The organism is Kitasatospora sp. NEAU-69, assembly GCF_057158765.1.
Map to the genome: position 1 here is coordinate 56,605 of NZ_JBWXUE010000003.1, position 113,861 is coordinate 170,465.

Below are 113,861 nucleotides of genomic sequence, written 5' to 3' on the forward strand. Positions count from 1 at the left end.
GGCCACCGCCTGGTGGCCGAGCGACTGGCCACCGAGGGCCTGCGGATGGGGCAGCACGCCTTGCTCTGCGCGGTCGCCGAGTTCGGCCCGCTCGCGCAGGCCGAGCTCTCGCGCACAGTGAAGATCGACCCGAAGGACCTGGTCGGCGCACTGAACGAGCTCCAGACCAGGGGCCTGGTCGTCCGCGAGAAGGACCCGCGCGACGCCCGCAAGAACGCGATCGTGCTCACCCCCGACGGCGCCGCCCTGCTGGCCCGGGTGGAGGCACTCGCCGACGAGGCGAACGAGGAGCTGCTCGCGCCGCTGAGCCCAGCGGAGCGGGAGCTGTTGCTGAGCCTGGCCGCCAGGGTGATCGCGGACCGCTTGCCCGCTGTACCTACCAGTAGGTAAAATCGGCGGATGAGCACGTCGGAACGCCTGATCGAAAGCACCCGCGAACTGCTCTGGGAGCGCGGCTACGTCGGCACCAGCCCCAAGGCCATCCAGCAGCGCGCCGGGGTCGGCCAGGGCAGCATGTACCACCACTTCACCGGCAAGCCGGATCTCGCCGCCGCCGCGATCACCCGCTCCGCCGAGGAGCTGTGCGCCGAGATCGAGACGCTGTTCAGCGGCCCCGGCACCGCCGTCGAACGGGTCATCGCCTACCTGCACCGCGAGCGCGACGTGCTCAAGGGCTGCCCGATCGGCCGGCTCACCCAGGATCCGGACGTGATGGCCGACCCGACCCTGCGCCGGCCCGTCGAGCAGACCTTCGACTGGCTGCGCGGCCGGCTCGCGGAGCTGCTCACCGAGGGCCGCCAAGCCGGCGAACTGGCCCCCGGCCTCGACCCGGCGACCACCGCCTCGGCCATCGTCGCCGTCGTCCAGGGCGGCTACGTCCTGGCCCGCGCCGCCGACTCCGCCGCACCGTTCACCGAGGCCATGAACGGCATGATCGGCCTGCTCGCCGCCCAGACCCGCCCGACCACCGCCTGACCGCTGCCCGACCACCGGCTGGCTTGCGGGCCCTACTGACCCCTACCGGCCATCAGGCCGGCGGCGCGCGAACAGGATTCCGCCGAGCGAGCTCTCGGCCGAGCCGAGGGTCAGCTGCGCCTCGACCGTGAAGCCCGCATCGTCGAGCCAGGCGGCCACTCGCTCGGGCTGACGGCGATGGACGTAGACCTTCATCGGGTGGCCGCCGTAGCCCTCCGTCTTGAGCCGCGACCCATCGCCGACGTGGAAGCCGAGCAGCATCAGGCCCCCGGGCCGCACCACCCGCCGGAACTGCGCGAAGACCGAGCCGATCTCTTCCTCGGGCACGTAGATCAGCGAGTACCAGGCGACCAGGCCCGCCATCGAGGCATCGGCCAGGTCAAGGTCCGTCATGGTGCCGACCTCGAACCGCAGGCCGGGGTGATCGCGCCGGGCCACCTCGATCATCGCGGGTGACAGGTCGATGCCGAACATGTCCAAGCCCAGCCCGCGCAGGTGGGCGGTGATCCTCCCCGGTCCGCAGCCCACGTCCGCGACCGGCCCCCCGCCGCCGGCCTGCACCCGATCGGCGAAGAGCGCCAGCATCGCGCGCTCGTACGGCAGCCGGTCGAGGAGATCGCGCACCTGGTCCGCATAGCTGGCGGCGACGGTGTCGTAGGAGGTCCGGGTATCAGCCAGCCAGTCTTCAGTGCTCATGCCGGACACCGTAGTTCAACGGCCGAAACCACCGCACCGGCCGTTGGGAACGGCCGGCGCGGTGGTGGTGGTGGTGCTAGCGGCTAGTGGTTAGCGGCTGGTGCCGCCGAGGCCGGCCGGGCCGTGCCAGCCGTTGCTGTCCGCCCAGTCGTTGGCCATGTTGCCGTTGGGGTCCACGAACGCAACGAGGTTGCCGTTGGCGTTGGTGCTGATCCCGGAGCCGGCGCGAGCGGTGCCGCCCATCCCGGCCGGGCCGTGCCAGCCGTTGCTGTCCGCCCAGTCATTGGCCATGCTGCCGTTGGTGTCGATGAAGAAGATGTGGTCACCGGCCGAGTTGAAGGCCAGCGGGGAGTCCGAACGGGCCACGCCACCCAGGCCGGCAGGGCCGTGCCAGCCGTTGCTGTCCGCCCAGTCGTTCGCGACATTGCCGTTGGTGTCCACGAACGCAACCAGGTTGCCGTTGGCGTTGGTCGCGATCGCGGAGCCGGCCCGAGCGGTACCACCCGTCCCAGCCGGACCGTGCCAACCGTTACTGTCCGCCCAGTCGTTCGCGACACTGCCGTTGGTGTCGATGAAGTAGATGTGAGTACCGGCGGAGTTGAAAGCCAGCGGAGAGTCCGAGCGCGCCACGCCACCCAGAGCGGCCGGACCGTGCCAGCCGTTGCTGTCAGCCCAGTCATTGACCACATTGCCGTTGGTGTCGATGAAGGCGACCAGGTTGCCGTTCGCGTTGGTCACGATCGGCGAACCGGCCCGAGCCTGACCACCGATCCCGGCCGCACCGTGCCAACCATTGCTGTCAGCCCAGTCATTGGCGACATTACCGTTGCCATCGATGAAGAACGCGTGGTCAGCCTTCGCGTTGAACACCACCGGAGAGTCCGAACGGGCACTGCCACCCATCCCCGCCGGACCGTGCCAACCATTGCTGTCCGCCCAGTCGTTCGCGACATTGCCGTTCGTGTCCACGAACGCCACGTGATCGCCAGCGGCATCCATCGACACCGACGACACCCGCGGCGGAGCGACCGGCGGCGGCGTGACGGGGGTGGAGCCGCCGACCGGGCTGACGAAGCCCTGGAGGTTCACGGCGTAGCCGCCGGCGGTCCACTCGGTGGCACCGACCGAGCCGGGCATGTTGGCGTCCCGCGTCACGTAGCCGCCGCTCTGGTTGCCGCCGATCCAGTCGATGGTCCCGTCCGAGTGCACGGCTGTCACGATCGCGACGTGGTCCCAGGTGGTACCGGAGTAGGCGTTCGGGTGGAAGAAGACCGCATCGCCGACGTGCGGGGTGGAGGACAGGCTGCCGTACGAACCGAAGCTGTTCGCAAGGTCGTTGAGGGGTCCGAGGTTCTGGACACCGTTCTGGGCCCAGACCCAGCCCGCGAAGTCCGCACACCATGCGTGCGCCTCACCGCCACCCGAGCAGCTGGACGACTGACCGGTGCCCGGGGCGTAGTAACCGGCCCCGCCGTTGCCGCACGGGCCGTTCGAGAGCTGGCCGGTCGCGGTGTTCACGATCGCGTCGCCGAGCGTCGAGGCCTGGGAGGAGGGCGCGGCCAGGATACCGAGAGCCGAGCCGAGCAGCAGAGTCGCGACACCGGTGGCGGTAGCGCGCCGACGAGCATTGAGCATGATGATTCCTTCACAGATAGAACAAGGCAGTGGGGCATGGCCGGCAGGCGGCAGGGCGTGGCAGTACCGGCCACGCGTGGGGGCGAGCGGTGATCAGCCCGCGGTGGTCTGAAGTGCGTTGCTGACAAAGCCGAGTTGGTGACCGTCTGCACCGATCGCGTAGAACATGGCTTCGGTCTGCTGGACCGGCTGGTCCGGCGCGACCGTCAGCCGGTAGCGGATCGTCAGCGATCCGTTGGCCGACAGGGTGAACGGCGTGGATCCGGCGGCGCCGACAGGCGCCGTGCCGGCACCCGGGATCGGGACCGTCCGCCAGTTCTGCGCCACGGGATCGAACCGTTCGAGGGTGCCCTTGAAGGCGGCACCCGAGGCGGGGACGAGCTGGAGCATCGGGTCGAGTGACGAGTACGTCTTCGCCGTGTGGTTGGTGAGGACGACCGAGAACTCGGTCGGATTGCCGCCGGCCGCGAATCCCTGGGCAGGCAGCACGAGTTGGGCGTCGATGGGCAACCCCGCCGGCACGTAGGGAGACGGCGCGACCAGAACGCTGCCCGCACCGGTCGCGGGGGCGGTGGCAGACGACGAAGGTGACGAAGGTGAAGAGGAGGGTACTGAGGCAGGAGAAGGAGCAGCGGCGACACGGGACGCGGTCGCCGAAGGGACGGACGACGCGCCTGCCGCAGGAGCCTTCGCCGGCGGCGGGACCGACGACGCGCCTGCCCCGGGAGCTACGGCGGATGGGACGGACGACACGACTGCCGCAGGAGCCATCGCCGGTGACAGGGCGGACGGGGACGCCGCAGCCGGCGTGCCCGGTGCCGGTGTCGCGGCAGCAGGCGCGGCCCCGACGGCCGGGGCCGTCACCGTGGCCGCCGTTCTGACCTGGTCCGTGGCCGACGCATGTGCCCCGCCACCCAGCATCGCCAGACCCAGCGCAGCGGCGCTGAGGGCAGCGCCTACCGTCACGGCGGCCGCCAGGCGGGAACCTCGTACGGAGAACTTGACTGCGGGCATGGCGAACTGACTCCTTGAAGAGCGAAGCGTGGGTGACGGTCCCGGCGGTCCGTGCGCGGTCCGTGCGCGGTCGGTACGACGGCCGGCGGAGAGGGCTCGCCGCCTGGGCGCACGGGCCCAGAGGCCGTCCGGGAGCGGCGGCCGCCGGAGTCGTCTGCGGCGGGGCCTGACATCGCGGACTGCGGCAGGCGGTCAGGCCGCTGTGGTGCCCGGATCCTCGGTGTGCGGATCCGGTGCCCCTGCAGGTGGCAGGTAGCGCCGGTGGAGCGTGGGTGAGGCCTGGTGACCGCGGGCGAGCAGTACGGCGGCCCGCTGGAGGCCGCTGCGGGCCGCAGGCGCCGTCGGCTCGGAGAGCAGGAAGTACATCAGGAGGTCGACCCGGTCGTCCTCGATGCGGCCGGAGATGTGTTCCAAGCCGTCCTCAGGCGTGGCGTGCGCCCACAGGACGCCCAGGACCTCGGCTACCTCGCCCGCAGGTTGCACCTGCGCCGCAGAACGGCGCTGCAGGCTCGTGTAGACGATGTCCATCGCGTGCCTACCCCCACTGGGCGTTGTCAGGGGCGACAGCGGCCGCCGTCACGGTGGTGGCATTGGCGTTGGCGGCGCCGGCCGCGGCGGGCAGCAGGGCGCCGGTGCAGACGGCGAGGGCGGCGACCGCGACGGCCAGGGCGAGACGGGTGCGGAGCATGGTGTTCGTTCCTCTGCTGGAGCTGTGACGGTGGGTCGGTGCCGGTGTCGCGTCCCGCGGTTGACGCTTGTTCCGGTGTTCCGGTTACCGGCGGGGTGTCCCTCCCGGTGATCAATAGCTTCGCCGGTGGATCAACGCCGCGGAAGGGCTTCCGGCTGTCGCCAACTCGCCTGGCGCCATCCCGACACCGTGTCATGCACGCGCCACATCAGGCGCCACATCACACCGCCGCCGGCAGGCCGCAGGGCTCGGTCACCCCTCCCGAACTGCGGCGCGACGTCCGGAGAGATCTTGAAGGGGGGCCACCCAAGGTGCGACGATGCGGTGTGTGCGCACCGGTGGGAGGTGCGGACGTGAACTCGGGGGAGAGCACGATGCTGGAAACGTTGGGTTTGAGTGTGCGGGCGAGTGCGGTCTATCAGGCCATGCTCGATCACCCCGGCCACGGTGTCGCTCAGCTGGCCGATCTGTGCGGATCCTCCCCCACGCAGGTGCACGACTGCCTGGACGAACTCGGCGGCCTGATGCTGGTGCGAGCCTCCAGCGAACACCCCGGCCGGATGCGCGCCGTCTCCCCCGAGATCGGCCTGGCCGACGTGCTCGCCCGCCAGGAGGCGGACCTGGCCGCCCGCCAGGCCCAGCTCGCCGCCTCCCGGGCGGCCGTGACACGCCTGGTCGCCGAACGCGCCGACTCCCGCGCCACCCACGGCGAGCGCCTCCTGGGCATGGACGCCATCCAGCGCCGCATCGAGCAACTGGCCCACGCCATGAAGCAGGAGTGCCTGGGCGTCCACCCGGGCGCCAGCCACCGTCCCGAGGACCTCGCAGCGGCACGGGCCGCCGACGCGGAACCGCTGGCGCGCGGCGTCGTCATGAAGACCCTCTACCAGGACACCACCCGCAACGACCCGCACACCACCGCCCACGCCCACTGGCTCATCAGCCACGGCAGCGAAGTGCGCACCACCCCCGTCCTCCCCCAGCGACTGGTCATCTTCGACCGCACCCACGCGCTGGTCCCCATCGACCCCACCGACACCCGCAAGGGCGCTCTCCACGTCACCGAGCCCGGCATCGTCAACGCCCTGCTCGACCTCTTCGACCAGGCCTGGGCCACCGCCGTCCCCCTCGGCGCCAAGCGCCCCGACGACCCCGCGACCGGCCTGACCGACACCGAACGCGAACTCCTGCGGCTGCTCGCAGGAGGTCTCACCGACGACGCGGCCGGCCAGCGCCTGGGCATATCGTCACGTACCGTCAGCCGTCACATGGCCTCGATCATGGAACGCCTCGGCGCCACCAGCCGCTTCGAAGCCGGCCTCAAGGCCGCCCAGCGCGGCTGGCTGTAGGCCGGAGCGGCCCTAACGCTGCTGGCAGACCGGGCACCAGAAGAGGTTGCGGGCCGCGTGCTCCTCGGTGCGGATCGCCGTGCCGCACACCAGGCACGGCTGGCCGGTGCGGCGGTAGACGTAGACCTCGCCGCCGTGGTCGTCGACCCGCGGCGGGCGGCCCATCGCCTCGGGCGTGTGCTCGGGGCGGACGGTGTCGATCCGGCCGCTCGCGGCGCCCCCGTGCATCAGCGCGACCAGGTCCTGCCAGATCAAGTCCCACTCGGCGCGGGTCAGTTCGCGACCCGCGCGGTGCGGGTCGATGCCGTGCCGGAAGAGCACCTCGGCGCGGTAGACGTTGCCCACGCCGGCCAGGATCTTCTGGTCCATCAGCAGCGCGGCGACCGTGCTGCGGCTGCGCGAGATGCGTTGCCAGGCCCGCTCGGGATCGGCGTCGGCGCGCAGCGGGTCGGGCCCGAGGCGGGCGTGCACGGCGTCCTTCTCCGCCGGGGTGAGCAGCTCGCAGGTGGTCGGGCCGCGCAGGTCGGCGTAGTGCTCGTCGTTGGCCAGCCGCAGCCGGATCAGGCCCACCGGCGCCGGCGCGGGGGCCGGGCCGAACGTGACGACGCCGTAGAGGCCGAGGTGGATGTGCAGCCAGGAGGCGGCTGGGCTGCCCGGGTCGGGCGCGAAGCCGAGGAACAGGTGCTTGCCGTCCGCCTCCGCGCTCTCCAGCAGCTGGCCGTCGATCAGCGCGGCGCCGGCGGCGAACCGGCCCTGCGGGCTGGCCACGACGGCCGGGCGGCCGCCGAAGGCGCGCAGGTGCTGGGCAGCGAGCCGGTGCAGGATGTGGCCTTCGGGCATGGTGCGGCGGCTCTCCAGCGGTAGGGAAGGGTCGTACGGACGGCGGGGTCGGCAGGGACGGCGGGGATCGGCGGGGATCAGCGGACGGGTTGGCCGGCCAGCCGGGCGGCGATCACCCGGTCCAGCGCCTCGGCGGTGGCGGGTACGTCGAGCTGCGAGTTGTCGATGATCGGCAGGCCGGAGTTGTACCAGCCGGCCATCCGGCCGTGGATCGCCGCCACCTCCTCGTCGGCGAGCCGGCGGGTGCCGGTGCGCCGGGCGTTGCGGGCCAGCACGGTGTCCAGGCCGGGCAACAGCACCACCGGGATCATGCCCGGGCCGATGTGGCGCTTCCAGCCGCCCAGGCCGATCGCCGGCCAGTCCGGGAAGACCGCGTCGTCGATGATGCAGGAGATCCCGTTGGCCAGGAAGTTGCGGCAGGCGAAGCCGCAGGTGCGGCGGGCCAGCCGGTACTGGGCCTCGGAGGCGCTGTTCCAGCCGGCCTGCGGGTTCGCGAAGCCGGACTGCACCCACTCGCGGACGTCGTCCAGGCTGATGTGCGCGGTGGTACTCGGCCGCCGCTCGGCCCACTGCCGGGCCACCGTGGTCTTGCCCGCGCCGGCCGGCCCGATCAACAGCACCGCGACCGGCCCGGCGAAGCCCTGCGGCGCCGGCGTGGGTGTGGGCGCGGGGAGGTGGACGGTGCTGCCGGCGGGCATCACGAAGTGCCCGGTCGCGCTGGGCGGCACGGCGGGTGCCGGAGCGGCAGCGGGTGCGCCGGACGAGGGCTGCTGATAGGACGTCAGCGCGGCAGCCGGGGCGACCGGGGCAGGGGCGACCGGGGCGGCAAGCCGGGTGACCGCGGGGAACGGCACGGTCGGCGTCAGCTCGGCGGCCGACGGCGCCGGCCGGCCGGCGGGGCGTGGCGGCACCTGCGGCGGTGCCGCCGGGCGCGGGGGCACCTGCTCTCCCCCGGCATACTGCTGCGTCACGGACACTCACCTCCCGCCCGCGAGGTTACACGGCGGCCCCTCGACCGGCCCAGCCCACCGCCGGCCCGCCGAGGGCTGCCGCCAGCACAAACGAAAGACCGACCGGCAAATGGTGGGTGGAGGAAGGAGCGGCGTCCGGGCCGAGTCTGGGCGGTGCCGACGAGGGAGCCACTGCGGAGCATTGGCGACTGAGGAGAAGCCGTCCAGGCGAGAGCACGGGCGTCGCGACGCCGCCCACCATTTGCCGGTCGGTCTAGGTTTGACAGGCGGGTAGAGAGGGCGGTCCGGACGAGGGGGCGGTCCGGCGTCAGCTCGCGTTTCGCCAGGTGCCGCTGGCCCAGAGCGCGCCGCCGCTGCCCTGGCCGCCGTTCTGGCGGTAGACGACGAAGTTGCCGTCGTTCTGCATGACGGCGTACGCGCCCGGGTTGCCCCAGGTGCCGCTGGCCCACAGCGCACCGCCCGTGGTGGCGCCGCCGCCCTGGCGGTAGACCACGAGGTTGCCGTCGTTCTGCATGACGGCGTACGCGCCCGGGTTGCCGAACGTGCCGCTGGACCAGAGCGGCGCGCCGTCGCGCTTGCGGTAGATCACCAGGTTCCCGTCCGCCTGCATCTCCAGGCGGGTGAGGGTGTTCTCGGTCCACCGGCCCGGGGCGAGGCCGTCCCCCGGGGGGATCACCGGACCGTGCTCGAAGGTGCCGCTCGCCCAGGCCGGCGAGCCGTCCGTCCGGTAGAGCACGACGTTGCCGTCGTCCTGCACGGTCAGCCGGTTCCCGGGCTGCCCGTAGGAGTTGGTCGCGAAGAGCACCGACCCGTCGCCGCCGTAGACGACGAAGTTGCCGTCCCACTGCATCAGCGCGTACGCGCCCGGGTTGCCCCAGGTGTCGGTGCTCCACATCGCGGGCCCCTGGCCCGAGGGGCCGGTGCGGGCGTAGAGCACCAGGTTGCCGTCGCCCTGCATGGTCAGCGTCATCGTCGAGCTGGAGATGCTGTTGCCCGGGTCCAGTCGCTGTCCCGGCTGCATCGTGGTCCCGGTCGCCTCGGCGCCGACCGTCAGCGCGTCCTCGTCCACCTGGAGCGCGATGCCGCCGTAGTTCACGCTCAGGTCCCCGCTGTACTGGTGGACCCGGCGCCCGCCCGGCCAGTAGCCCGGGCCGTACGAGGCAAGGCCCATGCCGGTGTCCGAGGTGTCGTGGTAGGAGTTCCAGGCCGCCGACCAGATGACGTCGGGGGAGGTGTACGCGCCGTTGGTGTAGTTGTCGGCGAGGTCCTTGACCCCGCTGTCGGCGCTCGAGTAGACGCCGCCGCGGTAGCCGCGCGCGTGGAGCGTGTCGTTCCAGCCGCTGACGTAGTTCAGGACGGCGGTCGCGTACAGCGAGGAGTCGTAGGCCTCGATGTCGACGTAGACCACCGCACCCGGCGTGAAGCCCAGCGCGCCGGCCGCCGAGGCCGCGTCGTTCGCGGCACTCGCGCCCTGCCCACGGGCGGTGCCCGGGTCACCGGACATCGTCGAGGCGTCCAGGCCGACGTAGATCGGCAGGAAGGACCAGCCCTCGGCCGCGCGGTCGGCGACCCAACTCGGCGTCAGGTTCGGCTGGGCGCAGGCCCGGCGACCGCCGAGGTAGATCCCGACGGTGGAGTACGGCGAGTTGTTGATCCAGTTCGACATGGTGGCGGCCGACGGCGCCGTGCAGGCGTCGAAGCCCGTCCCGTTCGCGTCGGTGCTCGGGGCGCTCACCGCCGAGCGCGGCGTCCGGCTGTTGGGGCGCGCGGGCCTGCGCGCGGGTGTGCGCGGCGCTGCGGACTCCGTGCCGGCCGTCGGACGGGCCGTCGCGGAGCCGGCGCTCCGGTGCGCGCCGGCCAGGATCGCGGCCACCTTCTCCGCGGAGCTGCCGTAACTGGCCGTCACCTGCAGCCCGGTGCCGCGGATCTGGACCCGGATCTCGCGGCTGCTCTCGCCCGCCGCGATGATCCCGTGCGACGGTGCGGCGCCCGGGTCGCTCAGCGGCGCGGCCGGCGCGAAGGCGGTCGGCGCCGGCGCGGGCTCGATCACCAGGGCCTCGGTGCGCCCGGCCGACGGGTGGGCCGGACAGTCCTCATCGGCTCCCGGGGTCCCCAGGTAGACGGCGTGCCGGTCGAACCGCACGCAGGTGCGCGGGGCGGCGGCGAGGTCCACGACCGGCCAGTCGGCCGGCACCTGGAGCCGGTAACCCTGGTAGTCGACCGTACGGGTACCGGCCCCGCCCGGTGCCCCGGCGGCCGGGGCACCGGCGCTGAGGACGGAGAGGCTCGCGGTAGCGAGCAGAACGGTGGCGGCACTACCCGCCCAGCGTCGTGACATGACGGAATCCCCGCCCCTTCACAGTGACGTGGATCTGACTGTGTGTCAGTCAGACAAGGCCGCACACCAGTAGGCCCTGCCACCTGCGCGGCAACCGGTCGCCACGCCCATCACCACGCACTGTTGCCCCGAACGGACCGCAGGGACGGCCGCCGGATCCTCCCGGCGGCCGTCCCTGCAGTCTTGCCCGGCTATTCGACTCAGCGCGCCGTCAGCTGGTCCGCGAGCGCCCGCAGCGCCAGCTCGTAGGAGCCGATCCCGAAGCCCGCGATCGTCCCGGAGGCGATCGCCGCGATCACCGAGGTGTGGCGGAACTCCTCCCGGGCGTACGGGTTGGAGATGTGCACCTCGATCAGCGGCGCGGTGCGCTGGGCGGCCGCGTCCCGCATCGCGTACGAGTAGTGCGTGAAGGCGCCCGGGTTGATCACCACCGGCGTCTGCTCGTCGGCCGCCCAGTGCAGCCACTCGATCATCTGCTGCTCGGAGTTGGTCTCCTTGACCTCCACCGCGAAGCCGAGCTCCTTGCCGACCGCCGCGCAGCGCTCGACCAGGCCGGCGTACGAGGTGGCGCCGTAGACGTCCGGCTCGCGGCTGCCGAGCCGGCCCAGGTTCGGACCGTTCAGTACCAGGACCCGCTGCACGTAGGCATCGCTCACGAGGAGACCTCCGCGTACGCCGCGACCAGCAGGGACGGGTCGGGGCCCTCCAGCACCGAGGTCTTCGCCAGGCCGTCCAGCACGATGAAGCGCAGCAGGTCGCCGCGCGACTTCTTGTCCACCTTCATCGCGTCCAGCAGCTTCGGCCAGGCGTCCGCCCGGTAGGCCAGCGGCAGTCCGACCGAGGCCAGCACCGCGCGGTGCCGGTCGGCCGTCTCGTCGTCCAACCGGCCCGCGAGACGGCCCAGTTCGGCCGCGTAGACCATGCCGACCGAGACCGCAGCGCCGTGCCGCCACTTGTACCGCTCGTTGCGCTCGATCGCGTGGGCCAGCGTGTGGCCGTAGTTGAGGATCTCGCGCGCCCCGGCCTCCTTGAGGTCGCCGGAGACGACGTCGGCCTTGACCTGGATCGCGCGCCGGATCAGCTCGACGGTGTGCGGGCCGGCCGGGGTGACGGTGCCGGCCGGGTCGCTCTCGACCAGGTCGAGGATCACCGGGTCGGCGATGAACCCGCACTTGATCACCTCGGCCAGGCCGGAGACGTAGTCGTGCTTGGGCAGCGTCTCCAGCGTGTCCAGGTCGGCCAGCACGCCCACCGGCGGGTGGAACGCGCCGACCAGGTTCTTGCCCTCGGCGATGTTGATGCCGGTCTTGCCGCCGACCGCCGCGTCCACCATGCCGAGCAGCGTGGTGGGCATCGCGACCCAGCGCACCCCGCGCAGCCAGCTCGCCGCGACGAAGCCGGCCAGGTCGGTGGTGGCGCCGCCGCCCAGGCCCACGATCACGTCGGAGCGGGTGAAACCGGTCTGGCCGAGCACCGACCAGCAGTACGCGGCGACCTCGGCGCTCTTGGCCTCCTCGGCGTTCGGCACCTGGAGCGCGATCGCCTCGTAGCCCTGGGCGGCGAGGTCCTCGCGGATCGCGTCGCCGGTGGCGCCCAGCGCCTCAGGGCAGATGATCGCGACCCGCTTGGCCTGGGTACCGATCAACCCGCTCAGCTCACCGAGCAGCTGACGGCCGATCAGCACGTCGTACGGGTCGTGGCCGGCCGAGCCGCCGACGTGGATGGTGACGGTGTCGGTCATGCTTCCTTCAACTCCAGCGATTCCAGTACCGCGGCCGCGACCTGCTCCGGGGTGCGTCCCTCGGTGCTGATCACGGCGGCGGAGACCTCCAGGTACAGCGGGCGGCGCTGCTCCATCAGCTCGCGCCACCGCTGGCGCGGGTTGACCGCGAGCAGCGGGCGCGGGGCGTCCAGGCCGACCCGTTTGACGGCGTCGTTCAGGGCGACGTCCAGGAAGACCACCGGGCGGCCGGCCAGCAGCGCCCGGGTGGCGTCGGCCAGCACGGCCCCGCCGCCCAGCGCGAGGACGCCCTGGTGGTCGGTCAGCGCGGCGGCCACCGCCTCGCGCTCCAGCGCGCGGAAGTACGGCTCGCCGTCCTCGACGAAGATGTCCGGGATCGGCTTGCCGGCCACCTTCTCGATGTCCGCGTCGGTGTCCCGGAACGCGGTGCCCAGGCGGTCGGCGAGCAGCCGGCCGACCGTGCTCTTGCCGGCGCCGGGCGGGCCGACCAGGACGACGACGGGCCCGGTCGCGGCGCTCATCGGACGATCAGGTGGTCGAGGTAGCTCTGGACGTTGCGGCGGGTCTCGGTGACGTGGTCGCCGCCGAACTTCTCGCTCACCGCGTCGGCCAGCACCAGCGCGACCATCGCCTCGGCGACGATGCCGGCGGCCGGCACCGCACAGACGTCCGAGCGCTGGTGGTGCGCCTTGGCGGGTTCGCCGGTGCGCACGTCGATGGTGCGCAGCGCGCGCGGGACGGTCGCGATCGGCTTCATCGCGGCGCGCACCCGCAGCAGTTCGCCGGTGGACAGGCCGCCCTCGGTGCCGCCCGAGCGGCCGGAGGTGCGCTTGACGCCGTCCGCGCTCGGCACGATCTCGTCGTGCGCCTGCGAGCCGGGGATCCGGGCGAGCTCGAAGCCGTCGCCGACCTCGACGCCCTTGATCGCCTGGATGCCCATCAGCGCGGCGGCGAGCCGGGCGTCGAGGCGGCGATCCCAGTGCACGTGCGAGCCCAGGCCCACCGGCACGCCGTACGCGAGCACCTCGACGACGCCGCCGAGCGTGTCGCCGTCCTTGTGGGCCTGGTCGATCTCGGCGACCATCCGCTTCGAGGCGTCGGCGTCCAGGCAGCGCACCGGGTCCTCGTCGAGCCGGGCCTCGTCGGCGGGCAGCGGCAGCGAGCCGGCCGGGGCCTTGGCGGCGCCGAGCTCGACCACGTGCGAGACGAGCTCGATGCCGCAGGTCTCCTTGAGGAAGGAGCGGGCGACCACGCCGAGGGCGACCCGGGCGGCGGTCTCCCGGGCGCTGGCGCGCTCCAGGATCGGGCGGGCCTCGTCGATCGAGTACTTCTGCATGCCGGCCAGGTCGGCGTGACCGGGACGCGGGCGGGTCAGCGCCTCGTTGCGGGCCAGGCCGGCCAGGATCTCCGGATCCACCGGGTCGGCCGACATCACCTGCTCCCACTTCGGCCACTCGGTGTTGCCGACCATGATCGCGACCGGGCTGCCCATGCTCAGGCCGTGCCGGACACCGCCGAGGAAGGTCACCTCGTCCTGCTCGAACTTCATCCGGGCGCCGCGGCCATAGCCGAGCCGGCGCCGGGCCAGCGCGTCGGCCACGTCCGCGGTGGTGACGGGCACGCCCGCGGGCAGGCCCTCCAGGGTCGCGACCAGCGCGGGGCCGTGCGACTCCCCTGCGGTCAGCCAGCGCAACGTACCCAACGGTGCTCCTTCGTCAGCGGTCGGGTCACGGCGCTGCTCGCCGCGGCCCCGGCCGGCCTCCATCCCAGCGGACCCGGTGGTACGGGCCCTGGTCGAATCCTTTCATGCCGACCGGTGACACCGGGCCACGGTCCGTTTGGCGGACAGCGTGGCGGACAGGCGCGGGCGGGCGGCTCGATCCGCGGTCGGTCGGTCACCCGTACGTTTGCCGCCCACACGTGCGAGAGATCGGGCAGAATGGAGGCGGACCGCGCTCCGCGGCCACCGGACGAGACGCGCCGTACCCGGACCGACAAGACGACGCGATCGCATGGAGGTGCGCCGTCATGGAGCAGGCCGTTCAGATCGCCGGGTCGATCCTGATCCTGATCCCGTTCGCGCTGGCCCAGTGGGGCCGGATGAGCGCGCGGTCCCGGGGGTACCTGGTCTTCAACCTCGCCGGCTCGGCGATCCTCGCCACCCAGGCCGCGTTCACCGCGCAGTGGGGGTTCCTGCTGCTGGAAGGCGTCTGGGCGGTCGTCTCGCTGTTCGGGCTGATCGCGGTGCTGCGCGGCCGCGAACCGAGCGCCGCGCACTGACCCGCGCGCCGGTGCCGGCGCGGCCCGGTCAGGCCGCGGGCGCGGCCGCCAGCGCCGCCTCGCCCGCCGCGCGCATCGCGGCCAGCGGGCCCGGCGTCCGGCCGGTGAACCGCTCGAACTGCAGCACCGCCTGGTGCACCAGCAGGTCGAGACCGCCCAGCACGGTCGCACCGCGCTCGGCGCAGGCGGCGGCCAGCGCGGTCGGCCACGGGTGGTAGAGCACGTCGAAGAGCGCACCGGGCGCGGCGGTCAGTCCTGCCGCGAAGCCGTCCGTCGCGCCGACCGGGGTGGTCGACACCGTCAGCGGCCCGGCCAGCGCCTCGGCGCCGCGCGCCCAGTCGGCGGTGCGCACCGCGACCCCGAGCCGCTCACCGAGCGCCTGCATCTCCCGGGCCCGCTCGGGGCTGCGGACGTAGACGGTGACCTCGCCGGTGCAGATCCCGCCGAGCGCGGCCAGCGCCGAGGAGGCGGTGGCGCCGGCGCCGAGCACGGCGGCGGCCGGCACCTGCTCGACCCCGCGCTCGCGCAGCGCGGCGAGCAGGCCCGGCACGTCGGTGTTGTCGCCGGTGCGGCGGCCGTCCGGCTCGAAGACCAGGGTGTTGACCGCGTCCACGGCCAGCGCGGTCTCACTCACCTCGTCCAGCAGCGGGATCACCGCGCGCTTGAGCGGCATGGTGAGCGAGAGACCGGCCCACCGCCCCGGCGGCAGCTCGGCCAGGAAACCGGGCAGGCCCGCCTCGTCCACCTCGAACCGGCCGTACTCCCAGTCGGCCAGCCCGACCGCCCGGTAGCCGGCGTTGTGCAGCACCGGGGAGAGCGAGTGGGCGATCGGTGAGCCGAGCACGGCGGCCCGGTGCTGCTGCTGGGTCATGCCGCCGATCCTAGTCAGCTTGACTCGGCCGTAAACGACCGGGTTTGGAGGTAGGGCACGGCTGGCTGCCGCGTGTCCTCCTCCGTCTGAGCCGCCCATGGGGTGGCTGGGACGCGTGACTCACGCCCCGCGATCCACACTCTCTCGCCCTTGCGGGCGATATTGCGGGACGCTCCCCCAGCCTTCGGCCGGGAGGTGCCCCCATGATCCGCGTGCATCATGACGCCGCAGGCGCGGCACGCGAACTCCGATTGTGTCGCCCGGTTCTTCCGTTCGACGTGGTGGCACTCGGAACACTGCCGGCTGGTGTACGCCGGATCGACGTACACCAGCGGCACTCCGGCCCGCTTCGCCTTGTACTCGACGAAGGAGGCGAGCTGGCGGAAGCTCCACGAGTGCAGAGAGGTCCGCTGGTCCTTGCGGAGCCGTACCCGGCTTCGGATGCCCGTGAGGTCTTCCAGGGCGATACCCGTGCCGGTGCGTTCAGCGGTGCTGACAACGGTCTTGGAGATGATGTGGTTCTGGTTGGTGGTGTGCCGGGTCTCCTTACGGGAGCGCTTCTTGAGGAGGCGCTTGGCTGACTTGGTGCCCTTGGCCTGCAACTTCTTCCGCAGGTCGAGCTGGCGCCTGCGATGGCGGTTCAGGCCTCGCCCAGCCGCTTGGAAGCCGGTGCTGGTGGTGGCGATGTTGACGATCCCCAGGTCCACACCGAGAAAGCCCGAAGGGTTCTCGTTCAACGGGACCTCGGGGACCTCACAGGTGGCAATCAGGTAGAACACGCCATCGCGCTGGACCAGGTCGGACTCGCCCTGCCGGTGACCGCGCAGAGTCTCCAAGGCGCCTGGGGAGCACGCGAACCGCACGCCCTTGAGACGTCCGGCCGTGGTCCAGATGCTCACGGTCCGGGCATCCAACTGCCAGGACAGACAGCGGTCATCGAAGGGCTGTGCGGCGTCCTGCCGGAAGGCGATCGGCTTGGACTCCGCCCTGATCCGGCGCCTTGAACCCGGCTTGCCGAGGTGCCCGGCCCGGATGTTCGCCTTCAGCGCGGTGTAGGCATCGCGGACCTTCTTGATCACGTGTTGTGCCGCCTGCGCCCCCAGCCCACGGGCCTTCAACTCAGCATAGGTGTGCTTGCGCAACTCGTACTCACGCGGCACACCGCGCTGGAACGCTACCCCCGACACCCAGTTCGCCGCCTCGTTGACCGTACGCAGGGTGACTGACAGTGCGGTGGCCTGGTCGGCCTCCGGTATCAGCTTGACCTTCACGACGACCTTCACAGCGGTGATCGTATTGATCCATGGCACCGCACCGGGAGCCAAATCCGAATATCCGCAAAGGTCGTACGGTCCTATAGTAGGGGTCGGACCGGGGCGCGGTACTGGCTTTGTGACCAGCCCGTTTCCCCGGCCCGCCCTCCGCACCGGACATGCGACTCTCACCGCATCCGGCGCTCCACGGATTCCCGATGGGCCGCGCGATTCATGCCGTCGCGGTCTTCGCCCACGGTGTCGGGATGCTGTATCCGCGCCAGCGATAGCGGGTCACTTTCACCCGCTGCGGAACGAACAGCGTGATCCCGTCCTCCTCGGGCCGCCAGCCGGGTTCACCGGTCAGGTATCGGCGCCGCAGAGTCCTCCAGTCGATCCCGGGGTGCTGCTTCCTCAGCCACAAGGTGACCCGACGCCAAGTGAAGTCGTCGAGATAATGGAATGTGGCCGTGGACGCCCCGAACCGGAAGTAGTAACACCACCCCCGCACCGCCGAGTTGATCTGACGGAGCAGGTCGGCGAGGGTTCGTTGACCTCTCTTGTTCGTCACCGCCCGTACCTTGTCCGTGATGGAGGCCAGCGCCTTCTTCGACGGGTAGGTGTAGACGTAGTACTCGCTGGTACCTCTCTTACGCCTCCGCTGGATGCGGAAGCCGAGGAAGTCCAGTCCCTCGTCGATGTGGCAGACACGGGTCTTGGCCTCGGACAGGCGAAGCCCCAGCGGGGCGAGCGCTGCCGCGACCTCCTCCCACAGCGCGTCCGCGTGTGCTCGGGTGCCACACACCATGATCAGAAAATCGTCCGCGTAGCGGACGATCCGGTAGGTGGCGCCTCCGCGTCGGCGGTGAGCTGTCCGCCTGCCGCCGCTGCCATGAGCGTCCCACTTGGCGCAGAAGTGTTCATCCAGCGCCGAGAGGGCGATGTTGGCCAGCAGCGGTGAGGCGATGCCGCCTTGGGGCGTGCCGGTGTTCGTGTCCCTGGTCGTGCCGTCGGAGGACATGATGCCCGCCTTCAGGAATGCCTTGACCAGGGTGAGAACCCGCTTGTCCTCGACACGTCGGCGCATCCGTTCCAGGAGAGCGGAGTGTGCGATGTTGTCGAAGCACGCTTCGATGTCCGCGTCCAGCACCCAGTGGTAGCCCTTGGTGCCGAAGTGGTGGACCTCGGCGATCGCGTCATGGGCCCGTCGTTCGGGGCGAAAGCCGTAGCTGACCGGCTTGAAGGACGCCTCGAAGATCGGTTCCAGGACCAGTACGAGAGAGGCTTGCACGAGCCTGTCCATCGCGGTGGGAATCCCCAGCCTCCTGAGCTTTCCCCCGCTGCCCGGCTTGGGGATCATGCGTTCCCGCACCGGTAGTGGGGTGAACGTGCGGGCCTTCAACTGCTCCCGCGCGTTCTTCAGGAAGGCCACGATGTCGGCGCCGTCAGCGATGAAGGCCGGGATGACCCGGTCCACGCCGGCGGTGCGTGCCCCCTTGTTGCCCCTCACCCTCTCCCATGCAACCGTGAGGAAGTCGGGGTGATGGACGAGGTTGTAGAGATCATCGAACCTGCGGTCGGGATCATCGACCGCCCATTGGTGCAGCTTGGTCTGCATCCGTCGTACCCGCAGCCAGGCCCCGTCAGGGTCGGGCCACAGATCACCGGTGTTCACCAGCGTCTCCGTCCATTGCAGTTCCTCAACTACTTGAATCCGCTGGGCTGCTTCGCCATGTGGACGGCTTTCCCGCCCCCGGACTACTACCAGCCCTCCGCCCCATTCCGGGCCGTCGGCGGACGACGCGCCTTCCCGCCCGACACGCCTGGAGAGCGCGCTGGGACGAGAGCTCCGGGATGGTTCCCACGTTCACTGTGATCCGCTCGTCGGGTGAGGCGGCCAGCTTTGCCCCTGCGGCATCGCCACGGTTACGCCGCAGTCCTTCACCGTGGCCTCCCGACCGGCAAGATCAATCCGATCCAGGAGTTCCCGCCCGTATGGGCGGTGCGCACCGCGATCCAGCCCAGATCCACCGGGTTTTGAGCTGGCGGAGGTCTTGAGGGGCTTTACACCGCTGGTTCCTCGCGTCCACCTTCCCGTCTCGCTTGCCGGACCCGCACCGTCCGGTAGTGCCGGTGCGTCCCGTCGTTGTCGGGGCTGCTCTCCATCAGGCTCGGCCGACTCACCGAACCCGACTGCCCCCTGCTTCTGCCGTCCCGCTGCGACGGGACGACGGCGCGGGTCTCACACCCGCACGCGGATCACAGCGCCTCGTGGCGCACAACCTTTCACCTCCACTTGGTCTTCGCATCCAAGTACCGGCGCGGACCGTTAACCAACGAGATCCTCAAGCGCTGCGAAAAGATCATGCGCACCGTAGCTGACGCACTGATCAGGCGCAGTGCACCGCCTGCGCGTCGTACGCCTCGCCGTGCGAGGTGCAGTACTGCTTGACGTTCGCCGCGAACTCGTCCGACTTGACCGAGAACAGGGTCTGCGTCGGGCTCATCGCGATGAAGTACGCCCAGTCGCCCGGGGTCGGGGCCAGGACGGCCTTGATCGCGTCCTCGCCCGGGTTGGAGATCGGGGTCGGCGGCAGGCCCGGGTTGACGTAGGTGTTGTACTTGTTCGACCCGTCGTTGATCTGCGCCTTGGTCAGCGTCTTCGAGTTGAGCGAGTACTCCAGCGTGGTGTCCATCCCCAGCTTCTTGTGGGTGACGTCCGTGTTCAGCCGGTTGTAGATGACCCGGGCCATCTTGCCGAAGTCCGCCGTGTTGTTGCCCTCGGCCTGCAGGATGCTGGCCTCGGTCAGCACGTCGTACGCGGTCTTCAGACCGGCCTGCGGCGCCTGGGCGTCCAGGTTGAGCGAGGTGTACTCGGCGATCGCGTTCGTGACCATCTGCTTCAGCAGGTCCTCAGGCTTCATGCCCTGGCTGACCGAGTACCTGGTCGGCCAGAGGAAGCCCTCGGGGTTGTTGTTCGCGTAGGCCGGCAGGCCGAGGTTGGCCGCGTTCGCCTTCGCGGCGGCCGCGGTGCTGCCCGCCGGCAGCTTGAGCTTGGTGTCGATCAACGCGTAGATCTGGGTGGAGCTCTTGCCCTCGGGAATGATCAGCGAGTCGCCGCCGGCCTCGCTGACCATCATCGCCACGGCCGCGTCGCCTGACATCTGCAGGGCCATGTTGTAGTAGCCGGGCTGGAGCATCTTGCCGGCCTTGGTGTACGCGTTGTTGAACGCGCCGACGCTCTTCACCACGCCCGCGTCCTTCAGCACCTGCGCCATGTCACCGGCGCTGGAGCCGTCCTTGATCTGGATCTGCACCTTGCCGGTGCCGGCGCCGACGTAGTCGGCCGGCGGGCCGAAGGTCTTCTGGTAGAAGCCGTAGCCCCACCAGCCGGCGCCGCCGAGCCCGCCGAGCAGCACCAGCGTGACCACCAGGCAGGCGCCGCTGTTGCGCAGGCCGGACTTCTTGCCGTCCTTCTTGCGCTTCAGCTCGGCTTCGCGGCTGGTGTCCTCCGCACCGAGGAAGGACTCGTGCTGCTCCTCGCCCTCGGCGTGCTCGTCGGCCTCGACGTACTCGCCGTTCTCGTCGTACTCGCCCTCGTGCAGGTCCTCCGCGGCGTGCTCGCCGTCCTGGAAGTCCTCGTCGGCGTACTGGTCCTCGGCGTACTGCTCCTCGGCGTACAGCTCACCGTCGAACTGCTCGGTGGCAGCGCCGCCTTCGAGCCCGGCCTCCAGGGCCGCGGCCTCGGCCTCCCAGTCGATGCCGTCCGGGCCGGGGCCGCCGGCCGGCTGCGGGGCGACGGGCTGCGGGGCGTACTGCTGGGGCATCTGCTGCTGCATCGGCTGCTGCGGCATCTGCTGCTGCGCCTGCATGTGCTGGGTCGGCATCTGCTGCTGCGCCTGCATCTGCTGGTTGGGCATCTGCTGGTTCGGCATCTGCTGCCGGCCCGGGTGGCCCTGCTGCTGCGGCATCTGCTGCTGCATCGGCTGCTGGGGCATCTGCTGGAACTGCTGCGGCGGGTACTGCTGATACTGCTGCTGGCCCTGCCACTGCTGCTGCCCATAGGGGTCCTGCGGCATCGGCCCGCCCTGCGGCTGGAGGTGCTGCGGCTGACCCGGCTGCTGCTGCCCCAGCTGGTGCTGAACCGCCTGCTGCCGGCCCTGCGCGTAGGGGTCCAGCGGGACGTAACCCAGGTCGTTCCCGTACTCCGGGCCCTGCACCGGGTACTGCGCCTGCCCGTACGGATCCTGCGGGTGGTAGGCCTGCCCGTCCGGAGCGACCGCCTGCGGCGGCTGCTCACCGTAACCGGGCTCGGCGGGGTGCCACGGCTGGGAGCCGTAGCCCCGACCCTGATCAGTCATCGAATCCCTTAGGGCGGTGGGACGGGCGGTTGATCGGACCGGCCGTCCGGGACGACGTCCCGGCAGTGTCTCGAACCGGCGTGCTAGCGCAGCGCCTGACGGGAGACGTTACCGTACCGCACGGTACAGCCACCGGTCCTCACCTTGCGCAGGGTCGCCGCCGGGAGGCACCGCTCACAGTCCGTCAGCCCTTGCCGGAGCTGGGCGGGAGCGGGTTCGCGGCCTGGTGGGCGTTGAACTCGTCGACGTTTTTTCTGTGCTGTTGCTCACTGTCCGTGAACCGGGTGTCCCCGGGTCGGACGGTCACGAAGTACAGCCAGTCCCCCGGTGCCGGATTAAGCGCGGCCTGGATCGCGTCGTGCCCGGGGCTGTCGATCGGGGTCGGCGGCAGACCGGGGAACCGGTAGGTGTTGAACGGCGAGTCGAGCTGGGTGTCGACGGCTGTGGTGTGCAGCGATGTCCGGCCGAGCGCGTAGTTGATCGTGGAATCGAGCTGCAGCGGGAGCTTGCGCGCGAGCCGGTTGTAGATCACCCGGGCCACCTTCGCCATGTCGTCCGGGTTGTCCGCCTCGCCCTGGACCAGGCTGGCGAGCACCAGCAGTTGGTACGGCGCCAGTTGAACGCCGGGTGCCTGCACGCCGATCTGCCCGCCGATCTGCCCGCCGACCGGTCCGCCGGCGGGCTGGCCGCCCTGGCCGGCGTCCGCGAGGTCGTCCGCGTCGTACTCGCCGCCGGCCTGCCGGACCATCTCCTGCAACAGGCCGAGCGCGGTGGTCTCGCCGCTGACGCCGTAGGTGGACGGGAAGAGCAGGCCTTCCGGGTTGCCGCCCGCGTAGTCGGGCAGGCCCAGCTCGTCCCGGTGCTGCTCGGCGGTCTGCCGGGTGGTGCCGGCCGGCAGCCGCAGCCGCTGGTCGATGTAGGCGTAGATCCGGGTGGCCCGCCAGCCCTCGGGGACGGTCAGGCCGTTGGCGTTCACCGGATTGCCGAGCACGGTCAGCGCGGCGCCGGCCGACATCCGCAGCCGCAGCGGGTAGGTGCCGGGCAGGATCTGCTGCCCCGAGCCGTGCGCGGCGGCGTCGGTGAACGCCTTGACGCTGGCCACCACCCCCTCGCGCGCCAGGATCTGGCCGATCCGGGTCAGCCCCGCGCCCTGCGGGATCGAGATCTGCACGGCGTTGCCGCTCCCGGCGCCCGCGTAGTCGGCGGGCCGGGTGTGCAGGGCGCCGCTCAGCAGCCGCTCACCGCCGAGCACCACGCCGCCGACCAGTGTGGCGAGCAGCAGCAGGGTGAGCCCGCAGGCCAGACCAGTGCGGCCGCGGCGGTGTCCGGGCAGCTCGGGCTCCGGCTCCGGGCCGGTCTCGACCAGCGGCTCCCACTGCCGTGGCAGCTGGTAGGGCGCGGGCTCCAGCGGCGGCGCGCCGAGGTGACCCGGGGTCAGCCCGGGCGCCGAGTCCTGGTCCACCGGTGCCAGCCCCTTGCCTCGCCGATGCCGGAAGGCGCCGTGCGCGGCGCCCCGGGCCCGCCACCCCAGCGGAATGGCGTCGGGGCCCGTCCGGACGCGTCCGGACGGGCCCCTCGCACAGCACGCTAGGCCAGGCTGATCAGCTGATCGGCTCGACACTCTCGCCGGGTGCCCGACCGCTCACCCGTTCGGTCTCAAGCGCGCTCTGCAGGATCACCACGGCGGCCGCCTGGTCGATCGCCGAGCGGCCCTTCTTGGCCTTCACGCCCGAGGCGCGCATGCCGGCGGCCGCGGTGACCGTGGTCATCCGCTCATCGACCAGCCGGACCGGCACCGGGTAGAGCAGCATCGCCAGGCGCCCGGCGTAGCCGCGCACCTTCTCGGCGGCCGGACCCTCCTTGCCGCTGAGCGAGCGCGGCAGGCCGACCACCACCTCGATCGCGTCGTACTCCTCGACGATCGCCTTGAGCCGCGCCTGCGACCGGCCACCGGCGGGGACCGTCTCGACCGGCGTCGCGATCAGCCCGTCGGGGTCGCAGGACGCGACCCCGATCCGGGCGTCACCGACATCGACGGCGATCCGCCGGCCCCGGCGCCAGGGCTTGGGCTCCTGCGGGAGTTGGGACTCCATCAGGCGGAGCGCTCCGCGACCAGGGCGCGGACGGCCTCGATCGCCTCGCCGACGGCGGCCGGGTTGCTGCCGCCGCCCTGGGCGACGTCGTCCTTGCCGCCACCGCCGCCGCCGAGCGTCTTGGCCGCGGTGCGGACCAGCTCGCCGGCCTTGATGCCACGCGCGCGGGCGTCCTCGTTGGTGGCGATCACGGTCAGCGGACGGTCGTTCGCCACGGTGAAGGCGGCGACCACGGCCGGGCGCGAGCCCAGGCGGGCGCGCACGTCCAGCACGAGCTTGCGCAGCTCGTCCGCACCGACGCCGTCGGCGACCCGGGCGGCGACCAGCGCCACCCCGCGGACGTCCTCGGCGCCCTCGGCCAGACCGGCGGCCGCGGCCAGCACCTTCTCGGCGCGGAACCGCTCGATCTCCTTCTCCGCGTCCTTGAGCTTGGCGAGCATGCCGGAGATCTTCTCCGGCAGCTCCTCCGGGCGGCCCTTGACCAGCTCGGTGAGCTGGGAGACCACGGTGTGCTCGCGGGCCAGGAACTTGTACGCGTCCACGCCGACCAGCGCCTCGACCCGGCGCACGCCGGAGCCGATCGAGGACTCGCCGAGCAGCTTCACCAGGCCCAGCTGGGCGGTGTTGCCGACGTGCGTGCCACCGCAGAGCTCCTTGGAGAAGTCGCCGATGGTCACCACGCGCACGGCGTCGCCGTACTTCTCGCCGAACATCGCGATGGCGCCCTGCTTGCGGGCCTGGTCCATCGTCATGACCTCGGCGGTGACGTCGAGCTCGCGGCTCAGCACCTCGTTGATCTTCTGCTCGACGTCGACCAGCACCGTGCCGGGGACGGCGGCGGGCGAGCCGAAGTCGAAGCGGAACCGCCCGGGGGCGTTCTCGGAGCCGGCCTGGGCGGCCGTCGGGCCGAGCGCGTCGCGCAGCGCCTGGTGGGTCAGGTGGGTGGCGCTGTGCGCGCGGGAGACCGCGCGGCGGCGCTCGATGTCGATCGTGGCGTACGCCGCGGCGCCGAGCACGACCTCACCGAAGAGCACGCCGCCGGAGTGCACGACCACGCCGGGCACCGGCTGCTGGACGTCGCGGATCTCGACGACCGCGCCGGAGTCCAGGCGGATCCGGCCGTGGTCGGCGAGCTGGCCGCCGCCCTCGGCGTAGAACGGGGTGCGGTCGAGGATGATCTCGACCTCGTCGCCCTCGGTGGCGGCCGGCGCCGGGACGCCGTCCACCAGCAGGCCGACGACCGTGGCCTCGCCCTCGGTGCTGTTGTAGCCGGTGAAGACGCTGGCGCCCGACTTGTCGGCGACCTCGCGGTACGCGGCGACGTCGGCGTGGCCCATCTTCTTGGCCTTGGCGTCGGCCTTCGCGCGGTCCCGCTGCTCCTGCATCAGGCGGCGGAACCCGGCCTCGTCCACCTGGAGGCCCTGCTCCTCGGCCATCTCCAGGGTCAGGTCGATCGGGAAGCCGTACGTGTCGTGCAGCTTGAACGCCTGCTCGCCGGAGAGCACCGCGCCGCCGGCCTGCTTGGTCTCGGTGACGGCGGTGTCCAGCAGGTTGGTGCCGCTGCGCAGGGTCTGCAGGAAGCTGGCCTCCTCGGCCACCGCGACCGTCTCGATCCGCTTGCGGTCGCTCTCCAGCTCCGGGTACTGCGGACCCATCGCCTTGATGCTGATGTCGGTGAGCTCCTTGGCCACCGGCTCGGTCGCGCCGAGGAGGCGCATGTTGCGGATCGCGCGGCGCAGGATGCGGCGCAGCACGTAGCCGCGGCCCTCGTTGCCGGGGGTGACGCCGTCGCCGATCAGCATGACGGCGGTGCGGATGTGGTCGGTGACCACGCGCAGCGAGACGTCCGTCTTGTGGTCGCGGCCGTAGTCGTGACCGGTCAGCTCGGCGGCCCGGTCCAGGATCATCCGGCTGGTGTCGATCTCGAAGAGGTTGTCGACGCCCTGCAGGATCGCGGCGAGGCGCTCCAGGCCCAGACCGGTGTCGATGTTCTTGCTCGGCAGGTCGCCGAGGATCTCGAAACCGTCCTTGCCGTCGCCGTGGCCGCGCTCGTACTGCATGAAGACCAGGTTCCAGATCTCCAGGTAGCGCTCGCCGTTGACCGCCGGGCCGCCCTCCTCGCCGTAGGCGGGGCCGCGGTCGTAGTTGATCTCCGAGCACGGGCCGCACGGGCCGGGCACGCCCATCGACCAGAAGTTGTCCTTCATGCCCAGGCGCTGGATCCGCTCCGAGGGCACGCCGATGACGTCACGCCAGATCTGCTCGGCCTCGTCGTCGTCCTTGTAGACGGTGATCCAGAGCTTCTCCTTCTCCAGGCCGTAGCCACCGTCCGCGACGGAGGAGGTGAGCAGCTCCCACGCGAACTTGATGGCCCCTTCCTTGAAGTAGTCGCCGAAGGAGAAGTTGCCGCACATCTGGAAGAACGAGCCGTGCCGAGTGGTCTTGCCGACCTCCTCGATGTCCAGCGTGCGCACGCACTTCTGCACGCTGGTGGCGGTGGAGAAGCTGGGCTTGACCTCGCCGAGGAAGTACGGCTTGAACGGCACCATGCCGGCGTTGACCAGCAGCAGGGTGGGGTCGTCGGCGACCAGGGACGCCGACGGAACGACGGTGTGGCCGCGCTCCTCGAAGAAGCGCAGCCAGCGGCGGCGGATCTCTGCCGACTCCATGAGTGGTCCTTCCGGTTAAGGGTGCTTGTCCCGCCGCTGTTCGAGCTGACGGGGCTTTGACGCGATGATGTGGGGGGTGGTGGCGCTGCTGCGCGTCGGAGGCAGGGCGGCGACCGGGCTCGTGACGTTCGTGACGTCCGGCGAACCGGGGGCCGCCGAGATAGCTCGGTACTCACCGCCCCGGGCGCCGGCCGACAGCCGCCGGCGCGGCGGCTCGACCACCGCGCTGCCGTCCAGCCCGAGATCGGCGCGCAGCTGCTCCTCGCGCTCGGCCATGCCGGCCCTGACGTCCAGGGCGAAGCGTTTGGCCGCGTCGCCGAGCTGGATCGCGCCGCGGGTGGCAGTGCCGGAGAGGCTGTCCGGGGTGAGCCGGCGGGTGGCCTCGTTGGCCTTGTTCATGGCCCAGACGGCGGCGCCGGCGCCGACCGTCATCCAGAAGATGCGTCGAACCACGGTGCATCAGCCCTTCACGGCTCGCCGGACACGGGACAGCAGCCCGCCGCGCGGCGCGGTCGCCGCTCGGACCTCGGCGCGGATCAGCCTGGCCAGCGCCTCCTGCTCGGGGCCCTGCTGAGGGAGCGTCAGCGAACCCTGCTGCCTGCTCACGGCCTTGCGGACGCCGTAGCTGAACGCCGCGACCTTGACCAGCGGGCCGCCCAGGGTGGCCGCGACGGTCGAGGAGAGGGCGTTCGCGTTGGCGGCGGCGTCCTGCACGTTGGCGGTGATGTCGTCGACGCGCTCCAGCTGCTGGTGCGCGCTGCGCACCGCGGCGCTCGCGTCCACGAGCAGCGGGACGGCCTGCTCGGTGACGGCGGAGACCAGTACGGTGGCCTCGCGGAGCACCTTGGACAGCCGGACGAGCACGACGGCGAGCAGGGTGACCAGGACAACCCAGCCCACGGCCACCAGTAGGCCGGCCAGCTCTCCCACGGACACCGCTCGCTCCCTTCACTGTCCAGCCAGCCAACCCTATCGTGCCCGGACCCCGTGGCCCGACCGGATAACCGCTGGCGAGGCGCCACCCGGGCGGCCCGGCGCGCGCGTGAGGCGTTCAGGCGTACGAACCGCGACCGTAACCTACCGGCCGGTCACCTCGTTGGGCGGACCGGGGCACCGGTCCACGGGCCCGGAACTGGAGGGCGACCGGTGGCGCAGCAACGAGCGGGCGGACCCGGGCGGCTACCCGCGGAGGTCACCAGCTTCATCGGGCGTCGCGCCGAACTGGCAGCGCTGGACGTGCTGTTGAGACAGGCCAGGCTGGTCACGGTGACCGGCCCCGGCGGCGTCGGGAAGACCCGGCTGGCACTGCGGGCGGCGGCCGTCGCCGACGGGCGGCCCGGCTTCCCCGACGGCGCGTTCCTGGTCGAGGTCGGCGAGGTGCACGATCCGCTGCTGCTCGGCCATGCCCTGCTGGAGGCGCTGGAGCTGACCGACGCGACCGCCCGGCCGCCGCTGGACGTGCTCGCCGAGCAGCTCGCGGGCCGCCGGCTGCTGGTGGTGCTGGACGGCTGCGAGCACCTGGTGGCGGCCTGCGCCGAGCTGGTCACCGAGCTGCTGCGGGCCGTGCCCGGGCTGCGGGTGCTGGCCACCAGCCGGGAGCGGCTGCACGCGGCGGGCGAGCACCTGCTCCAGGTCGCCCCGCTGCCGGTCTCCGCACCTCTCGGCTCCCCGGGCTCCCCTGGCCCGGGCGCTGACCTCGGCGCGCCCGAGCCCGGACGGCTCGGGGAGCCGGCCGAGGCGGTGCGGCTCTTCGCCGACCGGGCGGCCGCGGTGCTGCCCGGCTTCACCGTCACCGCGCACAACCACGCCGAGGTCGCGCTGCTCTGCCACCGGCTGGACGGCATCCCGCTGGCCGTCGAACTGGCCGCCGGGCGCCTGGCCGCGCTCTCGGTGCAGCAGATCACGCTGCGGCTGGACGACCGGTTCCGGCTGCTCACCGGCGGCGTGCGCGGCACGCTCCCCCGGCACCAGACGCTGCGCACCGCGATCGGGTGGAGCCACGAGCTCTGCACGGCGCAGGAACGTTTGCTCTGGGCACGGCTCTCGGTCTTCGCCGGGTGCTTCGACCTGGAGGCGGTGGAGTACGTCTGCGCGGGCGACGGGATCGAGCCGGAGGACGTCTTCGAACTGGTCGCCGACCTGGTCGGCAAGTCGGTGCTGATCCGCGAGGAGAGCACCGGCATCGTCCGCTACCGGCTGCTGGACACGCTGCGCGACTACGGCGCGTACTGGCTGCAGGCCACCGAGGAGGAGCTGCGGCTGCGCCGCCGGCACCGCGACTGGTACTTCGGGCTGGCCGGCTGGGGCGAGGCGGAGTGGTTCGGGCCGCGCCAGCAGCAGGCCGCCGAGCGGACCACGCTCGCGCACACCAATCTGCGCGCCGCGCTGGAGTTCTGCCTGACCGAGCCGGGCGAGGAGCAGTCGGCGCTGCTGCTGGCCGGCACGCTCTGGTACTACTGGGTCGGCTCCGGCCACCTCGGCGAGGGCCGGCACTGGCTGGACCGGGCGCTCGCGCTGGACCGCACGCCCACCGAGGCGCGGGCCAAGGCGCTCTGGGTGACCGGCTACATGGCGACGCTGCAGGGCGATCCGGGCCGGGCGCTGCCGGTGCTGGAGGAGTGCCGGGCGCAGGCGCTGGCCACCGGCGACGACCGCGCGCTCGCCTACGCGCTGCACCGGCTCGGCTGCGCGGCCCTGATCGGCGACCGCCCGGCCCGCGCCGCCGAGCTGTTCGAGGAGGCGCTGTGGCACTACGAGACCATCGGCGAGCTGAACAGCAACGTGCTGATGGCGATGTTCGAGCTCGGCCTGGCCCGGATCTTCCAGGGCGAGCTCGATGAGGGCGAGCAGTGGATGAGCCGGATCCGCACGCTCTGCGAGGAGTACGGCGAGCAGTGGGCGTACGCGTACGGGCTCTACGCGATGGCGTACTCGCAGTGGCTGGCCGGCGACATCCCTCAGGCCCGGGCCCACGCCCGCGAGTGCCTGCGGCTGCACCACCTGTTCCGCGACCTGGTCGGGATCGTGCTCGGCCTGGAGATGCTCGCGCTGCTGGCCACCGAGCCGCCCGAGCGGCCCGATCTGGTCGAGGCCCGGCTGCTGCAAGGCGCGGCGCACCGGATCTGGCAGGCCGTCGGGATCCCGCTGTTCGGCTCCAGCTCGTTCAACGCGCTGCACCTGGAGTGCGAGGCACGGGCCAAGGCCGGGCTGAGCGAGCACGAGTTCACCGCCGCCTTCGCGCGCGGCGCCGCGCTCGATCTGGAGGCGGCGGTGCGGCGGGCGCTCGGCGCGGACGGCACGGACGGCGCCCCGCCCGCGCCCGGCGCCTGCGCGCTGGAACGGCCGGAGCCCCCGCGGCCCGAAGGCTGCGGGGGCTCCGTCGCGCCACCCGGTACGGAGACCGCACCCGGTAGCGGAATCGCGGGTCAGCGCGAGTAGTACTCGACGACCAGCTGCTCGTCGCAGATCACGGGGACCTCGCGACGCTGCGGCAGGCGGTCCAGGCGGAAGGCCAGCGCCTTGAGGTTGACCTCGAGGTACTTCGGGGTCGCGCCCTCGCCCGCGTAGCCACCCTCACGGGCGACCTGGAACGGGACCTTCTCCTTGGACTTGTCCTTGACCGTGACGACGTAGCCCGGCTTCATCTGGAACGACGGCTTGTTGACCTTGCTGCCGTTGACCTGGATGTGACCGTGCACGACCATCTGGCGGGCCTGGTAGATGGTGCGGGCGATGCCCGAACGCAGCACCATCGAGTCGAGACGGGTCTCGAGCTCGGCGACCAGCACCTCACCGGTCTTGCCCTCGGCCTTCTTCGCGCGGTCGAACGCGCGGGCCATCTGCTTCTCGCTCAGGTCGTACTGAGCGCGCAGACGCTGCTTCTCGAGCAGACGGACCTTGTAGTCCGAGTTCTGCTTGCGGCCACGGCCGTGCTGGCCGGGCGGGTACGGGCGGGCCTCGAAGTACTTGACGGACTTCGGGGTCAGCGGCACGCCAAGGGCACGCGCGATCTTGACCTTGGGACGCTTCTGGTTCGCCATGGAACCAAACCTCTTTCAGTGTGCGAATACGGCTTCACCAGGTGTTGACGGAGGTCGCCTCTCGCGGTCCGGAGAAAAACCACCCGGGGGTGATCAGCCGCTCTCCGAGGCCGGGCACTTGCGTGCATGCACACGAGTGGCCCACCGCCACTGTGCAGAGGTGGTGGGCTGCCCGCGACACCTGAAACGGTGCGCGACGCTCCTGGCAGCTCCCCTCGCGGGGTGCTGCGGGCCGACGTCCCGCTGGTGCGGCCGGTCAGCGTTGCGGCTGCCGGACCCGGGACATGGCACTTCGATCGAGTATACCGGGTGCTCAGCCGCGCTCTGCGCCGCCCCTTGTCGGCCGGTTGTCGACCGGCCGGGCTACTCGCCGTTGAGCTTGGACCTGGTCCACTCGACGGTGTCCGCGTACCGGGCCTCCGCGCCGTGCCGGGTCGGCCGGTAGTACGCCTTGCCGTGCACCTCGTCCGGCGCGTACTGCTGCGCCGCGATCCCGCCTGGCAGGTCGTGCGGGTACTGGTAGCCCTGGCCGTGGCCGAGCTTGCCCGCGCCGCCGTAGTGCGCGTCGCGCAGGTGCGGCGGGACGGCCCCGGCCAGCCCCTGGCGCACGTCCGCGAGCGCCGCGTCGATCGCGAGGTACGCCGCGTTCGACTTCGGCGCGAGCGCGAGGGCGATCGCCGCCTGCGAGAGGATGATCCGCGCCTCCGGGAACCCGATCAGCGCGACCGCCTGGGCGGCGGCGACGGCGGTCGGCAGCGCGGTCGGGTCGGCCAGGCCGATGTCCTCGCTCGCCGAGATCATCAGCCGCCGGGCGATGAAGCGCGGGTCCTCGCCAGCCTCGATCATCCGGGCCAGGTAGTGCAGCGTCGCGTCCACGTCGCTGCCGCGGATCGACTTGATCAGCGCACTCGCCACGTCGTAGTGCTGGTCGCCGTCCTTGTCGTAACGCACCGCCGCCTGGTTCACGGCGGTCTCGGTGGTGGCCAGCGTCAGCTCGCTCTCGCCGCGCTCCAGCGCCGCACCGGCCGCCGCCTCCAGCGTGGTCAGCGCCCGCCGGGCGTCGCCGCCGGCGAGCCGGACCAGGTGGTCCTCGGCCTCCTGGCTGACCGTGAGCCGCCCGGCCAGACCGCGATCGTCGGTGACGGCCCGGCGCAGCAACGCGCGGACGTCCTCGTCGGTGAGCGACTGGAGGGTGAGCAGGAGCGAGCGGGAGAGCAGCGGGGAGATCACCGAGAAGTACGGGTTCTCCGTGGTCGCGGCGATCAGCGTGACCCAGCGGTTCTCCACGGCGGGCAGCAGCGAGTCCTGCTGGGCCTTGGAGAAGCGGTGGATCTCGTCGAGGAAGAGCACCGTCTCGGTGCCGCTCATGCCGACCGCCCGGCGGGCGCCGTCGATCACGGCGCGGACCTCCTTGACGCCCGCGGTGATCGCGGAGAGCTCGACGAAGCGGCCCTCGACGGCCTGGCTGATCACGTGCGCGAGCGTGGTCTTTCCGGTACCGGGCGGCCCCCAGAGGATCACCGAGCTGGTCGCCGCCGGCCCCTTGGCGCCCGACACCAGCCGGCGCAGCGGCGAGCCGTCCTTGAGCAACTGGCGCTGGCCGGCCACCTCGTCGAGGGTGCGCGGGCGCATCCGCACGGCGAGCGGCGCCCGGCCGGGCTCCCTGGCCTGGCGGTCCTCGGCGGCGGCGGTGAAGAGGTCCGGTTCGTCCACCCGGCCAGGGTATGCGAGGGTCAGGACAGAAACGGCTGCCCGCCTCTTCCCCAGGAGACGTCGGATGGACCGCTCCACCAGCTGCCGGCCCGCGCGCAGGGACGTGCTGTCCGGCCTGGGCGCGGCGCTCGCCGCCTGCGCCACCGTCGGTGCCACCCGGCGCGCACGGCACACAGCGCACCACAGCCCCGGGCCGAGCGTCCCCACCAGCGCGGACCCCTCCGCCGGACGGCCCAAGCGGCAACTGCGCGGCCTGTGGGTCACCTCGCTGCACAACGCCGACTGGCCGGCCGCCCGCGGGCTGTCGCCCGAGCGGCTCCGGGCGGACTACACCGCACTGCTCGACCGGGCGCTCGCGATCGGCTTCAACGCCGTCTTCGTCCAGGTCCGCCCCACTGCGGACGCGCTCTGGCCGTCACGCCACGAGCCGTGGTCCGAGTGGCTGACCGGCACGCAGGGCCAGGACCCGGGCTGGGACCCGCTGGAGTTCCTGGTCCGCGCCACACACGAACGCGGCCTCGCGTTCCACGCCTGGTTCAACCCGTTCCGGGTGGCGATCCAGCCGGACCCCGCCAAGCTGCTGCCCGACCACCCCGCCCGCCGCAACCCCGGCTGGCTGGTCCGCTACAACGGCGAGCTCTATTACGACCCCGGCATCCCGGCCGTGCGCGCCTTCGTGCAGCAGGCGATCATGGACGCCGTGCTGCGCTACGACCTCGACGGCGTGCACTTCGACGACTACTTCTACCCGTACCCCCTCCCCCACCACGCGTTCCCCGACCACGCGAGCTTCGCCGCCCACGGGAAGGGGTTCACCGACCGCGCCGCCTGGCGCCGCCACAACATCGACCTGATGGTCCGCGAGACGCGCGACCTGGTCCGCGCCGCTCGCCCCGAAGTGGCCTACGGCGTAAGCCCGTTCGGCGTCTGGCGGAACCGGACCAGCGACCCGCGCGGCTCCGCCACCGCCGCCTTCGTGCAGAGCTACGACAGCCAGTACTCGGACACCCTCGGCTGGGCCCGCAAGGGCTGGATCGACTACATCGCGCCACAGCTCTATTGGTGCTTCGGCTACACCATCGCGGACTACGCCGTCCTCGCCCCCTGGTGGGCCGAACAGATCGCCGGGACCGACGCGCTGCTCTGGATCGGCCAGTCCGCCTCCCGCCCCGGCGCCCCCGACCGCCCGGGCGCCTGGCAGGACCCCGCCGAACTCTCCCGCCACCTCGCGCTCAACGCCACCCTGCCCGCCATCGGCGGCGACATCTTCTTCAGCGCCCGCGCCGTCCAGCTCGACCGGATCGGCGCGATCGGCAAACTCGCCGCCGAGCACTGGCAGCGCCCGGCCCTGCTCCCCCTGCTCCCCCGCCTCGCCAGCGGCACCCCACCCGCGCCGCCCACCCTGCACCTCGCCGACGGCCACCGGGCGCTGCGGATCTCCTCCCAACCCGGGGCGTTCCAGTACGGCATCTACCGGTACGACAGCTACCCCGGACCGAGCCCCTCCCCCGATCCCACCCGACTCACCGCCCTCCTCCCGGCACTCACCACCGACCACTACCAGCCGCCAACGAACACGCCGGGCACACCGCGCACGCCGGGCACCTGGTACGCGGCCACCGCGATCGACCGCGCCGGCCGCGAGAGCGCGGCCGGCCGGCCGACCCTGCTGATCCTCTGACGCATCCCCTCGCCGGCACCGACTCACTTCTGATAGGAAGTCAGGAAGGCGGGCCAAAAAGGCCGTTGCCCTGTTGCAGGACTCCCAGCTGCCGTCAGATGCTGACCCGGGCGGCCGTCGGCCCGATCCGTTTCGGCCAAGCCACCACGACCGACGTCACCTTCGGCGGGCGCATCACCCTCGCCCGACACACAGGATCCGGCCGCTCCGCCCGGAAGGGCGGTCCGAGGTGCCAGAGGAGATCATCCGGGAAGTAGCAGAACTATTACCGCGCCGCGAGTTGGACGAGACGGAAATAGCTTAAGCCCGCCTTCGACTGAGGCCAGCCAAGTCCTCCGCACCCAGTCAGCCCCCGAGCATCTTCATGGCATGCTCGATCAGTCGTTTTCGTCTCGCGTCCCATTTTAAGTGACGGACCGCGACCCGTCTTCGGATTCCTCTGGAGCACTGTGGAGGCCTACACGAGCGACAACAAGGTGGGCCAAGCCATGGCCTTCATCTACTAGAACAAAGGAGTATCCGAAATTTCCGAGACCGCAGCAACAAACGCAGTGCCACCGGCCATCACCGGCCGGAAGACACAACGGCCCACGATGCTGGCCCCGTTCACCCGGGCCAGCCACGAACACATCGAGCCCATGTTCGATGCAACACAGACGCTGGGCACAAGCTCAGCGGCCATGGGTTCCTGGGACTTGCCTCCATACGGCTTCCTCCGCAGCATCATCCTGGACGTGCACGCGACTGGCGGCACCGGTACCGGCGTCACTACTTCCGAGGACTCACCATGGAATGTTATCTCAGAGATCACGCTCATTGATGCCAATGGCTCCCCGGTGGTCGGGCCTTTAAGTGGCTATGACCTATACCTCATCAACAAGTGGGGTGGAGTAACCGGTGCGAACTCAGATCCGAAGGCGTCGCCAATGTATTCAGCAGTGGCCCCAACCGGCGGCAGCTTTCGGTTCTGCTTGCGCATTCCCGTGGAAATATCAGCGCGTAGCGCACTGGGTGCCCTGCCCAATATGAATTCCGCGTCCCCGTGGATGCTACGCATCACCCTGGCATCCGGCTCAACCCCCTACGGCACCGCTCCGACTACCCTCCCGATTGTGCGGATCCGTGCACACCTCGAGACGTGGAGCCAGCCCCAGCAGACTGATCTCAACGGCGCTCCCACCGCGCAGCAGCCCCCAGCGATCGGCACCATATCGTACTGGTCCAAGAACACCATCAACGTAGCCAACGGCATCAATACCGTGCGCCTGCCACGAATGGGCTTACTCATTCGCAACCTGCTGTTCGTCTACCGCGACAGCAGCGGCTCCCGAGCGAATGGTGCGAGCCTGTTCCCAGACCCGTGCTCGATCTACTGCGACATGCGTCTCCTCAAGACGTACGGCCGTGATGTGTGGCGTCATGAGATGTATCGAAAGACGAACTACTACCAGGTAGCCGAGTCCATGAATGGCCTCGATAATGGGGTTTTTGTGGAGGACTACTGCCACGACTTCGACGGCAAGATCGGCGCGGAGCTGCGTGATCAGTATCTCAGTACCACGCATTCCACGTGCTACGAACTCTCCGGTTCGTTCACAGGCGCCGGTGTTCTGACCGTCATCACGAACGATGTGGCTGCCACTTCCGAAATCTTCGTGAACTGATACCGCAGAACAGGTCAAGGATCTCGGCTCCGCGAAGGCGGCGGGCCTGATCGTGAGCGGTTCCGTCATCCTCCTGACCGTTCTCCAGTGCGGCTTTAACGGGGTTCCGGTCCACATCGGTTCCTGCCAGCTAAGTGTGAACGTCTGCGAACCGCGATGGACAGCATTCGGGAGAATTGGAAAGCATGTCGAGGCCCCGACCACAGCGTTGGTCGGGGCCGCCTGTCGGTCAGTCCTCCGTCAATGCGGCGACTAAGCGTCGGGGAGGTCCCCCAGGGAACGTCTGGCGTTGTCGATGAGCTCCTTGTACGTGATGACCTCGACACGGTTCACGTGCGTGTTGAATGTCCTGAGCGCTTCGTTGATCTCCCGCTCCGGCACGCTCGGCTGGACGGCTGGATGGCCGATCAGAACGATGGCGCTTGCTCGGCGTGTCTCGATGCCGAAGTCCTCGAAGATCTGCTGGCGGTTCTCATCCAGCCCGACAAGGTAGTTGACTGCCTGGCCGACTGCGTCGTGCACCTCAGCGGTAGGCACCCATGCTCCGCGATATCGCTTCACCAGCGAACCGTTCATGCTCATGGCTCGCTTCAACTCGACGATGTGAAGACTTCCATCACCGCGGATCAGAGGAATGTCGACCTCGTCACCGGGCACCAACCTGCGCTGAGCAGCTTCCCCAATAAAACGCCCACCGAAGATCCAGTGCTGCCCCTCCAGCGCCCGCTGTAGGTCCGACTCTGTGGCTGTTCTGTCCTCAGCCACTTTGCACAGGGTGGCCAGACGGGCCGAGCGCTGCTGAAGCTGTGCCGCCCGGAGGATCATCTGGCCATCTGGATCAGCGGCGAGGAGCGCCAACGCCTCTGGCGAGGCGGCAATCCGCTGAGCGGCCTCCGCCGGGTCTTCGATATCGATCCGCTCCTGAAGCACCCGCTCCAGCCACACCATCCTCTCCGCCCGGCCGCGGAGGAGCGAGTAGCGCGCCGGCCGACCTTCCGGCGCTACGAGATACCGCGCGTCATGGCTGAGCGTGTTGATATAGGCCAGCAGATCATCCACATCTGCACCGGGGTGCTGGTCCAGGAACTCGCGCCCGGCTTCGGCGACGTACTTGTAGTTGTTCTCAAGCATGCTCGCCACAGACCGTCGCAGCCGTTGGTTGCGTATGCCGTCTTGAAAGAGCCGGTATCTCTCGTCGAACTCCGGCTGCAGGATCCGTTCCTCGGCGTAGTCCAGGGAGTCATGCAGCAGCCGCACAACCTCCCACTCACCGACCGAGGCAGCGCACCCGCGCGCCTCTGCCAGGAGTTGCACGAGCACCTTCCCACCCCTGCGGTGGCCGCCGCGTCCAGTGCTCATGTGCTGGAGCACGGAGGTGACCGCTCGCTTCACCTCGTCGTTCGCCGCCTGCTCGTGAACGTACCTGAGCTGCAGTTCCAGCGAGAGATCCGATCTGATACCCATACGCTGAAGTGTGACCTGCCGGTGTGACAGTGCCTTGTGAAGCAATCGAGGAGCCACCCGGTCTCAGTGGCAAGAGGTGCGGAGCACAAGCCGCCTGTCGCTCAGTCACCGGACTCCTCGGTGCGTTCGGGGAGCAGCAGGACGGCGCCGACGAGGAAGCACACCGCGCCGATCAGTGTTTGCGTGTTGGCCCGGTCGATGTCGTGCACCTGGCCGGTGATCGGGTTGATGTAGCCGGCCACCGCCGAGATGCCGAAGGCGATGGACCCGATCAGGTTGGCCAGTGTGATCCACCACGCCCAGGACCGGGGGTGCCAGGCGAGCCAGCCGTGGCACGTCTCGTACCAAGCCAGCAGGCTGGCCACCAGGAAGCAGACGGAGCCGATCGCATCGGGTCGCCAGACGTGCTGGTGGGCGGCCGGGGCGGAGAGGTTGTCGGCCATGGCGAGCCCGGTGCTGATGTTGAAGTACAGGGTTCCGGCCAGCTGGATCGCGGTGGACCACCAGTCGATCCGGCGGGGCTGGCAGGTGAAGAAGCGCCGGTGGTGGGGGTTCTGCGCCGGTGAGGCGGCATCGACCGTCTCGCGGTAGCAGAGGAAGGAGGCCGAGGTGAAGAAGAGGGAGCCGATGAAGTAGGTGATCGTGTCCCCGCGGGCTCCGACCGCGTCGGCGTAGCCGGAGACCGAGCCGAGCGCGAACAGCAGCGATCCGACGGCGAACAGGACCGCGATCCACCAGCCACGGGCCGCCGGGGCCCACCAGGTCGATCCGGTGGCCGGCTTCTGGTGCTTGCGGTGACGACGCGATTCCAGGCGCACGACGCCCCCCTACTTCTTCGCCTTCTTCTCCTGCTTCCTCTTCTTGCCCTCCAGCTTCGCCGCGTGGTCCGGCACGTACTTCTGCAGGTCGCGCGGCGGGCGCTGGTAGCCCTTGGACGGCGGGCGGGGCGGCAGGGCGACCGGGGGCTTGGTCACGTCCTCGTAGGGGATGGTGGAGAGCAGGTGGGCGATCATGTTGATCCGGGCGCGGCGCTTGTCGTCGCTCTCGACCACGTTCCACGGGGCCTCGGTGATGTCGGTCTGGACGAACATCTCGTCCTTGGCCCGCGAGTAGTCCTCCCACCGGCTGATCGACTCGGTGTCCATCGGGGAGAGCTTCCAGCGGCGCATCGGATCGGCGAGGCGGGCCTGGAACCGGCGCTCCTGTTCCTTGTCGCTCACCGAGAACCAGTACTTGCGCAGCACGATGCCCGCCTCGATGAGCATCCGTTCGAAGGTCGGGCACTGCTGGAGGAACTGGCGGTATTCCTCCTCCGTGCAGAAGCCCATCACCCGCTCGACGCCCGCCCGGTTGTACCAGCTGCGGTCGAACAGGATGATCTCGCCGGCGGCCGGCAGCTGCTCCACGTAGCGCTGGAAGTACCACTGGCCGCGCTGGCGCTCGGTCGGGGCCGGCAGCGCGGCGATCCGGGCGACGCGCGGGTTGAGGAACTCGGTCACCCGCTTGATCGCGCCGCCCTTGCCGGCGGCGTCCCGGCCCTCGAAGACGACCACCAGCCGGACGCGTTCGAGCTGTACCCACGCCTGGAGCTTCACCAGCTCGCCTTGCAGGCGCAGGAGTTCGGCCTCGTACAGCGACTTCGCAAGGCGGGGTTGCTGGGCGGGCGCGTCGGTCACGTGGCGTCTCCTGGGGGCGGGCCGAACGGTGGCTGATGAGCAGTCACGTTAGGTCGCGGGGGACGAAACGGCGGCTCGGCGCGGCGGCCGGGGAGGGATCAGCCGCCCAGCCGGCGCAGTGCCGAGCGGGCGGCGTGGTGGCCGCACATGCCGTGGATGCCGGCGCCCGGCGGGGTGGCGGCCGAGCAGAGGTAGACGCCGGGGACGCCGGTCCAGTACGGGTCGGGGACCAGGCGCGGGCGGGCGACCAACTGCCAGGGAGTGTTGGCGCCGCCGATGATGTCGCCGCCGACGAAGTTCTCGTTGTAGGCGGCGTACTCGGGCGCGGAGCGGGTCGCCTGAGCCACGATCCGCTCGCGCGCGCCCGGGGCGAACCGCTCGATCTGACCCAGGATCGCCTCGGTCGCATCGCCGGAGTAGCCGGCCGGGACGTGCGCGTAGGCCCAGACCGGGTTCAGGTCGCCCCGCGAGCGGGACGGGTCGGCCAGGTACTGCTGGCCGACCAGCACGAACGGCCGTTCGGGCATCCGGCCGCCGTGGATCTCGCGCTCCGCGTGCGCGACCTGGGCCAGCGTGCCGCCCAGGTGCACCGTCCCGGCCCGGGCGCAGGCCGGGTCACGCCAGGGCAGGTGCCCCTCGACGGCCAGGTCGAGCTTGAACGCGCCCGGCCCGTGCTGCCAGCGCGCGTACGCCCGGCGGACCCGCGGCGGCAGCCGGTCCCCCGCGATCGCCAGCGCCGCGCGCGGCGAGACGTCCAGCATCACCACGGCGCCCGGCGGCAGTTCGGCCAGCGAGCGGACCCGCACCCCGGTCTCGATGCGGCCGCCGCGTTCGCGCAGCACGGCGGCCAGCGCGTCGGTCACCGTCCTGGTGCCGCCGGCCGCCACCGGCCAGCCGTGGCGGTGCGCCGAGGCGCCGAGCATCAGGCCGACCGAGGCGGCGGAGAGCGGCCGCTCCAGCGGGTGGAAGGCGTGCGCGGCCATCCCGGCGAAGAGCGCGCGGGCGGCCGGCGTGTACAGCCGGCGGGCCACCCCGCCCACGCCGCGCAGCGCCCGCGCGCCGAAGCCGGCGAGGCGGACCGGGTGGCGCGGCACCCGCAGCACCGGGCCGAGCAGGTCCTCAGCGAGCTCGTCGAAGTGCGCGCCGAGCGGCTCGAAGAGCGCGCGCCAGGCGGGCCCGTCGGGGCCGAGCGCCTCGGCGGTGCGCTCCAGCGAGCGGTAGAGCGCGCCGGCCGGTCCGGCGTCCAGCGGGTGCGCCAGGTCCACCTCCGGGTAGCACCAGCGGACACCGTGACGCTCGAGGCCGAGCCCGCGCAGGAACGGCGATCCGGGCCCGAGCGGCAGCACGGCGGCGCAGTGGTCGTGCAGCAGGCCGGGGAGGGTCAGTTCGCTGGTCCGGGTACCGCCGCCGATCTCGGCCGCCGCCTCCAGCACGGTGACCCGCAGGCCGGCACCGGCCAGCTCGACCGCGGCGGCCAGTCCGTTCGGGCCGGAGCCGACCACGACGGCCTCGGTGCTGTGTCCTGCGGTGTTCATCGAATTGTCCCTTTCGGAGCCGGGCGACGACGGACCGATGGCACGCCAAGAATGCCACACGGCGCCATTCGACCACGCTCCATCCGGCGCCCCATGACATTTTGTCAACGTGCCGAAGTCCGCCCACTCCCCCCGCCCTCCGATACTGCGTCCGATAGTCGTTGACGCTCCGACCAGGCCACTGCATGATGAATTCCGCCGGTGATCACGTCACCGGCACACGGGGAAGGCAGACGATTCCAAGGCTCGGACGCGAGCACTTCGACCGTCTGCGGGGTGCACCAACCATTGGGCGCCACCGACACGTACGCACGCCGCGCGCAGCATGCACGCTGTGACGTTCCCCGGGATATTCGGTCCGGCCACGGACGCGGGTTCCCGCAGCACTCCCGCTGCCGGTGAACTCCCGTCGGTATCGGGCGCGCCCGGATATCCCTCACCACCATCGACCTTCACACGAATGTGAGTGGGATCAAGATGAATCTGAAGACTCGTTCACTGGTCTCTGCCACCGTCGCGGCCGGCCTGGCCCTCGGCATCGCCGGGACCGCGATGGCCGCCGCCCCGGCGCAGGTCGCCAAGCCGGCCACCGCGACCGTCACCAAGGCCCACACGGGCTCGTACACCGACGGTGAGGTGCTCGGCGTACTGCTCTTCGCGAACGGCCGGGCCGCCGAGGAGCACCCCGCGCTGGCCAAGGAGATCAAGGCCCAGCACCCGGGCGTGGCCACCACCACGGTGACTGCCGCGCAGGAGGACTACCTCGCCAAGCAGCTGACGGTCATCGACCCCGCCTACCACAACGAGGTCACCGAGGCCATCCAGGCCAAGGACCCGTTCGTGGTGCAGAACGGGATCCAGCGGCTGAACAGCGACATGAAGCAGTACCTGACGAAGACCAGCACGGCGTCGAACACCGTTGACGCGAACGTGGTCCGCCCGGACGGCTTCCTGAAGCTGTGGGCCAACGTGGTCGTCGCGGCCAACGTCTCGGTCGTCGCGAACGTCTCGGTCGCCTCCGAGGTCGCGGCCGTGTTCGTCGTCGCCTACAGCTACGACCTGACGGCGCAGAACAGCCTGGACACGGACGGCCTGGTCGCGTCGGTCTCCTCGAACCTGTGACGCGGTAACGCAGTGACGCAGTAGCGCCGCAACCAATGGTGTCCCGCCGAGACCGCGGCTCGGCGGGACACCGTTCCCGACCCCGATTACGGCGCGCCCGACCGGCGCCCGACCGGAAAACGCCCCCACCTACCAGGGACCCGTTCATGGCCAGCACCAATGTCACCGCCGGGCTGCTGTCACCGACACCGACCCGGGCCGCCCGACGGCAGTTGGCGATATTCTCCGCCAGCTGCGCGGTAATCTTCGGATTTCTGCTCGTCTCGCTCTTCTACACCATTCCCAGCAATGTCCTGAGCAGCCGCCATTCGGCCGGCGCCAGGACTTTCTTCAATGCCATCGCCCCGCAGGACTGGGCATTCTTCACGAAGAATCCGGAAACCAGCAAGCTCGGCGTCTACGCGTTCGACGGCACGCACACCCGCAGCCTGCTGCGCACTCCGCAGGCGAATGCCTCGAACTATTTCGGGCTGTCCCGCGAGCAGCGGGCGCAGGGGCCCGAACTCGGCTTCGTCAACAGTGCGGCCACCGACTGGGCGACGTGTTCCGGCCTGCTCGCCGGCTGCCTGCAGGACGCCGCGGCCACGCCGGCCCAGCGGATCGAGAACGACAGCCCGGTCCCGACCGTCTGCGGTGACACCTTCCTGACCGAGGAGAAGACCGTGCCCTGGGGGTACCGAAACATCGTGTCGTACGAGAACCGGGTCGTCCGGGTCGCCCACGTGGACGTGGCATGCGTGCGCTGACCGCCCTCGACTCGCTGGCCGGTGGTCTCGACCGGCACCTGCACCGCTTCGACGCCCGCAACCGGTGGTTCGGCATCGGCCGCTCGCTGGTCTGCTTCGCCGAGCTGACCGTGGTGCTGCTGACCCCGTCCAAGGCGCTGCTGGTCCCGGTGCTCGGGATGGGCAACGGGCCCAAGTGCGGCTCGATCGACACGATCTCCGCCTTCTGCATCGGCCATGACTCGATCGGCGCGGAGTGGCCGCGCTGGCTGCTGGTCGTCATCCTGGCGGCCGCCGCGAGCGGCTACCGGCCGCGCTGGACGGTGCTGCCGCAGCTCTGGGCCGTCTTCTCGATCGCGACCAGCATCTCGCTGCCCGACGGCGGTGAGTCGATCGGGCTGATCGTCTCGCTGCTGATGGTCCCGATCGGGCTGGCCGACGACCGCACCTGGCACTGGCAGCCGGCGACCAGCGCGGCCTCACCGGCCTGGCGTGCGGTCTCCTTCGCCGCCTTCCTCGCGATCCGGCTGCAGCTGGCGTACATCTACCTGGACAGCGCGATCAGCAAGTTCGGCGTCGCCGACTGGGCGAACGGGACCGCCGAGTACTACGTGCTGCGCGACAACATGTTCGGCGCCGCCAAGCCACTCGCCCCGCTGCTGCTGGCGGTCTCCAAGAACTCCGTGATCATCGCCTCGATGACCTGGGGAGCGCTGGTGATCGAGATCGCCATCGCGGTCTGCCTGCTCTCCTCGGACCGCTGGCGCAAGGTCGGGCTGGCGATGGACGTCGCACTGCACGGCATGATCATCTTCACCATGGGCCTGTGGAGCTTCGCACTGATCATGATCGGCTCCTCGGTGATGGCAGCCACCCCGGGCCGCTCCGCCCGCCGCGAGGAGCAGGCGCAGGAGCAGGAGCAGGCAAAGGCGCACGCGCAGGCACAGAAGCAGACGTCGGCGACCGCAACGTCGGCGACCACGACTTCCGGTGCGGCGAAGGCCGGGACTCTGACGCCCTCTCAGGCCTGACGCCACACCGGCGGACCCCGGCCGGGCCGTCAGACTCCGTCGAACGGCTCCGGGTACTCGCACGGCCCGGTCGGGGTGCCGTCGTAGCCGGGCAGTGGGAGGGCCTGGAAGACCTCCTCGGGCACCTCGTACGGTCCGGTCACGCCGTGCCGGGCCGCCGGGACGAAGCCGAAGCGGCCGTAGTAGCCGGGATCACCGAGGACCACCACGAGCCGCTCCCCCTCCTGTTCGGCGGCGGCCAGCGCGGCACGGACAAGCCGTTCGCCGACGCCACGGCGCTGCCACTCCGGGGCCACCGCGACCGGGGCCAGCGCCAGCGCCTCGCCGCCGCCGACCCGCAGCCGGGTGAGCAGCGCGTGGGCGACGACCAGTCCGCCGGGGTCCGTCGCGACCAGCGAGAGCGCGGGCAGCCAGGCCGGGTCGTGGCGCAGCGCGTCCACCAGGTCGGCCTCCTCCGGGCCGGGGAAGGCCGCCATGTGCACCCGCCTGGTCGCGGGTGCGTCGGACGGGTCCTCGACTCTGATCCGCAGCTTCATGGGGCCCACTCCCTTGTGGACGGGTTCCGGTACGGACGCCGGTACGGACGGACGGGCGGGATGCCCACACAAGCGCTCCGGCCGGTGCGCGGGGTGCGCACCGGCCGGAGCTGGTTCACGACTGACTGATCGTCAGGACTCCTGCGGAGCCTCCGACTTGGCCTCGTCCTTCAGACGGGGCTTGGCGTCGACACCGGCCTCGCGGCGCTGCGCCGGCGTGATCGGGGTCGGCGCGCCGGTCAGCGGGTCGCCGCCGGTGGACGTCTTCGGGAACGCGATGACGTCGCGGATCGTGTCGTAGCCGCCGAGCAGCGTGACGACCCGGTCCAGGCCGAGCGCGATGCCACCGTGCGGCGGCGGGCCGTAGTTGAACGCGTCGAGCAGGAAGCCGAACTGCGAGGCCGCCTCCTCCTCGGAGAGGCCGATCGCGTCGAACGCCCGCTTCTGCACGTCCCGCTGGTGGATACGGATCGAACCGCCGCCCAGCTCCGAGCCGTTGAGCACCAGGTCGTAGGCGTTGGAGAGCGCGTTGCCCGGGTCGGTGTCGAAGCTGGCCAGCGACTCGGCGGTCGGCGCGGTGAACGGGTGGTGCACCGCGTGCCAGCCCTGGAACTCGCCCTTGTCGTCCTCGATCGGCTCGAACATCGGGAAGTCCACGACCCAGAGGAAGGCCCACTTGGACTCGTCGATCAGCTCGCAGCGGCGGCCGATCTCCAGGCGGGCGGCGCCGAGCAGCTCCTGCGAGGCGGTCTTCTTGCCCGCCGCGAAGAAGATCGCGTCACCGTTCTTGGCGCCCGCGGCGGCCGCGAGGCCGGCCAGGTGCTCGGCGTTGAGGTTCTTGGCGACCGGACCGCGCAGCTCGCCGGTCTCGGCGTCGATGACGACGTAGGCCAGGCCGCGCGCGCCGCGCGCCTTCGCCCAGTCCTGCCAGGCGTCGAGCGCCTTGCGCGGCTGCGAGGCGCCGCCGGGCATGACCACGGCGCCGACGTACGGCGCCTGGAAGACCCGGAACTCGGTGCCCTTGAAGTACTCGGTCAGGTCGGTGAGTTCCTGGCCGAAGCGGACGTCCGGCTTGTCCGAGCCGTAGCGGTTCATCGCGTCGGCGTAGGACATCCGCGGCAGCGGGTTGGGGATCTCGTAGCCGTGCACCTCGCGCCAGATCGCGCCGATGATCTTCTCACCGAGCGCCAGCACGTCCTCCTGGTCGACGAACGAGGCCTCGACGTCGAGCTGGGTGAACTCCGGCTGGCGGTCCGCGCGGAAGTCCTCGTCGCGGAAGCAACGGGCGATCTGGTAGTAGCGCTCCATGCCGGCCACCATCAGCAGCTGCTTGAACAGCTGCGGGGACTGCGGCAGCGCGTACCAGTGACCGGGCTGGAGCCGGACCGGCACCAGGAAGTCGCGGGCGCCCTCGGGGGTGGAACGGGTGAGGTACGGCGTCTCGATGTCGAGGTAGTCGCTCTCCTCCATCACCCGGCGGATGATGTTGTTCACCTTGGAGCGCAGGCGCAGCGCGCGAGCCGGGCCCTCGCGGCGCAGGTCCAGGTAGCGGTAGCGCAGCCGGACCTCCTCGTTGACCGTGCCCGGCTCGTACTCGGCGACCTGGAACGGCAGCGGCGCGGCCTCGGAGAGCACCTCGATCGAGGTGACCACGATCTCGACGGCGCCGGTCGGGATGTCCGGGTTCTCGTTGCCCTCGGGGCGGATCCGGACGTCGCCGACCACCTTGACGCAGTACTCGGCGCGCAGGCCGTGCACCGAATCGAGGTCGCGGACCACGATCTGCACGGTGCCGGAGGCGTCGCGCAGGTCGATGAAGGCCACCCCGCCGTGGTCGCGGCGGCGGGCGACCCAGCCGGCCAGGGTGACGGTCGTTCCGGCGTGCTCCGCGCGGATCGTGCCCGCGTCGTGCGTGCGGATCACAGCTGCTTCTCCTTCAGGGTGGTGACGAGTGCGTCGAGGGCGACGGGGACCTGCTCGCCGGTCGACATGTCCTTGAGCTGGACGACGCCCTCGGCCAGGTCGCGCTCACCGGCGATCACGGCGAAGCGGGCCCCGGACCGGTCGGCGGACTTCATGGCGTTCTTGATGCCCTTGACGCCGAAGGCGAGGTCGGTGGCCACGCCGGCCCGGCGCAGCTCGGTCACCTTGGCGAACAGGATGCTCTTGGCCTCCTCGCTCAGCGCCACGGCGTAGACCGAGGTGGTCGCCGGAACGTCGAGGACGACGCCCTCGGCCTCCAGCGCGAGGTAGGTGCGGTCCACGCCCAGGCCCCAGCCGACCGAGGGCAGCGCCGGGCCGCCGAGCATCTCGGAGAGCCCGTCGTAGCGCCCGCCGCCGCCGATCGCGGACTGCGCGCCGAGGCCGCCGTGCACGAACTCGAACGTGGTGCGGGTGTAGTAGTCCAGGCCGCGGACCAGCTTCGGGTCGTCCACGAAGGCGACGCCGGCCGCGGCGAGCAGCTGGCGGACCTGCTCGTCGTAGGCCTTGCAGTCCTCGCAGAGGTAGTCGCGCAGCATCGGCGCGCCGGTCAGCTGGGCCTGCACGGCCTCGCGCTTGTCGTCGAGCACCCGCAGCGGGTTGATCTCGGCGCGGCGGCGGGTGTCCTCGTCCAGGTCCAGGTCGCGCAGGAAGTCCTGCAGCGCGGCGCGGTAGACCGGGCGGCACTGCTTGTCACCCAGGCTGTTCAGCAGCAGCTTGTAGTCGCGCAGGCCGAGCGAGCGGAACGCGTCGTCCGCCAGGATGATCAGCTCGGCGTCCAGCGCCGGGTCCTCGGCGCCGAGCGCCTCCGCGCCGACCTGGGCGAACTGGCGGTAGCGGCCCTTCTGCGGGCGCTCGTAGCGGTAGAACGAGCCCGAGTACCAGAGCTTGACCGGCAGGTTGCCCTGCTTGTGCAGGTTGGCCTCCAGTACCGCGCGGACCACCGAGGCGGTGCCCTCGGGGCGCAGCGCGAGCTCTTCCTTGCCACGCTGGGTGAGCGTGAACATCTCCTTGGTGACGATGTCGGTGGACTCACCGACACCGCGGGAGAAGAGCTTGGTGTCCTCGAAGACCGGGGTCTCGATGTAGCCGTAGCCGGCCCGGCGCAGCGGGGCGGCCAGCGCCTGACGCACCGCCAGGAAGGTCGCGGAGCTGGGCGGGAGCAGGTCGTAGGTGCCCTTGGGGGCGGTGAAGGCGTTCAACTTCTCTTCCGTCACATTCCTCGTTGCGGCGCGGAGGGCCCAAAAGAGTCCAGGGAGGCCAACGCCCCGGCCGCTTGCCTGAGGTAGGGGTTGGTGGCGCGCTCTTTGCCGATGGTGGTCTGGGCGCCGTGGCCGGACAGCACCACGGTGGCGTCGTCGAGGGGCAGGCAGACCCGGGCCAGCGACTGCATGATCGCGGCATGGTTGCCGCCCGGGAGGTCCGTGCGCCCGATGGAGCCGGCGAAGAGCAGGTCGCCCGAGAAGAGAACCGGAGGGATCTCCTCGGTGGCGGGCGTCCGGAACGTCACCGACCCCCCGGTATGGCCCGGCGCGTGGTCGACGGTCATCCGCAGCCCCGCCAGCTCCAGCACCGAGCCGTCGGTCAGCTCGCGCAGGTCGGACGGCTCGCCGATGGTCAGCTCGCCGAGCAACTGCTGGCCGATCGCCCGGCCCAGCGCCTTCTCGGGATCCGTCAGCATGAACCGGTCGTCCGGGTGGATGTACGCCGGGACGTCCCTGGCGCCGCAGATCGGGACCACCGAGGCGACGTGGTCGATGTGCCCGTGCGTGAGCACCACCGCGACCGGCTTCAGGCCGTGCTCGCGGATCATCGTCTCGACGCCCTCGGCCGCCTGGTGCCCGGGATCGACGATCACGCACTCCTCGCCGGCGGCCGGCGCGACCAGGTAGCAGTTGGTGCCCCAGGCTCCGGCGGGAAATCCGGCGATGAACACGGCAGTCCTCAATCGGTCGAACGGGGCGTGGAAAGTCTTCGGTGCAGCCTACCGGCGGTAAGGCACCGGTCGCGAACCAGATAGGGGGCGCGGCGCCGAGCGGTTCGTTCGTGATCGCCGCCATGCGCGCTTCATCGAGTTCTCAGGGACCGGGTCCCTACACTTGGCGGCCATGGGGTGCGATGATCCGCGGGGCGCCTGTACGGCGCCCAAACCCCCGAACGACGAAGAACCTGACTCAAGACGCAGTCGAAACACCTAGGAGACACGGCCGGTGGTCAGCAGCGAACAGCGGCGACGGCAGCTCGCCCGCGAGAAGTACGAGCGCCAGCAGGAGAACCGCGTCCAGGCCGCGGCCAAGGCGAAGCGCCGCAACGCCATCGTCGGCGGCGTGCTCGCGCTCGTCGTGATCGGCGGCGTCTCCTCCGCCGCCGCCGGCGTCTTCTCCTCGGACAAGAAGAGCACCGCGAGCGCCGACACCGCGCCGACCGCGGCGGTGCCGAGCAGCGCCGCACCGAGCCCGGTGGCGGTCAAGGGCTGCACCACGCCGCAGCCGGGCCAGCCGAACGGCAAGCAGTGGCCGGCCGAGCCGGCCATGACGGTGGACACCAAGTCGACCTACACCGTCCAGATGGACACCAGCTGCGGCAACGTGACGCTCCAGCTGGACCCCTCGAAGGCGCCGCACGCGGTGAACTCCTTCGTCTTCCTGGCCGGGCAGAACTTCTTCGACCACGTGAAGTGCCACCGCCTCACCACCGAGGGCATCTACGTCCTGCAGTGCGGTGACCCGACCGGCACCGGCACCGGTGGTCCGGGCTACAAGTTCCCCGACGAGAACCTGACCGGCGCGACCTACCCGGCCGGCACCGTCGCGATGGCCAACTCCGGTAAGAACACCAACGGAAGCCAGTTCTTCCTGGTCTACAAGGACACCCAGCTGGACCCGAGCTACATCCCGTTCGGCAAGATCACCGGCGGCATGGACGTGCTGAACAACATCGCCGCCGGCGGCGTCCAGGGCGGCACCGGCGACGGTGCGCCGAACGCGAACGTGGTCTTCAACAAGGTCACCGCCACCAAGGACTGACCGCGCGAAATCGGCCCGGCCCGGATGCGGACAGCACCGGGCCTGGTCGCCTATGTTGCTGTTGTATAGGGTGCCTTGACCCGACCGCCGTCACCCACGGCAGCCGAACAGATCGGGCGGGCAAGGACGGCGGGCCATCGGTCCGCCGCACATTCAACTGTGGACGACGGACCCGCACCACGAGGCCGTGGGCGGGACGTCATGTGGAGGAGGCGCTGTGAGCAGCGACCCGTGGGGCCGTGTCGACGAGCAGGGGACCGTCTACGTCAGGACCAGCGAGGGCGAACGCGTCGTCGGCTCCTGGCAGGCGGGCTCCCCCGAGGAGGCTCTCGCCTACTTCGAGCGCAAGTACCAGGGCCTGGCCGCCGAGATCGGCCTGCTGGAGCACCGCGTGCGCAAGACCGACCTGGCTGCCAAGGAGGCGCAGACCGCGCTCGACCACCTGCGCGCGCAGGTCGTCGAGGCACACGCGGTCGGCGACCTGGAGGCGCTCGCGAAGCGGCTGGACACGCTGGCCGGCGAGATCGAGTCCCGCCAGGTCGAGCGCAAGGCGGCTCGGGCCAAGGCGGCCGACGAGACCCGCACCGCCAAGGAGGCGCTGGTCGCCGAGGCGGAGCAGCTCGCCGAGTCCACCCAGTGGCGGGAGGCCGGCGACCGGCTGCGCGCCCTGGTGGACACCTGGAAGGGCCTGCCGCGACTCGACCGCAAGAGCGACGACGAGCTGTGGCACCGCTTCTCGCACGCCCGCTCGGTCTTCTCCAAGCACCGCAAGGCGCACTTCGCGCAGCTGGACGCCGAGCGTGACTCGGCCCGGGCGGTCAAGGAGCGGCTGGTCGCCGAGGCCGAGGCGCTGTCGAACTCCACCGAGTGGGGCGACACCGCGGCCCGCTACCGCGATCTGATGGCGCAGTGGAAGGCCGCGGGTCGGGCCCAGCGGGACGCCGAGGACGAGCTGTGGGCGCGGTTCCGCGGCGCCCAGGACGTCTTCTTCCAGGCCCGCTCGGCCGTCTTCACCGAGCGCGACGCCGAGCAGGGCGAGAACCAGAAGCTCAAGGAGGCCCTGCTCGTCGAGGCCGAGGCGATCCTGCCGATCACCGACCTAAAGGCCGCCAAGGCCGCGCTGCGCGAGGTCAACGAGCGCTGGGAGGCGATCGGGCACGTGCCGCGCGACGCCCGGCCGAAGCTCGACGCCCGGCTGAACACGGTCGAGCGGGCGATCCGCGAGGCCGAGGAGGCCGAGTGGCAGCGCTCCAACCCGGAGGCCAAGGCCCGTGCGGCCGGCATGACGGGGCTGCTCCAGGGCGCGGTCGACAAGCTGAAGGCCGACCTCGACAAGGCCCGCGCGGCCGGCAACGAGAGCAAGGCCAAGAAGCTGGAGACCGAGCTGGCGGGCCGGCAGGCGCTGCTCGACCAGGCGCTGAAGAGCCTGGAGGAGTTCAGCGGCTGATTCTTCGAGCCGCACAAGGATCGGGCCCGGGGGGGGGGGGGGGGGGGGTGTGGGGGGGGGGGGGGGGGGTTTTTTTTTTTTGGTTTTTTTTTTTTCTGTGGTTAGAGAAGGGAGGGGGTTTTCTTTGTTTTCCCTCTCTTTTCCTCCCCCCCCGGGCCCGATCCGTTTGCCGCTGTGCGGCTACTTGCGCGCCGAGGTCACCCGGTACACGTCGTAGACGCCCTCCACTCCGCGCACCGCCTTGAGCACGTGCCCCAGGTGCTTGGGGTCGCCCATCTCGAAGGTGAAGCGGCTCATCGCGACCCGGTCGCGGGAGGTCTGCACCGCCGCCGACAGGATGTTGACGTGCTGGTCGGAGAGCACCCGGGTGACGTCCGAAAGCAGCCGCGACCGGTCCAGCGCCTCGACCTGGATCGCGACCAGGAAGACCGAGGACTGGGTCGGCGCCCACTCGACCTCGATCATCCGCTCCGGCTGCTGGGTCAGCGAGTCCACGTTGACGCAGTCGGCGCGGTGCACCGAGACGCCGTTGCCGCGGGTGATGAAGCCGACGATCGGGTCGCCCGGCACCGGCGTGCAGCAGCGCGAGAGCTTGACCCAGACGTCGTCCACGCCCTTGACGATGACGCCGGGGTCGCCCTTGGCGCGCCGGCGGCGGGCCGCCCGGCCGTCCTGGGTCGGGATGGCCGTCTCGGCGTACTCCTCGGACGCGCTCTCCTCGCCGCCGAGCGCCTGCACCAGCTTCTGCACGATGGACTGCGCGGTGACGTGCCCCTCGCCGATCGCGGCGTAGAGCGAGGAGATGTCGGGGTAACGCATCTCGTGCGCGAGCGTGACCAGCGAGTCGCCGGTCAGGATCCGCTGGATCGGCAGGCCCTGCTTGCGCATCGCGCGGGCGATCGCCTCCTTGCCCTGCTCGATCGCCTCCTCGCGGCGCTCCTTGGAGAACCAGGCCCGGATCTTGTTGCGGGCCCGCGGCGACTTGACGAACCCGAGCCAGTCGCGGGACGGGCCGGCGCCCTCGGCCTTGGAGGTGAAGACCTCGACCAGGTCGCCGTTCTCCAGCGTCGATTCCAGCGGCACCAGCCGCCCGTTGACCCGGGCTCCTATGCAGCGGTAGCCGACCTCGGTGTGCACGGCGAACGCGAAGTCCACCGGGGTGGCACCCGCGGGGAGCGCTATGACGTCACCCTTGGGGGTGAAGACGAAGACCTCGTTGTTGGAGAGGTCGAAGCGCAGCGACTCGAGGAACTCGCTCGGGTCCTCGGTCTCCTTCTGCCAGTCCAGCAGCTGCCGCAGCCAGGCCATCTCGTTGACGGCGCCGGCCTTGTCCTCCTTGCGGACCTGGGTCGGGGTGTCGGTGCGCACCTTGGAGGCGCCGGCCACCGCGCGCTGCTTGTACTTCCAGTGCGCCGCGATGCCGTACTCGGCCCGCCGGTGCATGTCGAAGGTGCGGATCTGCAGCTCGACCGGCTTGCCGCCGGGGCCGATCACCGTCGTGTGCAGCGACTGGTACATGTTGAACTTGGGCATCGCGATGTAGTCCTTGAACCGGCCGGGGACCGGGTTCCACCGCGCGTGGATGGTGCCGAGCGCCGCGTAGCAGTCGCGGACGGTGTCGACCAGGACCCGGATGCCCACCAGGTCGTAGATCTCGGCGAAGTCGCGACCGCGGACGATCATCTTCTGGTAGACCGAGTAGTAGTGCTTCGGCCGGCCGGTCACCGAGGCGGAGATCCGGGCGCCGCGCAGGTCGCCCTGCACCTGGTCGATCACGGTCGCCAGGTACTCGTCCCGCTTCGGCGCGCGCTCGGCGACCAGCCGGACGATCTCGTCGTACATCTTCGGGTAGAGGATGGCGAAGGCCAGGTCCTCCAGCTCCCACTTGATGGTGTTCATGCCCAGCCGATGCGCCAGCGGGGCGTAGATCTCCAGCGTCTCGCGGGCCTTCTTCTCCTGCTTCTCCCGCTTGAGGTAACGCATGGTGCGCATGTTGTGCAGCCGGTCGGCGAGCTTGATCACCAGGACCCGGGGGTCCTTGGCCATCGCGACGACCATCTTGCGGACCGTCTCGGCCTGGGCGGCCTCGCCGAACTTGACCTTGTCCAGCTTGGTGACGCCGTCCACCAGCAGCGCGACCGAGTCGCCGAAGTCCTGGCGCAGCGTCTCCAGGCCGTAGTCGGTGTCCTCGACGGTGTCGTGCAGCAGGCCGGCCATCAGCGTGGCGGCGTCCATGCCGAGCTCGGCCAGGATGGTGGCCACGGCGAGCGGGTGGGTGATGTACGGGTCGCCGCTCTTGCGCTTCTGGCCGCGGTGCCAGCGCTCGGCGACCGCGTAGGCCCGCTCGATGTCGCGCAGCAGCGCCGGGTCGGCCTTCGGGTCGTTCGCCCGGATGGTGCGGAACAGCGGCTCCAGCACGGGGTTGAGCACCGTGGAGCGCTGGCCGCCGAAACGGGCCAGCCGGGCGCGCATACCGCCGGAGGAGGAGCCGGCCCGGGCGGCGGCGGCCGCGGCGCGGGCGTAGCCCGAAGGGGGCGGGGTCGGACGTGCCGGGGTGGCCCCCGAAGGCGCGGGCTGATTGCTGGGGGCGGCGGCCTCGGCCGTGGGGACTACCTCGTCGGGCAAGGACACTCCTCGGTACGCACCGGATGAACCTTCATCGTACCGAGCATGGCGCGCCGACGTTTAGCCGCCCGGTGGCTGACATGCCGAGAGCGGTGATCACAGATGTGATCACCGCTCTCGATTCAGCCGGGTGCTACCGGCTCAGACCGTGACGAGCGTCTCCAGCGGAGCGCCGCCCAGGTGCGGGACGAGCCGCTCACGGCCGGGCAGGAAGCCCAGCTCCATCAGCACGACCACGCCGACCAGCTCCGCCCCGGTCCGCTGGACCAGGTCCAGCGAGGCCGCGATGGTGCCGCCGGTGGCCAGCACGTCGTCCACCACCAGCACCCGCTCACCAGGCTCGAAGGCGTCGCACTGCACCTCCAGCGTGGCCGAGCCGTACTCCAGGTCGTAGGACTGCTGGAAGACCTCGCCGGGCAGCTTGCCCTTCTTGCGGATCGGCACGAAGCCGAGCCCGGCCGCGAAGGCCGCCGGGGCCGCCAGCACGAAGCCGCGCGCCTCCAGGCCGACCACCTTGGTCGCCCCGAGCTCCCTGGCCCGCTCCGCCAGCGCCCGGGTGAGCGCCGCGAAGGCCTCGGCGTCGGCGAGCAGCGGGGCGATGTCCTTGAACAGCACCCCCGGCTTCGGATAGTCGGGGACGTCGCGGATCCGGCTGTTCAGCAGGTCGGCGAGTGCGGTGTCGGTCATGGAACGCTCCTCAGCGCTTTCCGGAGGGACGGCCCTTGCCGCGGGCCCGGCTCACCGGCTGGTTGCGCTGGCCGACCAGGCCGGCCGAGAGGCCGTCGGCCTGCTCGTCGTCCTCGTCCCCGGCCAGGCCGTCGGACGCGTCCTGCGGAGCGAGCGCGGCCGCCTTGGCGTCCGCGGCACGCCGCTGGGCGACCCGCTTGGCCAGCGCCCGCATCTGCGGGGTCTGCTCCTTGAGCTGCGCCAGCAGCGGGGTGGCGACGCAGATCGAGGAGTAGGCACCGGCGGACAGACCCACGAAGAGCGCGAGCGAGATGTCGTTCAGCGTGCCGGCGCCGAGCAGGCCGCCACCGATGAAGAGCAGCGCGGCCACCGGCAGCAGCGCGACCACGGTGGTGTTCAGCGAACGCACCAGGGTCTGGTTGAGGCCCGCGTTGGCCGCCTCGCTGTAGGTGAGCTTGTTCTGCTTCTCCAGGTCCTTGGTGTTCTCGCGCACGGTGTCGAAGACGACGACCGTGTCGTAGAGCGAGTAGCCGAGGATCGTCAGGAAGCCGATCACGGTGCCCGGGGTGACCTCGAAGCCGACCAGGGCGTAGACGCCGATGGTGATCACGAGGTCGTGGATCAGCGCGACCAGGGCGGCCACCGCCATCTGCCACTCGAACGCGACCGCCAGGTAGAGCGTCACCAGGACCATGAAGACGATCAGGCCGAGCAGCGCCTTCTGGGAGATCTCGTGACCCCAGCTCGGGCCGACCACCTGGGCGTTGATGTTGCTCGCCGGGATGTCCAGGTCGGTGGAGAGCTGCTTGGTGAAGTCGTCCGCGGACACCTTCTCGTTCGCGCTGACCTGGATCCGGATCTGACCGTCACCGGTGGCCTGCACCTGCGGGGTCGAGTCACCGACGATCTTGTTGGAGCTGTCCTGCGCCTGGACGACGGTGAGCCCGGGCTTCTGGACGGTGTAGACCGAACCGCCCTTGAACTCGATGCCCAGGTGCAGGCCGATCACGGTCAGACCGATGATCGCCGCGGCCGCGATGGCCGCCGAGATGCTGTACCAGAGCTTGCGCCGGCCGACGAAGTCGAAGCTGACCTCGCCCTGGTAGAGACGGTGGCCGAGGTTGCCGAAGCGTGACATCGGGTCAGGCCTCCTTCACGGCGGAGGTTGCGGGGCGACGGCGGCTGCCGCGCACCGGCGGGCGGGCGCCCAGGCGCTTCGGGTCCAGGCCGGACCACGGGTGGCCGTCGGCGAAGAACTTCTTCCGGGCCAGCAGCGTGATCAGCGGCTTGGTGAACAGGAAGATCACCACGATGTCGAGCAGCGTGGTCAGCCCCAGCGTGAACGCGAAGCCCTGGACCTTCCCGACCGAGACGATGTACAGCACGGTGGCACAGAGGATCGAGACGAAGTCCGAGACCAGGATCGTGCGCCGGGCCCGCGGCCAGGCGCGCTGGACGGCGGGGCGCAGTAGCGCGCCCTCACGGACCTCGTCGCGGATCCGCTCGAAGTACACGATGAACGAGTCCGCCGTGATGCCGATCGCCACGATCGCACCGCAGACGGCCGGCAGGTTCAGCGCGAAGCCGATGCCGGCGCCGAGCAGCGTCATGATCGTGTAGGTCAGGATCGCGGAGACGAGCAGACCGCCGATCGAGACCAGGCCCAGGCCGCGGTAGTAGATCAGCGAGTAGAGGATGACCAGCGCCAGGCCGATCGCGCCGGCGAGCATGCCGGCGTGCAGCTGGTCGCCACCGAGCGCGGCGGTCACCGTGGTGACGTCGCTCTTGTCGAAGCTGAGCGGCAGCGCGCCGTAGCTCAGCACGTTGGCCAGGCTGCTCGCCTGGTCCTGGGTGAAGGAGCCGGAGATCACGGCGTTGCCACCGGTGATCGACTGGCTGACGTACGGGTGCGAGACGACCCGGCCGTCCAGCACGATGGCGAACTGGTTCGCCGGCGACTGCTGGGTGGCGAGCGCGCCGGTGGTGGCGGCGAAGGCCTTGGAACCGGCGTCGTTGAAGGTCAGCTGGACCTCCCAGCCGGCGGCGTTCTGGGTGTCGTAGGCGGCCTGCGCCTTGGACACGTCAGCACCCTGGACGGCGACCGGACCGAGCGCGAACTTGAACCACTGGTTCTGCTCCTTGTCGTAGGAGCAGGCGACCGTGTCCTTGGTCGGGTCGGTCTGGTAGTCCTTGTTCTGCTGCGCCGTGTTGGAGCAGTCCAGCGCGGCGAACTGCTGCGCCAGATCGGCGGGCGGCTGGCCCTGGAGGCTCGCGGCCGAGATGTCGGCGGCGGTCGCCGGCGGCTGGGCGCTCGGGGCGGCCGACGCGGGGACGGCTGCGCCGCTCGGGACGCCCGGGGCCGGGGCGGACGCGGCGGCCGAGCCGGACGCGGGAGCACCGGAGGCGGGGGCACCGGACGCGGGAGCGCCGGAGGCGGCGTCGGCGGCGAGCAGACCCTGGGAGATCGCCCGGCCGGCCGTCGAGGCACTGGCCGAGGCGCTGGGCGACGCGGAACCCGAGGCACTGGCGCTCGCACTGGCCGAAGCACTGGCACTGGCGCCGGCCGAGGCGCTACCGGACGGGCTGGCCGCGGCGCTCGGCGAGCCGCTCGCGGAGCCGCTGGGCGCCGGCTTCGGGCTGCTGCTCGCGGGAGGGATGACGAACGGACCCGAGGACGCCGACGCGATCACCGGGCGGAAGTACAGCTTGGCAGTGGTACCGACCTGCTCGGCCGCCTGCTGGCTGTTCGTCCCGCGCGGGATGTTGACGATGATGTTGTTGCTGCCCTGGGTCTGAACCTCCGCCTCGGAGACACCGAAAGCGTTGACACGCTTCTGGATGATCCCGACGGCGGTGTTCATGTTGGTCGAGTTGACCGCGTTCTTGTCGGTGGACTTGGCCGTCAGCGTGATGCTGGTACCGCCGGCGAGGTCGATCCCGAGGCGAGGCGTCTTGTGGCCTGTCCCGAACATGAGGGCGACCAGACCGACGGTCACCGCGAGGATCAGGGCCAGTGCCCGCCCCGGATAACCGTCGCGCGGACGCGACTTGGGTGTTGCCACCTTGCTCGTTTCTCCCTGTCCCATGCCGCCGGCTCAGCGCCGCCCGGCCCGTCGTGGGGACAGGGGGCAGCGCGAGCCGCGGACAACCGTGAAGTGCTGCAGACCGTCCGGAACTACTTGCCGGCGGACCGTTCCCCGTCGCCCTTCTCCAGGTTGACGGACTCGTCCGACAGCTCGGCCCCGACGGGCTCGGCGTCGGCGAGCTCGGCGAGCTCGGCGGACTCGTCCTGCTCGGGACGGCCGTTGATGATCTCGTCGTACTCCTGCGGGTCGATCACCGCAGCGACCGCGCTCTTCGAGAAGTGCGTCACGACGCCAGGCGCGATCTCCAGCTCGACGCTGGAGTCGTTCACCGCCTTGACCAGCGCGTACATCCCCCCGATGGTGCGCACCGCCGAACCCGGCTCCATCGCCGACTGCATGCTCTGGGCCTGCTGCTGGCGCTTCTTCTGCGACCGGAACATCAGGAAGATCGCGGCGATCGGGAGGAGAAGGATGATGAAGTTCACAGCAGCAAGGTCCTTTACGGCCACCCGGCGGATGGCCAGTGGAGATGGTCGGCCCGTCAGGCGAGACGGGGCGGTCCGGCGAAGTCTAGGAGACCCGCTCTGATCGGACAACGCCAAGCATCGCATCCTGCCGCCGAAGGTGGCGAGTCCCTGACGTGTCCACGCGCCGAAGGACCGCAAACCGGTCCCGCACGCCTGGCCGAACCGGCCTTGATCAGGAGACTTCGCCCTCCCGCCGAGCCCTGCGCCCGACCCCGCGCTCAGCCCTCGGCGGGCCGGAACAGCTCCGGCTGGGCGGGCACCGCACCGCGCCCGGCGGCCGGCTGCACCGGCGGGGTCAGCCCCAGGTGCTGCCAGGCGGCGGCGGTCGCGATCCGGCCGCGCGGGGTGCGGGCCAGCAGACCCTCGCGGACCAGGAACGGCTCGGCCACCTCCTCGACCGTCTCGGCCTCCTCCCCCACCGCGACCGCCAGCGTGGAGAGCCCGACCGGGCCGCCGCCGAACAGGCGCAGCAGCGCGTTCAGCACCGCGCGGTCCAACCGGTCCAGACCGCGCTCGTCCACCTCGTAGACCTGGAGCGCACGGGCCGCGATCCGCTGGTCGACGACGCCGTCGTGTTCGACCTGCGCGTAGTCGCGCACCCGGCGCAGCAGCCGGTTGGCGATCCGGGGCGTGCCGCGCGAGCGGCCGGCGATCTCGGCGGCACCGGCCGGGTCGATCTCGACGTCCAGCAGCGAGGCCGAGCGGTGCACCACCCGCTCCAGCTCGGCGGGGGCGTAGAACTCCATGTGGCCGGTGAAGCCGAAGCGGTCGCGCAGCGGCGGCGGCAGCAGCCCGGCCCGGGTGGTCGCGCCGACCAGCGTGAACGGCGGCAGCTCCAGCGGGATCGCGGTGGCGCCGGGTCCCTTGCCGACGATCACATCGACCCGGAAGTCCTCCATCGCCATGTAGAGCATCTCCTCGGCCGGGCGCGACATCCGGTGGATCTCGTCCAGGAAGAGCACCTCGCCCTCGGTCAGCGAGGAGAGGATCGCCGCCAGGTCGCCGGCGTGCTGGATCGCCGGACCGGAGGTGATCCGGATCGGCGCGTTCAGCTCGGCGGCGATGATCATCGACAGCGTGGTCTTGCCGAGCCCGGGCGGGCCGCTGAGCAGCACGTGGTCGGGCGCGCTGCCGCGCATCCGGGCCGCCCGCAGCACCAGCGAGAGCTGCTCGCGCACCCGCTCCTGGCCGATGAACTCGTCCAGCGCCTTGGGGCGCAGCGCCGCCTCGACCGCCTGGTCCTCACCGTCGGCGGCCGAGGCGACCAGGCGGTCGCCGGCGAAGCCGTCGGCGGCCGACCGGTCGGCAGGATCGTCGTACGGGTTCATCAGGGCGGGCTCCAAGTCGACAAAGTGATGAAGCGTCAGGTCGTGCTATCGAGTTCGGTTGAGCGAGCGCAGCGCGGCCTTCAGCAGCGCCCCGACATCGGTGCGGGCCTGTGCCTCGGCCTCCGGAGTGACCGCGACGACCGCCTCCTCCGCCTCGCGCGGAGCGTAGCCGAGACCGACCAGCGCCGCATGCAGCTGCTCGCTCCACGGCGCGGGCCCGGCCGCCGCCGGCTTCTGCGCCGGCACGCTGCCGACCGGGCTGCCGAGCTTGTCCTTGTACTCCAGCAGCAGCTTGGCCGCCTTCGCCTTGCCGATCCCGGGCACCTGGATCAGCGCCCGCTCGTCGCCACCGGCCACCGCCAGGCGCAGCGCGTCCGGACTGTGCACGCCCAGCATCGCCTGCGCGAGCCGCGGCCCGACCCCCGGGGCGGCCTGCAGGACCTCGAAGGTGGCGCGTTCGTCGTCGTCCGCGAAGCCGTAGAGCGTCAGCGAGTCCTCACGGACCACCAGCGAGGTGGCCAGCCGGGCCGGCTCGCCGAGCCGCAGCGCGGCCAGCGTGTTCGGCGAGCACTGCACCGCGAGGCCGACGCCGCCGACCTCGACGACGGCGGTGCCGGCCGCGATGGCCGCGACCGGGCCCTGAACGAAGGCGATCACAGGCGGGGCTCCTTACGAACTGCCGGACGGGTGTTGGTGGCCGAGCGGGCGGCCAGCGCGGCGGCGATCTTGTCGGTGGCCGTGCCGCGCCAGATGTGACAGATCGCCAGCGCCAGCGCGTCGGCCGCGTCGGCCGGCTTGGGCGGCGTGTCGAGCCGCAGCAGCCTGGTCACCATCGCGGTGACCTGCGCCTTGTCGGCGCGCCCGGAGCCGGTCACGGCCGCCTTGACCTCACTGGGCGTGTGCAGCACCACCGGTATCCCACGCCGGGTGGCGCACAGCATCGCGACCGCGCTGGCCTGCGCGGTGCCCATCACGGTGCTGACGTTGTGCTGCGCGAAGACCCGCTCGATCGCGACGATGTCGGGCCGGTGGGCGTCGATCCACTCCGACAGGCCGGCCTCGATCGCCAGCAGCCGGTGCGGCACCTCCTGATCGGCCGGGGTGCGCACCACCCCGACCCCGAGCATCCGCAGCGGCCGGCCCGGCGCGCCCTCGACCACGCCGACGCCGCACCTGGTCAGCCCCGGGTCCACGCCCAGTACCCGCACCGTGCCGCCCTTCGTCTCCGGCCCGCCCGGATCGTCCGGTCGTGCCTGGTCAGACCCTAGCGCCAGGCACCGACAGCCAGGCAGCGACAGCCCCGACAACGACACCGGCCCGGCGGTCCCTGGGGACCACCGGGCCGGACAGCCCCTCGCCGGGGCCGTCAGCTGTCAGCTCACTCGTCGTCGAGCTGGGCGCCGACCTCGTCCGGGATGTCGAAGTTGGCGAAGACGTTCTGCACGTCGTCGCTGTCCTCCAGGGCGTCGATCAGCTTGAGGATCTTGCGCGCACCCTCGACGTCCACCTCGACCTGCATGCTCGGCACGAAGTTCGCGTCCGCCGAGTCGTAGTCGAGACCGGCGTCCACCAGCGCGGTGCGCACGGCGACCAGGTCGGTCGCCTCGGAGATCACCTCGAGGGAGTCACCGAGGTCGCTGACCTCCTCGACGTCCAGACCGGCCTCCAGCACGACCTCCAGGACCCGGTCCTCGTCCACGCCGTCGACCTTGGGGACGACCACGACGCCCTTGCGGTTGAACAGGTAGGAAACCGAACCCGGGTCGGCCATCGAGCCGCCGTTGCGGGTCATCGCGACGCGCACGTCGGAGGCGGCGCGGTTGCGGTTGTCGGTGAGGCACTCGATGAGCACCGCGACACCGTTCGGCCCGTAGCCCTCGTACATGATCGTCGAGTAGTCGGCCCCGCCGGCCTCGGCGCCCGAGCCGCGCTTGACGGCCCGGTTGATGTTGTCGATCGGGACCGAGCTCTTCTTGGCCTTCTGGATGGCGTCGTAGAGCGTCGGGTTGCCGGCCGGATCGCCGCCGCCGGTGCGCGCCGCCACCTCGATGTTCTTGATCATCTTGGCGAAGAGCTTGCCGCGCTTGGCGTCGATCACGGCCTTCTTGTGCTTGGTGGTAGCCCACTTAGAGTGGCCGGACATCACCAGCTCCTTTACGTCGCCAAAGGGAAATGAAACAACGGAGATCCTACCGGTGTCGGGCAGGACACCAGGTACCAGCTACTTCGCCGCGCTCTCGACCATCCGGACGAAGAACTCGTGCACGCGGTGATCGCCCGTCAGCTCCGGGTGGAACGAGGTCGCCAGCAGGTTCCCCTGACGAACCGCCACGATCCGGCTCTCCGCACCGTCCGCCGCGGGCAGCTCGGCCAGCACCTCGACGCCGGCGCCGATCGCCTCGACCCACGGAGCACGGATGAAGACGCCGTGCACCGGCTCGCCGTCGAAGCCCTTGAACGCGATCGCGGACTCGAAGGACTCGTTCTGCCGGCCGAAGGCGTTGCGGCGCACGGTCATGTCGATGCCGCCGACGGTCTGCTGGTCGTCCCGGCCGTCCAGCACCTTGTCCGCCAGCATGATCATGCCCGCGCAGGAGCCGTAGACCGGCATGCCCGTCGCGACCCGGGCCCGCAGCGGCGCCATCAGGCCGAACGAGAGCGCCAGGTTGGACATCGTGGTGGACTCGCCGCCGGGGATCACCAGGGCGTCGACCTCGGCCAGCTCCTCGGCCCGGCGGACCGGACGGGCCTGGGCGTCCGCCTCGGCGAGCGCTATCAGGTGCTCGCGGACATCGCCCTGCAGAGCCAGGACGCCGATCACGGGGGTGCTGCTCGACACGGTTTGTTCTACCTCTTCAAAGTCGTTGCGGGTACGTACGAGGGCCCGCCGCGCCCAGGGGCTGCGCGGCGGGCCGACGGACGAGCCAGTGCGCGGTGATTACCAGCCGCGGTTGGCGTAACGCTCGGTCTCCGGCAGGGTGTCGCAGTTGATGCCGACCATGGCCTCGCCGAGACCGCGGGAGACGTCCGCGATCACCTTCGGGTCGTCGAAGAACGTGGTGGCCTTCACGACGGCGGCGGCACGCTTGGCCGGGTCGCCCGACTTGAAGATGCCCGAGCCGACGAAGACGCCCTCGGCGCCGAGCTGCATCATCAGCGCGGCGTCGGCCGGGGTGGCCACGCCACCGGCGGAGAACAGCACGACCGGGAGCTTGCCCAGCTGCGCGACCTCCTTGACCAGCTCGTACGGGGCCTGCAGGTTCTTCGCCGCGACGTACAGCTCGTTCTCGTCCAGCGTGGCCAGGCGGCGGATGTCGCCGTTGATCTGGCGCATGTGGCGAACGGCCTCGACGACGTTGCCGGTGCCGGCCTCGCCCTTGGAGCGGATCATGGCCGCACCCTCGGCGATCCGGCGCAGCGCCTCACCGAGGTTGGTGGCGCCACAGACGAAGGGGGTGGTGAACGCCCACTTGTCCGAGTGGTTGACCTCGTCGGCCGGGGTCAGGACCTCGGACTCGTCGATGTAGTCGACGCCGAGCGCCTGCAGGACCTGGGCCTCGACGAAGTGGCCGATGCGGGACTTGGCCATCACCGGGATGGACACGGCGTTGATGATGCCGTCGATCATGTCCGGGTCGGACATCCGGGCCACGCCGCCGTCCTTGCGGATGTCGGCGGGGACGCGCTCCAGCGCCATGACGGCGACGGCACCGGCATCCTCAGCGATCTTGGCCTGCTCGGCGTTGACCACGTCCATGATCACACCGCCCTTGAGCTGCTCGGCCATGCCGCGCTTGACCCGGGCGGTACCGATCTGCGGCTGGTCGGCGGAAGCGGGAGTGGTGGTGGACACGTAAGACCTCACTCGAAGACGAACCGGTGCTATCGCCCTATGGTAGGCCGTACAACTGGCCGATCGATGCGCCACCAAGTCCATTCACCCAGATCGGATGCGCCAAAGAGGCCGGAACCCTCCGCAAACCGACCATCTTTCAGGCCCCGATCAGGCACCGATCGAGCACCGCCACAGCCCGAATCCAGCCACAACTCAGGGCACAGCTCAGGCCACAGCTCGGGCCCCGGCTCAGGCCGGCGCGCCCTGCGGAACGAGCGCCGCCGGCGGCTCGTCGTCCATCTCGAACGCCAGCGGAAACGGCGCCCGCCCGGCGAGTCGGAAGTACCGCACCAGCCGGTGGATCCGCACCTGACGCGCCGCCCGCACCGCGTCGTTGTGGAACCGGCGCGCCATCGGCACCCGCCGCACCGCCGAGGTCAGATCGCGCAGCGCCTCCTCGCCCCCCGGCGCCGCCCGCAGCACCTCCACCTGCTCCGGCTCGGCGAACACCGCGCGCAGCGCCTGGCTCAACTCGCTCTCCGCCACCTCGCGGTGCTCCTCGTCCGCCTGCCGCGCCGCGTGCGAGGCCTCGTACAGCACGATCGAGGTCGCCGGATCCAGCACCGAGGAGGTCGCCAACTCCTGTGCCACCGAAGCACGGCGCAGCAACTGCGCGTCCAGCGCCGCCCGCGCGGCGTCGATCCGCGCGTGCAGCCGGTCCAGCCGACCGGCCGTCCAGCTCAGGTAGACGGCGAACAGCACCACGGCCAACGCGGCCCAGATCCAGGTAGTCACGGGGCGCAACGCTACCGGCTCGCCGGAGTGTGACCGAGGTCACGTCAACCGGTTCAGTCGGCTCAGCCGCGCGGCAGACCCAGCCGCTCGCGCCAGCCGGTCCGCTCGTCCTCCCGCACGCCCGCGGCGCCGGTCCCGTCGGTCACCGTCTCGTACACCGCGAGGATGTCGGCACCCACCGTCGCCCAGTCGAAGCGCTGCACGTGCCGCGAGGCCGCCAGCCGCAGCTCGGCCAGCCGCGCCGGGTCGTCCAGCAGCCGCACCGCGGCCGCCGCCAGCGCCGAAGCGTCCTCCACCGGGAACAGCTCCCCCGCCAGGCCGCCGTCCAGCACCTGCGCGAACGCGTCCAGATCGCTCGCCAGCACCGGCGCCGCCGCCGACATCGCCTCCACCAGGATGATCCCGAAGCTCTCGCCACCGGTGTTCGGCGCGACGTACAGGTCCACGCTGCGCAGCAGCCGGGCCTTCTCCACGTCGCTCACCATGCCCAGGAAGACCACCCGCTCGCGGACCTCCGGCGCCAGCGCGGCCGCCGCCTCCGCCTCGTCGCCCTTCCCCGCCACCAGCAGCCGCACGTCCGGGCGCGCCGCCAGGATCTCCGGCAGCGCCGCCAGCAGTGTCGGCAGGCCCTTGCGCGGCTCGTTGATCCGCCCGATGAACCCGATCGTCGCCCCCGACCAGCGCGGATCCGGCTCCGCCTCGGCGAAGAACGAGACGTCCACCCCGTTCGGGATCACCACCGCGTCCCCGCCCAGGTGCTCCACCAGCGTGCGCCGCGCGTACTCGCTCACCGCGATCCGCGCGCTCAGCTTCTCCAGCGCCGGCTGCAGGATCGGCGAGGCCGCGATCATCGCCCGCGAGCGCGGGTTCGAGGTGTGGAAGGTCGCCACCATCGGCCCGGTCGCCGCCCAGGCCGCCAGCATCGACAGACTCGGCGAGGCCGGCTCGTGCACGTGCAGGATGTCGAAGTCGCCGTCGCGCAGCCAGCGCCGCACCCGGGTCGCCGAGATGATCCCGAAGCTGAGCCGCGCCACCGAACCGTTGTACGGCACCGCGACCGCGCGCCCCGCCGACACCACGTACGACGGCAGCTTCGAGTCGTCCTCCGCCGGCGCCAGCACCGACACCTTGTGACCCTCGGCGAGCAGCCACTCGGCCAGGTCGCGGATGTGGAACTGCACGCCACCGGGCACGTCCCAGTCGTACGGGCAGACGATGCCGATCTTCACCCGACAGCCCCTCGCTCCGGCTCCGCCGCCACCGGCTCGACCACCCGGTCGACCGGCAGGTCCGCCAGCCAGAACTTCTGCAGCATGTGCCAGTCCTGCGGATGCCGGGCGATCTCGACCGCCCAGACGTCCGCCATCGCCTGCGTCATCTGCGCCGTCGCCACCTTCCGGTCCACGCCCTGCGGCACGCCGATCGGCGGGTGGATGGTCGCCCGCATCACCGGACCGTCGTACCAGAGCGAGACCGGCAGCAGCGCCGCCCCGGTCCGCTGCGCCAGCGCGGCCGGGCCGGCCGGCATCCGGGTCGTCTCGCCGAAGAACCGCACCGGCAGCCCCGCCGCCGACAGGTCCCGGTCCCCGACCAGGCAGATCAGCCTGCCCTCGCGCAGCCGGCGGGCCAGCGTCCCGATCACCGAGATGTCGCTGCCGGTCAGCGCCAGCACCTCCATCCCGAGGCCCTCGCGGTAGGCGACGAAGCGGTCGAAGAGCGACTCCGGCTTCAGCCGCTCGGCGACCGTGGTGAAGGGCAGGCCCTGGGTCCGCGCCACCCAGGCGCCGGCCAGGTCCCAGTTCGCCATGTGCGGCAGGGCGACCACCGCGCCGCGCCCGGCCGCCATCGCCGCCGTCAGGTGCTCGACACCCTGGACGTCTATCCGGTCCGCGATCTTCCGGTCGTTCCACACCGGCAGCCGGAAGGACTCCATCCAGTACCGCAGGTAGGAGCGCATGCCGGCCCGGGACAGCTCGCGCAGCTCGGCCGACGAGGCCTGCGGCCGCACCCGCGCGAGATTGCGCTCCAGCTGCCGCACCCCCTTGCCCTGCCGCCGCCAGGTCAGATCGGCCAGCTGGTCACCCAGGACCCGCACCGCCGGCTCCGGAAGCAGCTTCAGCGCACCCCAGCCCGCCGCGTAACCCGCGTCGACCAGCCGGTCACGCAGCCGCGCCTCAGACTTCGGTGCCGCGCCCTTCGGCGCCTCGCCGTTCGGTGCCGCGCCGTTGGGTGCCCCGGCCTGCGGTGCCCCGGTCATGGGTGCCTCGGTCATGGATGTCGTCGTCCTAGCTCTCTCGTGCGACGGCCGCCGCCTCGAACGCCTCGCGGCGCACCGTCAACATCCGCTGCAGCACCGTGACCAGGCTGCCCACCCCGACCAGCCAGAGCGCGACCGGCAGCAGCCACTCGACGTACGGCACACCGAACGTGTGCAGGCCGGAGATACCCGCCGCGACCAGCGTGACCACCAGCCGCTCGGCCCGCTCCACCAGCCCCGACACGTCACACGGCAGGCCCAGGCTCTCCGCCCGCGCCTTCGTGTACGAGACCACCTGGCCGCTCGCCAGGCAGAGCACCGCGACCGCGCAGAGCAGGTCGTTGTCACCGTGCCCGGCGTACCAGAGCGCCAGACCACCGAAGATCGCCGCGTCCGCCACCCGGTCGAGCGTGGAGTCCAGGAACGCACCCCACTTGTTCGAGGTCCCGGCCTGGCGGGCCATGTTGCCGTCCACCAGGTCCGAGAAGATGAACAGGGTGATCGTGATCGTGCCCCAGAAGAACTCCCCGCGCGGGAAGAACACCAGCGCACCCGCCACCGAACCGGCGGTGCCGATCAGCGTCACCGCGTCCGGGCTCACCCCCCAGCGCAGCAGCAGAGCGGCGAACGGGGTCAGGACACGTGTGAAGAAGGCACGCGCGTATTTGTTGAGCATGGCCTTCCCGACCGCTCCGATCTCACCGGATTTCACCGGCGGCCGAAATGCGGCACAGCCGGTCCACCGAATGGATCAGCCCACCCGGCGCAACCCATGGTATCCAGGCCACTCCCCCGACTCTGCCGCCGCACACCCGATCGGCCGCTGCCCGAGGGCCGCCCGACCGCCGCCCGAGGGCCGCGACGGTAGTACGGCCGGACTACGGCCGGTTCGCCAGCGAGCACGCCTTGGTACCGCCCGGCATCCGGTGCCGGTTGCGCGCCACCCAGCGGTACGCCAGACCCGCCAGCGGCCGCACCGGCGGCAGCGCGATCAGCGCACCCAGATACGCCCACACCCCACCCGAGCGCGCCAGCAGCTTCGCCACCGCCAGCTCCCCGCCGTACACCCGCCCCGACGGCGTGACCAAGAGCACCTCGCGCTCCGCCCGCTCCTCCGTCACCCCGAGCGCCGCCAGATCCGCGAACTGGAACGGCACCGCCGTCCACCCCGCCGAGGCCAGCGTCTGCCGCAGATACCGCTCGGCCAGCCGGGTACAGGAACTGCAGAACGCACAGTCCCCGTCGAAAACCAGGATCGGGTCAGGATTCGCGAGCGCCGCTGACTCGGCTTCAGAACCAGTCATGGCAACGATCCTGCCGCATCAGGATCGAAGCGCCCGCATCAGGGGCAACAAACCGGGAAGAATGAGCCCGCGCCGTCAGCACACCCGCAGATGACGTCTCTTCACAACTGACACAGCTTCAGACGATCTTCGGCGCGACCGGCCGACAGCGCGGTAACCTGCCGCAGACAGGGGAGGAGGGGAGACCGCCATGGCCAGCAAGCTCGACATGACCCCCGGTGCGCAGATACCCCGCACGGACGCCGGACCGCAGACCGTGGTCACCCAGGCACTCGCGTCGGTCGCCTACCGCGACGGCGCCATCAGCGGCTTCGTCGATGCCGTCCAGGACGGTGCCGGGGAGAAGAAGGGCCGGTTCGAACTCTTCGCCCCCAACATCGGCGAGGCATTCAGCAAGGCCGTGATCACCCGCACGCTCGGCGTCGGCCGCAAACCGATCGTGCCCTCCTTCGGCACCGAGCCCCGGATGGTCGTCGAGCACTGCCTGGCCGCCGAGCAGATGCGCGCCGTCCGCGACCGCAAGCTCATGTGGGTCGCGGGCCTCACCGGCCTGCTCTTCCTGCCCGGCGCGATCCTCTGGGTCGGCGCCTTCATGCTGCGCGCCCGCCTCAAGCGGACCAACGCCAAGCGGGAGGCCTGGGTCGGCCCGTTCCTGGTGATCCTGCTGCTGATCGTCGCCGCGGTGCTCGCCTGGCGGCCGCCGTTCGGCGGCTTCTTCGGCGGCTACAGCCGCATCGTGATGCTCGTCCCGGTGGCCGGCTGGTTCCTCGCCAAGCGGATCTGCCTGGCCAGCCTCAAGGAGATGCGGGCCCAGTGGACCGATCTGCTGGACGGCAACCTGACCGCGCCGATCATCCCCGGCGCCGTCCCGCGTGACGAGAACGACAAGAAGGCCGCGCTGCTCAAGGAGCAGCTGACCCGGCTGTCGATGGAGCAGGAGACGAACATCCTGCACTACGCCGGCGTCAACGGGATACTCGGCCTCGGCAAGCGCTGGGGCTCCTGGGAGATGGTCGAGGACCTGCGCCCGATCGACGGCATGGAGGACTTCCGCACCTTCCACACCTGGGACCTGGTCCGCAAGATCACCGACCGACTGAACGGCCTCGGCCGCAGCGAGGTCGGCAACGGCGCGGTGCCCAACTCCTCGGTCGAGCAGTGGGTGATCTCCGAGGTCGGCGCCGGCGCGGACGAGATCGGCCGCCCCGACGGACCCAACATGGACGGCCCCCGGATGCGCGACCACGCCGTGGTCGAGGTCGCCAACCGGCAGGGCTTCGGCGTGGACGGCCCGCGGCACTACCTCGGCACCCAGTTCGTGCTCAACCGCGGCCGGCTGATCGTCAGCGTCATGGTCACCGTCACCGTGCTCAGCAACACGCTGCGGGTCTCGGTCAACGGCCACACGCTCGGTCCGGTCGGCGGCTACTTCCACGACAAGCCGAAGCCGCGGGAGATCTCGCGGCCCAAGACCGGCAAGTTCTGGGAGGAGCAGACGATCCAGCTGCCGCTGCTCGACAACGACGAGGTGGTCCGCCAGACCGTCCGGGCCGCGTTCATGAAGGCCCCCGGACTGCTCGGCTGGCTCGGCGGCTCACTCAAGCTGCCGGAGCCGTTCGGCCTGCGCACCGCGTGGGCGACCCACCCGTGGAACAGCCGCTTCATGTCCGACGACTCGATCCGGATCGTCACACCGGTGGTCAGCGCGGTGCTCGGGGCCACCATCGAGTTCCTCCAGGACCACGACATCAACACCGAGCGGTTCAACACCCGCGGGCTGATCATGCGCTCCGAACTGCAGGGCGTACGGCCGTTCCGGGCGGACGTGTACGACGCCGGCTGACGGTGTCGGCGGAGCGCGACGCGACGAAGAGCGGGGCCGGAGTTACTCGGGCCCCGCTCTTCGTTTTGTGGCTCAGCGCTGCGGCCAGGCCTCGGCGAGCATCTTGCGGGTGTCGGCCAGCAGCTGGGGCAGCACCTTCGTGTGGCCCACCACCGGCATGAAGTTGGTGTCGCCACCCCAGCGCGGCACCACGTGCTGGTGCAGGTGCGCCGCGATCCCGGCACCGGCCGCGCCGCCCTGGTTCATCCCGATGTTGAACCCGTGCGCCCCCGAGGCGGCGCGCAGCGCCGTCATCGCCTGCTTCGTCAGCGCGGCGAGCTCGACGGTCTCCTCGTCGGTCAGCTCGGTGTAGTCGGCCACGTGCCGGTACGGGACGACCATCAGGTGGCCGCCGTTGTACGGGTAGAGGTTGAGCACCGCGAAGACGTGCGCGCCACGGGTGATGATCAGCCCATCCTCGTCGCTGAGCGACGGGATCGAGCAGAACGGGCAGCCGTCATCGGGAGCGGGCCCGGTGGGCTTGTTCTCCCCCTGGATGTAGGCCATCCGATGGGGCGTCCACAGACGCCGGAAGCCGTCCGGCTCCCCGACGCCCTGCTGCAGTTCCGGCTCACTCGTCATGCTGATCAGCATATTCGGAGCTGGGCGGTGGGAAACCAGTGCGGGGGCAGACTCCTGGTGGAGTCCGCCCCCGCACTTGAACCCCCGCGATCGCGGGGCGGATGCTGTGCCCTAGATCCGCTGCAGCATCGGGTTCGGATCACCCCCGCTCAAGCGGGGCCCGGCGTCACACCTGGATGCGACGCTCCACCGCATCAACGATCTCCTGGATCGCCTCGTCACGGGGCACGCCGTTCTTCTGCTCACCGTTGCGGTAGCGGAAGCTCACCGCGCCGGCCTCGACGTCGTCGTTACCCGCGATGATCATGAACGGAACCTTGGATTTCTGGGCGTTCCTGATTTTCTTCTGCATCCGCTCGTCCGAGGCGTCCACCTCGACCCGGATCCCACGCTTCTTCAGCTCGGCCGCGACCTCCTGGAGGTACGGCACGTGCTCCTCGGTGATCGGGATGCCGACCACGGTGACCGGAGCCAGCCACGGCGGCATCGCGCCCGCGTAGTGCTCCAGCAGGACGGCGAAGAAACGTTCGATCGACCCGAACAACGCCCGGTGGATCATCACCGGCCGCTGACGGTTGCCGTCGGCGCCCTGGAACTCCAGCTCGAAGCGGTTCGGCAGCTGGAAGTCCACCTGGATCGTGGACATCTGCCAGGTCCGGCCGATCGCGTCGCGCGCCTGGACCGAGATCTTCGGGCCGTAGAACGCCGCGCCCTCGGGGTCCAGCACCAGTTCGAGGTTCTGCTTCTCGGCGGCCGCCCGCAGCGTCTCGGTGGCCTCCTCCCAGTCCTCGTCCGAGCCGATCGACTTCTCCGGGTCCCGGGTCGAGAGCTCCAGGTAGAAGTCGGTCAGGCCGTAGTCGCGCAGCAGCTCCAGCACGAAGGTGAGCAGCGAGTCGAGCTCGCCGGCCATCTGCTCCTTGGTGCAGTAGATGTGCGCGTCGTCCTGGGTGAAGCCGCGGGCGCGGGTCAGGCCGTGCACCACACCCGACTTCTCGTACCGGTAAACCGTGCCGAACTCGAAGAGCCGCAGCGGCAGTTCACGGTACGACCGACCGCGCGAGCGGTAGATCAGGTTGTGCATCGGGCAGTTCATCGGCTTGAGGTAGTAGTCGTTCTCGCCGTCGAGCTGCATGGGGGGGTACATGCCGTCGGCGTACCAGTCGAGGTGACCGGAGAGCTCGAACAGCGTGCCCTTGGTGGCGTGCGGGGTGTAGACGAACTCGTAGCCCGCCTCCTCGTGCCGCTTGCGCGAGTAGTCCTCCATGGCCCGGCGCATCACGCCGCCCTTGGGGTGGAAGACCGCGAGGCCGGAGCCGATCTCCTCGGGGATCGAGAAGAGGTCCAGCTCGTTGCCGAGCTTGCGGTGGTCGCGCTTGGCGGCCTCCTCGAGGAACTCGAGGTGTGCCTTCAGCTCGTCCTTGGTCGGCCACGCGGTGCCGTAGATGCGCTGGAGCTGCTGGTTTTTCTCGCTGCCACGCCAGTAGGCGGCCGCCGAGCGCATGATCTTGAACGCCGGGATCATCCGGGTGCTCGGCAGGTGCGGGCCACGGCAGAGGTCGCCCCAGCACAGCTCGCCGGACTTCGGGTCCAGGTTGTCGTAGATGGTCAGCTCGCCGCCGCCCACCTCGACGTCCGCGCCCTCGCCGGCCGTGGCGGCCGAGCCCTTGAGGCCGATCAGCTCCAGCTTGTACGGCTCGTTCGCGAGCTCCTCGCGGGCGGCCTCGTCGGTGACCACCCGGCGGGCGAACTTCTGGCCCTTCTTGATGATCTCCTGCATGCGCTTCTCGACGGCCTTGAGGTCGTCGGGGTGGAACGGCTTCTCGACGTCGAAGTCGTAGTAGAAGCCGTCCTTGATCGGCGGGCCGATGCCGAGCTTCGCCTCGGGGAAGATCTCCTGGACGGCCTGGGCCATCACGTGCGCGGTGGAGTGGCGCAGGATGTTGAGGCCGTCCGGGCTGCTGATCGTGACGGGCTCGACCTCGTCGCCGTCCTGCACCTGGTAGGCGAGGTCCTTGAGGGCGCCGGCCACGCGGGCGGCGACGATCGAGCGGTCGTCGGCGAAGAGCTCGGCGGCCGTGGTGCCCGTAGTCACCACGCGCTCTTCCCGATCGGGTTCGCGGCTGATGATGATCCGGACGTCGGTCACCGGTCTCTCCTGTCGATTTGGTCCGAGGCACTCTGCCCTGGTCCGACGATGGTACCGAGACGGACGCGCCCGCTGCGCACCAATGCCGCCCCAGCTCCCCCACAGCTCCCCCGCCGCCGGGTCCGCGCCGGGAACAGAGCGGCGCCGCGCGGGTTGAGGGGGCGTCAACTGCGGTATCACCAGGGAGAACAGCCGCATGCGAGGCACCCTCGGGGGGCAGTCGTGCAGGAGTCCCGACCCTGGTTCGAGGGTCCACTCGCCTCTTTCGACACCGAGACCACCGGCGTGGACGTCGAGCTGGACCGGGTGGTGTCCGCCGCCCTGGTGGTCCAGTCCGCGCCCGGCGCCGCGCTGGAGCGGCGCAGCTGGCTGGCCGATCCGGGGGTGCCGATCCCCGAGGGCGCCCAGGCGGTGCACGGGATCAGCGACGAGCGGGCGCGGGCCGAGGGCCGGCCGCCGGCGGTGGTGACGGCCGAGCTGGCGACCGCGCTGGCCGAGCAGGCCCGGCGCGGGGTGCCGCTGGTCGTGATGAACGCGCCGTACGACCTGACGCTGCTCGACCGCGAGCTGCGCCGGCACCGCGGGAGCTCGCTGGAGGCGTTCCTGGCCGGGGCACAGCTGCTGGTGGTGGACCCGCGGGTGCTGGACAAGTACGTGGACCGCTACCGCAAGGGGCGTCGGACGCTGACCGACCTCTGCGCGCACTACGGGGTTCCGCTGGAGGGGGCGCACGACGCGACGGCGGACGCGGCGGCCTCGCTGGAGCTGGTGCGGGCGATAGCGGTGCGGCATCCGAAGCTGGGCGCCTTCTCGCCGGCCGAGCTGCACCTGCGCCAGCGCGGCTGGCACGCGGCGCAGGCCCGCGGTCTGCAGGACTGGTTCGACCGGGCCGGGACGCCGGAGCGGGTGGACCGCTCCTGGCCGCTGCGGCCGGCCCGCCAGGAGGACGCGGCCTGACGGCCGGACGGACCGCGGCCTGACGGCCGGTCAGCGAATGCATCGGGCCCCAACCGCCATTGGCAGTTGGGGCCCGATGTTGTCCGGTGGGCGATACTGGGATCGAACCAGTGACCCCTTCGGTGTGAACGAAGTGCTCTCCCGCTGAGCTAATCGCCCGGGCAACGAGATGAACAATAGCACCGTCCGGGGGGTACCTCGCAACGTGGTGGGCGGCGGGGCGCCCGACGCCCCGACAGGAGCGGGCCGGCAAAGGCGGGGTGACGACCGTTCAGCTTCCCCGGGTGAACCGGGGAATGTCGAGAACGTCAAAAAGGCGTAGGACCCTGGTCGATTAAAACCAGAGTCCTACGCCTTACTGCACTATCCGGTGGGCGATACTGGGATCGAACCAGTGACCCCTTCGGTGTGAACGAAGTGCTCTCCCGCTGAGCTAATCGCCCGGGTGCAGAGAAAACATTACCGCATCCCGAGGGGTGCCCCGCACCACCCCCCGGGAACCGCTTGAGTAACCGCCACGCCGGGGCCCGACCAGCCGATCCGTTCGAATCCGTCACTTTCCGTGACCAACGGCGGACTCGTCGGACGATCCGGCGCCGGGCCCGGTATTTCCGCTCCGGGCGGCCTTGAGCGGCTTTGTGCAATGCGCCGGAAGGGTTACCGGCGGGCCCCGAATCGGGACAGAGGGGTTTACATCGGTGCTGGGGGTGGGATGGTCCGTTCGCCGACGTGCGATTCCCCGAGCGCACACTGAGCGAAAGGCCATGGCGCTTATGAACACCACGGTCAGCTGCGAGCTGCACCTGCGCCTCATCGTGTCGAGCGAGTCGTCACTGCCCGTCCCCGCGGGCCTGCGCTACGACACTGCCGACCCCTATGCCGTGCATGCCACCTTCCACACCGGTGCCGACGAGACCGTGGAGTGGGTGTTCGCCCGCGACCTCCTCGCGGAGGGGCTGCACCGTCCCACCGGTACCGGCGACGTCCGGGTGTGGCCGTCACGCAGCCATGGACAGGGAGTCGTCTGCATCGCGCTGAGCTCTCCGGAAGGAGAAGCCCTGCTGGAGGCCCCGGCCCGGGCGCTTGAGTCGTTCCTCAAGCGGACCGACGCCGCCGTGCCGCCCGGCACCGAACACCGTCACTTCGATCTGGATCGGGAGCTGTCGCACATCCTCGCCGAGAGTTGAAGCCTGCCGGGGGGTGCTCCCCCGGTGGCTCGGTCGGCGGGTCCGGCCGAGCCGGTCAGGTGGCTGTCCTACTCGGGGGCACGGCCACCGCTTCAGTCGCGCTGCCGCGGCCCGTGGGCCGGGCGCCCGCGACGCCGGTGCCTCTGCGCACCGGTGGCCGCGGCGCCCGGACGCCCCGGCCGCGCGCGATAACGCCGGCGCCTGGCGCCCGGCACCACGACTGCCCGTGCCGCACTGGCGGCGGGACGGGCGGCCGTGGTGCCGGGCGCCTTCGGCGCTCTCGGGCCCGGGCCCGGTATTGTTCGGCGGTGATGACCGTAGCGAGGCGGCACACCGCCTCCCGGCGCACGCGAGGAGCTCCCACGTGCTGATCACCCATGACACCGAGTGCGCCCTGAGCATCCTGGTCGAGCTCCTCAATACGGCGCCCGAGGTCGGCGGCTACGAGCAGCTGCCGGATGTGCCGGCGCTGGAGGCCTTCGTGGTCCGCCGCGACATCAGCGAGGTCGACTCGGTCGGTCCGGTGGACCTGGCGGCCGTGCACGCGCTGCGCACGCAGCTGCGGGCCGTCTTCGCCGCAGCCTCCACCGCGGCGGCCGCCGAGCTGGTGAACCGGCTGGTGGCGGCGGTGAACGCGACGCCGCGGCTGACCGACCACGACGGCCACGGCTGGCACATGCACTACTTCGCCCCGCACGCGGCGCTGGCCGATCACCTGGCGGCCGAGCTCGGCATGGCGCTGGGCCTGATCCTGATGGCCGGCGAGCGCGAGCGGCTGCGCCGCTGCGAGGCGCCGGACTGCGCGCGGGTCTTCGTGGACCTGTCGCGGAACCGCTCGCGGCGCTACTGCGACAGCCGTACCTGCGGTAACCGCATGCACGTCGCCGCGTACCGGGCGCGGCAGCGCTCGGCGGCGGACGAGGCCGTGGCCGTCAGCTGAGTCAGCTGAGCCCGGGCGGCACCAGGCGGCGGCGCCAGAGCCTGTCGTCAGGGCCTAGATGCCGCGCTTGCGCAGGATCTCCTCGATGTCGGAGAAGTCGCCGAGGCCGTCGTCCGCCCCGGTCGCCTTGCCCTGCTTGGCCGGCTTCGCGGCCTTGGCCGGCGTGGGGGCGGCGGCCGCAGTCGAACGGCTCGGCGCGATCGCGCCCGCCGCGCCGGGACCGGCCGGGGCCTGGCGGCGCTCGGTGGACTCCGCGGCGCCGACCTCCCGACGGCCGCCGCCGAGCCGGGTGGCGAGCAGCAGCAGGATCCCGGTGCCGAGCATCACGATGCCCGCCCACACCCGCGGGTCGAAGACCAGCATGGTGGCCCAGTGGCCGACCGCGTGGCCGATCGCGGTGCCGACCGGGACGAGCCCGGTGAGGTAGACGCCGGCCGGCAGCAGCGCGGCGCCGGCCCAGCGGATCGCGGTGCGCCAGCGGCGGCGTACGCCGTGCAGCACTGCGATCGCGAGACCCGCGATGGTCAGGGCGTAACAGATCGCGCCGGTCAGCATGGGCGCCTCCGTGGTCGTGCGGGGCCGGTGGTCCGTGTCCGCTCTCACCTAGTGGAACACTGTGGGCATGACCGATGGTTCCCTTCCCCGGCTGGAGCTCTGGTGCGAGCTGCAGTGTCCGGACTGCCGCACCGCCCTCGACGACGTGCGCGCGCTGCGTGAGCGGTTCGGCGACGCGCTGCAGATCGAGTTCCGGCACTTCCCGCTGGAGAAGCACAAGCACGCGTACCCGGCGGCCGAGGCGGCCGAGGAGGCGTTCGCGCAGGGTCAGGGGTGGCCGTTCGTGGAGGCGGTGCTGGCCCGGGTCGAGGAGCTGGACCGGCGCGGGCCCGAGCTGCTGCTGGAGGTCGCCGCCGAGCTGGGACTGGACGCCGAGGAGATGGACACCGCGCTGGTCGATGGCCGGCACATGCTGGTGGTGGACGCCGACCAGGCCGAGGGGAAGGCGATCAAGGTGGTCGGCACGCCGACCTACCTGGTGGCCGGGCAGCTGCTGGATGGCTCGAAGAGCCAGGACGGGCTGCTGGAGCGGATCACGGCGCTGCTGGAGGCCTGAGGACCCGCGAGCGGGCCCTACAACGGTTTGGCCAGGACGAGCTTGGTGGGCTGGTAGCCGAGCGACTCGTAGAGCCGCAGGGCGGCCTGGTTGGCCGTGTAGACGTTCAGGCCCAGGTCCTCGACTCCGGCGGCAAGGCATTCACGTTCGGCCGCGAGCATCAGCTCGCGGCCGAAGCCGTTTCCGCGCCGGTCCGGGTGCACCTCGACGGTCATCACCCAGGCGAGCGGCCGACCGTCGGGCAGTTCGGTGAGGTGCAGCCTGAGCCAGATGCTGCCGACCGGTTCGCCGTCGGCGAGCAGCCGGCGCAGCGCGGTGTCCGGCGTGGCCTCCTGCTGCGGCAGCAGTTGCCCGGCGACGCCCGGCCCGGTGCGTTCGCGGGCCTGCTGTTCGGTGAGGCCGATCCGGACGAGCTGCGCCTGGGACTCGGCGCTGCCCGCGTCGAGCCAGTCGGAGAACTCGGCGGAGGTTATCGGACGGATCGTCAGTTCGGCCACCGGGGGCGGTGGTTGGGTGTCGAGGTGCTTGGCGAGGTGGCGGTTGGTCTCGGTGTAGCCGACGGCCGTGGCGAGCGCGAGGGCCGGCGCCGCACCGGCGGGCACGCTGACCTCGGCGCGGTGGCAGTCCCAGGCCCGCAGCACTTCTTCGGCGGCCAGCACGGCGACGGTGCCACGGCCGCGGCGACGGCCGTCGATGATCTCCAGCTCGTCGATCCGCCCGGTGCCGCGCAGGCCGTTGGGGTGCGCGGTGGTGCGGATGCTCCCGACGGGGCGGCCGTTGGCGCACACCTGCCAGCGGCGGCTGTGGCTGCCGTCCGGCAGGTGCTCCTCGGGGCCGGCGGGGCGCAGCGTGGTCGTCATGGTGACCATGTTCCCCGCCGGGCGGCGGTCATACGCGTGCCGGGGTCGGTCAGGGGTCGAGGTCGTCGGCGGCGCGGGCGGCGAAGACGGCCATCGCGCGGGCGGTGACCGGGCCGGGGGCGGGCAGTTCGTGGTCGTCGATCCGGGCGACGGCCTGCACGTCGCGCAGTGTCGAGGTGAGGAAGACCTCTTCGGCCTCGCGCAGTACCTGGTACGGGAGTTCGGCCTCCTCGGCGTCGCACCAGTCGGCGACCAGGGCGCGGGTGACGCCGGCCAGGCAACCGGAGGCGAGCGGCGGAGTGAGCAACTTGCCGCCGAGGACGACGAAGACGTTGGAGCCGGTGCCCTCGCAGAGCTGTCCGGCGGTGTTGGCGAGGAGCGCCTCGGAGGCGCCGTGCCGGTGCGCGTGGGCGAGCGCGACGACGTTCTCGGCGTAGGAGGTGGTCTTCAGGCCCGCCACGGCGCTGTGTTCGTTGCGCGTCCAGCGCACGGTGCTGACGGCGGTGGTGTCCGGGCGCGGGTGGGCGGCGCCCAGGGCGATGACGAGGGTCGGCGGGGCGTCGCCGCGGTCCGAGCCGAGCGGGGAGACGCCGCCGGTGTAGGTGATCCGCAGCCGGCCCAGCGGCATCGGGTTGGCGGTCAGGACGGCCTCGCAGCCCTTGCGGACCGCTTCGAGGTCGGGCTCGGGCAGGCCGAGGCCGGTGGCCGAGCGGGTCAGCCGGTCGAGGTGGCGGGTGAGCGCGAACGGCTGTCCGTCGACGGCCTTGACGGTCTCGAAGACGCCGTCGCCGACGGTCAGGCCATGGTCGAGGACGGAGACCTCGGCGCGGGCTTCATCGACCAGTGCTCCGTTGAGCCAGATCATCGGGGTTCGCTCCTTGCTGCCGGGCGATGGGACGGGCGGCTGATGTTCGACTGGCGACCGCTGTGGGCGGGCCGGCTACGCGGGGTGCCGGCCCGACGCTATCGCGACCAGCCGGGCGGCCTTGAGTTCGGTCTCGTCCCATTCGCGCTCCGGTTCGGAGCCCCAGGTGATGCCGGCGCCGGTGCCGAAGTTCAGCAGCGGTCCGCCGGGTGCCTGCCGGTCGATCCAGAAGGTGCGGATGCCGACGGCGAGTTCGGCCCGGCCGCGGTCGGCGTCCACCCAGCCGACGGCGCCGCAGTAGGGGCCGCGCGGGGCGGTCTCCAGTGCTTCGATGATGCGCAGCGCGCTGGACTTGGGTGCGCCGGTGACCGAGCCGGGCGGGAAGGTCGCGTCGAGCAGTTCGGGCCAGTCGGCGCCGTCGCGCAGCCGGCCCTCGACGAGTGAGACCAGGTGGACCAGACCGGGGTGCTTCTCGACCACGCAGAGGTCGGGCACGGTGACGCTGCCGGTGGCGCAGGCGCGGCCGAGGTCGTTGCGGACCAGGTCCACGATCATCACGTTCTCGGCGTGGTCCTTCTCCAGCAGGTCGTGCTCGGTGCGCCCGGTGCCCTTGATCGGGCCGGAGGAGACGGTGGCGCCGTCGCGGCGCAGGTAGAGCTCGGGGGAGGCGGTGGCGATCTCCACGCCGTGCTCGGGCAGCCGCAGCGTGCCCGCGTAGGGGGCGGGGTTGCCGAGCGCGAGCAGCGCGGTGAGCGCGTCGATGTCGCTGTGGGCCGGGTCGGGGTCGGGCAGCGGTGCGCTGAGCACCCGGCACAGGTTGGCCTGGTAGACCTCGCCGGCCGCGATCTGCTCGCGGATCCGGCGCACGCCCGCGAGGTAGGCGGAGCGGTCGAGCGAGCTGTGCCAGTCCCCGGGGCCGGGGCCGCGCCAGCGGTCGCCGGCCGGGGCCGGCGCCGGGTCTGGGTGGACCTCGGCGAAGCGGGCGCAGTTGAGGCGTCCCTCGAAGTCGTGCGCGACGGCCCACCAGCCGCCGCCGGCCAGTGCGGCGGGGTCGTCGGTCACCTCCAGCAGTCCGGTGGCGATCTGGCCGCCGAAGCGGGCCATCGGCTGGCGGGGGTCGAGGGCGGGTCTCGCGGGGGGCACGGTTCTCCTGGAGGGGACTGGAGTGGGGTGCTTGGAAGTCTAGGTCGGGCTGCCGGAACCGGCCGTCGGACGGCGGGCGGACCGGGCCGGAGCTGGGCGGGGGCAGGGCGGGGGCTGGGGACCAGCCGGTCATGGGCGGCTTTCGGGCGGCTGACCTGCGGGGACGCGAGGGGGGCGGAAACCCTTGCGGGCCACCGGTTGTGGCGGCTCCGGGCGGCCCGCTCCGGATACGGAATTTGAGCTGGCCCAGGTTTCCGCTAAAGTTCAACACGTCGCCGGGACACGGAGCCGCAGGAAAGCGGTGAAGGACCTGGAAGACAGGCGGACGTGGCTCAGTTGGTAGAGCATCACCTTGCCAAGGTGAGGGTCGCGAGTTCGAATCTCGTCGTCCGCTCGGTGGAGAACAGCAAGATCGTTCTTCCTGATAGAGTACAACCGAAGTTGCCTGGTGGAGTGGCCGAGAGGCGAGGCAACGGCCTGCAAAGCCGTGTACACGGGTTCAAATCCCGTCTCCACCTCCAGAGGTCCCCCGGTCAGCCGGGGGTCTTCCCGCGCGATTAGCTCAGCGGGAGAGCACTACCTTGACACGGTAGGGGTCACTGGTTCGATCCCAGTATCGCGCACCGATCTTTCGGGATCATGGATCTTTCGGGATCTTCCGGCGGCACCACCGAGTGCGGCCACTGCTTGGAACGGCGTGTGAGCGCCGGACGAGCGCGATTAGCTCAGCGGGAGAGCACTACCTTGACACGGTAGGGGTCACTGGTTCGATCCCAGTATCGCGCACTGGTCCTTCGGGGCCAATGGCGGCACCTTGCGGTGCGGCCGACTGCTTGGCCCGGTGCGTCAGCGCCGGACGAGCGCGATTAGCTCAGCGGGAGAGCACTACCTTGACACGGTAGGGGTCACTGGTTCGATCCCAGTATCGCGCACAGTTGAGCACCATCGAAGGGCCGTAGCCTCCGAACGAGGCTGCGGCCCTTCGGCGTTGCCGGTCCGGGGCGGCGTTCCGGGTCGGCGGTCGACCAAGGGTCGTGGGGGGGGGGGGGGAAAGGAGGATAAAAAAAAAAAAAGGAAGCCGATGTGGGCGGAGGGGGGGGGGGGGGTTGAGGGGGGGATGAAAACACCCTTTCCCCCCCCCCCCCCCCCCCCCCCCCCCCCCCCACGACCCTTGTGACTGGCCGGGGCGGGGTGCTCCCGCGCTTGCCCGTCCGCGTGTCCTCGCGGGGGCGCCGCCGCCGGCCGGCGTCCGATCCCTGTCCCGGGGATCAGCGCCCGATCATGTCGGCCACCGCCTTGGTCTGGGTGACCATCTGCTCCCAGCCGCCGAAGAGCATGAGCAGGGCCACGGCGCAGGGCAGCGCGATCGCCAGTGCGACGACGGGATGCCGCTCGGCGCTGGTCGGCCGCTGGGTGCGGCGCAGCCGGTGGGCGAACGGCCGCCGGCGCTCAGCGGCGGCTCCGGTGAGCTGCGTTGCCATGATCCCGCTCCTGCTCGTGGTCTGACCTGCTCGTGGTCTGGGTGGTCGCGGTGGGCGGATGACCTCGGGGGACGAGTACCCCCGCCCACCGCTGTTCTCAACGGTAGGCCGCGGCAAGGTCCGTGACGTCATGCCCGCGTACCGTTCCACAGCAGTACGGGAGGATGAGTCGGGGTTGGCTGGAGTACTACCGAAGACGGATCCGATGGGGTGTCAACCCCCGAGGGAACCCTGATGCTCACCCTCAGGGGGGACATGGGGAGGCGAAGAGTGGACAGAGGGTGGACGAACGGAGATCGGACAATCCCACCGGCGGTTCCCGTGTTGCGTATCAGCACACCGCAGCCGACGTTCCGTAAGCTGTGCCCGACAGCAATTGACGATGCCCCAGCAGCTGCCTGCGCGTCCGGGGCCCCTCTCTCACGGTTTGCCCACCTGACGGGCCGACGGGAAACGACATGGCGATGATGCGGCTGAGGCGTGAGGACCCCCGCATCGTCGGCCCCTACCGGTTGCACAAGCGGCTCGGCGCCGGCGGCATGGGTGTGGTGTACCTGGGGTCGGACCGCAAGGGCCAGCGGGTCGCGCTCAAGCTGATCCGGGCCGAGCTCGCCGAGGACTCCGAGTTCCGCACCCGGTTCGCCCGGGAGATCGCCGCGGCCTCGCGGATCCGCGGCACCTGCACGGCCCGGGTGGTCGGCTCCGACATCGAGGCCGACCGCCCCTGGCTGGCCACCGCGTACGTGCCGGGCCCCTCGCTGTACAAGCGGGTCGGCGACGAGGGCCCGCTGCCCTGGCCGGAGGTTGCCCGGATCGGCGCCGCGCTCGCGGACGGCCTGGTGAAGGTGCACGAGGCCGGTGTGGTGCACCGTGACCTGAAGCCCTCGAACATCCTGCTCTCCCCCAAGGGCCCGCGGATCATCGACTTCGGCATCGCCTGGTCCCGCGGGGCAAGCACGCTCACGCACGTGGGCACGGCGGTCGGCTCGCCCGGCTTCCTGGCCCCTGAGCAGGTGCGGGGGGCGGCGGTCACTCCGGCCACCGACGTCTTCGCGTTCGGGGCGACGCTGGCGTACGCGCTGACCGGTGACACGCCGTTCGGCTCCGGTGCCTCCTCCGAGGTGATGCTGTACCGCGTGGTGCACGAGGAGCCGGACCTGTCGGAGGTGCCGGCGCCGCTCGCGCCGCTGGTCCGGGCCTGCCTGGCGAAGGAGCCGACGGACCGGCCGGGCGCCGCGCACCTGCACGAGCGGCTGAGCGAGCTGGCGGCCCGGGCGGGTGCCGGCGGGCGGCCGCGCACCGCCGTGGCCGGCGAGCCGGATCCGGCCGAGCGGGAGCGGGCGGCGGCGCAGGCGCGCGAGGCGGCGGCCGCCGCTGCCGCCGCGGCGCAGCAGGCCCGGGAGCAGGCGCGGGCCGGGCAGCTGGCCCGGGAGACGGACGAGGCGCGGGCGCTCGGGCGGCCGCGGTTCGCCCGCTCGCAGCCGTACGCGCAGCCGCCCGGGCACCCGGCTGCGCAGTCGCAGGGGCATGGGCAGGCGCAGGCGCAGGGGCACGGGCAGCAGCAGGACCGGCAGGGGCAGCACGGGGTGGCGGGGCCCGGGCGGCCCGGCGCGCCCCGGCGACCGGTCGCCGGCGGGCCGCAGCCGACTGCGCCGATGGCGGCGCCGGGGGCGGGCCAGGACCGGACGGACCGGCAGTACGCCGAGCGCCAGTACGGCGGGCAGGAGCGCGCAGAGCGCCAGTACGCGGAGGCTCAGTACGGCGAGGGTCAGTACGCCGAGCGGCAGTACGCGCAGAGCCAGCACGCGGAGCGGCCGCACGCCGAGCGCCGGCATCCGGAACGCCCGCACGGCGGCCAGCAGCACGCGGGCCAGCCGCGCGCGGGGCAGCGGCCGGGCGGCCTGCGCGAGCGGCAGACCCCGGCACCCGCGCGGCCCGGTGGTGCGCGGGACCGGCAGCACACACCGGTGCCCGGCCGCGCGGCCGATGCGCGGCGCCGGCTGCGGCGCCAGCGGCTGATCGTCTTCATCACCGTGACGCTCGGCGTCGCCCTGGTCATCGCGGCCGCGCAGGGCTGCGAGAAGCGCAGCTCGCGCGGCCTGCCGCCGCCGCAGCCGGGTGCCGTCTCGGCCGCGCCCGCCACGCCGCTCGGCGCGGGTGGTGCGGGCGGGGACAGCGTCGGCGCGGCCGGCCCGGCGATCGGGCTCTCGGCCGACGGCAGCCAGCCGCAGGCCTCGGCGCCGGCGGCACCGGCCGCTCGGACCAGTGGCGGCACCGGCAGCCCCGCCGCGCCGTCGCCGGGCGCCTCGTTCGGCCTGCCGACCGGGCCGGTGCCCGCGGTGGACTGGCCCAACCACGGCTACACCGACCCCGCCGGCGGACCGGCGATCCGGCTGCGCGACGGCCGTTCGGTCGCCGACCCGGCGGCCTCGGCGGCCCCCTCCCCCGGCGCGCCGGTGGTGACGCTGGCCGCCGTGCTGCCGGCCCGCTACCGCAGCGCGCCGGCCACGGTGGTGGTGCTGCGCCGCACCGAGGGCTCGGTGCCGGTCGATCTGGTCGAGCTGTTCGGCTTCAACGCGGACGCCCCGGTCCTACTGGCCGCCCGCAGTTCGGCCGCCGACCCGCTGTCCGCCGCCGCCTGGCGGCTGGAGGAGGGCGCGCTGGTCCGCGAGGAGCGGGTCACCCAGACCGGGGCCACCGCGACCACGCGGTACGCGGTCAGGGGCGACGGCACGCTGGACGAGTCCTGGCCGGGCGCGGGCATCTCCGGCGGCACGAACGCCGGGACGGGCACCGCCGCCGGCGCAGGGGCGAGCGCGGGCACGGGCGCTGGCGCGGCGGCGGGCACGGGCACGGGCACAGTGGCAGGGACGGGTTCGAGCGCGGGGTCCGGTGCCGGCGGCGGGCCTGCCCTGGACTGACGGTCCGTCCAGCGGAAGTCGGCGGAGCCGACTTCCGCCGTCCCTGGTGGCAACGCCGACCGGCTGGATACGGTCGTGCCATGTCAGATGCCATCACCGCAGATGCCACCACCGACCTCAGCCGGCGCAACAGCGAGATCGTCCGCCGCTACCTCCGGGTCTTCGAGACCCTCGACCTCGCCGAGCTCAGGGAGGTCGTCGCCGAGGACGTCCGCGTCCACGGCGCCGGTCACCACGTCCAGGGCCGGCAGTATCCGGAGGGCGCGATCCTGACCCCGGGCCTGTCCGGCTGCCGGGTGCGGATCGACGACCTCTTCGCGGCCGGCGACCGGGTCACCGTCGCCTTCACCCTGACGTACCGGCACGACCGGACCGGGCGCGACCTCACCATGACCGGTGTGAAGTCCTACCGCGTGCTGGACGGGCGGATCGTCGAGTTCTGGGGCGAGACGGACCTGTACGGACTGCTCCGCCAGGCCGGCCTCGTCCCGGAACAGATCCCGCCGTTCTGAGCACCGTGGCCTGAACGCGGCGGCGCGGCCGGCTCAGAGCTTCTGCCACCAGCCGGTCAGCTGCTTCACCGCCGTGTCGGCGAGCGTGCTCAGCGCCTCGCCGATCTCCTCCAGGTCCTGGGTGAGCGTGCTCGGGCCGGCCGCGGGTGCGGCGGTGGGCCGGGGCGCCGGGGTGCCCCGGTAGCCGACCGGGCCCTCGTTGACGCGCTGGGACCAGCCGAGGAACGAGGCGCCGTCCGCCGCCAGGCCGATGGAGGCGGAGCAGGCCCGCTGGTCGCTCCAGGAGATCCGGTCGTACGGGCCGTCGCCGGTCTCCAGGTGCAGGTGCAGCGGGCCGCCCTGGTGCCAGCGGCCGCCCCAGCCGGCCTCGGTGGCGAAGGAGTGGGTGTACGGCAGCGCGGTGTTCGGCTGCCGGCCGGTCAGGGAGCCGCGCAGCTCGTGCCAGCTCCCGTCGGGCGCGCGGTAGTGGCCGTAGAAGGTGTGCAGCTCCAGCGCGAACTCGACCGAGGCCTCGGCGCCGGACCGGGCCCGCCAGTCGAGCCGGACGGGCAGGCCGCCCTCGCCGCTGTCGATGTGCAGCCGCCAGTCGGGAGCGGGCTGCCACTGGTCGCTGCCCGGGGTGCGCAGCTCGGTCCGGTAGCCGAGCAGCGAGTCGGCGAACGAGTCCGCCAGCAGGGCGCGTTCGGCACCGTCGCGGTCCCAGACCTGCTCCAGCAGGACCCGGTAGAGCCACAGGTGGCTCCGGGCCTGGTCGCCGGAGCGGAGCCGGAGGGTGTTGGTGCCGGGCCGCAGCAGCGCGGCCGGGACGGCGACGACGAGCTGTTGCGGCAGGTCGCCGCCGCCCGGTATCCGGTGGTTGCTGAGCAGCGTCACGTCGTTGACGCTGACGTCGAGCGGGGCCAGGCCCATGCTCGCGCCGAGCTTGGAGACCAGGGCGCGGATCTTCAGCGTGGCTTCGTCGGTGATCCCGCCGGGTGGCACGGTGAAGTCGATCTCCACCTCGCCGCCCGCGTCCAGGCCGATGTGATCCCGTGCGAAGTGGGCCTTGCCGATCCGGACTTCGGCGTTGCCGGTGCGCGGCTCAAGGGTCGAGAAGTCGACGAAGACGGGTTGCACGCTTGCCTCCTGAGGGCAGCTGGTGGTCGCAGCCTCAGATTAGAACAGTCCGGTGACACGGGTACCTGCGAACCTGGCGCCGAGGACCTGGTGTGGTGCATCTGCCGTACTGCGGCGGCGTTTTGCGGACCGGCCCGCGCTGCAAGACTCGGTGGTATGAAGAGGATGCCCCCCGACCCCCGCCGCCTGGAGCAGTATCAGCGCAAGATGCGCGAGTTCGCCGAGCAACCGCCGTTTCCGGTCTACGGATTGAGAGTGCCGGTCATCCATCCGGCGTACCTGGCGGAGTGGCAGAGCGAGGACTCGGCCGTGGTGTCGGTCAAGTTGATGTACGGGGACTGGGACAGGCCCGACGGCCCGCTGATCGCGGTGACCACGCTCGCGCCGGGCAGCGCGGAGCAGGAGATCGACCTGCCGGCGGTGCTGGCCGCCGAGCCCAAGATCCCTCGCGGGGGCGGGGATCCGGTCTTCTCCCGGCTGCCGCACGGCGAGCTCTGCCGGCTCGGCGCGACCTGGATCCTGCGGCTGCGGTTCGACTCGCAGGCGGTGCTGGTGATCGGCCGTGGCGCCGCGGATCCGGCCGCGGGCACCGAGGACCCGGCGGCGGTCGAGGTCGGCCCGGTGGCGGATCTGCTCCCGTACGTGGCCGAGCGCAACGACCTGTTCGACCGCAAGGCCGCCGAACTACGCTCCCGCCCCGAGCCGGTGCTCGCGCCGGCCAAGGGGGTCGCGGCGGTCCGGGCGCTGCTGGAGACCTTCGTGCCGGGCGGCCCGGACGCCGGCGAGGCGTACCGCCCGCTGTGGCGGCGGGCGGTACTGGAGCTGGACGCAGTGCAGGGCTGCGGCGTCGAGCGGGCCGAGTACCTGATCACCTCGCTGGTCAACCAGATCGGCCATCTGCGCACGCACGTCCCGTGGTTCACCGAGCGGGACGGCCCACGGGAGGCGGCGCTGGAGGAGCTGCTGCGGCACTCGGGGCTCGGCGAGCCGGCCGACAGCGCGGCGGCCCAGGCGCTCTGGGCACCGTACTGGGCCGCGCAGGTGGAGCTGACGGACGCGCACTCGGGTGACCTGCTGGCGGCCTGGGTGGCCGCCTGGGTGGCCTGGGCCGCCGGGCGCGGCACCGCTCGGCAGGAGATGGACTGACGGCCTGACGGCTCGTCAGGCCTTCGGTCAGGCGCCGGCGTTGACGGCGTAGAACGCGACGGCCGCGGCCGCACCGACGTTGAGCGAGTCGATCCCGTGCGCCATCGGGATCCGGACCCGGACGTCGGCGGCGGCCAGCGCCCGGTCGGTCAGGCCGTCACCCTCCGCGCCCAGCATCAGCGCGGCCTTCGGCAACCGGTGCGGGGCGGCCTCGGCGAGCTCGACCGAGCCCTCGGCCGGGGTGAGCGCGAGCAGTTCGAAGCCCGCCTCGCGCAGCACGGCGAGCGAGGCCGGCCACGGGTCGAGCCGCGCGTACGGGACGGAGAAGACGGCGCCCATCGAGGTCTTGACGGCGCGCCGGTAGAGCGGGTCGGCGCAGTCCGGGGAGAGCAGCACGGCGTCCATGCCGAGCGCGGCGGCGCTGCGGAAGATCGCACCGAGGTTGGTGTGGTCCACCAGCCCTTCGAGCACGGCGACCCGGCGGGCACCGGTCAGCACCTCGGCGGCGTCGGGCAGCGGCTTGCGGGCCATCGAGGCGAGCGCGCCGCGGTGCACGTGGTAGCCGGTGACCTGCTCGGCGAGCTTCGGTTCGACCAGGTGCACCGGCGCGTCGGCCTCGGCGATGACGTCGGACATCACGTCGAGCCACTTGGCCGTCAGCAGCATCGAGCGCATCGCGAAGCCCGCCGCGAGCGCGCGCCGGATCACCTTCTCGCCCTCGGCGATGAACAGGCCCTCGGCGGGCTCGCGGCGGCGGCGCAGCTCGACGTCGGTCAGGCCGGTGTAGTCGGCCAGCCGCGGGTCGGTGGGGTCGGTGATCTGCTCGGGCTGGGACACAGGAGTGCTCTCGACTCAGGAGGTACGGGGCTCAGCTGGTACGGGTGGCGGGGTCGAGGACGTGCACCACGTCACCGATCACGATCACGGCCGGCGGGCGCACGCCCTCGGCGGCGACCACCTCGGCGACCGTGGCGAGCGTCGCGTCGAGCCGGCGCTGCGCGGCGGTGGTGCCCTCCTGGACCACGGCGACGGGCGTGTCGGCGGACCGGCCGCAGGCGACGAGCTTCGCGGCGATCGCGCCGATCCGCTCGACGGCCATCAGCAGCACCAGCGTGCCGCTCATCTGCGCGGCGGCCTCCCAGTTGACCAGCGAACGCGGGTCCTCGGGTGCGACGTGGCCGGAGATCACGGTGAACTCGTGGGTCATGCCGCGGTGCGTGACCGGGATGCCGACGGCGGCCGGCACGCTGATCGAGCTGGAGATGCCGGGCACCACGGTGACCGGGACGCCCGCCTCGACGCAGGCCAGCAGCTCCTCGCCGCCGCGCCCGTAGACGTACGGGTCGCCGCCCTTGAGCCGGACCACGAACCTGCCCGCCTTGGCGTGCTCGATCAGCGCCTGGTTGATCGCCTCCTGCGCCATGAACCGGCCGTACGGGATCTTCGAGGCGTCGATCACCTCGACGTGCGGCGCGAGCTCGGCGAGCAGCTCGCGCGGGGCCAGCCGGTCGGCGACCACGACGTCCGCGTCGGCGAGCAGCCGGCGCCCGCGCACGGTGATCAGGTCGGGGTCGCCGGGGCCGCCGCCGACCAGCGCCACCCCGGCCGCGCGGCTGCGGAACTGGCGGGCGCTCAGGCTGCCGTCGCGCAGTCCTTCGACGATGGTGGTGCGCAGCGCGGCGGAGTGCCGCGGGTCGCCGGTCAGCACGGCGACGGTGGTGCCCTCGTCGTGGCCGGTGGCGGGCGTCCAGGCGGTGGCGGCGGCCGCGTCGTCGCTGCGGGCGCAGAAGACCCGGCGGCGCTCGGCCTCGGCGCTGACCGCCTCGTTGACCGCGTGGTCGTCGGTGGCGACCAGCACGTACCAGGCGTCGGCGAGGTCGCCGTCGGCGTAGCCGCGCCGGTGCCAGGTCAGCTCGCCGGCGTCGGCCATCGCCTGGACCGCCGGGGTGGTCGTCGGCGAGACCAGCTGGACCTCGGCGCCGGCCGCTATCAGGGCGGGCAGCCGGCGCTGGGCGACCTGGCCGCCGCCGATCACCACGACCCGGCGGCCGCTCAGCAGCAGGCCGACGGGGTACGGCGTGCGGCCCTCGGTGCCGGGGTGCGGGTTGGCGGCGCTCATCGGGGGCTCCTGGGGGCTGGGAGGGTTGTTCGGGTAGGGCAGCACCCCGTACCGGCGCGCCCTTGGGCCGGTACGGGGTGCCAGGAGAAGGTGTCAGGCCTTCTCGGTGACGCCGGCGGAGTCGAAGGTGGCTACATCGTGCATCGCACGGGCCGCACTCTGCACCAGCGGGAGAGCCAGCAGAGCGCCGGTGCCCTCGCCGAGCCGCAGGTCGAGGTCGATCAGCGGACGCAGGCCGATCTTGGCGAGCGCGGCCTGGTGGCCGGGCTCGGCCGAGCGGTGCCCGGCGATGCAGGCGGCCAGCACCTCGGGGGCGATGGCCTTGGCGACCAGCGCCGCCGAGCCGGCGATCACGCCGTCGAGGATGACGGGCGTGCGCAGCGAGGCGGCGCCGAGCAGGAACCCGGCGATCGCGGCGTGCTCCAGGCCGCCGACGGCCGCCAGTACGCCGATCGGGTCGGCCGGGTCCGGCTGGTGCAGCTCCAGCGCACGGCGGATCACATCGACCTTGCGGGCGTGCGTCTCGTCGTCGATGCCGGTGCCGCGACCGGTCACCTCGGCCGGGTCGGCGCCGGCGAAGACCGCGATCAGCGCGGCCGAGGCGGTGGTGTTGGCGATGCCCATGTCGCCGGTGATCAGCACCTTGTTGCCGGCCGCGACCAGGTCGCGGGCGGTCTCGATGCCGACCTCCAGCGCCTTGAGCGCCTCCTCGCGGGTCATCGCGGGGCCCTGGGTCATGTCGTCGGTGCCCGGCTTGACCTTGCGCGGCAGCAGGCCGGTGGTGCGGCCCTGCTGGATCGCCTCCGGCAGCTCGCTGGCGACGCCGACGTCCACCACGCAGACCTCGGCGCCGACCTGGGCGGCGAAGGAGTTGACCACCGCGCCGCCGGCCAGGAAGTTGGCCACCATCTGCGCGGTGACCTCCTGCGGCCAGGGGGTGACGCCCTGGGCGTGCACGCCGTGGTCGCCGGCGAAGATCGCCACGCAGGCGGGCTCCGGGATCGGCGGCGGGCACTTGCGGGAGAGGCCGCTCAGCTGCGCCGAGATGATCTCCAGCATGCCGAGCGAGCCGGCCGGCTTGGTCATCCGCTTCTGACGGTCCCAGGCCTCGCCGAGCGCCTTGGCGTCCAGTGGCCTTATGGTGCGCAGCGTCTCGGAGAGCACGCTGTGCGGCTCCTCGCCGGGCAGCGCGCGGTTGCCGTACTGCTCCTCGTGCACCACCCAGGAGAGCGGGCGCTTCTTGGCCCAGCCCTGCTGCTGGAGCTCGGGCTCGTCCGGGAAGGCGTCCACGTAGCCGACGCAGAGGTAGGCGACGACCTCCAGGTGCTCGGGCAGACCGAGCTCGCGGACCATCTCCTCCTCGTCGAAGAAGCTGACCCAGCCGACGCCCAGGCCCTCGGCGCGGGCCGCCAGCCAGAGGTTCTCGACGGCGAGCGCGGCCGAGTACGGCGCCATCTGCGGCTGGGTGTGGCGGCCCAGGGTGTGCCGGCCGCCGCGGGTGCGGTCGGCGGTGACCACGATGTTGACCGGGGTCTCGAGGATCGCCTCGATCTTGATTTCCTTGAACTGCTTCGCCCGGCCCTTGGGCAGCGAGTCGGCGAAGGCGGCGCGCTGGCGGGCCGCCAGTGCGTGCATCTTCTGCCGGGTCTCGGTGGAGCGGATCACCACGAAGTCCCAGGGCTGCGAGTAGCCGACGCTGGGGGCGGTGTGGGCGGCCTCCAGGACGCGCAGCAGCACCTCGTGCGGGACGGGGTCGGGGCGGAAGCCGTTGCGGATGTCGCGGCGCTCGCGCATCACCTGGTGGACGGCCTCGCGCATGGCGTCGTCGTAGGCGGGGGCGGCGGGGCCGCGGGGGGCCTCGGGCTCGTCGGCGACGGGCAGCTCGGCCTCGAGCGGCTCGGGGGCCTCACCGGTGGCGGGCTCGGCAGCGGGCTCGGGGGCGGGCTCGGCGGGGAGCTCGGTGACGGGCTCCGCCTCGGGCTCGGCCACGGGGGCCTCGGTGGTCTCGGTGGCCTGCGGGGCGGCGGCCTCGGCGACCGGCTCGGGGGCGGGCTCAGCGGCAGGCTCGGTGGGCGCTATCGCGGAGGCGGTGGCCTCCGGCGCGACCGGCTCGGCGATGGGCTCGGGCACCGAGAGGCCGATCGCCGGGCCGGCCAGGAAGGCCGCGATCCGGCGCGGGGCGGCCTGCTGCGGCGCCGCGGCGGGCGCCTGGGCGACGGGCTCGGCGGCGGGCGCCTCGGGCGCGGGCTCGGCGAGGGTCTCGGGCGCGGGCACCTCGGCTGCGATGGCCTCGGCGACCACGGGCTCGACCGCGACAGGGGCCTCGGGGGTGACCGGGGCCTCGACCACGACGGGGGCCTCGGGTGCGGGCTGCTCGGCGGCGGGCTCCGGGGCGGCCTCGGAAGTCGGCTCGGCCGACTCCTGCGGCTCGGCCTCGGGCGCCGGCACGGCCTCGACGGCAACCGGCTCCACCACGACGGGCTCCACCACGACGGCCTCGGCGGCCACGGGTTCGGCGACGACGGGCGCCTCGGCGACCGGCTCGACGGCGGGGGCCTCGACCACGGCTGCGACAGCCACGGGCTCGACCGCGCTCTGCTCGACAACAGCGGGCTCGACAACAACGGGCTCGACGGCAACCGGCTCCACGACGACGGCCTCGGCCGGCACGGGCTCAGCGGTCACCGGCTCGGCGGGGAGCTCGGCGACGGGCTCGACGGCGACCGGCTCGGCGAGTGCGACAGCGACCGGCTCGGCGACGATCGGCTCCACTGCTACGGGCACCTCGACGACGGGCACCTCGGCAACCACCGGCACCTCGACGACCGCGACCGGCTCGACGACCGCCGGCGGGGCGGCGACGGGCGCGAGCAGGTCCCCGGCCACCGCCTGGGTCGGCAGCACCGCGGCCTCCGCCACCGCCACTGCCACCGGCGGCGCGACCTGCGGCTGCACCGGGACGCCGTGCGGCGGGGTGCCGCCCTGCCCGGACGGACCGCGGTCGGCGAGCGAGCGGACCGGCACCTGACCGGTCATCAGCGAGGGGTCCGGAATCGGCGGACCGGCGTGCAGCGGGCGGCGCGCCTGCTGCGCGGCCGCCGGGGCGGGCACGGCCTCCACCGGCGCGACCGGCGCGAAGCCGGGCGGGTTCACCGGCGGCCAGGACGGCTCGACCGGCATCCCGGGCATCGGCTGCGCGGCCATCGGGCCGGCCTCGGGGACCATGCCGGCGACCGGCGGCATCGGCGGCACGGGCGGCACGGGGTACCCCGTCGTGCCGTCGCTCCAGGAACCCTGCGGACCGGGCATCAAGAGAACGTCGTCCTCGTCGTCGAGGACCTCGGGACGGTCCGGCTGGTCGATGAAGGTGTAGGCCGGCCGGGGTGCCCCGGCCGCAGTGGCCTGGCCGACGAGGTCTGCACCCCACCCGCCGGCTCCCTGCGCCGGATCTGCTCCGGTCTCGGGGAGCAGGTGCTCCGGCAGTCCCTCACTCGGGACGTGACCGCCGTCGGTCATGTCAACACTCCTTCCAGGCCGCATCCGCGTCCTTGGCGGCCCGGTCGCCGACCGAGGCGCACCGCCCGCTCCGGGTCCAAGCCGCGTGCCGGCCCACCCCAACAACAACTGCCGGCTCCCGCGTTCTGGCGCGGGGGCCGTGGTCCGTCCGGCTGGTCACGGCGTCGGGCGCCCGGGCCGTACCGCCCGTGGAGGCAGTCGGCAGCCGTGCGCCGTCACCTGAAATAACGACAGCCCGGGGCAACCGGCACGACTGCCCGAGGCCCGGGGTCATTCTCCCGGTCGGGCGAGCGTCAGTCGAATGCCCACGCACCGATCCGCGTGTGGGTTGCACCACGTCGGCGCGGCCGCCGCCCCGGACAGCGGGGCAGCGATCTGACCGTCAGACTACCGGCCTCGACTGACCGATCATCGAATCGCTGTCCGAATCATCCTCAAATGCCATGGTCTGGAAATGGTGAGGATCGGGTGCCACGCCGTCAGCTGCCCGGCTCGGCCCAGAGCAGCAGGGTGCTCTCCCCCGCCCCGACGCTCAGCCCGCCGTCGGCGAGCAGCGGTGCCGACTGCAGCAGCGCGCCGCCGACCTGGTAGCCGGCGGCGGCGACCACCGTGCGGATCGCCTCCGCCTCGCCGAGCGTGCCGGCCACCGCGACCAGCCGGCCCGGACGGCGGGTCAGCACCGCCGCGACCACCTCGGCGCCGCCGTGTTCGACGACCACCGCGTCCGGCTCGGGCAGATTGCCGAGCACCTCGGGCGCGCTGCCGTGCGCGGTCTCCACCTCGACCGCGTACCGGCGCGCGTTGACCGCGATCCGCGCGCAGGCCGCCGCGTCCGCCTCCACCGCGACGACCGCGGCGCCGAACCGCGCGATCTCGACCGCGAGCGCCCCGCTGCCCGACCCCACGCTCCAGACCAGATCCCCCGCGCCGGGGCCGAGCCGGGCCAGCACCACCGCGCGGGCCTGCGGCGAGAGGATCTGCGCGGGCTCGCCGTCGTACGCCTGCCCGGGCAGCGCCCAGGCCCGCTCGGCGGGCGGGTAGTTGACCGGACGTCCGGCCAGCCAGCCGGACGGCGCGCCCACCGGCTGGGCGCCGGTGCCGCCGCCGATCACCAGGACGACGCTCGGATCGCGCCAGACGTGGTCGGGCACCCGCTCGGAGGTGAGCACGTGGACGTCCTCGTCCGGCGTGCCGAGCGCCTCGCAGACCACGAAGGTGCGGTGCACGCCGCGCAGCATCAGCGCGAGCTCGCTCGGCCCGGCGTCGGGCGTGGTGAAGACGGCGACCTTGGTGTGCGCCCGGCAGACGTTGGCCGCCTTGCGCAGCCGTCCGCCGTGCGTGCTGACCACCTGGGCGTCCTCCCAGGGCATGCCGGCGCGGGCGAACGCGGCGGCGACCGAGGAGACCGCGGGCAGCACCTCCAGCTCCAGCCCGTACTCGGGCCGGCGCAGCGTGCGGACCACCCCGAAGAAGCCCGGGTCGCCCTCCGCGACCACCACCACGGCGCCGCGGTGCTCGGCGATCCTGCGGGCGGCCAGTTCGACGCTGCCGAGCGCGATCCGCTCCGCACTGGCCGGTACCGGTAGTGCGTTGAGCTGGTAGGGCGCGCCCGCCACCAGCGTGGCCGCGGCGAGCGCGGCGGCAGCCGCCTCCGTCAGCGGCGTGCCGTCCCATCCGATGACCGTGATCCGGTCAGCCATCGCCGCTGTTCTCCCTCGGTTCCCGCCGCGCGACTCGGCCACGGCGCGCGGTGGTGCAGCGCGTCCGGGCCCTGGGCCTGGCCGGGCGGCCGCAGCTCGGGAGGTGTGCCCCCCGCACAGTCTGTTTTCGGCCGTCCGCCCAGCGGAAGGTTACCGGTTGGACGGCCGGTTGCCGCGGCAAAGCGGATCTTGACTCGGCTCAGTCGGCTCGGATCAGTCGGCTCAGGTCAGTCGGCTCGGCTCAGTCGCGCAACGCGTAGCGCTGCGCGTCGTGATAGGAGTCCGGCGCATCGACCGGTTCGAGGTCCTCGGGCAACAGGCTCCAGAGGATCAGGTCGCTGCGGCTCTCCTCCCCCGCCGAGCCGACCTCGCCGGTGCGCACTATCCAGGCACTGCGCAGCACGCCCTCGCTGATGCAGCCGATCTTCTGGGCGACCTGCTGGGCGGCGGTGTTGCCGGCCGCGGTGCGCAGTTCCAGGCGGTGGAAACCACGGTCCTCGAAGAGCCACTGGGCCACGCCGAGCAGCGATTCGACCGCGTACCCCTCGCCGCGGGCCCACGGCGCGGTGACGTAGGCGGCCTCCGTACTGAGCAGCCGCCAGTCGGTGCCCCGCAGTTGAACGACGCCGACCAGGCGCTGGGTGAGGTGCTCGGTGACGGCGAACGCGATGCCCTGGCCCCGGGTCCGCAGCGCGGGGGCCTCGTAGCGGATCCAGCGCAGCGCGTGCCCACGGGTGTACGGCTGCGGGACGTCGGTCCAGCTGAGCACCAGCTCATCGGCCATCATCGCGACCAGCTCGGGCGCGTCGCCCTCCTCCAGAGGGCGTAGCAGCAGCCGTTCGGTGCTGATCGCGGTCTCGGGGAAACTCGCTGGCATACCGTCTCTCCTCGCCGGGTCGTGGACCCACGGTACGCCCCGCCTGCGGCGGGTGTCGCTGCGGGGCGACGCTGTGTCAGCTTTCGGGGACCCGGCAGGCCGGCCGACGACCCCGTGGTGACCCGCCGGTGAACGAGCACCCCGCGAAGGCCCACTACCGGAAGAAGAGTGGGCGTCCTAGTCTGCCGCCACGCGCCGGGTGGCCGCCGCACGACCAGGGTGGCTCCGCCCGCGAGCCGTGCCGGTCGGCCGCGAGGCCCGCAGGCGCGGGCGTTTCGTGGACGCGGGCGGGCGCGCAGGATGCTGACCGTCCCCGTCCGCCCCGCCTGGAGGCTCCGTGCCCCGCTTCTTCGCCCACCGCCTGTTCAGCCCCGGCCTGTTCGCCGACGTTCTCGGCCGCCGGCCCGCAGCCCTCGCCGCGGCCGCCGTGCTCTCCCTGACCGCCGCGCTCGCCGCGACCGGGCCGGCGCAGGCCGACCCGCCCTCCTTACCCGCGGCCACCGACCTGGTCGGCTTCGGCAGCAGCGCCGACCAGTTCGCGTTCGACCAGTACGCGACCGACTACGACGCCTTCCTGGCCGCCAAGGGCGACACCACCTCGCCGCGGCTGTACAGCTGGGACGCGATCGGCAGCGCGTCGTTCACACCGAAGACCGGGGCCCTGCTGCAACTGCGCAGCACCGGCGCCGACACGCAGATCCGCTCGATGGAGGCCGGCGCGACCAACTTCGACTACCTCCGGGCGACCCGTGGCCCAGCGGCCGGCGACTCGTCCGCCGTGCTGTTCGTCCCGCAGGCGATCGACGCGATCAGCTGGGCGAGCAAGGCGGGCGGCAACGCGCCCGCCTCGCTGACCAGTTACGACCTGATCCAGATCTACTCCTGCTCGATCACGAACTGGAACCAGATCACCGACGTGCCCGGCTACCACGGCCCGGACGCGAAGATCCACGCCGCACTGCCCGGCACGGTCGAGACCCCGCTGTCCAGCGGCCCGGGGGCGTACCAGGCCACCTCCGAGGTGACGGCCTTCTTCCTGGCGGCGATCGCCCACCACCAGACCTTCGTGCAGCCGGGCTGGTGCGTGGACCAGGGCTACGACGACAACGAGGGCATCAACCCCGCGCTGAACGACCCGAACCTGGTCTTCCCGTACTCGGTCGGCGCGTACATCGGCCAGGTGTACGCGGGCCACGCCAGTGCGATCAACAGCGCCGGGCCGCTGACCGTGCGCGGCCTCGGGGTCGGCGCCGTCGCGCCGATCACCGGGGGCGCCACCCCCACGGTGAACCCGCAGCTGGTCGGGACCCCGTACGAGGACACGCTCTACAGCGTGATCCCGGCCGCCGCCTGGACGGCCAACCGGCCGCACGCGACCGCGCTGCACTCGGTCTTCGGCCCGCACGGCTGGTTCTGCGGCGGGACCGGGGTCGCCGCGATCCGCGGGCAGGGGTTCCTGCCGGTTCCGAAGAGCAGCTGCGGGATCCCCGTGCAGGGCTGACCGGCCCGACCGTCCGTCCCCTTTACTCCCCCTCTGCTCTCCCTGCCGCTTCTGGAGGCACCCATGTACCGCCTCACCGCCGCTGCCGCCGCCGTGCTCGCCCTCGCCGCCGCGCTGACCACGGCCCCGGCGGCCCGGGCCGATCCGCCCGCCGCGCCCGCCGTCACCGACCTGGTCGGCGCCGGCGCCCAGGCCGACGAGTTCGCGTTCGACCAGTACGCGACCGACTACGACGCCTACCTGACCGGCAAGGGCGACACCAGCTCGCCGCGCGTCTACAGCTGGGACGCCACCGGCCCGTACTGGTACACGCCCAAGACCGGGGCGCAGGGCGGCCCCCGGCCCTCCTTCACCGAGCCGGCGATCGACGACCTGATGGCGAGCACCCCGCAGCAGCTGGACTTCGTCCGCTCCGCGCGCGGCCCGCAGCCGGGCGACCTGGCGAGCTCGCTGTTCCTCCCGCAGGCCGTCGACGCGGTCACCTGGTCGGCCAAGGCGGGCGGCAACGCGCCTGCCTCGCTGAGCACTTCGGACCTGGCCGGGATCTACTCGTGCACCCTGACGAACTGGGACCAGATCACCGACGTCCCCGGCTACCAGGGGCCGAACGCGAAGATCGATCCGGCGCTGCCGGGAACCTTCAACACCAATGCGAACGATGTCATCCCGCCGGACTTCACCTCCGACATCAGCGCGTTCTTCGCGAAGGCGATCACGAACGGCCACGGCACGCTGAACCCTGGCGCGTGCGTCGCCCAGCGCTACGGCGACGACACCGGCTGGTACCCGTCGCAGAACGACCCCAACATGGTCTTCCCCTACTCCGTGGGCGACTACATCGCCCAGGTGTACCTGGGCCACAGCAGCGCCCTGATCACCCCGGGTCCGCTGACGCTGCGCGCGGTGGACGGCATCGCGCCGATGACCACCACCGGCAAGGTGCCGGTGGTGAACCAGGCGCTCTGGAGCACGCCGTTCCTACACACGCTCTACACCGTGGTGCGCGCCCCGGACTGGACGGCGGGCGACGCGCACGCCGCCGCGCTGCACGCGCTGTTCGGCCCGAGCGGCTGGTTCTGCAGCGCCGCCGGGACGGCCGCGGTGCGCGGTCAGGGCTTCCTGCCGGTCGCGAAGAGCCGCTGCGGCACCACCTCGCACCAGTAGGAACGCACCGGCAGGAACGGCACTTCGCCCCCGTCAGGTGTTCTCCTGGCGGGGGCGAGGGCGGCTGCGCGGACGGTCAGAACGCGGGGATGACCGAGCCCTGGAACGTGCTGTCGATGTACTGCTTCACCTCGGGCGAGTGCAGCAGCTGGGCCAGCTTCTGCACCCGCGGGTCGTTCTCGTTGCCCTTCTTGACCGCGAGCACGTTGGCGTACGGGTTGTCCGTCGCCTTCTCCAGCAGGATCGCGTCGGTGGCCGGCTTCAGGCCGGCGCCGAGCGCGTTGTTGCCGTTGATCACCGAGGCGTCCACGTCGTCCAGCGCGCGCGGCAGCTGGGCGGCGTCGAGCTCCTTGAACTTGAGGTTCTTCGGGTTGCCGGTGACGTCGTGGATGGTGGCCCCGGTGCCGACGCCGGCCTTGAGCGTGATCACCTGGTTGTCGGCGAGCAGCTTGAGCGCGCGGCCCTCGTTCGTCGCGTCGTTGGGGACCGCGACCGAGGCGCCGTTGGCCAGGTCGGTGACCTTCTTGACCTTCTTCGAGTAGACGCCGAGCGGCTCCAGGTGGACGGCCTCCACCGGGACGATGTTCGTGCCGTGCGTCTTGTTGAAGTCGGTCAGGTACGGCACGTGCTGGAAGAAGTTGGCGTCGGCGGAGCCGTCCTGCACGGCGGGGTTCTGCAGCGTGTAGTCCGTGACCTCCTTGACCGTCAGCTTCAGGCCCGCCTTGGCCGCCAGGTTGTCCCGGATGTAGTCCAGGATCTGGGCGTGCGGGGTGGGGCTGGCGACGACCACGAGCGGCTTGTCGGCCTTGTTCGTGGAGCTGGAGGAGCCGGAGCAGGCCGCCACGGAGAGCGTGAGGCCGGCGGTGGCGAGGACTGCGGTGTACTTCAGGACGGTACGCACGAAAAGTGCCTTTCTCCGAAGGGGGGGTGGGGCCGCGCACCCGGGGTGTCCGGGGGCGGAAGTCTGTGGTGTGTGGCGTGTGGTGTGTGCTGGCCGGGGCTCAGCCGCGGCGGAGCAGGCCGGCCGAGCTGCCGCGGTTGGCGAGCCGGCGGACGGCGAAGTCGCCGATCAGCTGGATCAGCGTGACCAGCAGCACCAGTTCGACCACGATGACGAGCATGAAGCCGGTCTCGAAGCGCATGTAGCCGTAGGTGATGGCCAGGTTGCCCAGGCCGCCGCCGCCGACCGTGCCGGCCATCGCCGAGTAGCCGACCAGCGCGATCACGGTGGTGGTCAGCGCGGAGACGAGCGCGGGCAGCGCCTCGGGCAGCAGCGCCTTGCGGACCACGGCCCAGGTGCCGCCGCCCATCGCCTGGACGGCCTCGACGAGTCCGCCGTCCACACCGCGCACCGCGCTCTCCACCAGCCGGGCGTAGAACGGGATCGCGCCGACGGCCAGCGGCACGGTGGCCGCCTGCCAGCCGATCGAGGTGCCGACCACCCAGCGGGTGAACGGGATCAGCGCGACCAGCAGGATCACGAACGGCAGCGAGCGCCCCACGTTGACGATCGCGCCGACCACCTTGTTGACCACCCGGTTCTGCAGCAGGCCGCCCTTGTCGGTGAGGACCAGCAGCAGGCCCAGCGCGAGGCCGAGCAGCAGCGCGATCAGGGTGGCGATGCCGACCATCCGGAGCGTCTCGATGGTCGCGTCGTGCAGCAGCGGCTGCATGTCGTCCCAGGTCATGCCACGACTCCGTTCAGGGTGGTGCTGTCTTCGGCGCCGAGGACGTCGACCTGGAGGCCCTGCTCGCGCAGGTAGCCGATCGGGACCACGTTGTCCTGGTGACGGCCCGGCAGTTCGACCCGCATCCGGCCGACCGGACGGCCGGCGATGGTCTCCACCGCGGCGCCGAGGATGTTGATGTCGATCTGGTAGGTGCGGGCCAGCTGGGAGATGAACGGCTGCCCGGAGGTCTCGCCCTGGAAGGTGATCTCCACGACGGTGCGGTCGGCCTGCTCGGCCCCGGCCGGGCCGAGCGGGAAGAGCTCGCGGGCCAGCTCGGAACGGCCGTCGGCGAGCAGGTCGGTCAGCGTGCCGGACTCGACGATCCGGCCGCCGCGCATCAGCGCCGCCGAGTCGCAGACCGACTTGATGACGTCCATCTCATGGGTGATCAGCAGCACGGTCAGGCCGAGCTGCTGGTTGAGCTCGCGCAGCAGCCGCAGGATCGACCGGGTGGTCTCCGGGTCGAGTGCGGAGGTGGCCTCGTCGGAGAGCAGCACCTTCGGATCGCCGGCCAGCGCGCGGGCGATGCCGACTCGCTGCTTCTGGCCGCCGGAGAGCTGGCCGGGGTAGTTGCGGGCCTTGTCGGCGAGGCCGACCAGCTCCAGCAGTTCGCCGGCCTTGCGGCGCCGGGCGGTGCGGTCCAGGCCGATGATCTCCAGCGGGAGCTCGACGTTCTGCTGCACGGTGCGCGAGGAGAGCAGGTTGAAGTGCTGGAAGACCATGCCGATCCGGCGGCGGGCCTCGCGCAGCTCACGCCCGGCTCGATTCTGCCCGCCGGCCAGCGCGGTGAGCTCGACGCCGTCCACGGTGACCGTGCCGGAGCTGGGGCGCTCCAGCATGTTGACGCAGCGGATCAGGGTGCTCTTGCCGGCGCCGCTGGTGCCGACGACGCCGTACACCTCGCCCTCGCGGACGTGCAGATCGACGCCCTGGAGGGCGCTGACCTGGCGGCCGCGTGAGGTGTAGACCTTGGTCAGGTCCTTGGTGGTGATCACAGCTGCTTCCGTCGTTCGGGGGTGGGTGGGTGCGCCCGGGCGGCCGCCGCCGGGCGCGGGCGTGCGAACGCCGTGCCTCGGTGGCGGTGGGGCGGGGGGGGTTGAGCGGGGGTGGGGGTGCCGGTCCGGGATCCGGCTGTCGCGGCTGCGACCACGGGGGCCTCGGCGCAAGACCGGGGCGGGCCGATCGGCCGGCTGGGGCGGGTGGCGGCTCAGCGGGCAGGAGGCCCGGTCAGCGGTGCGACCCGATCAGCTTCGGGGGCCGATCAGCAGTGACACATTCGACAACACATGCCACGCACACCTGCCGGCATGGTGCCGGTGGCGGGGGTCTTCGTCGTCGTAGTCATGAGAACCAGTAAAACAGATGAGCCCAGCGCATCCCAATGATCGGGATGTGATGTCCGCTATGCGGATACGACCCAAGGGACACAAGGGCTCCAACAACGAACGGCCCCGCCCGGGTGGGCGGGGCCGTTCGTCGGATTGGTTCAGACCATGCGGCCCGAAGGGCTACTGAGAGGCTCAGACCGCGGTCGCGAGGACGGCCTCGGCGGCCTGCGCCGGCTTCTCCAGCGTGACGTTGCTCAGTCGCTTGCTGACCGCCTGGACCTCGGTCTGCCGGTAGCCCTGGCGGGCGTACAGCCGCAGGTTGCCCAGGCTGCGGTGGCCGCTGACGAGCCGGAACGCGTTCACCGGCGCCTCGGCCCGGATCCGCTCCTCGACCGCGTTCAGCAGCCGGCCGCCGAGGCCGTGCCGCTGCATCCGCGGGTGGACCACCAGGCGCGCTATCCGGCCGACGCCGTCCTCGTCCACCCAGCCGCGCACCGAGCCGACCACCTCGTCGCCGAGCCGGGCGACCAGGACGTGACGGCCGGCGAGCTCCTCGCGCAGGCTGTCCAGCGTCTGGGTGAGCGGGTCGATCGACCAGTCTCCGTAGAGTTCGGCCTCACCCTGGTAGGCGAGGTACTGGAGTTTGAGGATCTGCTCGGTGTCGTGCTCGGTCGCCGCCGAGATGATCACGCTCATGCCCATGTGCAGGGGCCTCCCATCGTCGAGTCCCGGCGTGCGGAGTGAGGGTTTCACGCCAGGTGGCCTGCCGGAGGTCAACCCGACCGGGGGTTGCCCGGCCGGGAATAGCGCAAGACCGTACCAGCCGAAACCGGCGATACGTTCGCCAGCGCTCTACCCAGCCTTCGACTGTTCTCAACCCACTGTTGTGGCGCCGTGGCGCACATCACGCGGAAATCACCCGGCCGGCGTCCTGCTCAGCGGCTGCTCCACTCCTGCTGCACCGCGAGGTCGGCCTTGATCTCGGCCAGCTGGACGGCGACCGCGCTCGGCGCCGTGCCACCGCGCCCGTTGCGGCTCGCGATCGCGCCGTGCACGCTGAGCACCTCGCGCACCTCCGGCGTCAGATGCCCGGAGATCTCGGCGAACTGCTGGTCCGTCAGGTCCCACAGCTCGATGCCCTGGCCCTCGCAGGCCTTGACGCAGGACCCGGCCACCTCGTGCGCGACCCGGAACGGCACACCGCGCTTGACCAGCCACTCGGCGATGTCGGTGGCCAGCGAGAAACCGGCCGGGGCGAGCTCCTCCAGCCGCTCCCGATGCACCGTCAGGGTCGCCATCATGCCGGTGAAGGCGGGCAGCAGCACCTCCAGCGTCGCGCAGGAGTCGAAGACCGGCTCCTTGTCCTCCTGGAGGTCCCGGTTGTACGCGAGCGGCAGCGCCTTGAGCGTGGCCAGCAGCCCGGTCAGATTGCCGATCAGCCGGCCCGACTTGCCACGGGCGAGCTCGGCGATGTCCGGGTTCTTCTTCTGCGGCATGATCGAGGAACCGGTGGAGAACGCGTCGTGCAGCGTGATGAAGCCGAACTCCTTCGTGTTCCAAATGATCACCTCCTCCGCGATCCGGGAGAGGTTGATGCCGATCATCGCGGTCACGAAGGCGAATTCGGCGACGAAGTCGCGCGAAGCGGTGCCGTCGATCGAATTGCCCACCGAGCCACCCTCGAAACCGAGTTCGGCGGCGACGGCCTGCGGGTCGAGGCCGAGCGAGGAGCCGGCCAGCGCGCCGGAACCGTACGGCGACACGGCGGTGCGGGCGTCCCACTGGCGCAGCCGCTCGGCATCCCGGCCGAGGGCCTGCACGTGCGCGAGGACGTGGTGGGCGAAGAGCACCGGCTGCGCGTGCTGCAGGTGGGTGCGGCCGGGCATCGCGGTGTCCGGGTGCGCCTCGGCGAGCCCGACCAGGGCCTGCTGGAGGTCCAGGATCAGGGCGCCGATGATCTTCGCGTGATCCCGCAGGTACATCCGGAAGAGCGTGGCGATCTGGTCGTTGCGTGACCGGCCGGCCCGCAGCTTGCCGCCGAGCTCCGCACCGAGCCGCTCCAGCAGGCCGCGCTCCAGCGCGGTGTGCACGTCCTCGTCGGCGATCGTGCCGGTGAAGGCACCCGACTCGACGTCCGCCAGCAGCTGCTCCAACCCGGCGAGCATGGCGGCGAGTTCGTCCGCCGTCAGCAGACCGGCCTGGTGCAGCACGCGGGCGTGCGCCTTGGAGCCGGCGATGTCGTAGGGGGCGAGCGGCCAGTCGAAATGGACCGAGGCGGAGAGCTTGGCCAGCGCCTCGGACGGGCCGGCGGCGAAGCGGGCGCCCCAGAGGCGGACGTCTGCGTTCTGGTCGGACGGCATCGCGTGGGCTCCTTGCGAGGTGCGGGGATCGGGGGAGGTGACGGGGTTGGAGGTGAGCCCCGACCGCGGGGGGAACGCGGTCGGGGCTCGGGAAGGGCGGTTTATGGGAGCGGCGTCAGGCCAGGTCGCGGCGGGCGGCGATCTTCGAGGACATCCCGAAGATCTCGATGAAGCCCTTGGACATCGACTGGTCGAACGTGTCGCCGGTGTCGTAGGTCGCCAGGTTGAAGTCGTACAGCGACTGGTCGGACTTGCGGCCGTTGACCACCGCGCGGCCGCCGTGCAGCACCATCCGGATGTCGCCGGAGACCGACTGGTTGGCCTCGTTGACGAAGCCGTCCAGCGCGCGCTTGAGCGGCGAGAACCAGAGACCGTCGTAGACCAGCTCGGCCCAGCGCTGCTCGACCTGCCGCTTGTAGCGGGCCAGCTCGCGCTCGACCGTCACGTTCTCCAGCGCCTGGTGCGCGGTGATCAGCGCGATCGCGCCGGGCGCCTCGTAGATCTCCCGGGACTTGATGCCGACCAGCCGGTCCTCGACCATGTCGAGCCGGCCGATGCCCTGGGCGCCGGCCCGCTTGTTCAGCTCCTCGATCGCCTGCAGCACGGTCACCTTGCGGCCGTCGATCGCGACCGGCACGCCGGCCTCGAACGTGATGACGACCTCGTCGGCCTCGCGCGGGGTGGCCGGGTTCTGGGTGTACTCGTAGACGTCCTCGATCGGGGCGTTCCAGATGTCCTCCAGGAAGCCGGTCTCGACGGCCCGCCCGAAGACGTTCTGGTCGATCGAGTACGGGTTCTTCTTGGTGGTCACGATCGGGAGGTTCTTGGCCTCGGCGAAGGCGATCGCCTTGTCCCGGGTCATCGCGTAGTCGCGGACCGGGGCGATGCACTTGAGCGAGGGGGCCAGCGACTGGATCCCGACCTCGAAGCGGACCTGGTCGTTGCCCTTGCCGGTGCAGCCGTGCGCCACGGTGGTCGCGCCGTGCTTCTGGGCGGCGGCCACCAGGTGCTTGACGATCACCGGGCGGGAGAGCGCCGAGACCAGCGGGTACTGGCCCTGGTAGAGCGCGTTGGCCTTGACGGCCGGCAGGCAGTACTCGTCGGCGAACTCGGTGCGGGCGTCCGCGACCTCGGCCTCGACGGCACCACAGTCCAGCGCCCGCTGGCGGATCACGTCCAGGTCCTCGCCGCCCTGGCCGACATCGACGGCGACGGCGATGACCTCGGCGCCGGTCTCCTCGGCGATCCAACCGATGCAGACGGACGTGTCCAGACCGCCCGAGTAGGCGAGTACGACGCGCTCGGCCACGGCTTGCTCCTTCTTCGGTGACTTATCTGTGCTGTCTCATGCGTGCTGTCTCATGCGGTGATAGGCATAAGTATGCACGACTCCGCATGAAACTCCAAGCCCGTGGAGCAAGCAGAAACGGGTAGGTCTCTGTAGGTCTCCGTGCGTCTCTCCGGATCCGCGGGTACGCCGGTGGCCGGCGGACCGGACGGGCCGGGTCACCAGGTGACCGGCAGCTCCCGCAGGCCGTAGATCAGCGCCGAGATGCGGAACTCGACCTGCTCGAAAGGCACCGCCAGGCTCAGCGTCGGGACCCGGCGCAGCAGCGTCTCCAGCGCGATCTGCAGCTCGGCCCGGGCCAGCGGCTGCCCCAGGCACTGGTGCACGCCGAAGCCGAACGCGAGGTGACGGCGGGCGTCGCGCTCGACGTCCAGTTCGTCGCCGCCGGGGAAGAGCTCCGGGTCGCGGTTGGCGGTGGAGAGCATCGCGAGCACGCCCTCGCCCGCACGGACCAGCGTGCCGCCGAGCTCGACGTCCTCCAGCGCGACCCGGGGCAGGCCCAAGTGCACGATGGCGAGGTGGCGCAGGAACTCCTCGACCGCGCCGGGGATCAGCTCCGGACGGCTGCGCAGCCGGTCGGCCTGCTCGGGGTCGCGCAGCAGCATCAGGGTGGAGAGCCCGATCATGTTGGCCGTGGTCTCGTGGCCCGCGACGAGCAGCAGCAGGCCGTTGCTGGCCACCTCCTCGACGGTCAGGTCGCCGCGCGAGGCGAGCTTGTCGAGGATGCCGCCGGGCTCGCAGGTGCGGTCGGCGGCCAGCTTGGCCAGGTACTCGGTCAGGCCGTCGAGCGCCGCCTTGGCCTGCTCCGGCGGCAGGCTCCCGTCCAGGAACTGGCGGCTGCGCTCCTCGAAGAACCGGTGGTCCGCGTAGGGCACACCGAGCATCTCGCTGATCACCAGGGAGGGCACCGGCAGCGCGAACTCGGAGACCAGGTCGGCCGGGCCGCCGTGCGCGAGCATCGCGTCCAGCGTCTCGTCGACGATCCGCTGGAGCTGCGGACGCATCGCGTCGACCTTCTTGATCAGGAAGTCGGTGGTCAGCATCCGGCGCAGCCGGGAGTGCTCCGGGTCGTCCAGCCGGATGAAGCTGGGCGTCTCGCCGAGCGCCTGGCGCCGGCCGGGAGTCACCATCGGGAAGTTCGGGTGGCGGATGTCGGCACTGAACCGACGGTCCGTCAGCACGGTGCGGACTTCCTGGTAGCCCGTCACCATCCAGCACGGGACGCCCCAGAGCGTGAAGCGGGTGACCGGGGCGCCGGTCTCGCGGTAGGCGGGCGGCGGGTCGAACGGGCAGCCGGCGGCGCGTTCGGCGGGGAAGGTGAACGGGGCGTCCACGGTCGTCATGCCGGCACCTCCCGCAGCGTGATGGCACCGGCCGGGCAGAGCGCGGCGGCTGTGGTGATCTGCGGGAACAGTTCGGGGGCGGGCCGGTCCTGGAGCAGCAGGACCAGGCCGTCCTCCTCGCTCTGGTCGAACACGGTGGGGGCGGTCAGCACACACTGCCCGGAGCTGCAGCAGCGATCCTGGTCGACGGTCACGAGCATCGGAGACCTCGATGGGGGCGTGAGGGGTGGGCCGGTTGCCTCGGGCAACCAATGTTCCGTTGGCTCAACCTAACGCCGTGTCGGCATGCACACGAAGAGCGAATGCCGATCAGTTCGAGAATGGCCGATTCGCGACGGTACGCCGTTCGGGGGACTGCGGACGGTGCTGCGGCCGGTGCTGCGGGCGTCCTCCGGGTGACCCGCGCCGGGCGCCGTTACTGGCGGTCGGTGCGGGCCTGCGCCAGCTGCATCAGGTGGTCCGCGAGCGCCTGGCCGCCGGCCGGATCCCGGCTGATCAGCAGGACCGTGTCGTCGCCCGCGATCGTCCCGATGATCTCGTGCACCTCCGCGGTGTCGATCGCCGAGGCGAGGAACTGGGCGGCGCCCGGCGGGGTGCGCAGCACCACCAGGTTGCCGGAGGCGGTGGCCGAGACCATCAGCTCACCGGCCAGCCGGGCCATCCGCCCCTCGCTCGCCGACTCGCCCATCGGTGCGCGCGGCGTGCGGTCACCGCCCTCGGCCGGGACGGCGTAGATCAGCGCGCCGTCCCGGTTGCGGATCTTGACCGCGCCGAGCTCGTCCAGGTCCCGGGAGAGCGTGGCCTGGGTGACCACCAGCCCGTCGTCGGCCAGCAGCTTGGCCAACTGGCTCTGCGAGCGGACGGGCTGACGGGTCAGCAGGTCCACGATCCGCCGGTGCCGCGCGGTGCGGGTCTGCGGAACCTGCGACGTCGGACCGGCGTTGGACTCGTGGGACTCTTCGGATGGCGGAACGGTCATGTGATGATTCTCCTGGACTGCCCTCGGAGCTGCGCGGCCGGGGCGTCCTACTGGGCCTGTGCCGAGCTCTGCGCCCGCACCGCGTCGAGGATCGCCGGCAGTGCGGCCAGGAACGAGTCCGCCTGCGCCGTGCTGAGGATCAGCGGGGGCGCCAGCCGGACGGCGCCCGGCACGGCCGCGTTCACCAGGAACCCGGCGCGCTGCGCCGCCGCCTGCACCTGCGCCGCGACCGGCTCGGTGAGCACGATGCCGAGCAGCAGGCCGGCTCCCCGGACGTGGTCGATCAGCGGGTCGCCGAGCGCCTCGATGCCGGTGCGCAGCCGCTCACCGAGCTCGCGCACGTGCGCGAGCAGCCCGTCCTGCTCGATCGTGTCGAGCACCGCCAGGGCGGCCGCCGCGACCACCGGGTTTCCGCCGAAGGTGGTGCCGTGGTGGCCCGGCTGCAGCAGCTCGGCGGCCGCGCCGTACGCGATCACGGCGCCGATCGGCAGCCCGCCGCCGAGGCCCTTGGCGAGCGTGATCACATCCGGCTCGACGTCCGGCTCGGCCTGGTGGGCGAACCACTGGCCGGTGCGGCCGATGCCGGTCTGCACCTCGTCCAGGATCAGCAGCGCGCCGTGCTCGCGGGTGATCTCCCGGGCCGCGCGCAGGTAGCCGGCCGGCAGCGGGATCGCGCCGTTCTCGCCCTGGATCGGCTCCAGGACGACCGCCGCGGTCTCGCCGGTCACGGCCGCCCGCAGCGCCTCGACGTCGCCGAACGGCACGTGCGTGACGTCCCCCGGCAGCGGCAGGAACGGGTCGCGCTTGCCGGGCTGGCCGGTGAGCGCGAGCGAGCCCATGGTGCGGCCGTGGAAGGCGCCCTCCAGCGCGACGACGTGGGTCCGCCCGGTCAGCCGGCTGATCTTGAACGCGCCCTCGTTGGCCTCGGCGCCGGAGTTGCAGAAGAAGACCCGGCCCGGGCGCGGGTCGAGCGCGAGGAGCCGTTCGGCGAGGCTGATCGTCGTCTCGGCGGTGAACAGGTTGGAGACGTGGCCGAGCCGGCCGAGCTGGCCGGTCACCGCCGCGACGATCGCCGGGTGCGCGGTGCCGAGCGCGTTGACGGCGATGCCGCCGAGCAGGTCGAGGTACTCGTTGCCGTCGGCGTCCCAGAACAGCGCGCCCTCGCCGCGGACCAGCGGCAGCCGCGGGGTGCCGTAGTTGTGGGCGAGCGCCGATTCGTAGCGCTTGGTCAGCTCGGCGTTGCCGGCCGTCCCGTGCTGCGTGTCCGTGTTCCCGGTCATGCCAATCCCCCCAGTACCGCGTTCTCGTCGTCGGGCACGACCATGGTGCCGATGCCCTCGTCGGTGAAGATCTCCAGCAGCAGGCTGTGCTGCACCCGCCCGTCCAGCACGCGCGCGGTGCCGACGCCCGAGCGGACCGCGCGCAGGCAGCCCTCCATCTTCGGCAGCATCCCGCTGGCCAGCGTCGGCAGTATGGCGTCCAGCTCGCTGGTGGTGAGCTGGCTGATCACGTCGTCGGAGTTGGGCCAGTCGGCGTACAGGCCCTCGACGTCGGTCAGCACGACCAGCATCTCGGCGCCGAGCGCGACGGCCAGCGCCGAGGCGGCGGTGTCCGCGTTGATGTTGTAGACGTGACCGTCGGTGCCGCGCGCGATCGAGGAGATGACCGGGATCCGGCCGTCGGCGATCAGCGCCTTCACCGCGCCCGCCTCGATGTTGACGATGTCGCCGACCAGTCCGATGTCCACCTGCTCACCGTCCACCACCGCGTACCGCTTGACGGCGGTCATGGTGTGCGCGTCCTCGCCGGTCATGCCGACCGCGAACGGGCCGTGCTCGTTGAGCAGGCCGACCAGCTCGCGCTGGACCTGCCCGGCCAGCACCATCCGGACCACGTCCATGGTCTCGGGCGTGGTCACCCGCAGCCCGTTGGTGAACGAGGACTCCAGGCCCAGCTTGTCGAGTTGGGCGCTGATCTGCGGGCCACCGCCGTGCACCACGACCGGGTGCAGGCCGGCGTAGCGCAGGAAGACCACGTCCTGGGCGAAGGCCGCCTTGAGCGACTCGTCGACCATGGCGTTGCCGCCGAACTTGATCACCACGGTCTTGCCGTGGAACCGCTCCAGCCAGGGCAGCGCCTCGATCAGCGTCAGCGCCTTGGGCAACGCGGTGTTGTTGCGGGCTTGTTCACCCTTGGGTGCGATCTTCACTGCTGTCCCCCGGGGATCAGGTCGAGTAGGCGCTGTTCTCGTGCACGTAGTCGGCGGTGAGGTCGTTGGTCCACACGGTGGCCTCGGCCTGACCCGCGTTCAGCTTCGCGGTGATGACGATCTGACGGTCCGTCATGTCCACCAGGCTGCGGTCCTCGCCGACCGCGCCGCCCTGGCAGACCCAGACGCCGTTGATCGCGACGTCGAGCCGGTCCGGGTCGAACGCGGCGTCGGTGGTGCCGATCGCGGCCAGCACCCGGCCCCAGTTGGGGTCCTCGCCGTGCAGGGCGCACTTGAGCAGGTTGTTGCGGGCGATGGTGCGGGCGACCACGACCGCCTCGTCCTCGCTGGCGGCGGCGGTGACGTCGATCCGGATGTCCTTGCTCGCGCCCTCCGCGTCGCCGATCAGCTGCCGGGCCAGATCGGCGCAGACCTGCTGCACGGCCGCCTCGAACTCGGGCGCCGGCGGAGTGACTCCGGAGGCACCGGAGGCGAGCAGCAGCACGGTGTCGTTGGTGGACATGCAGCCGTCGGAGTCGACCCGGTCGAAGGTGGTGCGGGTGGCGGCGCGCAGCGCGTGGTCCAACTGCCCGGCGTCCACGGCCGCGTCGGTGGTGAGCACGACCAGCATGGTGGCCAGGCCCGGCGCGAGCATGCCGGCGCCCTTGGCCATCCCGCCGACGGTCCAGCCGCCCTGGGTGACCTGGGCGGTCTTGTGCACGGTGTCGGTGGTCTTGATGGCGATCGCGGCCGCCTCGCCGCCGGCCTCGTCGAGCTTCTCGACGGCCAGCCCGATACCCGGCAGCAGGATGTCCATCGGCAGCCGCTCGCCGATCAGTCCGGTCGAGCAGACCGCCACCTCGCCCGCGCCGACCGCGAGTTCGGTGGCGACCCGCTCGGCGGTGGCGTGCGTGTCCTGGAACCCGCCGGGCCCGGTGCAGGCGTTGGCGCCACCGGAGTTGAGCACCACGGCGGCCAACCGGCCGTCCTTCAGCACCTGCTGGGACCAGAGCACCGGCGCTGCCTTGACCCGGTTGGAGGTGAAGACGCCGGCCGCCGCGTGCGACGGGCCGTCGTTCACCACGAGCGCCAGGTCGGGCGTGCCGGAGGCCTTGATCCCGGCGGTGACACCGGCGGCCCGGAACCCCTTGGCCGCGGTGACCCCGATGCCATTGCCCTGCTGTCCATTGCTGGTCACGTCGTTGGTCGTCACGGTGCGACTCCGTTCACGGGAAGGCCCAGCTCCTCGGGCAGGCCCAGGGCGATGTTCATGCTCTGCACCGCGCCACCGGCGGTGCCCTTGACCAGGTTGTCGATCGCGCTGATCGCGACGATCCGCCCGGCGTGCTCGTCGAGCACCACCTGCACCAGCGCCGTGTTGGCGCCGTACACCGACTTGGTCTGCGGCCACTGCAGCTCGGGCAGCAGGTGGACGAACGGCTCGTCGGCGTAGGCCGCCGTGTACGCCGCCCGAACGTCCTCGGCGGTGACGCCCGGCTTGGCCTTCGCCGAGCAGGTGGCCAGGATGCCGCGCGGCATCGGCACCAGCGTCGGCGTGAAGGAGATGCTGACCGGCTCCCCCGCGACCGCGCCGAGGTTCTGCGACATCTCCGGCGTGTGCCGGTGCACCCCGCCGACGCCGTACGGGCTGACCGAGCCCATCACCTCACTGCCCAGCAGGTGCGACTTGACCGCCTTGCCGGCCCCGGACGTACCGCTCGCCGCCACGATCACCGCCTCCGGCTCGGCCAGCCGCGCCGCATAGGCCGGGAAGAGCGCGAGCGAGACAGCCGTCGGGTAGCACCCGGGCACGGCGATCCGCTTCGTCCCCTTGAGCGCGGCCCGGTTCCCCGGCAGCTCGGGCAGCCCGTACGGCCAGGTCCCGGCATGCTCGGAGCCGTAGAACCGCTCCCAGTCCGCCGCCTCCCGAAGCCGGAAATCGGCCCCGCAGTCGACCACCAGGACGTCCTCCCCCAGCGCCTGCGCCACCGCCGCCGACTGCCCGTGCGGCAACCCGAGGAACACGACGTCATGCCCCGCGAGCACCTCCGGCGTGGTCGGCTCGAGCACCCGGTCGGCCAGCGGCACCAGGTGCGGCTGCAACTCCCCGAGCCTGACCCCGGCGTTCGACCCACCGGTCAGCGCACCGATCTCCACCTCCGGATGCCCGAGCAACAGGCGCAGCACCTCACCGCCCGCATACCCGCTGGCTCCGGCTACCGCGACTCGCAAGGCCATGACTGTTCCCTCCTAAGGCTTGGCATGAATATACGCAGCTTGGAACATTCATGCAAGAAGCCCTGGAGAGAAGGCCCGCGCGCCCGGCCCGCACAGCGCTAGCCTTTGGTCCCATGATCGTATGGCTCAACGGCACCCACGGCGCGGGCAAGACGACGACCAGTGCACTCGTGCAGCAGCTGATCCCGGATTCACGGGTGTTCGACGCCGAGAAGGTCGGCGAGACACTCATGGACATCACGCCGGGGCTGCCCGCAACGGACAACTTCCAGCACTGGCCGCCGTGGCGGCCACTCGTCGTCGAGACCGCCCGCCGCGTACTCGACTACACCGGCGGCACCCTGGTGATACCCATGACCGTCCTGGTCGAGCAGTACTGGCGCGAGATCAGCACGGGCCTCGCCCAACACGGCATCCCGGTAAGGCACTTCGTACTCCACGCCGACCAGGCCACCCTCCGCGGACGCATCGCGGGTGACACCGTCCTCGGCCCCGACTCCCCCTTCCGCCTCAAGTACCTCGAGCCCTACGCGGAGGCGGCCCGCACCTGGCTGCACGCCGAGGCCGAGGTCATCGACACCACACACCTCACACCCGCCGAGGCCGCCCGGCAGATCGCAACGGCCGTCAACAGCTGAGGCCGGCCCCGCCTGCGAAAAGAGTGGCACCCGGCCTGAGGGGACTGACTCAGCGGCAGATCCAGTAGCCGTCTCGGGCCGGGTGCCTACGTCGCTCACCAGTGGCACGAGTCACCACGAGGTCGCCCCCCTCGTACGAGAGCCGGTCGCCCGCTGCGACGAACACCGGCCCGTTGCAGACCGAGGCGTTCCAGGGCACCGGGCATCCCCGCGTCACGGTTGACGAGCGTGCGGACCGTCACTTCGTCCTGCGCGGAGGAGCCCTCGACGTCACGAGTGGGGAGGACTGGAACCACCAGCCGTCATGAGTGCATCGGATCGCAAACCCGAGCACGTGGCCCTGTGACGTAGATCACGATGGATGCAGAACCTGCGCTCCCCAGCCGTCGTCTGGCCGGTGTGACACCATCGTTGACCCTCGAAGGGGACCATCGCATGACACCCATGACGAGCGCGGCCGACATCGCGCCGAGGACCTATGCCTGGGAGATCCGGGCCGCCGGTCTGAAAGTCCGGGCCGGGCGCCGGAAGATGGCCGTGGATGGGCTCGATCTCGCGTTGGGTACCGGCGCGCACGGGCTGCTGGGGCCCAACGGGGCGGGGAAGACCACGCTGATCCGGGCGCTGGCCACCGTGCTGCGCCCCGCGGAGGGTGAACTGGAGCTGTGCGGGCAGTCGGTGGGCGGGGTGGGTGACCTGCGGGCGCTGCGGCGGCGGATCGGTTACCTGCCGCAGGAGTTCGGCTACTACAAGCGGTTCACGGTGCGTGAGTTCGTCGAGTACATGGCCTGGTTGAAGGAGGTCCCGAAGGCGGAGGTCCCTGCGGCCGTCCAGCGGGCCGTGGAGCGGGTGGGCCTGGCCGACCGCGCCGACCATCGGATGCGGACCCTGTCGGGTGGCATGGTGCGGCGGGCCGGTATCGCCCAGGCGATCGTCAACGACCCGGCGATCCTGCTGCTCGACGAGCCGACGGCCGGCCTGGACCCGGCGCAGCGGTTGCGGTTCCGGGAGCTGCTCCAGGAGCTGGGCCGTGAGAGCTGTGTGGTCGTCTCCACGCACCTGGTCGAGGACGTCGCCGCCGCCTGCACCGACGTGGTGCTCTTCGCCGAGGGGCGGCTCGTCTTCCAGGGCACACCGGAGGTGCTGGCCGCGGCGGGCGGTCCGGAACACCCGGGCGACAGCCCGCTGGAGCGCGGCTACTCGGCGCTGCTCCAGGGCACCGAGCGGCCGGGGGGTGCCTGGTGAACGGGCGCGTCCTGGGTATCGAGCTCAAGCGGTCGGTCGCGCCGTGGCCCGGCCTCGTCGTTCTCGGGGGCAGCCTGGCGATCTTCTTCCTGGTCAACGGGATCTGGTGGCAGGGCAGCGCCGGGTGGACGGCCCAGTGGACCACCATGGCCATGTGGACCCGCTACTGGCAGGCCTACTGGTGGCCGCTGGCGGCGGGCCTCGGGGCGGTGTACGGGCTGCGCGACTCCCGCTCGCGGATGACCGAGCTGCTGACGACCACGCCGCTGCCCGCCTGGCGCCGGGCGGCGCTGCCGGCCGGTGCGACGGCGCTCGCGCTGACGGCGGGCTTCGGCCTCGTGGTCCTCGTCGGCGCCGTCCGAGTGGCCCTCGGCCCCACCAGCTACCTCCCGCTCGGCTGGCTGGCGATCTCGCTGGTGGCGGTGCTGGCCCTGGTCGCGGCGGCGCTGTTCGGCATGGGCGTCGCGCGGGCCCTGCCCTCCGTGCTCACGCCGCCGGCGCTGGTGGTGTTCCTGCTCATGGCGGAGATGCTGCTGCGGCAGAACATGGACGGGCAACTGCCGTCGGGCATGGCACCGAACCGGCTCGCCCTGCTGTCCCCGGTGGTGGTGGAGCCGCGGGAGATGCTGCTGACCCTGTCCGGCTCCGTGGACCTGGGCCAGGCGCTCTGGCTGCTCGGCCTGCTCGGCACCGGCTTCGCGCTGCTGTCGGCCACCACCCGCCGGACCCGGCTGCTCGCGGTGGCCCCCGTGCTGGCCGGCGCGGCCCTGGCCCTGCTGATCCTCCCGGCCGACCCGCGCGACAGCTATGTGGTCGACAAGGCCGCCGCGGCCCTGGTCTGCGACGGCCCGGTGTGCGTGACGCAGGCGCACCGCTCGCACCTGGCCCAGCTCGCGCCGCGCGGCAAGGAGGCGCTGCGCCTGCTGCACGACGCCCTGGGCGACCAGGCGCCGCACTCGGTGCACGAGGAGACCGCGCTGCGCGCGATCAGCGACAGGCGCGAACTCTCCGCCGACGTGGTGCTGATCGACTTCGACGACCCGCTGATCGCCCATGCGGCGGGAGCGGAGCTGACCCGCCTGCTGGTCGCCCAGGGGCTGGTGCCGAACTGCGGACCGCGCACCGTCTGGGAGGGCGACGGACAGCTCGACGTCCCCGTGCAGAGCGTCGCCGCGAGCTGGGCCCTCGGCGATCACCGGCTCGAACCGCTGCAGACACCGGACACCGACGCCTACTCGCAGCGCACGTGGGCGAACGCCGGCGCCGCCTGGGAGAAGCTGACGGCGCTGCCGCCGGCCGAGCAGCACGCGCGGATCGCCCAGGCGCATGCCGACGCGCTCTCCTGCAAGAACGGCCTCACGGCGCTGACCGGGGAGGCATCCGCATGAGCATGCGATGGCTGAAGCTGTACGCGTGGTCACGGCAGGTGCCCACCTCGGCCGCCGTGGTCGCGCTCGTCGCACTGCTGGTGTGGGCCCTCGAGCAGGGCAGCGGCAGGGGCGGCGGCGAGGCGAACCTGGGGGTCGCCGTGCTGGTCCTCACCGTGAACGTGGCGGCCGCCTCCGCCGGGCTCGGCGGGCAGGATGCCGCGCTGGACCGGACGGCCGCGATCCGGTGGATGCCCCGGCGGGCGGCGCACGTGCTGCTGATCGGCACGGTCGCCGGGGCGGCGCTGCTGGCGGTCCAGGCGGCGGGGCCGAGGCTCGCCCCGGCCGCGCTCGTGGTGCGGGACAGCGCGGGCCTGGTCGGGCTGGCCGCACTCGGGGCGGTGCTGCTGGGCGCGGCCTTCGCCTGGACGCTGCCGACCGTCTGGCTCGCGCTCACCCTGCTGGGCCCGGTGCCGCCCGGAGTCGCGGGAGAGGTGGTCGGCTGGATGATCATCTGCCCTGCCACGGCGGCGTCCACCGCGACCGCGTGGGCGCTGCTGGCGGCCGGCACCGTGCTGTACGCCGTGGCAGGGCCGAGACGCTGACGGAACGGCGGGGCGGACGGCGGTGGCGGTGGACGGCGGCGACGGAACGCGGTGGCGGCGGTAGCGGCGGTGGATGGCGGGGTCAGGGCGACTCGGCGCGGGTGCGCCGGTAGCGCTCGTAGAGCACGCGCGAGCCGAACGTCCTGGTCTCGATCAGCTCCAGCCGGAGGTCCTCGGTGACCGGCGGCAGGAAGGGCGTGCCGCCACCGACGACGACCGGGTGGCGGAACATGCGCAGCTCGTCGAGGAGGCCGAGCCCGATCGCCGCCGCGGCCAGGCCCGCGCCACCGATCGCGACGTCCTTGTCGGTCGCGTCGAGCGCCGCGGCGACCTCCTCGGCCACCGGGGCGACGGCGAGCCGGGCGTTGCCCTGAACGCTGTCGAGCGTGCGACTGAAGACGACCTTCGGGAGGGCGCACCAGACGTCGGCGAACGCGGCCTGGAGCTCGTCGTCGCGCATCGACGGATCCGTCTCCCAGGGCAGCATGGTCTCGTAGAGCTTGCGGCCGCACAGGAAGCCGCCGAGCTCGCCCGTCTGCACGACGTGGAAGCGGAACTGCTCCTCCTGCGGGACCGTCCACCCGAACGCACCCTCGCGATCCTTGATGAAGCCGTCCACCGAGACGCCCATCGAGTAGATCAGCACGGCTCTCCTCCTTCGAGCTTCCAGCTTGTAGCTTGCAGCGCCCAGCTCTCCGATCCTCCCTGCGGGGAAGGCACATGGCGAGTGGGCGGCGATGCCGGAGGCCGTGCGGCGCGGGTGCATAGGATCGCCGGCATGGCGCTGCGACCCGTTCAGGTGAACATCAAGGCTCTCGATCACTCGGCGGTCGGCCGGTTCTGGGCGGCGGCGCTCGGCTGGAGTGCCTACAGCCCCGGGGCGACCA

Annotated in this window: 101 protein-coding genes, 7 tRNA genes and 1 riboswitch (2 of these 109 only partly in view); of the genes, 32 read left to right on the plus strand and 76 right to left on the minus strand. The window is 71.7% G+C overall.

The genetic code is table 11. The annotated features are described in order from the left end of the window. A protein-coding gene (locus AC060L_RS04515) for a MarR family winged helix-turn-helix transcriptional regulator (protein ID WP_483797122.1) crosses the window boundary here: on the plus strand, positions 1-390 show its 3' portion. It extends 93 nt beyond the left edge of the window; 390 of the gene's 483 nt are visible here — the last part of the coding sequence; its start codon lies off the left edge, out of view; its stop codon occupies positions 388-390. A 9-nt stretch (positions 391-399) separates the two neighbouring features. Next, the gene (locus tag AC060L_RS04520) at positions 400-975 is read left to right on the plus strand and encodes a TetR/AcrR family transcriptional regulator (RefSeq protein ID WP_483797123.1); all 576 of its coding nucleotides are present in this window, start codon (positions 400-402) and stop codon (positions 973-975) included. A gap of 42 nt (positions 976-1,017) precedes the next feature. Here the strand turns inward: AC060L_RS04520 and AC060L_RS04525 are convergent, their stop codons facing one another. The 5 genes from AC060L_RS04525 to AC060L_RS04545 all read right to left on the minus strand — a co-directional run bounded on the left by AC060L_RS04525 (position 1,018) and on the right by AC060L_RS04545 (position 5,008). Then, the gene (locus AC060L_RS04525; RefSeq protein WP_483797124.1) at positions 1,018-1,671 is read right to left on the minus strand and encodes a class I SAM-dependent DNA methyltransferase; all 654 of its coding nucleotides are present in this window, start codon (positions 1,669-1,671) and stop codon (positions 1,018-1,020) included. Between the two features lie 90 nt (positions 1,672-1,761). After that, a complete protein-coding gene (locus AC060L_RS04530; RefSeq protein WP_483797125.1) occupies positions 1,762-3,306 on the minus strand; it encodes a CHAP domain-containing protein in 1,545 nt (514 codons plus the stop codon). A 93-nt stretch (positions 3,307-3,399) separates the two neighbouring features. After that, positions 3,400-3,816 carry a hypothetical protein gene (locus AC060L_RS04535; RefSeq protein WP_483797126.1) on the minus strand — a complete coding sequence of 139 codons (417 nt, stop codon included), beginning with the start codon at positions 3,814-3,816 and terminating at the stop codon, positions 3,400-3,402. A 696-nt stretch (positions 3,817-4,512) separates the two neighbouring features. Next, positions 4,513-4,848: a hypothetical protein gene (locus tag AC060L_RS04540; protein ID WP_483797127.1), complete on the minus strand. Its 336-nt coding sequence runs from the start codon at positions 4,846-4,848 to the stop codon at positions 4,513-4,515. 7 nt (positions 4,849-4,855) lie between these two features. After that, entirely contained in the window at positions 4,856-5,008 is a 153-nt protein-coding gene (locus AC060L_RS04545) for a hypothetical protein (protein ID WP_483797128.1), read from the minus strand. Positions 5,009-5,433: 425 nt separating this feature from the next. Between AC060L_RS04545 and AC060L_RS04550 the strand changes: the two genes are divergently transcribed. Next, positions 5,434-6,357: a LuxR C-terminal-related transcriptional regulator gene (locus AC060L_RS04550; RefSeq protein WP_483797129.1), complete on the plus strand. Its 924-nt coding sequence runs from the start codon at positions 5,434-5,436 to the stop codon at positions 6,355-6,357. Between the two features lie 12 nt (positions 6,358-6,369). Here AC060L_RS04550 and AC060L_RS04555 read toward each other — a convergent pair whose 3' ends face one another. From AC060L_RS04555 to aroC, 7 genes are all read right to left on the minus strand, one after another. Further along, the gene (locus tag AC060L_RS04555) at positions 6,370-7,197 is read right to left on the minus strand and encodes an Fpg/Nei family DNA glycosylase (RefSeq protein ID WP_483797130.1); all 828 of its coding nucleotides are present in this window, start codon (positions 7,195-7,197) and stop codon (positions 6,370-6,372) included. 77 nt (positions 7,198-7,274) lie between these two features. Continuing rightward, complete coding sequence (locus AC060L_RS04560) at positions 7,275-8,168, minus strand: AAA family ATPase (RefSeq protein WP_483797131.1); 894 nt, start codon at positions 8,166-8,168, stop codon at positions 7,275-7,277. A 307-nt stretch (positions 8,169-8,475) separates the two neighbouring features. Then, on the minus strand, positions 8,476-10,506 hold the full coding sequence (locus tag AC060L_RS04565; protein ID WP_483797132.1) for a glycoside hydrolase domain-containing protein: 2,031 nt from the start codon (positions 10,504-10,506) through the stop codon (positions 8,476-8,478). Positions 10,507-10,706: 200 nt separating this feature from the next. Then, complete coding sequence (gene aroQ / locus AC060L_RS04570; RefSeq protein WP_483797428.1) at positions 10,707-11,147, minus strand: type II 3-dehydroquinate dehydratase; 441 nt, start codon at positions 11,145-11,147, stop codon at positions 10,707-10,709. A gap of 11 nt (positions 11,148-11,158) precedes the next feature. Further along, positions 11,159-12,247 (minus strand): 3-dehydroquinate synthase, encoded by a 1,089-nt coding sequence (gene aroB, locus AC060L_RS04575; RefSeq protein WP_483797134.1) that lies wholly within the window; start codon positions 12,245-12,247, stop codon positions 11,159-11,161. Beyond that, positions 12,244-12,768: a shikimate kinase gene (locus AC060L_RS04580; RefSeq protein ID WP_483797136.1), complete on the minus strand. Its 525-nt coding sequence runs from the start codon at positions 12,766-12,768 to the stop codon at positions 12,244-12,246. Before AC060L_RS04580 ends, aroB begins: the two co-directional genes overlap by 4 nt. Further along, positions 12,765-13,949 carry a chorismate synthase gene (aroC, locus tag AC060L_RS04585; RefSeq protein WP_483797138.1) on the minus strand — a complete coding sequence of 395 codons (1,185 nt, stop codon included), beginning with the start codon at positions 13,947-13,949 and terminating at the stop codon, positions 12,765-12,767. Before aroC ends, AC060L_RS04580 begins: the two co-directional genes overlap by 4 nt. A gap of 243 nt (positions 13,950-14,192) precedes the next feature. Then, positions 14,193-14,256, plus strand: a riboswitch (guanidine-III (ykkC-III) riboswitch). Between the two features lie 19 nt (positions 14,257-14,275). Between aroC and AC060L_RS04590 the strand changes: the two genes are divergently transcribed. Beyond that, on the plus strand, positions 14,276-14,527 hold the full coding sequence (locus AC060L_RS04590; protein ID WP_483797139.1) for a CBU_0592 family membrane protein: 252 nt from the start codon (positions 14,276-14,278) through the stop codon (positions 14,525-14,527). A gap of 28 nt (positions 14,528-14,555) precedes the next feature. On the opposite strand, the gene AC060L_RS04595 is transcribed toward AC060L_RS04590, so the two are convergent. The 9 genes from AC060L_RS04595 to AC060L_RS04635 all read right to left on the minus strand — a co-directional run bounded on the left by AC060L_RS04595 (position 14,556) and on the right by AC060L_RS04635 (position 26,710). After that, positions 14,556-15,398, minus strand: a complete 843-nt coding sequence (locus tag AC060L_RS04595) for a shikimate dehydrogenase (protein ID WP_483797140.1) — start codon at positions 15,396-15,398, stop codon at positions 14,556-14,558. A 14-nt stretch (positions 15,399-15,412) separates the two neighbouring features. Beyond that, on the minus strand, positions 15,413-16,681 hold the full coding sequence (locus tag AC060L_RS04600; protein WP_483797141.1) for an RNA-guided endonuclease InsQ/TnpB family protein: 1,269 nt from the start codon (positions 16,679-16,681) through the stop codon (positions 15,413-15,415). Between the two features lie 202 nt (positions 16,682-16,883). Then, the gene (gene ltrA / locus AC060L_RS04605; protein ID WP_483797142.1) at positions 16,884-18,326 is read right to left on the minus strand and encodes a group II intron reverse transcriptase/maturase; all 1,443 of its coding nucleotides are present in this window, start codon (positions 18,324-18,326) and stop codon (positions 16,884-16,886) included. Positions 18,327-19,041: 715 nt separating this feature from the next. Further along, positions 19,042-21,012 carry an endolytic transglycosylase MltG gene (gene mltG / locus AC060L_RS04610; RefSeq protein ID WP_483797144.1) on the minus strand — a complete coding sequence of 657 codons (1,971 nt, stop codon included), beginning with the start codon at positions 21,010-21,012 and terminating at the stop codon, positions 19,042-19,044. Positions 21,013-21,196: 184 nt separating this feature from the next. Next, the gene (gene mltG / locus AC060L_RS04615; protein WP_483797145.1) at positions 21,197-22,474 is read right to left on the minus strand and encodes an endolytic transglycosylase MltG; all 1,278 of its coding nucleotides are present in this window, start codon (positions 22,472-22,474) and stop codon (positions 21,197-21,199) included. Between the two features lie 139 nt (positions 22,475-22,613). Continuing rightward, positions 22,614-23,105, minus strand: coding sequence for a Holliday junction resolvase RuvX (ruvX, locus tag AC060L_RS04620; RefSeq protein WP_483797147.1), 492 nt, complete (start codon positions 23,103-23,105; stop codon positions 22,614-22,616). Next, positions 23,105-25,774 carry an alanine--tRNA ligase gene (gene alaS / locus AC060L_RS04625; RefSeq protein WP_483797148.1) on the minus strand — a complete coding sequence of 890 codons (2,670 nt, stop codon included), beginning with the start codon at positions 25,772-25,774 and terminating at the stop codon, positions 23,105-23,107. The genes ruvX and alaS overlap by 1 nt, the downstream gene beginning before the upstream one ends. A 15-nt stretch (positions 25,775-25,789) precedes the next feature. Then, positions 25,790-26,227 carry a DUF6167 family protein gene (locus AC060L_RS04630; RefSeq protein WP_483797150.1) on the minus strand — a complete coding sequence of 146 codons (438 nt, stop codon included), beginning with the start codon at positions 26,225-26,227 and terminating at the stop codon, positions 25,790-25,792. A gap of 6 nt (positions 26,228-26,233) precedes the next feature. Beyond that, positions 26,234-26,710, minus strand: a complete 477-nt coding sequence (locus AC060L_RS04635) for a DUF948 domain-containing protein (protein WP_483797152.1) — start codon at positions 26,708-26,710, stop codon at positions 26,234-26,236. Positions 26,711-26,920: 210 nt separating this feature from the next. Here AC060L_RS04635 and AC060L_RS04640 point away from each other — a divergent pair, with 210 nt between their 5' ends. Then, on the plus strand, positions 26,921-29,212 hold the full coding sequence (locus tag AC060L_RS04640) for an ATP-binding protein (protein WP_483797153.1): 2,292 nt from the start codon (positions 26,921-26,923) through the stop codon (positions 29,210-29,212). Here the strand turns inward: AC060L_RS04640 and rpsD are convergent. Both rpsD and AC060L_RS04650 read right to left on the minus strand, forming a co-directional pair. Further along, complete coding sequence (gene rpsD / locus AC060L_RS04645) at positions 29,200-29,814, minus strand: 30S ribosomal protein S4 (RefSeq protein ID WP_184940435.1); 615 nt, start codon at positions 29,812-29,814, stop codon at positions 29,200-29,202. The genes AC060L_RS04640 and rpsD overlap by 13 nt on opposite strands. Before the next feature lie 363 nt (positions 29,815-30,177). Then, positions 30,178-31,527, minus strand: a complete 1,350-nt coding sequence (locus AC060L_RS04650) for a replication-associated recombination protein A (RefSeq protein ID WP_483797154.1) — start codon at positions 31,525-31,527, stop codon at positions 30,178-30,180. A gap of 64 nt (positions 31,528-31,591) precedes the next feature. Here AC060L_RS04650 and AC060L_RS04655 point away from each other — a divergent pair, with 64 nt between their 5' ends. Together AC060L_RS04655 and AC060L_RS04660 are read left to right on the plus strand one after the other, a co-directional pair. Then, positions 31,592-33,208, plus strand: coding sequence for a glycoside hydrolase family 10-like protein (locus AC060L_RS04655; RefSeq protein WP_483797155.1), 1,617 nt, complete (start codon positions 31,592-31,594; stop codon positions 33,206-33,208). A gap of 593 nt (positions 33,209-33,801) precedes the next feature. Beyond that, positions 33,802-34,872 carry a hypothetical protein gene (locus AC060L_RS04660; RefSeq protein ID WP_483797156.1) on the plus strand — a complete coding sequence of 357 codons (1,071 nt, stop codon included), beginning with the start codon at positions 33,802-33,804 and terminating at the stop codon, positions 34,870-34,872. A gap of 252 nt (positions 34,873-35,124) precedes the next feature. Here the strand turns inward: AC060L_RS04660 and AC060L_RS04665 are convergent, their stop codons facing one another. The 4 genes from AC060L_RS04665 to AC060L_RS04680 form a co-directional block, all read right to left on the minus strand. After that, positions 35,125-36,336, minus strand: a complete 1,212-nt coding sequence (locus AC060L_RS04665; protein ID WP_483797157.1) for a Shedu immune nuclease family protein — start codon at positions 36,334-36,336, stop codon at positions 35,125-35,127. 101 nt (positions 36,337-36,437) lie between these two features. Further along, positions 36,438-37,154, minus strand: a complete 717-nt coding sequence (locus AC060L_RS04670) for a hypothetical protein (protein ID WP_483797158.1) — start codon at positions 37,152-37,154, stop codon at positions 36,438-36,440. 9 nt (positions 37,155-37,163) lie between these two features. Then, positions 37,164-38,012: a polyphosphate kinase 2 gene (gene ppk2, locus AC060L_RS04675; RefSeq protein WP_483797159.1), complete on the minus strand. Its 849-nt coding sequence runs from the start codon at positions 38,010-38,012 to the stop codon at positions 37,164-37,166. A 98-nt stretch (positions 38,013-38,110) separates the two neighbouring features. Continuing rightward, positions 38,111-39,547, minus strand: coding sequence for a phytoene desaturase family protein (locus AC060L_RS04680; protein WP_483797160.1), 1,437 nt, complete (start codon positions 39,545-39,547; stop codon positions 38,111-38,113). A gap of 477 nt (positions 39,548-40,024) precedes the next feature. Between AC060L_RS04680 and AC060L_RS04685 the strand changes: the two genes are divergently transcribed. The 3 genes from AC060L_RS04685 (at position 40,025) to AC060L_RS04695 (ending at position 42,425) form a co-directional block, all read left to right on the plus strand. Beyond that, positions 40,025-40,669, plus strand: coding sequence for a sporulation delaying protein family toxin (locus AC060L_RS04685; protein WP_483797161.1), 645 nt, complete (start codon positions 40,025-40,027; stop codon positions 40,667-40,669). Between the two features lie 146 nt (positions 40,670-40,815). Beyond that, positions 40,816-41,415: an SdpA family antimicrobial peptide system protein gene (locus AC060L_RS04690; protein ID WP_483797162.1), complete on the plus strand. Its 600-nt coding sequence runs from the start codon at positions 40,816-40,818 to the stop codon at positions 41,413-41,415. Continuing rightward, positions 41,403-42,425, plus strand: a complete 1,023-nt coding sequence (locus tag AC060L_RS04695) for a sporulation-delaying protein SdpB family protein (RefSeq protein ID WP_483797163.1) — start codon at positions 41,403-41,405, stop codon at positions 42,423-42,425. The genes AC060L_RS04690 and AC060L_RS04695 overlap by 13 nt, the downstream gene beginning before the upstream one ends. 29 nt (positions 42,426-42,454) lie before the next feature. Here AC060L_RS04695 and AC060L_RS04700 read toward each other — a convergent pair whose 3' ends face one another. From AC060L_RS04700 to AC060L_RS04715, 4 genes are all read right to left on the minus strand, one after another. After that, on the minus strand, positions 42,455-42,961 hold the full coding sequence (locus AC060L_RS04700) for a GNAT family N-acetyltransferase (RefSeq protein ID WP_483797165.1): 507 nt from the start codon (positions 42,959-42,961) through the stop codon (positions 42,455-42,457). A 132-nt stretch (positions 42,962-43,093) separates the two neighbouring features. Further along, entirely contained in the window at positions 43,094-44,884 is a 1,791-nt protein-coding gene (gene aspS, locus AC060L_RS04705; protein WP_483797166.1) for an aspartate--tRNA ligase, read from the minus strand. Then, entirely contained in the window at positions 44,881-46,143 is a 1,263-nt protein-coding gene (hisS, locus tag AC060L_RS04710) for a histidine--tRNA ligase (RefSeq protein WP_483797167.1), read from the minus strand. The genes aspS and hisS overlap by 4 nt, the downstream gene beginning before the upstream one ends. Before the next feature lie 11 nt (positions 46,144-46,154). Beyond that, positions 46,155-46,877, minus strand: a complete 723-nt coding sequence (locus tag AC060L_RS04715; protein ID WP_483797168.1) for an MBL fold metallo-hydrolase — start codon at positions 46,875-46,877, stop codon at positions 46,155-46,157. Between the two features lie 274 nt (positions 46,878-47,151). Between AC060L_RS04715 and AC060L_RS04720 the strand changes: the two genes are divergently transcribed. Next, positions 47,152-47,967 carry a peptidylprolyl isomerase gene (locus AC060L_RS04720; RefSeq protein WP_483797169.1) on the plus strand — a complete coding sequence of 272 codons (816 nt, stop codon included), beginning with the start codon at positions 47,152-47,154 and terminating at the stop codon, positions 47,965-47,967. Positions 47,968-48,184: 217 nt separating this feature from the next. After that, the gene (locus AC060L_RS04725; protein ID WP_483797170.1) at positions 48,185-49,414 is read left to right on the plus strand and encodes a DUF349 domain-containing protein; all 1,230 of its coding nucleotides are present in this window, start codon (positions 48,185-48,187) and stop codon (positions 49,412-49,414) included. A 180-nt stretch (positions 49,415-49,594) separates the two neighbouring features. On the opposite strand, the gene AC060L_RS04730 is transcribed toward AC060L_RS04725, so the two are convergent. From AC060L_RS04730 to AC060L_RS04805, 16 genes are all read right to left on the minus strand, one after another. Next, the gene (locus AC060L_RS04730) at positions 49,595-52,039 is read right to left on the minus strand and encodes a RelA/SpoT family protein (RefSeq protein ID WP_483797171.1); all 2,445 of its coding nucleotides are present in this window, start codon (positions 52,037-52,039) and stop codon (positions 49,595-49,597) included. A gap of 141 nt (positions 52,040-52,180) precedes the next feature. Then, positions 52,181-52,726 (minus strand): adenine phosphoribosyltransferase, encoded by a 546-nt coding sequence (locus tag AC060L_RS04735; protein WP_483797172.1) that lies wholly within the window; start codon positions 52,724-52,726, stop codon positions 52,181-52,183. A 10-nt stretch (positions 52,727-52,736) separates the two neighbouring features. Continuing rightward, positions 52,737-53,864 carry a protein translocase subunit SecF gene (gene secF / locus AC060L_RS04740; protein WP_483797174.1) on the minus strand — a complete coding sequence of 376 codons (1,128 nt, stop codon included), beginning with the start codon at positions 53,862-53,864 and terminating at the stop codon, positions 52,737-52,739. Between the two features lie 4 nt (positions 53,865-53,868). Further along, a complete protein-coding gene (gene secD, locus AC060L_RS04745) occupies positions 53,869-55,788 on the minus strand; it encodes a protein translocase subunit SecD (RefSeq protein WP_483797175.1) in 1,920 nt (639 codons plus the stop codon). 113 nt (positions 55,789-55,901) lie between these two features. After that, positions 55,902-56,297, minus strand: coding sequence for a preprotein translocase subunit YajC (gene yajC / locus AC060L_RS04750; protein ID WP_483797176.1), 396 nt, complete (start codon positions 56,295-56,297; stop codon positions 55,902-55,904). Between the two features lie 260 nt (positions 56,298-56,557). Further along, on the minus strand, positions 56,558-57,667 hold the full coding sequence (gene ruvB / locus AC060L_RS04755; RefSeq protein WP_483797177.1) for a Holliday junction branch migration DNA helicase RuvB: 1,110 nt from the start codon (positions 57,665-57,667) through the stop codon (positions 56,558-56,560). A gap of 45 nt (positions 57,668-57,712) precedes the next feature. Further along, positions 57,713-58,324, minus strand: a complete 612-nt coding sequence (gene ruvA, locus AC060L_RS04760; protein ID WP_483797178.1) for a Holliday junction branch migration protein RuvA — start codon at positions 58,322-58,324, stop codon at positions 57,713-57,715. Further along, positions 58,321-58,875: a crossover junction endodeoxyribonuclease RuvC gene (gene ruvC / locus AC060L_RS04765; RefSeq protein WP_483797179.1), complete on the minus strand. Its 555-nt coding sequence runs from the start codon at positions 58,873-58,875 to the stop codon at positions 58,321-58,323. The genes ruvA and ruvC overlap by 4 nt, the downstream gene beginning before the upstream one ends. Before the next feature lie 170 nt (positions 58,876-59,045). Beyond that, on the minus strand, positions 59,046-59,810 hold the full coding sequence (locus tag AC060L_RS04770) for a YebC/PmpR family DNA-binding transcriptional regulator (RefSeq protein WP_483797180.1): 765 nt from the start codon (positions 59,808-59,810) through the stop codon (positions 59,046-59,048). Between the two features lie 78 nt (positions 59,811-59,888). Continuing rightward, positions 59,889-60,506, minus strand: a complete 618-nt coding sequence (gene pdxT / locus AC060L_RS04775; RefSeq protein WP_483797181.1) for a pyridoxal 5'-phosphate synthase glutaminase subunit PdxT — start codon at positions 60,504-60,506, stop codon at positions 59,889-59,891. A gap of 99 nt (positions 60,507-60,605) precedes the next feature. Beyond that, the gene (gene pdxS, locus AC060L_RS04780; RefSeq protein ID WP_483797182.1) at positions 60,606-61,520 is read right to left on the minus strand and encodes a pyridoxal 5'-phosphate synthase lyase subunit PdxS; all 915 of its coding nucleotides are present in this window, start codon (positions 61,518-61,520) and stop codon (positions 60,606-60,608) included. Positions 61,521-61,751: 231 nt separating this feature from the next. Next, a complete protein-coding gene (locus AC060L_RS04785; protein WP_483797183.1) occupies positions 61,752-62,297 on the minus strand; it encodes a LemA family protein in 546 nt (181 codons plus the stop codon). Positions 62,298-62,359: 62 nt separating this feature from the next. Further along, the gene (locus AC060L_RS04790) at positions 62,360-63,526 is read right to left on the minus strand and encodes a glycosyltransferase family 4 protein (RefSeq protein ID WP_483797184.1); all 1,167 of its coding nucleotides are present in this window, start codon (positions 63,524-63,526) and stop codon (positions 62,360-62,362) included. Then, positions 63,523-64,569: a phosphatidylinositol mannoside acyltransferase gene (locus AC060L_RS04795; protein ID WP_483797185.1), complete on the minus strand. Its 1,047-nt coding sequence runs from the start codon at positions 64,567-64,569 to the stop codon at positions 63,523-63,525. Before AC060L_RS04795 ends, AC060L_RS04790 begins: the two co-directional genes overlap by 4 nt. A 13-nt stretch (positions 64,570-64,582) precedes the next feature. Then, complete coding sequence (gene pgsA, locus AC060L_RS04800) at positions 64,583-65,230, minus strand: phosphatidylinositol phosphate synthase (protein WP_483797186.1); 648 nt, start codon at positions 65,228-65,230, stop codon at positions 64,583-64,585. Between the two features lie 202 nt (positions 65,231-65,432). Beyond that, positions 65,433-65,858 (minus strand): thiol-disulfide oxidoreductase DCC family protein, encoded by a 426-nt coding sequence (locus AC060L_RS04805; RefSeq protein WP_483797187.1) that lies wholly within the window; start codon positions 65,856-65,858, stop codon positions 65,433-65,435. A 190-nt stretch (positions 65,859-66,048) separates the two neighbouring features. Between AC060L_RS04805 and AC060L_RS04810 the strand changes: the two genes are divergently transcribed. After that, a complete protein-coding gene (locus AC060L_RS04810; RefSeq protein WP_483797188.1) occupies positions 66,049-67,701 on the plus strand; it encodes a hypothetical protein in 1,653 nt (550 codons plus the stop codon). A 72-nt stretch (positions 67,702-67,773) separates the two neighbouring features. Here the strand turns inward: AC060L_RS04810 and AC060L_RS04815 are convergent, their stop codons facing one another. Continuing rightward, positions 67,774-68,334: an HIT family protein gene (locus AC060L_RS04815; RefSeq protein ID WP_483797189.1), complete on the minus strand. Its 561-nt coding sequence runs from the start codon at positions 68,332-68,334 to the stop codon at positions 67,774-67,776. 154 nt (positions 68,335-68,488) lie between these two features. Beyond that, entirely contained in the window at positions 68,489-70,468 is a 1,980-nt protein-coding gene (gene thrS / locus AC060L_RS04820) for a threonine--tRNA ligase (RefSeq protein ID WP_483797190.1), read from the minus strand. Between the two features lie 222 nt (positions 70,469-70,690). On the opposite strand from thrS, the gene AC060L_RS04825 reads away from it, so the two are divergent. Beyond that, entirely contained in the window at positions 70,691-71,425 is a 735-nt protein-coding gene (locus AC060L_RS04825) for an exonuclease domain-containing protein (RefSeq protein WP_483797192.1), read from the plus strand. Between the two features lie 87 nt (positions 71,426-71,512). Here AC060L_RS04825 and AC060L_RS04830 read toward each other — a convergent pair. Together AC060L_RS04830 and AC060L_RS04835 are read right to left on the minus strand one after the other, a co-directional pair. Further along, a tRNA-Val gene (locus AC060L_RS04830) sits at positions 71,513-71,584 on the minus strand. A 212-nt stretch (positions 71,585-71,796) separates the two neighbouring features. Further along, positions 71,797-71,868 (minus strand) — tRNA-Val (locus AC060L_RS04835). Between the two features lie 330 nt (positions 71,869-72,198). Between AC060L_RS04835 and AC060L_RS04840 the strand changes: the two genes are divergently transcribed. Together AC060L_RS04840 and AC060L_RS04845 are read left to right on the plus strand one after the other, a co-directional pair. After that, a complete protein-coding gene (locus AC060L_RS04840; protein ID WP_030056266.1) occupies positions 72,199-72,612 on the plus strand; it encodes an SsgA family sporulation/cell division regulator in 414 nt (137 codons plus the stop codon). A gap of 364 nt (positions 72,613-72,976) precedes the next feature. Continuing rightward, entirely contained in the window at positions 72,977-73,552 is a 576-nt protein-coding gene (locus AC060L_RS04845) for a CGNR zinc finger domain-containing protein (protein WP_483797194.1), read from the plus strand. A 54-nt stretch (positions 73,553-73,606) separates the two neighbouring features. Here the strand turns inward: AC060L_RS04845 and AC060L_RS04850 are convergent, their stop codons facing one another. Further along, positions 73,607-74,107: a hypothetical protein gene (locus AC060L_RS04850; RefSeq protein WP_483797196.1), complete on the minus strand. Its 501-nt coding sequence runs from the start codon at positions 74,105-74,107 to the stop codon at positions 73,607-73,609. 67 nt (positions 74,108-74,174) lie between these two features. Between AC060L_RS04850 and AC060L_RS04855 the strand changes: the two genes are divergently transcribed. Beyond that, complete coding sequence (locus AC060L_RS04855; RefSeq protein ID WP_483797197.1) at positions 74,175-74,663, plus strand: DsbA family protein; 489 nt, start codon at positions 74,175-74,177, stop codon at positions 74,661-74,663. Positions 74,664-74,680: 17 nt separating this feature from the next. Here the strand turns inward: AC060L_RS04855 and AC060L_RS04860 are convergent, their stop codons facing one another. The 3 genes from AC060L_RS04860 to AC060L_RS04870 form a co-directional block, all read right to left on the minus strand. Then, entirely contained in the window at positions 74,681-75,523 is an 843-nt protein-coding gene (locus AC060L_RS04860; RefSeq protein WP_483797198.1) for a GNAT family N-acetyltransferase, read from the minus strand. A 49-nt stretch (positions 75,524-75,572) separates the two neighbouring features. Further along, a complete protein-coding gene (locus tag AC060L_RS04865) occupies positions 75,573-76,388 on the minus strand; it encodes an aminotransferase class IV (protein ID WP_483797200.1) in 816 nt (271 codons plus the stop codon). A gap of 75 nt (positions 76,389-76,463) precedes the next feature. After that, complete coding sequence (locus tag AC060L_RS04870; RefSeq protein ID WP_483797429.1) at positions 76,464-77,492, minus strand: chorismate-binding protein; 1,029 nt, start codon at positions 77,490-77,492, stop codon at positions 76,464-76,466. Positions 77,493-77,852: 360 nt separating this feature from the next. Here AC060L_RS04870 and AC060L_RS04875 point away from each other — a divergent pair. The 5 genes from AC060L_RS04875 to AC060L_RS04895 all read left to right on the plus strand — a co-directional run bounded on the left by AC060L_RS04875 (position 77,853) and on the right by AC060L_RS04895 (position 78,463). After that, positions 77,853-77,925 (plus strand) — tRNA-Gly (locus AC060L_RS04875). A gap of 53 nt (positions 77,926-77,978) precedes the next feature. Beyond that, a tRNA-Cys gene (locus AC060L_RS04880) sits at positions 77,979-78,052 on the plus strand. 30 nt (positions 78,053-78,082) lie between these two features. Further along, positions 78,083-78,154, plus strand: a tRNA-Val gene (locus AC060L_RS04885). 91 nt (positions 78,155-78,245) lie between these two features. Then, positions 78,246-78,317 (plus strand) — tRNA-Val (locus AC060L_RS04890). 74 nt (positions 78,318-78,391) lie between these two features. Continuing rightward, a tRNA-Val gene (locus tag AC060L_RS04895) sits at positions 78,392-78,463 on the plus strand. Positions 78,464-78,799: 336 nt separating this feature from the next. Here the strand turns inward: AC060L_RS04895 and AC060L_RS04900 are convergent. Then, the gene (locus AC060L_RS04900; RefSeq protein WP_483797202.1) at positions 78,800-79,012 is read right to left on the minus strand and encodes a hypothetical protein; all 213 of its coding nucleotides are present in this window, start codon (positions 79,010-79,012) and stop codon (positions 78,800-78,802) included. 458 nt (positions 79,013-79,470) lie between these two features. Here AC060L_RS04900 and AC060L_RS04905 point away from each other — a divergent pair, with 458 nt between their 5' ends. After that, positions 79,471-81,933, plus strand: coding sequence for a serine/threonine-protein kinase (locus AC060L_RS04905; RefSeq protein ID WP_483797204.1), 2,463 nt, complete (start codon positions 79,471-79,473; stop codon positions 81,931-81,933). Positions 81,934-82,013: 80 nt separating this feature from the next. Further along, positions 82,014-82,445, plus strand: a complete 432-nt coding sequence (locus tag AC060L_RS04910; protein WP_483797205.1) for an ester cyclase — start codon at positions 82,014-82,016, stop codon at positions 82,443-82,445. A gap of 33 nt (positions 82,446-82,478) precedes the next feature. On the opposite strand, the gene AC060L_RS04915 is transcribed toward AC060L_RS04910, so the two are convergent. Next, complete coding sequence (locus tag AC060L_RS04915) at positions 82,479-83,561, minus strand: hypothetical protein (protein WP_483797207.1); 1,083 nt, start codon at positions 83,559-83,561, stop codon at positions 82,479-82,481. 156 nt (positions 83,562-83,717) lie between these two features. On the opposite strand from AC060L_RS04915, the gene AC060L_RS04920 reads away from it, so the two are divergent. Next, positions 83,718-84,707: a hypothetical protein gene (locus AC060L_RS04920; protein ID WP_483797209.1), complete on the plus strand. Its 990-nt coding sequence runs from the start codon at positions 83,718-83,720 to the stop codon at positions 84,705-84,707. 27 nt (positions 84,708-84,734) lie between these two features. On the opposite strand, the gene AC060L_RS04925 is transcribed toward AC060L_RS04920, so the two are convergent. The 5 genes from AC060L_RS04925 to AC060L_RS04945 all read right to left on the minus strand — a co-directional run bounded on the left by AC060L_RS04925 (position 84,735) and on the right by AC060L_RS04945 (position 92,919). Next, positions 84,735-85,544: a TrmH family RNA methyltransferase gene (locus AC060L_RS04925; RefSeq protein WP_483797211.1), complete on the minus strand. Its 810-nt coding sequence runs from the start codon at positions 85,542-85,544 to the stop codon at positions 84,735-84,737. A 31-nt stretch (positions 85,545-85,575) separates the two neighbouring features. Then, entirely contained in the window at positions 85,576-86,826 is a 1,251-nt protein-coding gene (gene cobA / locus AC060L_RS04930; protein ID WP_483797212.1) for a uroporphyrinogen-III C-methyltransferase, read from the minus strand. A 93-nt stretch (positions 86,827-86,919) separates the two neighbouring features. After that, positions 86,920-90,342, minus strand: a complete 3,423-nt coding sequence (cobT, locus tag AC060L_RS04935; protein WP_483797214.1) for a nicotinate-nucleotide--dimethylbenzimidazole phosphoribosyltransferase — start codon at positions 90,340-90,342, stop codon at positions 86,920-86,922. Between the two features lie 479 nt (positions 90,343-90,821). Further along, positions 90,822-92,042 carry a precorrin-6y C5,15-methyltransferase (decarboxylating) subunit CbiE gene (gene cbiE, locus AC060L_RS04940; protein ID WP_483797215.1) on the minus strand — a complete coding sequence of 407 codons (1,221 nt, stop codon included), beginning with the start codon at positions 92,040-92,042 and terminating at the stop codon, positions 90,822-90,824. 241 nt (positions 92,043-92,283) lie between these two features. Next, positions 92,284-92,919: a GNAT family N-acetyltransferase gene (locus tag AC060L_RS04945; RefSeq protein ID WP_483797216.1), complete on the minus strand. Its 636-nt coding sequence runs from the start codon at positions 92,917-92,919 to the stop codon at positions 92,284-92,286. A gap of 337 nt (positions 92,920-93,256) precedes the next feature. On the opposite strand from AC060L_RS04945, the gene AC060L_RS04950 reads away from it, so the two are divergent. Continuing rightward, on the plus strand, positions 93,257-94,420 hold the full coding sequence (locus AC060L_RS04950) for a hypothetical protein (RefSeq protein WP_483797218.1): 1,164 nt from the start codon (positions 93,257-93,259) through the stop codon (positions 94,418-94,420). A gap of 63 nt (positions 94,421-94,483) precedes the next feature. Continuing rightward, positions 94,484-95,584 carry a hypothetical protein gene (locus AC060L_RS04955; protein WP_483797220.1) on the plus strand — a complete coding sequence of 367 codons (1,101 nt, stop codon included), beginning with the start codon at positions 94,484-94,486 and terminating at the stop codon, positions 95,582-95,584. Between the two features lie 76 nt (positions 95,585-95,660). On the opposite strand, the gene AC060L_RS04960 is transcribed toward AC060L_RS04955, so the two are convergent. The 13 genes from AC060L_RS04960 to argC all read right to left on the minus strand — a co-directional run bounded on the left by AC060L_RS04960 (position 95,661) and on the right by argC (position 109,119). Further along, positions 95,661-96,485: a MetQ/NlpA family ABC transporter substrate-binding protein gene (locus AC060L_RS04960; RefSeq protein WP_483797222.1), complete on the minus strand. Its 825-nt coding sequence runs from the start codon at positions 96,483-96,485 to the stop codon at positions 95,661-95,663. Between the two features lie 100 nt (positions 96,486-96,585). Beyond that, entirely contained in the window at positions 96,586-97,272 is a 687-nt protein-coding gene (locus AC060L_RS04965; protein WP_483797223.1) for a methionine ABC transporter permease, read from the minus strand. Beyond that, complete coding sequence (locus tag AC060L_RS04970) at positions 97,269-98,309, minus strand: methionine ABC transporter ATP-binding protein (protein WP_483797224.1); 1,041 nt, start codon at positions 98,307-98,309, stop codon at positions 97,269-97,271. Before AC060L_RS04970 ends, AC060L_RS04965 begins: the two co-directional genes overlap by 4 nt. A 525-nt stretch (positions 98,310-98,834) precedes the next feature. Then, positions 98,835-99,344, minus strand: coding sequence for a GNAT family N-acetyltransferase (locus AC060L_RS04975; RefSeq protein WP_483797225.1), 510 nt, complete (start codon positions 99,342-99,344; stop codon positions 98,835-98,837). Positions 99,345-99,577: 233 nt separating this feature from the next. Beyond that, positions 99,578-101,002 carry an argininosuccinate lyase gene (gene argH / locus AC060L_RS04980; RefSeq protein ID WP_483797227.1) on the minus strand — a complete coding sequence of 475 codons (1,425 nt, stop codon included), beginning with the start codon at positions 101,000-101,002 and terminating at the stop codon, positions 99,578-99,580. 115 nt (positions 101,003-101,117) lie between these two features. Then, positions 101,118-102,311 (minus strand): argininosuccinate synthase, encoded by a 1,194-nt coding sequence (locus AC060L_RS04985; protein ID WP_483797228.1) that lies wholly within the window; start codon positions 102,309-102,311, stop codon positions 101,118-101,120. A 197-nt stretch (positions 102,312-102,508) separates the two neighbouring features. Next, positions 102,509-103,693, minus strand: a complete 1,185-nt coding sequence (locus tag AC060L_RS04990) for a cytochrome P450 (RefSeq protein WP_483797229.1) — start codon at positions 103,691-103,693, stop codon at positions 102,509-102,511. Further along, the gene (locus tag AC060L_RS04995) at positions 103,690-103,893 is read right to left on the minus strand and encodes a ferredoxin (RefSeq protein WP_483797230.1); all 204 of its coding nucleotides are present in this window, start codon (positions 103,891-103,893) and stop codon (positions 103,690-103,692) included. Before AC060L_RS04995 ends, AC060L_RS04990 begins: the two co-directional genes overlap by 4 nt. A 215-nt stretch (positions 103,894-104,108) precedes the next feature. After that, the gene (locus AC060L_RS05000; RefSeq protein ID WP_483797231.1) at positions 104,109-104,672 is read right to left on the minus strand and encodes an arginine repressor; all 564 of its coding nucleotides are present in this window, start codon (positions 104,670-104,672) and stop codon (positions 104,109-104,111) included. Between the two features lie 47 nt (positions 104,673-104,719). Continuing rightward, a complete protein-coding gene (locus AC060L_RS05005) occupies positions 104,720-105,952 on the minus strand; it encodes an acetylornithine transaminase (RefSeq protein ID WP_483797233.1) in 1,233 nt (410 codons plus the stop codon). Continuing rightward, positions 105,949-106,881: an acetylglutamate kinase gene (gene argB / locus AC060L_RS05010; RefSeq protein ID WP_483797235.1), complete on the minus strand. Its 933-nt coding sequence runs from the start codon at positions 106,879-106,881 to the stop codon at positions 105,949-105,951. The genes AC060L_RS05005 and argB overlap by 4 nt, the downstream gene beginning before the upstream one ends. A 16-nt stretch (positions 106,882-106,897) precedes the next feature. After that, entirely contained in the window at positions 106,898-108,049 is a 1,152-nt protein-coding gene (gene argJ, locus AC060L_RS05015; protein WP_483797430.1) for a bifunctional glutamate N-acetyltransferase/amino-acid acetyltransferase ArgJ, read from the minus strand. A 41-nt stretch (positions 108,050-108,090) separates the two neighbouring features. Beyond that, positions 108,091-109,119 (minus strand): N-acetyl-gamma-glutamyl-phosphate reductase, encoded by a 1,029-nt coding sequence (argC, locus tag AC060L_RS05020; RefSeq protein WP_483797236.1) that lies wholly within the window; start codon positions 109,117-109,119, stop codon positions 108,091-108,093. A gap of 113 nt (positions 109,120-109,232) precedes the next feature. Here argC and AC060L_RS05025 point away from each other — a divergent pair, with 113 nt between their 5' ends. The 4 genes from AC060L_RS05025 (at position 109,233) to AC060L_RS05040 (ending at position 112,974) form a co-directional block, all read left to right on the plus strand. Continuing rightward, on the plus strand, positions 109,233-109,757 hold the full coding sequence (locus AC060L_RS05025) for an AAA family ATPase (protein WP_483797237.1): 525 nt from the start codon (positions 109,233-109,235) through the stop codon (positions 109,755-109,757). 435 nt (positions 109,758-110,192) lie between these two features. Continuing rightward, positions 110,193-111,002, plus strand: coding sequence for an ABC transporter ATP-binding protein (locus AC060L_RS05030; protein WP_483797238.1), 810 nt, complete (start codon positions 110,193-110,195; stop codon positions 111,000-111,002). After that, positions 110,999-112,390 (plus strand): hypothetical protein, encoded by a 1,392-nt coding sequence (locus AC060L_RS05035; RefSeq protein ID WP_483797239.1) that lies wholly within the window; start codon positions 110,999-111,001, stop codon positions 112,388-112,390. The genes AC060L_RS05030 and AC060L_RS05035 overlap by 4 nt, the downstream gene beginning before the upstream one ends. A 2-nt stretch (positions 112,391-112,392) precedes the next feature. Then, positions 112,393-112,974, plus strand: coding sequence for a hypothetical protein (locus tag AC060L_RS05040; protein WP_483797431.1), 582 nt, complete (start codon positions 112,393-112,395; stop codon positions 112,972-112,974). Between the two features lie 82 nt (positions 112,975-113,056). Here the strand turns inward: AC060L_RS05040 and AC060L_RS05045 are convergent, their stop codons facing one another. After that, entirely contained in the window at positions 113,057-113,605 is a 549-nt protein-coding gene (locus AC060L_RS05045; protein WP_483797432.1) for a dihydrofolate reductase family protein, read from the minus strand. 147 nt (positions 113,606-113,752) lie between these two features. Here AC060L_RS05045 and AC060L_RS05050 point away from each other — a divergent pair, with 147 nt between their 5' ends. Next, positions 113,753-113,861, plus strand: the 5' portion of a protein-coding gene (locus AC060L_RS05050) for a VOC family protein (RefSeq protein WP_483797240.1). 632 nt of this gene lie beyond the right edge of the window; the window shows 109 of its 741 coding nt (coding positions 1-109); it begins with the start codon at positions 113,753-113,755; its stop codon lies off the right edge, out of view.

Bases quoted from the DNA above. Each gene is read 5' to 3' on its own strand.
- AC060L_RS04975 (WP_483797225.1), bottom strand. From the start codon at position 99,344: ATGGGCATGAGCGTGATCATCTCGGCGGCGACCGAGCACGACACCGAG.
- argC (WP_483797236.1), bottom strand. From the start codon at position 109,119: ATGGCCTTGCGAGTCGCGGTAGCCGGAGCCAGCGGGTATGCGGGCGGT.
- AC060L_RS04995 (WP_483797230.1), bottom strand. From the start codon at position 103,893: ATGCTCGTGACCGTCGACCAGGATCGCTGCTGCAGCTCCGGGCAGTGT.
- AC060L_RS05040 (WP_483797431.1), top strand. From the start codon at position 112,393: ATGCGATGGCTGAAGCTGTACGCGTGGTCACGGCAGGTGCCCACCTCG.
- AC060L_RS04665 (WP_483797157.1), bottom strand. From the start codon at position 36,336: ATGGGTATCAGATCGGATCTCTCGCTGGAACTGCAGCTCAGGTACGTT.
- ruvB (WP_483797177.1), bottom strand. From the start codon at position 57,667: ATGAACCCGTACGACGATCCTGCCGACCGGTCGGCCGCCGACGGCTTC.
- AC060L_RS05030 (WP_483797238.1), top strand. From the start codon at position 110,193: ATGACACCCATGACGAGCGCGGCCGACATCGCGCCGAGGACCTATGCC.
- AC060L_RS05005 (WP_483797233.1), bottom strand. From the start codon at position 105,952: ATGACCGGGAACACGGACACGCAGCACGGGACGGCCGGCAACGCCGAG.
- AC060L_RS04555 (WP_483797130.1), bottom strand. From the start codon at position 7,197: ATGCCCGAAGGCCACATCCTGCACCGGCTCGCTGCCCAGCACCTGCGC.
- AC060L_RS04905 (WP_483797204.1), top strand. From the start codon at position 79,471: ATGGCGATGATGCGGCTGAGGCGTGAGGACCCCCGCATCGTCGGCCCC.
- AC060L_RS04945 (WP_483797216.1), bottom strand. From the start codon at position 92,919: ATGCCAGCGAGTTTCCCCGAGACCGCGATCAGCACCGAACGGCTGCTG.
- mltG (WP_483797144.1), bottom strand. From the start codon at position 21,012: ATGACTGATCAGGGTCGGGGCTACGGCTCCCAGCCGTGGCACCCCGCC.
- AC060L_RS04685 (WP_483797161.1), top strand. From the start codon at position 40,025: ATGAATCTGAAGACTCGTTCACTGGTCTCTGCCACCGTCGCGGCCGGC.
- alaS (WP_483797148.1), bottom strand. From the start codon at position 25,774: ATGGAGTCGGCAGAGATCCGCCGCCGCTGGCTGCGCTTCTTCGAGGAG.
- AC060L_RS04865 (WP_483797200.1), bottom strand. From the start codon at position 76,388: ATGATCTGGCTCAACGGAGCACTGGTCGATGAAGCCCGCGCCGAGGTC.
- AC060L_RS04965 (WP_483797223.1), bottom strand. From the start codon at position 97,272: ATGACCTGGGACGACATGCAGCCGCTGCTGCACGACGCGACCATCGAG.
- AC060L_RS04855 (WP_483797197.1), top strand. From the start codon at position 74,175: ATGACCGATGGTTCCCTTCCCCGGCTGGAGCTCTGGTGCGAGCTGCAG.
- AC060L_RS04955 (WP_483797220.1), top strand. From the start codon at position 94,484: ATGTACCGCCTCACCGCCGCTGCCGCCGCCGTGCTCGCCCTCGCCGCC.
- AC060L_RS04815 (WP_483797189.1), bottom strand. From the start codon at position 68,334: ATGCTGATCAGCATGACGAGTGAGCCGGAACTGCAGCAGGGCGTCGGG.
- AC060L_RS04595 (WP_483797140.1), bottom strand. From the start codon at position 15,398: ATGACCCAGCAGCAGCACCGGGCCGCCGTGCTCGGCTCACCGATCGCC.
- AC060L_RS04655 (WP_483797155.1), top strand. From the start codon at position 31,592: ATGGACCGCTCCACCAGCTGCCGGCCCGCGCGCAGGGACGTGCTGTCC.
- AC060L_RS04735 (WP_483797172.1), bottom strand. From the start codon at position 52,726: ATGACCGACACCGCACTCGCCGACCTGCTGAACAGCCGGATCCGCGAC.
- AC060L_RS04805 (WP_483797187.1), bottom strand. From the start codon at position 65,858: ATGACTGGTTCTGAAGCCGAGTCAGCGGCGCTCGCGAATCCTGACCCG.
- AC060L_RS04795 (WP_483797185.1), bottom strand. From the start codon at position 64,569: ATGACCGAGGCACCCATGACCGGGGCACCGCAGGCCGGGGCACCCAAC.
- AC060L_RS05000 (WP_483797231.1), bottom strand. From the start codon at position 104,672: ATGACCGTTCCGCCATCCGAAGAGTCCCACGAGTCCAACGCCGGTCCG.
- AC060L_RS04810 (WP_483797188.1), top strand. From the start codon at position 66,049: ATGGCCAGCAAGCTCGACATGACCCCCGGTGCGCAGATACCCCGCACG.
- AC060L_RS04525 (WP_483797124.1), bottom strand. From the start codon at position 1,671: ATGAGCACTGAAGACTGGCTGGCTGATACCCGGACCTCCTACGACACC.
- AC060L_RS04910 (WP_483797205.1), top strand. From the start codon at position 82,014: ATGTCAGATGCCATCACCGCAGATGCCACCACCGACCTCAGCCGGCGC.
- ruvX (WP_483797147.1), bottom strand. From the start codon at position 23,105: ATGGAGTCCCAACTCCCGCAGGAGCCCAAGCCCTGGCGCCGGGGCCGG.
- AC060L_RS04870 (WP_483797429.1), bottom strand. From the start codon at position 77,492: ATGGCCCGCTTCGGCGGCCAGATCGCCACCGGACTGCTGGAGGTGACC.
- AC060L_RS04990 (WP_483797229.1), bottom strand. From the start codon at position 103,693: ATGACGACCGTGGACGCCCCGTTCACCTTCCCCGCCGAACGCGCCGCC.
- AC060L_RS04850 (WP_483797196.1), bottom strand. From the start codon at position 74,107: ATGCTGACCGGCGCGATCTGTTACGCCCTGACCATCGCGGGTCTCGCG.
- AC060L_RS04545 (WP_483797128.1), bottom strand. From the start codon at position 5,008: ATGCTCCGCACCCGTCTCGCCCTGGCCGTCGCGGTCGCCGCCCTCGCC.
- secF (WP_483797174.1), bottom strand. From the start codon at position 53,864: ATGTCACGCTTCGGCAACCTCGGCCACCGTCTCTACCAGGGCGAGGTC.
- AC060L_RS04900 (WP_483797202.1), bottom strand. From the start codon at position 79,012: ATGGCAACGCAGCTCACCGGAGCCGCCGCTGAGCGCCGGCGGCCGTTC.
- AC060L_RS04660 (WP_483797156.1), top strand. From the start codon at position 33,802: ATGCTGGCCCCGTTCACCCGGGCCAGCCACGAACACATCGAGCCCATG.
- argH (WP_483797227.1), bottom strand. From the start codon at position 101,002: ATGCCGTCCGACCAGAACGCAGACGTCCGCCTCTGGGGCGCCCGCTTC.
- rpsD (WP_184940435.1), bottom strand. From the start codon at position 29,814: ATGGCGAACCAGAAGCGTCCCAAGGTCAAGATCGCGCGTGCCCTTGGC.
- AC060L_RS04590 (WP_483797139.1), top strand. From the start codon at position 14,276: ATGGAGCAGGCCGTTCAGATCGCCGGGTCGATCCTGATCCTGATCCCG.
- AC060L_RS05025 (WP_483797237.1), top strand. From the start codon at position 109,233: ATGATCGTATGGCTCAACGGCACCCACGGCGCGGGCAAGACGACGACC.
- cobA (WP_483797212.1), bottom strand. From the start codon at position 86,826: ATGAGCGCCGCCAACCCGCACCCCGGCACCGAGGGCCGCACGCCGTAC.
- aroB (WP_483797134.1), bottom strand. From the start codon at position 12,247: ATGACCGACACCGTCACCATCCACGTCGGCGGCTCGGCCGGCCACGAC.
- AC060L_RS04530 (WP_483797125.1), bottom strand. From the start codon at position 3,306: ATGCTCAATGCTCGTCGGCGCGCTACCGCCACCGGTGTCGCGACTCTG.
- AC060L_RS04565 (WP_483797132.1), bottom strand. From the start codon at position 10,506: ATGTCACGACGCTGGGCGGGTAGTGCCGCCACCGTTCTGCTCGCTACC.
- AC060L_RS04690 (WP_483797162.1), top strand. From the start codon at position 40,816: ATGGCCAGCACCAATGTCACCGCCGGGCTGCTGTCACCGACACCGACC.
- AC060L_RS04680 (WP_483797160.1), bottom strand. From the start codon at position 39,547: ATGAACACCGCAGGACACAGCACCGAGGCCGTCGTGGTCGGCTCCGGC.
- AC060L_RS04860 (WP_483797198.1), bottom strand. From the start codon at position 75,523: ATGACGACCACGCTGCGCCCCGCCGGCCCCGAGGAGCACCTGCCGGAC.
- AC060L_RS04840 (WP_030056266.1), top strand. From the start codon at position 72,199: ATGAACACCACGGTCAGCTGCGAGCTGCACCTGCGCCTCATCGTGTCG.
- AC060L_RS04695 (WP_483797163.1), top strand. From the start codon at position 41,403: ATGCGTGCGCTGACCGCCCTCGACTCGCTGGCCGGTGGTCTCGACCGG.
- AC060L_RS04580 (WP_483797136.1), bottom strand. From the start codon at position 12,768: ATGAGCGCCGCGACCGGGCCCGTCGTCGTCCTGGTCGGCCCGCCCGGC.
- AC060L_RS04700 (WP_483797165.1), bottom strand. From the start codon at position 42,961: ATGAAGCTGCGGATCAGAGTCGAGGACCCGTCCGACGCACCCGCGACC.
- AC060L_RS04770 (WP_483797180.1), bottom strand. From the start codon at position 59,810: ATGTCCGGCCACTCTAAGTGGGCTACCACCAAGCACAAGAAGGCCGTG.
- AC060L_RS04540 (WP_483797127.1), bottom strand. From the start codon at position 4,848: ATGGACATCGTCTACACGAGCCTGCAGCGCCGTTCTGCGGCGCAGGTG.
- cbiE (WP_483797215.1), bottom strand. From the start codon at position 92,042: ATGGCTGACCGGATCACGGTCATCGGATGGGACGGCACGCCGCTGACG.
- AC060L_RS05045 (WP_483797432.1), bottom strand. From the start codon at position 113,605: ATGGGCGTCTCGGTGGACGGCTTCATCAAGGATCGCGAGGGTGCGTTC.
- cobT (WP_483797214.1), bottom strand. From the start codon at position 90,342: ATGACCGACGGCGGTCACGTCCCGAGTGAGGGACTGCCGGAGCACCTG.
- AC060L_RS04920 (WP_483797209.1), top strand. From the start codon at position 83,718: ATGAAGAGGATGCCCCCCGACCCCCGCCGCCTGGAGCAGTATCAGCGC.
- AC060L_RS04550 (WP_483797129.1), top strand. From the start codon at position 5,434: ATGCTCGATCACCCCGGCCACGGTGTCGCTCAGCTGGCCGATCTGTGC.
- pgsA (WP_483797186.1), bottom strand. From the start codon at position 65,230: ATGCTCAACAAATACGCGCGTGCCTTCTTCACACGTGTCCTGACCCCG.
- AC060L_RS04520 (WP_483797123.1), top strand. From the start codon at position 400: ATGAGCACGTCGGAACGCCTGATCGAAAGCACCCGCGAACTGCTCTGG.